Here is a 112,547-nt window from a genome sequence, read left to right on the forward strand (position 1 = left end):
CTACACGGCCGAGTTCTTCGCGCTCGCGAAATCGGTGCGCGCGGCGCAGAAGGCCGGCGGCAACACCGGCGGCGCGAGCTTCGAACAGCTGGTCGAGCTCGGCAAGAGCAACAGGCAGCTCGATGCCAACGACCAGAGCGTGGTGCAGGTGGTCGACTGGCTGTGGCAGTACGCCTTCGACCAGCGCGCGAGCGACATCCACCTCGAGCCGCGGCGCGACCAGGGCGTGATCCGCTTCCGCATCGACGGCGTGCTGCACCCGGCCTACCAGATGCCGATGGGCGTGATGAACGCGATGGTCGCGCGCATCAAGCTGCTGGGCCGCATGGACGTGGTCGAGAAGCGCCGCCCGCTCGACGGCCGCATCAAGACCCGCAACATGCGCGGCGAAGAGATCGAGATGCGGCTGTCGACCCTGCCCACGGCCTTCGGCGAGAAGATGGTGATGCGGATCTTCGACCCCGACACCGCGGTCAAGGACCTCGACGCGCTGGGCTTCGCGCAGCACGATGCGCAGCGTTGGGAGCAGCTCGTCACGCGGCCCAACGGCATCATCCTCGTGACCGGCCCGACCGGCTCGGGCAAGACCACCACGCTGTACTCCACGCTCAAGCGCGTGGCGACCGAGGAGGTCAACGTCAGCACGGTGGAAGACCCGATCGAGATGATCGAGCCTTCGTTCAATCAGACGCAGGTGCAACCGCAACTCGATTTCGGTTTCACCGAGGGCCTGCGCGCGCTGATGCGCCAGGACCCGGACATCATCATGGTGGGAGAGATCCGCGACCTCGCCACCGCCGAGATGGCGGTGCAGGCCGCGCTGACCGGCCACCTCGTGTTCAGCACCCTGCACACCAACGACGCGCCCAGCGCCATCACGCGGCTGATGGAGCTCGGCGTGCCTTCGTATCTCATCAATGCGGTGATGCTGGGCGTGCTCGCGCAGCGGCTGGTGCGCACGCTGTGCCCGCACTGCAAGCAGCCCGACGACGGCATCACGCGCGAGAAGCTCGAGGCCATCGTCAAGCCGTGGCAGATCACGGGCTCGGTGCGCGCCTACAAGCCGGTGGGCTGCGTCGACTGCCGCATGACCGGCTACATGGGCCGCATGGGCCTGTACGAACTGCTGAGCATCAGCGAGACCTTCCGCGCCGAGGTCACGAAGGAGCCCAACCTCGCCGCGCTGCGCCGCCAGGCCGTGGTCGACGGCATGCGGCCATTGCGCCTCGCGGGCGCATTGCGCGTGGCCGAGGGCCTGACCACGATCGAGGAAGTGCTGAGCGCGACCCCGCCGCTCGACGCTTGATGTGTCCCGGCGCAGCCTCGCGCCGAACACGAACTACCTACATTCGAGGCGCCCCGTGCACCGGGGTTATCCCTAAGTTCTCGATAGGTGGAACCCACATGAGGCTGACTTCCACCTGACTCCACAATCCCGCATCGAAATTTGTTCGAGGAGACTGTTCGTGAAAATCAAGAGTCAGAAAGACTTTTTCTCGGGCCTGATGTTCACCGTGGTCGGGGTCGCCTTCGCTTGGGGCGCCACCAACTACAGCGTGGGCACAGGCGCTCGCATGGGCCCCGGGTACTTCCCGCTGGTGCTCGGCATCCTGATGGCGGTGATCGGCCTGGGCATCATGTTCAGCGGCCTGACCGTCGAAACCACCGACGGCGAGAAGATCGGCAAGTGGGCCTGGAAGCAGGTGGTGCTGATTCTCGGCGCCAACCTGATGTTCGGCATCCTGCTCGGCGGCCTGCCGAGCATCGGCCTGCCGGCCATGGGGATGATCATCGCGATCTATGCGCTGGTGATCATCGCGAGTCTCGCGGGCCACGAGTTCAAGCTGCCCAGCGTGCTGATCCTGGCCACCGTGCTGGCCGTCGGCAGCTACGTGGCATTCATCTGGGCGCTCAAGCTCCAGATCCAGGTCTGGCCGACCTTCATCGGCTGAGGACGCAAGCACCATGGAACTCTTTCAAAACCTCTCGACCGGCTTCGGCGTCGCGTTCACCTTCACGAACCTGCTGTACTGCCTGGTCGGCTGTATCCTGGGCACGCTGATCGGCGTGCTGCCCGGCATCGGCCCCGTCGCGACCATCGCGATGCTGCTGCCCGCGACCTACGCACTGCCCCCGGTGTCGGCCCTCATCATGCTGGCCGGCATCTACTACGGCGCGCAGTACGGCGGCTCCACCACCGCGATTCTCGTGAACCTGCCAGGGGAGTCATCCTCGGTGGTGACAGTGATCGACGGCTACCAGATGGCGCGCAAGGGCCGGGCGGGGCCGGCGCTTGCCGCGGCGGGCCTGGGCTCGTTCTTCGCGGGCTGCGTGGGCACGCTGATCCTGGCCGCCTTCGCGCCGCCGCTGACCGAGCTGGCCTTCAAGTTCGGCCCGGCCGAGTACTTCTCGCTGATGATCCTGGGCCTGATCGGCGCCGTGGTGCTGGCTTCGGGCTCGCTGCTCAAGGCCATCGCGATGATCGTGCTGGGCCTGCTGCTGGGCCTGGTGGGCACTGACGTGAACTCCGGCGTGGCGCGCTTCAGCTTCGACATCCCCGAACTGACCGACGGCATCGGCTTCGTGGCCATCGCCATGGGCGTGTTCGGCTACGGCGAAATCATCGCGAACCTCTCGCGTCCCGACGAAGAGCGCGAAGTGTTCACCGCCAAGGTGAAGGGCCTGTTCCCGACCAAGGAAGACTTCAAGCGCATGGTGCCCGCGGTGCTGCGCGGCACGGCCCTGGGCTCGGCCCTGGGCATCCTGCCCGGCGGCGGTGCGCTGCTGGCGGCCTTCGCGGCCTACACCATCGAGAAGAAGACCAAGCTGAAGCCGGGCGAAGTGCCCTTCGGCAAGGGCAACATCCGTGGCGTGGCGGCTCCCGAGTCGGCCAACAACGCCGGCGCGCAGACCTCCTTCATTCCGCTCTTGACGCTGGGCATTCCGCCCAACGCCGTGATGGCGCTGATGGTGGGCGCGATGACGATCCACAACATCCAGCCCGGCCCGCAGGTGATGACCAGCAACCCCGAGCTGTTCTGGGGCCTGATCGCCTCGATGTGGATCGGCAACGCGATGCTGATCATCCTGAACCTGCCGCTGATCGGCATGTGGATCAAGCTGCTGTCGGTGCCCTACAAGTACCTGTTCCCGGCGATCGTGCTGTTCTGCGCGATCGGCGTGTACTCGACCAACAACAACACCTTCGACATCTGGATGGTGGGCATCTTCGGCTTCGTGGGCTACACCTTCTTCAAGCTCGGCTGCGAACCCGCGCCGCTGCTGCTGGGCTTCATCCTGGGCCCGATGATGGAAGAGAACCTGCGCCGCTCGCTGCTGCTGTCGCGCGGCGACTGGAGCGTGTTCATCACGCGTCCGATCTCCGCCGGCCTGCTGGCTGCCGCCTTGCTGCTGCTCGTGATCGTGCTGCTGCCGGCCGTGAAGTCGAAGCGCGAGGAAGCCTTCGTCGAGGAGTGATCGACGACTGCCCGGCATGCGTGCCGGGCTCGTTCCAGCCAACGGCGCCTGCGGGCGCCGTTCGTTTTTGGCGAAGGCCGTTCAGCCCTTCGCCGCGCGCGGCTTCAGGTGCTGCCGCGCGATGTCGAGGAAGGCCATCGCCGCCGGGCTCAGCGGATGCTTGGCCAGCCGCACCGCCACCAGCGGGTATTCGAGCACCGGCCGCGTGACCGAGAGCGCGCGCAGGTTCGGCGGCATCAGCACCTCCACGTAGCGCGGCAGCAGCGCCACGCCCGCGCCGGCCTGGATCAGGCCGAAGGCGGTGGAGAGCATCGACACGTGGTGCGCCACCTGCGGATAGACATTGGCCACGCTCGAGAGCTGCCGGCTCACCGCGCGCCAGACGTTGGCGTCGGGGTTGACGTGGATGAAGGGCAGGGCCTCGAGCTGCCGCGCCTCGATGCTGGTGCGCTGCGCGAGCGGATGGTCCTCGCGCACGAACAGCGCCATGCGCTCGACGAACAGCGGCTCGGTCGCGAGCTCCGAATGCGCCTGGCCGATGTCGGAGCCGAAGCCCAGGTCGGCCTCCTGCGAGAGGATGCGCGAGATCATCTGCTCGGCGGTGCTGTCGAGCAGCGTGGTGGCCAGCTTGGGGTGCTTGTGCGCGAAGCGCCCGAGCAGCGGCGGCATCAGCGCGCCGGCCGTGAGATGGCCCACCGCCAGCACCACGCGGCCCTCGCGCAACTGCGCCTGCGAGCGGCAGGCATTGACCGATTCATCGATCAGCCGCAGCGCGCGCACGGCCGTGTCGACCATCATCTGGCCGGCATCGGTCATGCGGATGCGCCGCCCGCGCACCACCAGCGGCTGGCCGAGGTCCTCCTCCATGCGCTTGACGAGGTGGCTGATGGCCGGCTGGGTCAGCTGCAGGCTCTCGGCGGCCAGCGTGAAGCTGCCCGTTTCGGCCACCGCCGCGAGCGCGCGAAGCTGCTGCAGCGAAACCTCCTCGGCGGCGATCCGTGCCATAAATTGTGCTCATAGTTGAATAAGCAGGATTATCTGGCTTGATGCGCCCGCGCTGCTTAGCATCGAATGTTCGCCATCTTGCGAAGGGAATCCAGCACCATGCAACGCCACCAGTTTCTCCACGGCCTCGCGGCCGCCTTCGCCGCGCTGTGCCTGGCCGCGCCGGCCACCGGCCTCGCGCAGGGCTACCCCAACAAGCCGATCCGCCTTGTCGTGCCCTTTCCCGCGGCCGGTGCCACCGACCTGTTCGCGCGCACGCTGGGCCAGAAGATGGGCGAGAAGCTGGGCACCACGCTGGTGGTCGACAACAAGCCCGGCGCCGGCGGCGCCATCGGCTCCGACATCGCGGCCAAGGCCGCGCCCGACGGCTACACGCTGCTGCTGGCCACCACCAGCACGCACTCGATCGGCCCGGCCATCACCAGTCGCCTGCCCTACGACACGGTGCGCGACTTCACGCCGATCGCGCACGTGGGCGACGCGCCGAGCATCATGCTGGTGCCCGTGAACTCGCCCGCGAAGACGGTGCGCGAGTGGATCGACTACGCGAAGAAGAACCCCGGCAAGCTCAACTACGCCTCGAGCGGCAACGGCACCATCGTGCAGCTCACGGCCGAGCTGTTCAAGGCGCAGGCCGGCGTGTTCGTCACCCACATCCCCTACAAGGGCACGGCGCTCGCGATCCCCGACCTGATCAGCGGCAAGGTCGACGTGCTGTTCGATTCGCTGCCCACCGGCATGCCGCACGTGCGCGACGGCCGGCTGCGCGCGCTGGGCGTGACCTCGCTCAAGCGCAGCCCGCTGGCGCCCGAGCTGCCACCGATCGCCGACACGCTGCCGGGCTACGAATCGAACACCTGGTTCGGCTTCTACGGCCCCAAGGGCCTGCCGGCCGATCTCGTGGCGCGCGTGAACAAGGCCGCCAACGAGGCACTGGCCGACCCCGAGGTCAAGGACAAGCTGTCGCGCCTGGGCATCGAGCCCGCCACGGCCGGCACGCCCGAGCAGTTCGCGAAGATGGTGGCCGCCGACGCCGCCAAGTGGAAGAAGATCGTCGTCGAACGCAAGATCACCAACGACTGAAGACACACGAGAGCACCACCGCCATGAACTTCGATTTCGGCAACCCCTACACCTCCACCCGCATCCCGGTGTTCGCGCGCAACGTTGTGTCGACCTCGCATCCGCTGGCCGCGCAGGCCGGCCTGCGCATCCTGCAGCAGGGCGGCAACGCGGTCGACGCGGCGGTCGCCACCGCGGCCGTCATGACCTTGGTCGAGCCCGTGAGCAACGGCCTGGGCAGCGATGCCTTCTGCATCCTGTGGGACGGCAAGGCACTGCACGGCCTCAATGCCTCGGGCCCCGCGCCCAAGGCCTGGACGCCCGAGTACTTCAAGGCCAAGTACGGCGCCGACGCCGCCACCCCGCCGATGCGCGGCATCGATTCGGTCACCGTGCCGGGCGCGGTGCGCGGCTGGGCCGCGCTCAGCGAGCGCTTCGGCAAGCTGCCCTTCGCCGACCTGATGGCGCCGGCCATCGACATCGCCGAGCGCGGCTACCTGGTGCCGCCGGTGGTGCAGGGCAAGTGGCTCGCGGCCACGCCGCTGCTGCAATCGCAGCCGGGCTTCGCGCAGGCCTTCCTGCCCTGGGGCCGCGCGCCCGAGGTCGGCGAACTGTTCCGCTTCGCCGCCGCCGCGCGCGCGCTCAAGGCCATCGCCCGTACCAAGGGCGAGGCCTACTACACGGGCGAGATCGCCGAGGCGCTCGCGAAGTTCTCCCAGGAGCAGGGCGGCGCGCTCACCGTGGCCGACCTCGCGGCCTACCAGCCCGAGTGGGTCACGCCGATCTCGCGCGACTACCGCGGCCACACGCTGCACGAGATCCCGCCCAACGGCCAGGGCATCGCGGCGCTGATCGCGCTGGGCATCCTCGAGAAGTTCGACATCGCCTCGCTGCCGGTCGACTCGGTGGAGTCGCAGCATCTTCAGATCGAGGCCATGAAGCTGGCCTTCGCCGACGTCTACCGCTACGTGTCGGAGCGCGGAACCATGGAGGTCACGACCGAGCAGATGCTCGACGATGCCTACCTGGCCTCGCGCGCGCGGCTGATCGACCGCAGCAAGGCGCAGGACTTCAAGGCCGGCAACCCCGTGAAGGGCGGCACCATCTACCTCACCGCGGCCGACGAGAGCGGCATGATGGTGAGCTTCATCCAGAGCAACTACATGGGCTTCGGCTCGGGTTGCGTCGAACCCGAGTTCGGCATCAGCCTGCAGAACCGCGGCCACGGCTTCAGCCTCAAGGCCGAGAGCCCGAACGTGGTGGCACCGGGCAAGCGCCCGTTCCACACCATCATCCCGGCCTTCCTCACCAGGGACGGCCAGCCGGTGATGAGCTTCGGCGTGATGGGCGGCAACATGCAGCCCCAGGGCCACATGCAGACGCTGGTGCGCATGCTCGACTACAAGCAGAGCCCGCAGGCCGCCTGCGACGCGCCGCGCTGGCGCTTCAACGCGGGTCTGGAGATCAACGTCGAGGCCGCGATGAACCCCGCCACCGTGCAGGGCCTGCGCGGGCTGGGCCATCACCTCGAGGTCATCAACGACTCCTACCAGGACTTCGGTGCCGGCCAGTTCATCTGGCGCGCGGGCGATCCCTCGGTCGAGGGCTACGTGGCCGCCAGCGATCCGCGCCGAGACGGAGCGGCAGCAGGGTATTGAGCTTTCACGCGATGATCGGGGGATGACCAAGACGGCCGCGAGCACCGGCATTCCCCTTCCAGACGGCGCGAAGAGCATCGCGCCCGGCCTCGTCCTCGCCTCGCTGGGCGCGATCGCGTTCAGCGGCAAGGCGATCATCGTCAAGCTGGCCTACCGCCACGGCGTCGATGCCGTGACGCTGATCATGCTGCGCATGCTGTTCGCGCTGCCGCTGTTCGCGCTCATGGCCTGGTGGGCCGGGCGCGGCAAGCCCGCCTTGAGCGTTCGCGACTGGCTCGGCGTGATCGGGCTGGGCTTCTCGGGCTACTACCTCGCGAGCTTCCTCGACTTCGCCGGCCTGGCCTACATCTCGGCCAGCTTCGAGCGGCTGATCCTCTATCTCAATCCCACGCTGGTGCTGTTCTTCGGCTGGGTGCTGTACCGCCGCCGCGTCACGCGGCCGCAGCTCGTCGGCATGGTCATCAGCTACGCGGGCGTGCTGCTGGTGTTCGGCCACGAACTGCTGGCCGGCGAGAGCAAGGGCGGCGGCCTCGCGGCGGCCTGGGGCGCGTTCCTGGTGTTCCTCAGCGCGGTGAGCTATGCGGGCTACCTGGTCTACAGCGGCGAATTCGTGCAGCGCCTCGGTTCGCTGCGGCTGGTGGGCCTCGCGACCACCGTGGCCTGCCTGTTCTGCCTCGCGCAGTTCGCGCTGCTGCGGCCACTCGGCGCGGCGCTGCAGGTGGCGCCCGAGGTGATCTGGCTGTCGGTGCTCAACGCCACCCTGTGCACCGCGGTGCCGGTGCTGATGGTGATGATGGCGATCGAGCGCATCGGGCCGGCCATCGCCGCCCAGACCGGCATGATCGGACCGCTGTCGACCATCCTCATGGGCGTGGTCATACTCGGCGAACCGTTCACCGCCTGGATCGCCGCCGGCACGGCGCTGGTGATCGCGGGCATCTTCGTTTTCACGCGCAAGGGCCGCTGAGGCCGTCGCGCTTTTCTTCTTTCTCTTCTGGAGTCGAACAAATGGATCTGGGCATTGCAGGCAAGACCGCGCTGGTGTGCGGCGCGAGCAAGGGGTTGGGCTACGGCTGCGCCGAGGCGCTGGTGCGCGAGGGCGTCAACGTGGTGATCGTGGCGCGCGGCGCCGAGGCGCTCGAGGCGGCCGCCAAGCAGCTGGCCGACGCGGCCACGGCCGCGGGCACGCCGGCTCCCTTCGTCAAGGCCGTGGCGGCCGACATCACGACCGAGGCCGGCCGCGCCGCGGTGTTCGCGCTGGGCCATGCCTTCGACATCGTGGTCACCAATGCCGGCGGCCCGCCGCCCGGCGACTTCCGCAACTGGGAGCGCGAGGACTGGATCAAGGCGGTCGACGCCAACATGCTCACGCCGATCGAGCTCATCAAGGCCACGGTCGACGGCATGGCCGAGCGCGGCTTCGGGCGCATCGTCAACATCACCTCGAGCTCGGTGAAGTCGCCGATCGAGGTGCTGGGCCTGTCGAACGGCGCGCGCAGCGGCCTCACCGGCTTCGTGGCCGGCGTGGCGCGCAGCAGTGTCGCGGCCAAGGGCGTGACCATCAACAACCTGCTGCCCGGCTCCTTCGAGACCGACCGCCTCAAGGGCACGATGAGCGGCGCGGCGCAGAAGTCGGGCCTGGACTTCGACACCGTGTGGGAGAACCGCAAGAAGTCCGTGCCCGCGCGCCGCTTCGGCACGCCGGCCGAGTTCGGTGCCATCTGCGCCTTCCTGTGCAGCGTGCAGGCCGGCTACATGACCGGGCAGAACGTGCTGGCCGATGGCGGTGCCTACCCCGGCACCTACTGAGCCGGACCGGGCATCACGCGGAACGAAGAATTCGCGGGGCAAGAAGATGAGCAGGGAGTCGTTTCAGAAGATCACGCTGGTGTCCGTCACCGGCCTGCCGGATGCGCGCGGCGCCGCCATGGCGCTCGAACTGAGCCTGGCGCAGATGCCCGGCGCGCGCGCGCTGCTGTGCAGCCCGCAGGCGCCGGCCGATCTGGGCCGCGGCATCGCGCACCGCGCGATCGCGCCGCTCGATTACCACGAGTACAGCTGGTTCATCATGTTCGCGCTCTGGCGCCTGGTGGACACCGAGTTCGCGTTGATCGTGCAGGAAGACGGCTGGGTGCTCGACGCGGCCAACTGGAACGAGGCCTTCCTCGACCACGACTGCATCGGCGCGCCGATCCACCTCGCGCGAATCGAGCCGCCGCAGGGGCCGGCCTACTGGCGCAACCGCTTCGAATGGGCCGACGAGTACGCGCGGCCCGACCACCGCGTGACGCCGGTGCTCAACGGCGGCTTCAGCCTGCGCAGCCGGCGCTTCCTGCGCGCGCTGGTCGACCATCCCGAGATCCGCGTCGAGATTCCGCCGCCCGACGCGCTCGAGGGCGAGCCGCTGCGGATGCACTGGCACCACAACCCCTTGCTGGAAGACGTGCAGCTGACCGGCGTGCTGCGGCCGGCGCTCGAGGCCCGGGGCCTGCGCTTCGCGCCGGTCGAGCTGGCGCGCGAGTTCGCGATCGAGCATGCGGGCCCGCAGCTGCACCATGGCTTCGATGCGCTGAAGATCTTCGGCCATCACTCGAAGGTGCGTCGGCTGGTGTCGCTGTCGCCGCCCACGGTGCGTTCGCTGGTGCCGCTGTCGGAGCTCGACGGCTGGTACGGCGAGCGCGACCTGCTGACGATGTTCGAGCGCCGCGGCTACCGCATCGAGTTCCCGCCCGAGGCGCAGGCCGCGGCCGTGTCGCCCGGTCCCACGCGCAGGGTCTACGACTGCTTCACCTACAACGGCGAGGCCGACATCCTCGCGGCGCGGCTGCACGAGCTCGACGAGGTGGTCGACTGCTTCGTCGTGGTCGAGGCCGACCGCAGTTTCACCGGCGCGCCCAAGCCGCTGCGCTTCGATGCCGCCGATCCGCGCATCGCGGCCTTCCTGCCGCGCATCCGCCATGTGACGGTGCACGACATGCCCGAGGTCGACGCGGCCGCCGATGCGATCGCCGTGCCCGGCGACTGGCATGCCGACGCGCCGAAATCGGGCTTCTGGATCCGCGAGAAATTCCAGCGCAACCAGATCCTGCGCGGCCTGCACGACGCGGCGCCGCACGACCTGGTGATGGTCTCCGACGCCGACGAGATACCGCGCGCCGAAGTCGTGCGCGCCATGCGCGACGACCGCCGCCACGAGGTCTTCGGGCTGCGCCAGGCCTTCTATTACTTCTACGCCGACTACCGCAACGTGCGGGGCCCCGAGGCCGCCGCGATCTGGACCGTGGCGGCCACGCGCGCGCGGCTCGACGGCCTCACGCCCGACCAGCTGCGCCTGCGCGTGCGCAGCGGCGCCCAGCCCGCGCGGCTGATCGACGACGCGGGCTGGCACCTGTCGTACCTCGCGATGGACGAGGAGGCGGTGCGCGCCAAGATCCGCGGCTTCGCGCACCAGGAATACAACCGGCCCGAGCTGCTCGAGTCGCTCGACATTCCCGCGCTGCTGGCTTCGGGACGCGACCTCTATGACCGGCCCGGCTACGCGTGGCAACTGGTGGGCCGCGAGGAGGCGCCGCGCTGGCTGGCGAGCCAACCGGAACTGGCGCACCTGTTCGCGCCCGCCGCGCCGCCGCAGGCGCGCTATGCCAAGGAGTCGTACCTCACGGTCGAGCCGAGCCCGTTCGGCTTCTGGGAGCGGCATGCGAACCGCCGCATCCTGCAGGCCTACGCGCCCTTCATCCGGGGCCGCGTGCTCGACATCGGCTGCAACCACGGCGCGAGCACCTACTGGCTGCGCGAAAACCCGCGCGTGCGCGAAGTGGTCGGCGTGGACCTCAACGAACAGGCGCTGTCGCTGGCACGCGAACTCTTCGAAGCCGTGCCCCTGCCGAGCCTGTTCGTCGAGCACGACCTCACGGCCGACGGCCCGATCGTGCCGCCGGCCGACACCGTCGTGAGCTTCCATACGCTGGAGCACATCTACGCCGACGACGTGGCGGACTTCCTCTCGTCGGCGTGCCGGTCGCTGGTGCCGGGCGGCCACTTCGTGATCTCGATCCCCTACGACCGCGCCTATCCCGATCCCTGCCACGTGGGCTTCTACACCGAGGCCAGCCTGGCGCGGGCGATGGAAGCGGCGGGACTGGAAACCATCGAGTGCTTCAAGGACGACCGCTTCGACGAGAAGGGCCTGCTGACGGGCCTGTTCCGCAAGCCCTGAGCAGCGCGCGCGAGCGCTCGTTCAGCGCCGTGTCGACACCACGATCCCGCCCACGATCAGCACGAAGGCCGCGCCGTGGTACCAGTGCGGCGCCTCGCGCAGGAAGGCCGCCGACATCACGGCCGCGAACAGCGGCGTGAGGTTCATGAAGATGCCCGCCACCTGCGGGCCCGCGCGCTGCACGCCGGTGCCCCAGCAGCGGTAGGCCAGCACGGCCGGGCCGATGCCTATGAAGGCCATGGCGGCGGCCAGCGGCCAGCCCAGGTCGAGGTGGGCCGGCGTCAGCGCCCATTCGCCGGCCGCGAGCGCGCCCGACCAGGCGATGCCGAACACCAGCTGCGCCATCAGGAACGCGGCCCAGTCGCGCCGCAGCGCGGCGGGCTCGTGCGTGCGCGCGAGCAGCCAGCTGTAGAAGGCCCATGCGATGGTGCCGAGGATCATGTAGAGGTCGCCCGGCACCAGCCGCAGCGCCAGCAGCTGGCGCCATTCGCCGCGGCTGAGCACCAGCAGCACGCCGAGCATCGACAGCAGCGCGCCGCCGATCGCGCGCCCATGCGGGCGGGCGCCGAAGAACAGGCTGCCCACCGCCAGCATCCACAGCGGCAGGCTCGAGCCCACCAGCGTCACGTTGATCGGCGTGGAGGTCTGCAGCGCCAGGTACTGGAAGGCGTTGTAGAGACCGATGCCCAGCAGGCCCAGCAGCGCGTAGCGCTTCCAGTGCGCCCACAGCGGGCTCGCGGGCCGCAGCACCGGGGCCGCGAGCGGCAGCAGCAGCACGAAGGCGATCACCCAGCGCACGAAGTTCAGCGTGAGCGGCGACACCAGCTCGCGCACCAGGCGGCCGACCACCGCGTTGCCGGCCCACAGCAGCGGCGGCACGACGAGCAGGAGGACGGTCAGGGGCGTGAGGCGCTGCGGCTGTGACATGGGCGCCGACTCTAACGGCTGGATGCAATGACCCGTGTCGCCGCGGAAACCCCCAAACATGGCAGGATGCGCCTCTTCTTTTTTCGCGCGTGGAGACAGCACCGATGTTGAGCAAAGCCGTTCGTATCGACCGCCATGGCGGTCCCGAGGAACTGAAGATCGTCGAGGTCGAGGTCGGCGAGCCCGGCCCCGGCGAGATCCGCATCCGCCACAAGGCCGTGGGCCTGAACTTCATCGACACCTACCAGCGCAGCGGGCTCTATCCGTTCCAGATGCCGCTGCAGCTGGGCATGGAGGCCGCGGGCGTGGTCGAGGCGGTGGGCGAGGGCGTGACGCACCTGAAGGCCGGCGACCGCGCCGCCTATGCGAGCCAGCCGCCCGGCGCCTACAGCGAGCTGCGCGTGATGCCCGCCAAGTGCGTCTGCAAGCTGCCCGACGACATCTCCTTCGAGACCGGCGCGGCCATGATGCTCAAGGGCCTGACCACGCAGTACCTGCTGAAGAAGACGCTGCCGGCCGAGGGCCTGCAGCCCGGCGACTTCGTGCTGTTCCATGCCGCGGCCGGCGGCGTCGGCCTGATCGCCTGCCAGTGGGCCAAGGCGCTGGGCCTGCAGCTGATCGGCACCGCCGGCAGCGACGCCAAGTGCCAGCTCGCGCTCGACCACGGCGCGGCGCACGCCATCAACTACGGCAGCGAGAACTTCACGGCCCGCGTCAAGGAGATCACCGGCGGCAAGGGCGTGAAGGTGGTCTACGACTCGGTCGGCAAGGACACCTTCGAGGGCTCGCTCGACTGCCTGCGTCCCTTCGGCCTGCTGGCCATGTTCGGCAACGGCTCGGGCCCGGTGCCGCCGGTCAACCTCGGCGTGCTGGCGGCCAAGGGCTCGCTGTACCTGACGCGCCCCACGCTGTTCTCGCACCTGGCCACGCGCGAGAGCACGCAGGCGATGGCGGACGACCTGTTCGCCATCGTGCAGAGCGGCGCGGTGAAGATCCCGATCGTGCAGCGCTATGCGCTGGACGACGTGCAGCAGGCGCACCGCGACCTCGAGGCGCGCAAGACCACGGGCTGCACGATCCTCACGCTCTGAGCGGCGCCCCGGCCTTGTCCTACCCGGGCAGGGGTGTCATGCCTGCGTCTTGTGGCGGGCGCACTTTGTAGCCTCGTTGGCAACAAAGCCCCGCCGGCCATCCCGCCTGATCGGGATCGCCGCCCGCCGCCATGAGCACCGTCCGCACCTTCATCGTCGAAGACAACCCCACCATCCGCGAGAACCTCGTGGGCACCCTGCGCGAGGTGGCGCGGGTCGATCCGGTCGGCCTGGCCGACACCGAGGCCGAGAGCACGCGCTGGCTCACGCGCAACATGGCGTTGTGGGACCTGGCGATCGTCGACCTGTTCCTGAAGGACGGCACCGGCCTCAGCGTGCTGCAGGCCTGCCGCCACCGCGATCCGTCGCAGAAGATGGTGGTGCTGAGCAATCACGCCACGCCCGACATGCGCCGCCGCTGCCTGCAGCTCGGCGCCGACGCCGTGTTCGACAAGGCGACCGAGGTCGACGACCTGATCGACTACTGCCTGCGCTGCCGCCAGGCACGCTTCACGGCCGCCCCCACGGGCTATCCCCCACCGTCCGCGTCGCCTTCTTCGCGCCCCGCCGCCTCGACGGCGCACTAGCGCGAAAATACGGGTAATCCCTTATTCGAGCGATCGTCCCCGTCCCGGGGCCGGTCGCGCTTTGCCTTTCCATGTCCCGTTCCCGCCTCCTGCCCGACAACTTCACCCTCGCCCTGCTGTCGGTCGTCACCCTTGCGAGCCTCGTTCCCGCCAGCGGCCGTCCCGCCCAGTTCTTCGAGGGCCTGACCACGGTGGCCATCGGCCTGCTGTTCTTCCTGCACGGCGCCAAGCTCTCGCGCGAGGCGATCCTCGAGGGCATCACCCACTGGCGGCTGCACCTGCTGGTGTTCGCGAGCACCTTCGTGCTGTTCCCGCTGCTCGGGCTGGCGTTGAAGCCGGTGCTGGTGCCGCTGGTCACGCCCGAGCTCTACACCGGCGTGCTGTATCTGTGCGTGCTGCCGGCCACCGTGCAGTCGGCGATCGCCTTCACGGCGATGGCGCGCGGCAACATGCCGGCTGCGATCTGCAGTGCTTCGGCATCGACGCTGCTGGGGGTGTTCGTGACGCCGGTGCTGGTGGGGCTGGTGGTGTTGCCGCATGGCGGGCACGCGGCTTCGTCCTCGCTCGATGCGATCGGGCGGATCCTGCTGCAGCTGATGGTGCCGTTCGCGGCGGGGCATCTGCTGCGGCCCTGGATCGGGGGCTGGGTGAAGCGGCGTGCTTCGGTGCTGAAGTTCGTGGACCAGGGGTCGATCCTGCTGGTGGTCTATACGGCGTTCAGTGCTGCGGTGATCGAGGGGTTGTGGCGGCAGGTGCCGGGGCATGCGCTGGTGGGGTTGCTGGTGGTGTGTGCGGTGATCCTGGCGTTGGCGTTGAGCCTTACTACCTTGTTGGCGCGCAAGCTTGGCTTCGATACGGAGGACGAGATCACTATCGTGTTCTGCGGGTCGAAGAAGAGTCTGGCCAGCGGGATTCCGATGGCGAAGGTTCTGTTTGCTTCGCATGCGGTTGGCGCCATCGTTTTGCCGCTGATGTTGTTTCATCAGATGCAGTTGATGGTTTGTGCTGTGTTGGCGCAGAGGTATGCGCGGCGGCAGGTGCGTGTTGCTGTTGAGCCTGATGCATTGGGGGCTGCTACTTCCTCTAAATAGCGGTTTGCTTTTGCTGAGGCAGGAGCCGGGAATTCCGCCCGGCGGCGGACCTACTTTCTTTTGCTTCGCCAAAAGAAAGTAGGCAAAGAAAAGGCGACCCCACTGTCTGCGACCCGCAGCGAAGCTGCGGGCAACCTGCGGTGCTCGCGTTTCGCGGGGTCTCGCAGAACTCGCTTCGCTCAAACAGCTGCGAGCCCTGATCCGCGAAACGCTGCGCTCCTCGGCGCAGCCAGAGGGGGTGGGTCGGGCCGTCGCTTCGCTCGGCCTCGGTGAAAGGTCCAGGGCCTACGCATGCGCACTCACCACACAAGGACGCGCCACGGCGCGTTGACCCTCATCCCCTCTGGCTGTGCCGAGGAGCGCAGGAGAAAGCGGGATAAGGGCCGCAGCTGTCTGAGCGCAACGAAGTGGAGCGAGTTCTGCGGACCCCCGCTTTCTCCGAGCACCGCAGGTTGCCCGTAGCGAAGCGGAGGGACACAGACAGTTGGGGTCGCCTTCTCTTTGGTTACTTTCTCTTGGCGAGATGTATGGACCGGGGACCTGGGTAACAGGTGTGCGCGGACATGGGAAACACGTTGTCAGGTTAAGGCTTCGTGGGGATCGATTTCAAGTCGATCTGCATGAATGGGTGGTGGCAGAACAGCACGTTGAAGCGCCCGTCGTGCGCGGGATCTGCCCGGAACGCGATGGGCAGCTTGAGCAGGCAGTTGGGTACCTTGAGCCTGTGGCCTCGGAAGTTGGCTTCCCCGTTGTGCTTGACGGCGACCACCGTGTCGCCGCGCTCGTACTCGATGGGCGGCAAGTGCTTCGGATAGGGTCTTGGGCTGACCGTATAGCGCTTGGCCGGGGTGAGCAGACCCAGCGCATCGTGCGGGCGCTCATGGTTGTAGATGCCGCGCCAGCGCTCGAAGGCTGCCTGGGCCTGGTTCAGATCGCTGAAGCTGCGTCCTGCGAGCAGTTCGGCCTTCAACGAGCGATGGAAGCGCTCGATCTTGCCGTTGGTCTGTGGGTGGTACGGCGCGCTGTGGCTGACGCGGATGCCCAGCCTGATGAGCCACACGCTCAGCTCGGACAGGCCGTGCTCGGGCTGGCGCGGAGCGCCCCAAGGCGCACCGTTGTCGGAGTTGATGCGAACCGGCAGCCCATAGCGGCTGAAGGCCTGCACCAGGTGGGGGCGAACGCTATCTATGCCCACGCTCGCACAGGCCTTCAGGGCCAGGTTGAAGCGGGAATGGTCGTCCAGCAGGGTCAGGGGATAGCAACGAGCCGTGGCCATGCCGAAGTCGCCCTTGAAGTCGATCTGCCACAAGGCGTTGGGGTGTTCGTGCTCGAAGCGATGCCAGTGTTCGCTGGCCAAGCTGGCCTCGGGCGTGATGAGCCCGTGGCGATGCAGGATGTTGGTCACGGTGCTGGGGGCGGGAACGTCGCTCATGCCCAAGTCGGCCAGTCGGCGGGCGATCTTGCGCCCGCCCCAGGTGGGGTGTGCGTGGCGCAGTTCGATGACGGCCTGCTCGAGGTCGTGAGGGCTGCGCGTGGGCGAGTTCAGCGGCCGCGTGCTGCGAGGCGTACATGCCTGGGCGATACCCTGCTGCGCATAGCGCTTGAGCAGCGCATAGCCGGTCTTGGGGCTGATGCCGAATCGCCGGCACAGCTCACGCCGATTGGCGCCGTCTTGCAGGGCCAGCTCTACGAACTCTCGCTTGGTGTCCATCAGGTCTCTCGGCTGCCAGGGCATAGGGCACTTCCTCGGGCGTATCGACCCAGAAAGTGTTTCCTATGTCCGCGCACACCTGTTACCCAGGTCCCCGGTCCATACAGCGAGACAAGAGAAAGTGACTCGCCCGCCGGGGCGAGACCCGGCCAACGGCCTAAACAAGAAGAGCAACCTCACCCCACCCGCAGCACGCCCTCAACAGCCAATGCAACCCCAGCCAACCGCGAGTCATCCCCTCGAACAGAGGAAAGCATCAACCCAACAGGCAGTTCCCCAGCTGAATGACAAGGCAAGCTGAACGAACACCCATCCATCAAATTGATCGCAAACGTATTCCGCAACAACAGTCCGTTCGCCTGGAAGAACGCCGAATCCTCAGCCAGCGAATCGATGGCGGGCGCCACGATAGGCACGGTGGGACACAACAGCGCATCGAAGCCTTCAAGCCGTCCTTCGACCCGAGAAATCCATTCCCGCCGCCGATCCAGCAGCGCGATGTAATCGGCCGCCCGCACCTCGGTCCCCAAGGCAATCCGCGCCGCAACCCGAGAGTCGAAAGCCTCGCGCTTAGAAGCAAACCGTTCCCGATGCACAGCCGAAGCCTCGATAGGCGACAACCCCCCCGGCGCATTGACCGTCCCGATCTCCGCCAGTTCGCTCAAGGGAATTTCGACGATCTGCGCCCCCGCCTTCGACAGCGCCTGAACAGCCCGCTCGAAAGCCCGCGCCACACCAGGCTCGATCGCATCGAACATCAGCGTCTTCGGCACCGCAAGCCGCAACCCCTGCGCCGGCCGGCGCCGCACCACGAGCGGCGCGTCGGCGATCGCGGCGTCGGCAATCAGGCAGTCCTCCACGCTGCGCGCCATCGCGCACACCGTGTCGAGCGAACGCGCGAGTTCGAAGGCGCCGGTGCGCGGCACGCGCGACTGCGTGCTCTTGAAGCCGACGATGCCGCACAGCGCGGCCGGAATGCGGATCGAGCCGCCGGTGTCCGAGCCCAGGCCCGCGACCGCGAGGCCCAGCGCCACCGACACCGCGGCGCCCGACGAGGAGCCGCCGGGAATGCGCGCGACCTCGGCATCGGCCGGGTTGCGCGGCGTGCCGTAGTGCGGGTTGATGCCCACGCCCGAGAACGCGAACTCGGTCATGTTGGTACGGCCCACGATGGCCGCGCCCTGCGCGCGCAGCCGCGTCACCACGGTCGCGTCGCGCGCGGCCGGAGGCTCGCCCCGGCAGGCGATGGAGCCGGCCAGGGTGGTCTCGCCGGCCACGTCGTAGAGGTCCTTGATCGAGACCGGCAGGCCGGCGAGCGGCGCGGTCTGCACGCCGGCCTTGCGGGCGGCATCGGCATGGCGCGCGGCGGCCAGGGCGGCGTCGGCGTAGAGACGGGTGAAGACGTGCGCGGCCGCGGGCTGCGCGGCGCCGTCGAGCACCTGCTCGATCAGCGCCTCGTGCGTGAGTTCGCCGCGGGCGATGCGCGCGCGCAGCGCGCCGATGGTGGAGTCGTTCTGTGTCATGAAAGAGTTGGCGTTCAGGCGATCACGGGCAGGACGCGCACCGCATAGCGGTGGACGATGCGCCGCTGCAGGCGCGCGTCATGCAACTCGATTTCCATCTGCGCGGCGGGGCGGATGGCCTCGCCGCGCGCGTTGGGCAGCGCCGCCAGTGTGCCGCAGGTCATGAAAAGTCCCTCGGGCTCCTTGCCAAGACCCGGCAGGCCGTCGCGCAGCGAAGCCAGCGGGCGGATCGCGGCCAGGGTGCCGCGCTGGTAGTCGACCCAGCGGCCGTCCTCGAAGATGCGCGAGCGCAGCTCGATGGCGTCCTGGTGCGCCTGCACGTCGCGCCAGCGCCAGGCCGAGGCGGCCAGCGGCTTGGCGCACATCTGCTTGGAGACGGCGACCGAATAGCTCTCGACCTGGCGGTCGGTGTGGTCCGAGGCCACGCCGAGCCACCACTCGCCCCGCGAGAAGAACAGCAGCGGTTCGGCCTCGCCCGAGCTCTGGTCGCCCAGGGCCTCGATCTCGGCGGACTGCGTGAGCAGCAGCGAGGCCATGCGGTAGTACAGCGGCACGCTCGAAGGGCGCGGCACGCCGAGCGCGGCCAGCTCCTCGATGTGGTGCTCGATGGCGGCGCTGTCGCGGCCGGTCCAGCCGGCCACCACCAGCGCGCTGGGCGCGACGGCGTGCAGCGCGCTGCTGCGGGTGCCGTCCTCGGCGATGCTTTCGCACGCGATGTGCAGGGTGTTGCGGGTCATCGCTTCAGGCCTCCAGCGGTTCGTGCGCGGTCTCGCGCGCCACCAGCAGCGCGACCAGCGTGAGGCACAGCGCGCCGGTCACGTAGAGCGAGACCGCGAGCGTGCTGCCGTAGGACTTGAACAGGCTGGCGATGATCAGCGGCGCAAAGCCGCCGCCGAGGATGCCGGCCAGCGTGTAGGCCAGCGAGGAGCCCGCATAGCGCACGCGGTTCGGGAACTGCTCGGTCACGAAGGCGGCCTGCGGGCCGTACATCATGGCGTGGATCACGAGGCCGACCACCACGGCGGCGCAGATCGCGAGCGGCTTGGCGCTGTCCATCAGCACGAAGAACACGAAGGCCCAGACGATGCCGCAGAGCGCGCCGATGATGTAGACCGGACGGCGGCCGATGCGGTCCGACAGGCTGCCGAACCAGGGCACCGAGATCGCGTTGCAGGCCGCGCCGATCATGGTCGCGGTCAGCGCCAGCGGGCGCGACAGGTGCAGCACGGTGGTCACGTAGGTGAGGGTGAACACCACCACCAGCGCATAGAGCACGTCGGAGCCGATGCGCGAGCCGCCGGCCACCAGCAGGCGGCGCCAGTGCTGGCCCAGCACTTCCTTGATCGGGGTCTTGGCGGTCTCCTGCTTCTGCTCCATCTCGCGGAACACCGGCGTTTCCTCGACGCCGCGGCGCAGCCACAGGCCGAACAGCACCAGCGCCACGCTCGAGACGAAGGGGATGCGCCAGCCCCAGGACTGGAAGTCCTCGGGGCTGAGCCAGGCCGAGACGGCGGCGATGAAGCCGGTGCCGATCAGCGTGCCGGCCGAGGGGCCGACCTGCGTGAACGAGGCGTTGCGGCCGCGCTCGTTCGGCTTGCCGTGCTCCATCGACAGCAGCACCGCGCCGGCCCATTCGCCGCCGAGCGCCACGCCCTGCACGAAGCGCAGCGCGACCAGCGCCACCGGCGCCCAGATGCCCCAGCTCGCGTAGGTCGGCAGCAGGCCCATGAGGCCGGTCGACACGCCCATGATCACCAGCGTGGCGACCAGCACGAAGCGCCGGCCGAGCCGGTCGCCGAGGTGGCCGAAGACGACGCCGCCGAGCGGGCGCGAGATGTAGCCGACCGCGTAGGTCGAGAAGGCGAGGATGGTGCCGGTCAGCGGATCGAAGGAGGGGAAGAAGATCGCGTTGAAGACCAGCGCCGCCATGATGTTGTAGACGGTGAAGTCGTACCACTCGAGCGTGGTGCCGATGGAGCTGGCCATCGCGAGGCGGCCCATCTTGGCGGGCTTGGCGCCGTGCGCGGCGGACGCGGCCGGGAGAGCGTGTTCGGTCATGAGGATCCTGGAACGAGGAAGAAGGTGAAGGAGGCGGTCGGTCAGGCCAGCTCGCCGGCGTGCAGCTTCCAGCCGAGCGCGAGCAGCCAGCCGCTCGCGGGATCGGCATCGAGCGCGGCGGCGGCCGTGGCGCGCGCGGCGCGGGCCGCGTCGGCGCCGCTGGTCTCGACCACCAGCATCGGCTGCAGCACGCGGCCTTCGCTGCGCTCGCGCGGCAGCGGCGTGCTCAGGGCGACGTCGGGTTGCAGCAGGAAGGACTGGACGAAGCCCGGCTGCCCGGCGAGGCGGCGGCCGGCCTCGACGGCGCGTTCGGCGAGCGCCGCTGCATCGGTGGCCACCTCGAGCGGCAGCACCGCGATATGGCTGCCGCTGCCGAAGCCGGTGACGGCGCGCACCGCGCAGACGCGGCGGATCGGGTCGCGCATGCGGTCGAGGTTGGCGATCGACCACGGCGTCTGGCGCTCGAAGGCGGCGCGGTAGCCGGCCGAGCGGAACACCTCGAGCGAGGCGGTGCGGTACAGGCCGAGGTAGCGGCGGCCGCCTTCGAGCGAGAAGTAGCGCGCGCCGGAAAGGAAGCCGGGAATGCGCACGCGTTCCTCGACGTGCTCGCGGTCGTACCAGCGGTTGAAGTCGGCCTCGTCGGCCGCGGGATCGACGTCGCAGGCGACGAAGAGCAGGCCGTTCTCGGCGGCGGAAGGTTCGGAAGCGGTGGCGGTGGAAGTCATGGCGGCGGAAGCGGGAGCGGGCCTTCGAAAAAAGAAGGCGCGATCTTCCGTCGCGGGGTCAGGCTGTCACAAACGAGTTTTTCTGGGCGACAGCCACAAGAATTACTGGCCCCTCGCTGGGGCGCAAATGCGCTGTTTCGAGGGTTAACCCTCTATGGTTCCGCTCCAGATTGGTGCGACCGCCGCGGCCGTGAACTGGTCGGAGGCCCGGCAGGCCAGTTCGGCCACGAGCCGGATGGCGTCGGAGTCGGCGGCCTCGAGATGGCTCACCACCAGCCGCTGCGGCGAGATCAGCGCATCGCATTCGATGATGCGCACGTCGCCGGCCGCCACGTACTCGTAGACCGGCGGCAGCGGCACCAGCGCATTGCCGAAGCCGGCCTTCACCAGCCGCGCGAGCGCCGAGATCGAGCTCACGCAATGCACCTTGCCCAGCGGGATGCCCACCGCGCGGTAGAGGTTCTTGAGCGCCTCGTGCGGCTGCGAGCCCGGGCTCATGGTCAGCACCGGCTGGCGCAGCAACTGCTCCACCGTTTGCGTGCCCTCGGCGCTCATCTGCCCGACCCAGCCCATGGGCATCGGCAGGCAGGGCGTGCTCACGATGCCCGCGCCCGCGATGTGGTCGGTCTGCAGCGCGATGTCGAGCGCGCCCTCGCGCAGGCCGCGGTGCAGCGCCAGCGTGGTCTCGGAGGTGAGCTGCACCTCGATGCCCGGATAGGTGGAGCGCAGGTTGGTGAGAAAGCCCAGCAGCCAGGTGTGGACCACGGTCTCGATCGCGCCGATGCGCACCAGGCCCAGCAGGTCCTCGCGCGGGCGGCCCAGCGAGACGATCTCGCGGCGCAGCTCGAGCAGCCGCTCGCCGTAGTCCATCAGGCGCACGCCGACGGGCGTGAGCCGCAGCTCGCGCGCGTCGCGTTCGAACAGGCGCGCGCCGATGTCTTCCTCGAGCGAGGCGACGCGGTTCGACACGGCCGCCTGCGTGATGTGCAGCCGGTCGCTCGCGGCCCGGAAGCTGCCCAGCCGCGCGGCCCAGAGAAAGGCTTCGACGAATCGTGTGTTCATGCAGGTGTGTCCGCGGGGATTGTGCCGGCAATCGCGCGGCGGCCACCCCGGGACGGCCCGCATGGCTACTTCGCGGCGAGGGGGAGGGTGAGCGCGTCCAGCACCGGCACCACCGCGGCCGCGTCGTTGCTCGCGAGCAGCACCAGCGCCCCGTTCGTGGCCGGCGAGAACGCGAGCAGCGCGCGGTAGCCGCCGGTCTGGCCGGTGTGGAAGTAGATGCGCCGCTGCGCGCCGCCCGCGGCCGGATCGCGCATGCGCAGCGCATAGCCGACGTCGTACTCGCCCTGCGCCGACAGCGGCTCGCGCAGCCGCTCGGCCGCGGCGCCCAGCGGTCCTGCGCGGCCGGCCATCAATGCGCGTGCGAACAGGAGCAGGTCGGGCACGGTGCTGCGCAACGCGCCGGCCGCGGCCAGCGCGCCGAATTCCCAGGGCGCGCGCGCCGCATCGCCGGCGTAGCCCTGGGGCAGCCGCTTCGCGCGCGCCGCGTCGAGGTGCTGCACCGTGTCCTTCATGCCCAGCGGCACGGCGATGCGCTCGCGCACCAGCTGGTCCCAGGGCCGGCCATAGCGCTCCGACAGCAGCTGCCCGACCAGCGCGATGCCGAGGCTGCCGTAGCGCGGCGCGCACGGCGGCGACTGCGCGAGCTCGAGCGAGGAGAGCGCCACCATCAGGTGGGCGCGCGTGGGCCTGGCGAAGGGATTGGAGTCGGGCCCCGGCGGGCGCGCCGGCAGCGCGGGCAGGTTCGGCAGACAGGCCGTGTGGGTGATGAGCTGGCGCAGCGTGATCGCGGCCACGGGCGGCGGCAGCGTGGCCTTGTCGGCGAGCAGCCGGCCCAGCGTGTCGTCGAGCGAGAAGTCGCCGCGCTCCACCGCTTGTGCGAGCAGCAGGCCGGTGAAGACCTTGCTGATCGATCCGATCTCGAACACCGGTTGCGCTTCGCCGGGCGTCATCGCCCTGGCCGTGCCGGTGTGCCGGGGCGCGTTGCGCAGGATGGCGAGGTGCGCCATGCCCTCGCGCCAGGTGCCGGCGACGACGGTGCCGGGGCGCTGGCCCAGCACCTCGGCGGCCAGCCGCGCGGGCGCGGTGTCGAAGCCCGTCGCGGGCTGAGCGTGGGCCGCGGCGAAGGCGAACGAGGAGAGTGCGAGCGCGGCGAGGCGGGCGCGCGGGAGCGGATGGCGAAGCATGGCGATGAGGGCTCGGTGTGGCGGATGGCCGCGCATCTTCGGGCGCCGGCCCATCGCGCCGCAACGCGCCCGCGGCCGGGCTTCGTCACCCGCGTAACGGCCGTAACCGGCCGGGCGCCGCGTGGCCTCATGCATAATTAAATGAGAAACGTTCTTATTAACTTGCAAGCCGGCGCGATCGAGCCATCCGCCCGGCCCGTGCCCGAATCGCCATGTCCGCCCCTGCCACCACCGCCGAATCCGCCGGCGACGTCGCGAGCCTCTATGCCGAGCACCACGGATGGTTGCGGCACTGGTTGCGCGCGCGGCTGGGCAATGCCTGCGACGCGGCCGACCTCGCCAACGACACCTTCGTCCGCATCCTCGCCAACCGGCGCCGCCAGCACTGGGGCGAGGAGCCGCGCGCGCTGCTCACCCACATCGCCAAGGGCCTGGTGATCGACCACTGGCGGCGCGCCGAGGTCGAGCGCGCCTACCTCGAGGCGCTGGCCCACCGGCCCGAGGCCGAGGCGCCGTCGCCCGAGACGCGGCTGCTGGTGCTGCAGACGCTGCAGCGCGTCGATGCGCTGCTGCGCGCCATGCCGGCGCGCACGCGCGAGATCTTCCTGCTGGCGCAACTCGATGGCCTCGGCTACGCGGCGATTGCCGCGCAGTTGCGGACCTCGGAGGTCACCGTCAAGCGCCACATGCGCAAGGCCTTCGTCGCCTGCCTGGCGGCCGCATGAACCGCGTGGGCGTTCCGCAGGAACCGGGTGCGGCGCTGCTCGGCGAGGCCGCCGACTGGATGGTGCGCCTCGGCGGCGGCCCGGCCGATCCGCGCGAGCACGAGGCCTTCGCGCGCTGGGGCCGGCAGAGCGCCGCCCATGCCGAGGCCTGGCGCCGCGCGACCTCGGTGCAGTCCCTGTTCGCGCAGGTGCCCGAGGGCGTGGGCGGCGACGCGCTGCGCCGCGTGCGCCCGCGTGGCCGGCGCCAGGCGCTGCATCTGCTGGCCACCGTGGCGCTCGCCGCGCCGCCGGCCTGGTGGCTGTGGCGCGAGCAGCCGTGGCAGGACTGGGTCGCCGACCTGCGCACCGCCACCGGCGAGCAGCGCCGGCTCACGCTGGCCGACGGCACGACGGTGGTGCTCAACACCGCCACCGCGCTCGACGTGCGCTTCGATGCCGAATGGCGCAGGCTCTGGCTGCATGCGGGCGAGATCCTGCTGACCACCGGCCACGACGCCTTGCCGGCCTCGCTGGCGCGGCCTTTCGTGGTGCAGGCGCCGCAGGGCACGGCGCGCGCGCTCGGCACGCGCTTCACCGTGCGCCGCGAGGCCGACAGCCTGCGCGTGGCGGTCTACGAGGGCGCGGTCGAGCTGCGTTCGGCCGCCACCGGGCAGACGCGGATCGTGCCCGCGGGCATGCAGGGCGCGATCGGCCCCGCGGGGCTCGGCGCCGAGGCGCCGGCCGACCCGGCGGCGCTGATGTGGGAGCACGGCATGGTCGTGGCCAAGGACATGCGCCTCGACGCGCTGGTGGCGGAGCTCTCGCGCTACCGCGGCGGCGTGCTGCGCTGCGATCCCGCGGTCGCCGCGCTGCGCGTGTCGGGCGCCTTCCTGCTGCGCGACACCGATGCCAGCTTGGCGCTGCTGGCCAAGACGCTGCCGGTGCGCATCGGCGGCATCACGCGCTACTGGACCGTGGTCGAGGCGCGCTGAAAAAAAGCTGATCCCTTTTTCGCGCTCGCGCGGTGTACCGGAAGAAGGGCCTCGAGACCGAGGCCTGCCCTTTCGTCCACCGCCTGCATGCAGCACCAAGAAGGAAGCATCTTGTCCGTCCGCCGTTCCTCCGCGCCCCCTCCACTCGCCCGCACCGCGCGCGCCCTGTGCCTGGGGCTTGCCTTCGCCGCCCTCGGCTCGGCCGCCGGCGCCCTCGCGGCCGAGCCCGCGCCGCCCGAGGCGCGCGCCGACTACGACATTCCCGCCGGCCCGCTGAGCCATGTGCTGGCCCAGTTCGCGGCCCAGGCCGGCGTGCCGCTGTCCTTCGACCCGGCCACGCTGGACGGCCTGCGCAGCCCCGGCCTGCGCGGGCGCTTCGGCATGCGCGAGGGCTTCGCGCGGCTGCTCGCGGGCAGCGGCCACGCGCTGGTCGACAAGGGCAGCCGCAGCTATTCGCTCGGGCGCGTGGCCGCGCCGGCGGCGGTGGCGCCGCCGCCGTCCCCGGCGGGCGCCGCGCAGTTGCCCGAGGTGCGCGTGAACGCCGACCCGGCGCCGCCCACGCTGGCCGACGACACCGGCTTCGTCGCCCGCCGAAGCGCCATGGGCACCAAGACCGACACCGCGCTGGTCGAGACGCCGCAGGCGATCTCGGTGATCAGCCGCCAGGAGATGGATGCGCGCGGCGTGCAGAGCGTGACCGAGGCGCTGCGCTACGTGCCCGGCGTGGCGATCGAGACCTACGGCCCCGACTCCAAGGGCTACGACTGGCTGATGATCCGCGGCTTCAACGGCCAGGCCACCAGCGACTACCGCGACGGGCTGCGCCAGGCCAGCTACAGCTACGCGTTGTTCCGCACCGAGCCTTACGGCATGGAACGCATCGAGGTGCTGCGCGGCCCCTCGTCGGTGCTCTACGGCCAGGCCGAGGCCGGCGGGCTGGTGAGCCGCACCAGCAAGCGGCCCACCGGCACGCGCCTGCGCGAGGTCGAGGCGGGCGCGGGCACGCACGAGGTGAAGCAGGGCGCCTTCGACATCGGCGACGTGGCCGGCGAGGACGGCCGCGTGGCCTGGCGCCTGACCGGCTTCGCGCGCGACGGCAACAACGTGTTCGACGACCGCAACGACCGCGCCTACCTCGCGGGCGCGGTGCGCTGGAAGCTCTCGGGCGACACCGAGATCACCTTCCTGGCCGACTACCTGCGCGACCGCAGCACGCTCGCGAACAACTGGTCGTGGACCTGGCCCGGCCCGGTGCCCACGCACATCTCGTACTCCGAGCGCGGCTTCGACCGCTTCCACCAGAACCAGGGCTCGGTCGGCTGGGAGCTCGAGCACCGCATCGGCGAGCAGTGGCGCCTGCGCCAGAACGCGCGCGTGGGCGATGTCGACGTGCCGGTGTTCAACAAGACCATGCTCAACGGCCTGCGCGCCGATGGCCGCACGCTCAACCGCTATGCGTTCCGGCGCGAGGAGAACCTGCGCCAGGTCGCGATCGACAACCAGCTCGCGGGCCGCGTCGCGCTCGGCGACACGGTGCACGAGTTGCTGCTGGGGCTGGACCTGTCGCGCGTGAAGGCCCACGCGCAGCGCTGGATCGGCGCCGAGCCCACGCTCGACCTGCTGGCGCCGGTCTACGGCCAGGCCTTCGCGCTGCCGGCCACGGCCCAGCTCGACAGCCGCGTCGCGCAGTACCAGAGCGGCATCTACCTGCAGGACCAGGTCCGCTTCGGCGAGCGCTGGCTCGCCACGCTCGGCGGCCGCTGGGACCGCGCGCGCACCACCACCGACAACCGGCTCAACGGCCAGCGCCAGGCGCAGCGCGACCAGGCCTTCTCGGGCCGCGCCGCGCTCAGCTACGGCTTCGCCAGCGGCCTGGTGCCGTACGCGAGCTATGCCACCTCGTTCCTGCCGCTGATCGGCACCAACACCGCCACCGGCGCGGCCTTCGAGCCGACGCGCGGCAAGCAGTTCGAGCTCGGCCTCAAATACCAGCCGCCGGGCAGCGACAGCCTCTACACGGCCGCGCTGTTCGACCTGCGCAAGACCAACGCCGCCACCACCGACGGCCTGACCGGCTTCACGCGCCAGGTCGGCGAGACGCGTTCGCGCGGCCTCGAGCTCGAGGCCAAGACCAGTCCGGCGCGGCGCTGGAACCTGGTCTTCAACTACACCTACAACGACGTCGAGGTCACGCGCAGCGACGTGAAGAGCGAACTGGGCCGCCGCCCCGCGCTGGTGCCGCGTCACATCGCCTCGGTCTGGAGCGACTACCGCTTCGACGGCGCGCTCGCGGGCTTCGGCGTGGGCGCCGGGCTGCGCTACGTCGGCAAGACCTACGGCGACGCGGCCAACCAGATCGCGGTGGGCGGACGCACGCTGCTCGACCTCGCGCTGTACTACGAGCTGCCGCACTGGCGCTTCGCGCTCAACGTGAGCAACGCGCTCGACAAGCGCTACCTCTCGACCTGCGCGAGCAGCGCCTGCTACTGGGGCGCCGAGCGCAGCGCGCTGCTGAGCGCCAGGTACAGCTTCTGAGCCCGCGGCGGTTCAGCCGCGCGCGGGCAGCACGTTGCGCGGGTCCTGCCGCAGCACCAGGTCCCAGAGCTGTTGCCCGGTCGGCGCGCGCGACTCCTCGCAGACATGCGCGACCAGCCCGGCCGCGCGCCCGACCAGCGCGAGGCCGCGGCCCAGCAGCGGGTCGAGGCCCATGTCGGCGAGCACCGCGCCGTTGGCGCCGGCCGCGTTGAGCGGCAGGTGGCGGCCATGGTCCTCGCGCAACACCTCGACCAGCGCGAGCGCGAGGCGCCAGTGGCGCCCGAAGTAGCCGTTGGCCTTCGACACGGCCAGGAGCGTCGGCACGCGCGGATCGCCGTCGACATGGATCGGATGCCCGATGCCCGGGATGCTGCGCTTCGCCTGCCGGCGCTCGCGCACCAGCGTGGCCGCGCGTTCGCGCACTTCGGCATCGCTCGCGTCGTCGGCCAGGCCTTCGGCGGCCGCGAGCAGCATCTCGCTGACGTTCTGCACTGTGCCGAGGAAGTTCGAGCCCGCGCCCAGCAGGCCCGCGGCCACCGCGCCCTGCAGCGACTCGGGCGCGCCGAGCCAGGTCATGCGCGTGGCGATCGCGCTCGGCGTGAGGCCGTGGTCGGCCGCGGTCACCAGCAGCATGTTGACCATGGCCTTCTCGCGCGGCTCGGGCAGCCGCGCCATCGCGAGCAGCCACAGCATCTCGACGAAGTCGAGCTTGCCGATGATCTCGGTGGCGAGGTTCATGCCGCGCACGTGGATCGCGTCGGGGGTGGTGTAGCCGATCTCGGTCCTGATCGTCATCGCCGGCCCCTCAGCCCGCCAGGCCCACGGTGATGCCGCCGCAGACATAGAGCACCTGGCCCGTCATGAACGAGGCCATCGGGTGCATGAAGGCATCGACCGCGTGCGCCACCTCGGCGGGCTCGCCGAAGCGCTGCACCGGAATGCCCTCGGCGATGCGCCGCGTGCGCGGGCTGTCGGCGGGATTCGCGGCCTTGAAGGCCTCGGTGGCGATCGGGCCCGGCGCCACCGCGTTGACCGTGATGCCCTGCGCCGCGAGCTCGAGCGCCCAGGTGCGCGTGAGCGCGTTGAGCGCGCCCTTGGCGGCCGAGTAGCCGCTGCGCAGCTCTTTGCCGAGCGCGGCGCGGCTCGTGATGTTGACGATGCGTCCGCCGCCGGCCGCGCGCATCGCGGGCAGCACGGCCTGCACGCACTGCAGCGCTGCGCGCGCGGTCACGCCGATCTGCAGGTCGAAGTCGTCGAGCGAGGTGGTCTCCAGCGGCGCCGGGCGGATCGCGGCCACGTTGTTCACCAGGCCGGTGAAGCGGTGGCGGCCGCAGGCCTCGGCGAGCGCGGCCGCGAGCGCCGCGCGGTCGCCCATGTCCACGCGCAGGTGCGTGCCGCTGCGCGCATCGGGCGGCGGCTGGAGGTCGAGGCTGGTGACCTGCCAGCCGCTCTCGATGAGGCGGCGGCAGATCGCGAGGCCGATGCCCGAGGAGCCCCCGGTGACGAGGGCGTGGCGGTCGGTGCTTGGCGTGGAATTCATGGCGTGGCGTGATGCGGTGAGGAGGTCTCGCTGCCGGCGCCCATGCGCCGCAGCACTTCGATGCGTGCATCCTTCTTCGAGGCCTTGCCGTTCGCGGTGCGCGGCAGCGCGTCGAAGAAGTGCACCGCCTTCGGCGTCTTGACGGGATCGAGCCGCTCGCGCACCCAGGCGACGAGCTCGGCGGCCTCGCAGGCCGCGCCCTCGCGCAGCTGCACCGCGGCATGCACGGCTTCGCCCCACTTGTCGTCGTCGACGCCGATCACCACGCAGTCGTACACGGCCGGATGGCGGCCCAGCACGTTCTCCACGTCGGTCGGGTAGACGTTGAAGCCGCCGGTGATGATCAGGTCGCGGATGCGGTCCTTGAGGAACAGGAAGCCGCGCTCGTCGAGATAGCCGCCGTCGCCGGTGCGCAGCCAGCCGTCGTGGAAGGCCTCGGCGGTCTTCTCGGGCTGCTTCCAGTAGCCCGACATCACGAGGTCGCCACGCACCACCACCTCGCCGCCCTGGCCCGGCGGAAGCAGCGTGCCGGACGCGTCCATGATCGCGACCTCGGTCATCAGCGCGGCGCGGCCCACCGACTCGAGGTTGCGCGGATCGAGCGCGTCCTCCACCGGCATGTAGGAGATGATGGCCGGCGCCTCGGTCTGGCCGTAGCCGGTCTCGACATGGCCGAACACCTGCTGCGCCTCCACGATCTTCGCGCTGCGCATCGGCGCCGCCGCATAGACGAAGTGGCGCAGCGCGCGCCAGTCGCGCCCGCGGGCCGTCGGGTCCTCGAGCAGGCTGTAGATCAGCGTGGGCGGCATGAACACCGCGGTCACCCGGTCGTGCTCGAGCTGGTCGAGCACCTCGCGCGGCTTCGTCGAGCGCGGCAGCAGCACCGTGCCGCCGCTGCCGAGCACCGGCAGCAGGAAGGTCGAGGTGCCGTGCGTGATCGAGGCCACCGCGAGGTAGCGCTCATCGGCGTCGAGCTTCATCGCCTGCATGATCGAGACGATGGTCGTGTTCCACGCGCGGTAGCTCTGCATCACGCCCTTGGGCGCGCCGGTGGTGCCGCCGGTGAACTTGATCGCCTGGATCTCGGCCAGGTCGTGGCGCACCGGCACGGGCCGGTGGCCCGCATGCGCGGCCAGCAGCGCCGAGAGTTCGCAGTCGGTGGGCGCCGTGCCGAGCGCGCCCGGCCGGTAGACCACGCGCGGCGCGCCGGTGGCCTCGAGCTTGGGCGCCTGCTCGTGCTCGGCGATCACCAGCGCGGCCTCGGTGAAGTCGACGATGCGGCACAGCTCGTCGGCGCCGGCGCGCGGATTGAGCGGTACCCAGATGCGGCCCGCGAGCAGGGTCGCGAACAGCGACACCACGTGGGCGAGGTGGTTGCCCGCGCAGATCGCGATGCGCCCGCGCGGATCGGGCACCAGTGCCTGGAACGCGGCGGCCAGCGCCTCGGTGCGGGCCAGCAGCTCGGCGTAGCTCAGCGCGCCCTCGGGGCCCGAGAGCGCGACCTTGTCGGGATGGCGGCGCGCGGCGCGCAGCAGGAAATCGATCGGCCGCATCCGCTCACTCCGCCTTCGCGCCCGAGACGCGCACGATCTCGGCCCACTTGTCGTACTCCTTGCGCACGAACTGGTCGAAGGCCGGCTGCGGCATCGGCAGGATGTCGGCGCCGAGGTCGCGGTAGCGCGCCTTCACGCGCTCGCTGCGCAGCGCCTTGTCGACCTCGTCGTGCAGCCGCGCCACCACCGGCGCGGGCACGCCGGCCGGCACGAACAGGCCCGACCAGGCGGTGGACTCGTAGCCCGCGAGGCCGGCCTCGGCCATCGTCGGCACCTCGGGCAACAGCGGCGAGCGCTGCGCGCCGGTGACTGCCAGCGCGCGCAGCGAGCCCTTGGCGATGTGCGGCAGCGAGGTCGGCAGGTTGTCGAACATCAGGTCGATCTGGCCGCCGATCAGGTCGGTCAGCGCGGCCGCGCCGCCGCGGTAGGGCACGTGCAGGATGCTCACGTGCGCGAGGTGCTTGTAGAGCTCGCCCGACAGGTGGATGCTGCTGCCGTTGCCCGAGGAACCCATCGTGAGCTTGCCCGGCGAGCGCTTCGCGAGCGCCGTGAGCTCGGCCACCGTCCTGGCCGGCAGCGCGGGATTCACCACCAGCACGTTGGGCACCGAGCCCACCATCGCCACCGGCACGAAGGCCTTGCGCGTGTCGTAGGGCAGGTTGCCGTAGAGCGTGGGATTGATGGCGTGCGTGCCGACCGTGCCGAGCATCATCGTGTAGCCGTCGGCCGGCGCGTTGGCGACCTCGCGCGCGCCGATGTTGCCGCCGGCGCCGGGACGGTTGTCCACGATCGCCGGCTGGCCCAGCGCCTGCGCGAGCTCGGTGCCCACGAGGCGCGCGAACAGGTCGGCCGCGCCACCGGGCGGGAAGGGCACGACCAGGCGCAGCGGCTTGGCGGGCCAGGCGGGGGTTTGCGCCATGGCGCCGGTGGCGAGGGCGGCCAGCGCGAGGGCGCCGGCGCCCAGGAGGGAACGTCGTTTCAAGGCTTGTCTCCGAAAAGCGGGAAGAAAAAGAGAGGAAGGGCTCAGGCCGATGCGCCGGGCGCGCGCGCGATGCCGTGGCGCAGGCCGCCGTCCACCGGCAGCTCGGCGGCATTGATGTAGGCGGCCTCGTCCGAGAGCAGGAAGCAGGCGGCGTTGGCGATGTCCCAGGCGCTGCCCTGGCGGCCGAAGGGCAGCGGCCCGCTCGCGCGGCCCGGGCGCGCGGCGCTCGCGGCGCGGCCCATGGGCGTGTCGATCAGGCCCGCGCGCACGATGTTGGCGCGGATGTCGCGCCCATGGCCCTCGAGCGCGACCGCGCGGCACAGCGCCGAGAGCGCGGCCTTCGAGCTCTCGTAGGCCGGGTTGCGGCCCGCGGGCATCAGCGCGGCCAGCGAGGAGACGAACACGATCGCGCCGCCGTGCTGCATGGCGGGCAGCGCCGCCTGCGCGCACAGCAGGTGGCCGCGCAGGTTCACGCCGAGGATCGCGTCCCAGCTCTCGGGCGTGACCTCGGCCAGCGGCCGGCGGTCGCTGATGCCGGCGTTGAGCACCAGCGCGTCGAGCACGATGTCGCCCTTGGCCAGCGTGGCGAACAGCGCGCGCACCTGGGCCGGGTCGCCGATGTCGGCGGCCAGGGCCACATGCCGCGCACCGGGCGCCTGCGCCTCGAGCGCGGCCACCGTGTGCCGCGCGGCCTCGAGGTCGCGATCGGCGCACACCACGCGCGCGCCGCGCCGCGCGAGCCGCACGCAGATCGCGCGGCCGTTGCCCACGAGCTGAGGATCGCCGCTGGCGGCCTGGCCGCCACCCACCACCAGCACCGTGCGGCCGGCGAAATCGCGCCTTGTTTCTGAGAACGTTTCCATATCGATTCCAAGGTTAAAGTGAGCGCCCAGGAGGCCGCAATCCATGGAACGTTTGCATAAGGGAAAACTATGAGCCGAACGCCCAGCCAGGCGGTCTCGCTGCGCGACGTGGCGCGCGCCGCCGAGACCTCGGTGGCCACCGTCTCGCGCGTGCTCAACCACAGCGGCTATGTCAGCGCCGAGGTGCGCAAGCGCGTCGAGAAGGCCGCGCAGGGCATCGGCTACGTGCCGAACTTCAGCGCGCGGCACCTGAAGACCGGGCGCAGCAAGGCGATCGGCTTCATGGTCTCGAACATGGCCAATCCCTTCCTCTCGGCCTTCTTCGCGGCGGTCGAGGCGCGGCTGCAGTCCGAGGGCTTCTCGGTGCTGGTCGGCAGCACCTTCGACCAGCCGCAGCGCGAGGCGCAACTGCTGCACCTGTTCGAGAACCGCCGGCTCGAGGGCGTGTTCGTCTCGCCGAGCCGCGAGGACCTGCCCGCGGCGCAGGACGCCTTCGCGCGCTGCAAGCTGCCGCTGGTGGTGCTCGATCGCGAGACCGGCTTCGAGGCCGACGCGGTCTGCCAGGACCACCGCCAGGGCGTGGCCACGGCGGTCGACTACCTGGTGTCGCTGGGCCACCGGCGCATCGCGCTGTTCGGCCCCAATCCCGCGATCCGGCCCGGGCGCGAGAAGCTGCTCGGCTACCGCGACGGCCTGCGGCGCGCGGGCCTCGGCTACGACGAGGCGCTGGTGTGCATGCTGAGTTCGGCCATCGAATCCTCGGCCGCGCAGATGGACGCGATGCTCGCGCTCGCGGCACCGCCCACCGCGCTGATCGCGCTCGGCACGCGGCTGCTGTCGGGCGCGCTGCGCAGCGCGCGCGAGCGCGGCCTGCGCATCCCGGCGCAGCTCTCGGTGGTGGGCATCGGCACCGACGACGCCTTCGCGCTGATGGATCCGCCGTTGACCACCTTGCGCTTCGACATCGAGGGCGCCGCGCATGCCGCGGCCGAACTGATGCTCGAACGGGTGGAAGGGCGCGCGCCCGAGGCGCGGCGCAGCGTGCACGTGCCGCTGGCGCTCACCATCGGCGCGTCGTGCGCGGCGCCCGCGCGCTGAGGCGCGGCAGGGCGGCGTTCAGGCCGCGTAGAAGAATTCCTCGCGCACGATCTTGCCGTCCTCCACCGTGTAGAGCGCCATCTCCTCCATGGTGAAGCGCTCGCCGCTGGTCTTGAAGGTGGCGTCGATCTTGAAGCCGACGATGAAGCGGTCGTCGTGCGGCCACGGGCCCGCGACGATCATGCCGTGCACCTCGTGGTTCGAGGTCCACCATTCGCCCTTGCCGCGGATCGCCTCGATGCCGCGCACCTCGCGCGCCATGTCGGGCGGGCCGCCGGCCTCGACGCTCACCGCGTCGCTCGCATAGAGCGCCAGCGCTTCCTCGTAGGCGCCCTGGCGGCACAGCTCGACGAGCGTGTTGGCGATTTCCATCGTGTCCATCGTGGTCATGGGTAGCGGCCTTTCTGCGGATCGCAGCAACGGGGTTGGGGGGAATGGGAACGGCTGGAGTCAGTGTAGGCCGCCGGTCGCGCGGCGCCCATCGGGAAAGACCGGGAATGACAAGCGCGCCGGGCCGGACTCAGTCCGGCGCGTTGAGCGCGCGCATGCTGTCCACCGCCTCGCCCGAGGCCCAGAGCAGCGTGTTGAGGTAGGTCTCGATGCGGTCCACCAGCGCGGCGCGCGGGCCCTCGCGCCATTCGGTCGAGCCGTAGAAGGCCGACTGCTCGGCCTCGAGCGCCGCGCGATCGGCATAGGCGCGCACGAGGTGGTAGCTCTCTTCCTCGTGGTCGCTGCGGCCGTAGCTCACCACGTCCATGCCCCTGGCGCGCAGCATGGGCACGGCGCGCGCGTGCATGGCCTCGTGGAAGGCTTCGAGGGTGCCGGGTTTCAGCCGGTAGGTGCGGATCTCGAGCAGTCGCCGGGTCATGAGGATGTCCTTCCTGGGTGCCGGCCACCGTTGTACCGCGTGCCGCGCCGGCGAGCCAGCGCGGCGTGCTTCAGCAGAACACGATCGCCGTGCGATGCGCGATGCTCAGCCGTGCCGCCTCGTACAGCAGCAGCCAGGCCGCGTACTCGCGGTAGAGGCCGTTGTCGTCCTCGATCAGCGCGTCGATGCGCTCGGCCTCCTCGTCGCCGAGCTTGCCGTTGTTCAGGTGGATGCCCAGCGCGGGCGCCACGTAGACCAGTTCCTCGAGCAGGCGGTACGAGGAGCCGAGCATGCCGCCGGGCAGGCCCAGGGCTTCGTCGTCCTCCTCGTCCTCTTCCTCGTCCTCGATGTCGTCTTCCTCGGGGCCGCGCGAGAGGTCGACGTCCTCGTCGTCCTCTTCCTCGTCCTCTTCCTCGGCTTCATCGTCCTCGTCGCGCTCGTCGAACAGCACTTCCTTGAAGTCCACCGGCACGTAGAAGCCCTCGGCATCCGAATGGCACAGCAGGTGGCTGTCCTCGCTGTCGAGCAGGGTCTGGATCTTCGGGTCGGCCGTGGGATCGACGTCGTCGGCCAGCGGCGTGGCCACCCAGTCGGGCGCGAGCACGCGGTGCGCGTAGGCGCGGCGCAGGTAATGGATGAAGGAGTAGGGGAAGCTCTCGATCGAGGCGCGCGAATCGAACTCGATCGCCTCGCGCGGTTCGGTGTGCGGCGGCAGGCCGGCGGCGGCCAGCACGCGGTTGACTTCCGCCAGGTCCTCCTCGAACGCCTCGGCGCCCTCGGGATCGTCTTCGAGCAGCTCGGCAAGCATGCCGACGCAGATGGCCAGGCCCATGGATCACTCCTCGTGGTTCGTGGCGGCGATGGTGACGAACCCAGATGAAGGCGGGATGACGGCCGGCCGCGCGTTGCGCCGGGCCGTCACCCGCGGCGGCGGCCTCAGCGCGCCGCTTCGACCTTGATGCGCTCGTTCGGCACCTCGCCGAACATCTCGGGCGCGTACATCGCCTCGACGCGGCTCGGCGGCAGCGCGAAGTCGCCGACGTTGTTCAGCCGCACCGTGTACTCCATCTTCACCACGCCCTTGGGCAGGTACTGGTAGTAGCTGCGGAAGGCCTCGAAGCTGCGTTCCTCGAAGGCCGGCCAGCCGGCGCCCGACTTCTTCTCGCCCTGGGTGGCGATCTGCGAGTCGCGGCCCAGGCCGCTGCCGAGGATGGTGGCGCCGCCGGGCACCGGGTCGCTGATGACGACCCAGGTCATGTCGGCGCTGGCGTTGACCTCCAGGCTCACGCGCAGCACGTCGCCGCGCGTGTACTTGCCGGCCACCGCCTGCTCGACCGGCGTCACGGTCTTCTTGATCGCATAGCCGGCCGCGAACGGCGCCTTGAGCTGCACCGCCGCGATCGACTGCATCGTGAGCCAGGGCTTGCCCGTGCCCTGCTGGGTCACGAGCAGGGTGTCGCGCACCGGCGCGCCGCCGGGCGATGCGGCCCACGGCAGGAACATGCCGTTGTTGCGCAGGTTGCCCGGCGAGGCCGGGGCGCCGAAGAAGGTGGTCTGGTTCGGCGCGCCGGTCGCGTCGCTGGCCTTCACGCGCTCGACCTTGATCCAGTCGACCTGCGCCTTGGCCGCGCCCAGGGTGGCGGCGGTGATGCCGGCCACCGGCGTGCTCTCGAACACCTTGCTGAACTTCTCGAGCGCCAGCCCGCCCCAGAGGTTGGCGGTGGTGGTGTGCCAGGCGCCGTTCTGCTGCCGGCCGATGAAGCCGTTGGCCAGCTTGCCGATGTCGTCCTTCCAGGCCGGGTCGTCCATCACGGTCAGCAGCAGGCGCGCGGTGTTGACGTCGCCGTTGGTCATCAGCCACCACCAGTAGTCGTCGCGCTCGGTGCTGAAGATCAGCTTGGTGCCCTGGTAGGACAGCCGCGCCTTGAGCACGTTGTTGGCCTCGTCCAGGCGCTGCTGGCGCTGCGGCACGTCCTGCACGCGCTTGAGGATGTTGAGCCAGTCGATCACCGCGCTGGTGGGCCACTGGTTCGGCGCGATGGTGATGCTGCCGAGCATGGCGCCCGAGGCCTTGCCGTAGCGCGACAGCGCCTCCAGCGCGGCCAGCTTGCGCACGTCCAGGTCCTTGCGCGGGCTCCAGAAGTCGCGCGTGAGGCGGCCTTCGACGAAGGCGATCAGGCCGGCTTCCATCGGCGCGCGCACGTCGTCGGCGAGCGCGAAGGCGGGATCGAGCGAAGCCGCTTCGTTGGTCGCCGCCAGCAGGTACGAGGTCAGGATGTCGCTGCCGCCGTTGGCCTCGCCGTCGCGCGGCGGGAAGTAGCTCGCCAGGCCGTCGCTGTCGAGGTAGGTGGGCAGCTGCGCGAGCACGCCCTGCCACATCTTCGCGTCGCGCAGGCCGACCGACTTGCTGGTCTTCTGCTCGAGGCAGATGAAGGGGTAGTTGGCGAACCAGTCGCGCACGCCCGGCAGGCCTTCGGCCAGCTTGGGCTGCAGCGACAGCTTCAGGCCGCCGCGGCCGGGCAGGGCGTCGGCCGGCGGCGCGACGTCGATGGTGAACGGGCCGTCGACCTGCACCAGCGTGGCCTGCTGCACCGTGAGCGGCACCGAGGGCACGATGCGCTGGCGCACCTTGAGCGCGTCGCGTGCGCCGCCCAGCGTGTCCTTGGCCTCGATCTCCCACAGGATCGCCTCGGCGCGCGTCTGCGCGAGCTGCGCCGGCGCGGTCACGTTCCAGGCCACCTCGCGCGCCTCGCCGGCGGGGATGTCCACCGTCTGCGGCTGCAGGGTGAGCAGCGTGGCGCGCGGCGTGGCTTCCACCTTCATCGCCTTCTGCGTGGTGTTGCGCAGCGTGATCTGGGCGCGGAACTGGTCGTCCTCGCGCACCAGCGGCGGCAGGCCGCTGATGATCTGCAGGTCCTGCGTGGCCTGGATGCTGGCCTGGCCGGTGCCGAACAGGTCGGCGCCCGAGTCGGCCACCGCCACGATCTTGAAGGTGGTCAGCGCGTCGTTGAGCGGCACCGTCACCACGGCCTGGCCGTTGGCGTCGAGCACCACGCGCGGGTTCCAGATCAGCAGGGTCTCGAGCAGCTCGCGCGTCTGGCCCTTGCCGCCGCCGCCGCCCGCGGGCACGGCCTTGCGACCGTAATGGCGCCGGCCGACGATCTCCATCTGCGCGGTCGAGGTGCTGACACCCCAGCTGCGCCGCTGCAGCATCGCGTTGAGCAGGTCCCAGCTGTCGTTGGGCATCAGCTCGAGCAGCGCCTGGTCGACCGCGGCCAGTGCGACCTCGGCGCCGGCGGCCGGCTTGCCGTCGGGCAGCTTGGCCGTGATCGTGACCTGCGCCTTGCCGCGCACCGGGTAGCTGGGCTTGTCGCTGGCCACCGTCACGTCGAGCTGGTGGGCGCGCGTGCCGACCCGGATCTCGGCCATGCCGAGGCGGTAGGCCGGCTTGCTGAGGTCGACCATGGCGGTCGGCGCCACGTACTCCTTGCCCTCGTACCAGAAGGCGGTCCACCATTCGCGCGGCGCCTTCCAGCCCCAGCTGAAGAAGCTGTACCACGGCACCTCGCGCAGCCGTCCGCGCAGCGCGAGCACGCTCACGTAGGCGTTCGGGCCCCACTCGGGCTTGACCTGCAGCGTGACCGTCGGATCCTGGCCGTTGAGCTGCACCACGTGGGTCTCGATCACGCCCTCGCGCTCGACCGACACCAGCGCGGTCGCGAAGCGGAACGGGCTGCGCACCTGGAACTTGGCGGTCTCGCCGGGCTGGTAGCTCTTCTTCTCGGGCAGCACGTCGATGCGGTCGTTGTCCTCGCCGCCGAACCAGAGTTCGCCCTGCTTGGTCACGTAGACCGAACTGGCGGCGCGGGCGTCGCGGCCCTCGCTGTCGGTGGCGCTGGCGACCAGCTCCACCTCGCCGGCGTCCTTGAGCTCGGTCTCGCACAGCAGCAGGCCGCGCGCGTCGCTCTTGCCGCTGCAGACGGTGCCGATGTCCTTGGTCTCGGTCTTGTTGTCGTAGGTGTAGAAGCCGCCCACCATGCGCTTGCGGCTGGTGGTGGTGATGCGCGCCACCGCGCGCACGTTGAGCGTCACGCCGGCCTGGGGCTTGCCCGCGAGGTCGAGCGCGAGCGCCTGGAACTTGACCTTCTGCGCGGTCGAGACCCAGCCCTCGGTCTTGATGCCGGCGATCACGCCCGCGGGCCACAGCGTCTGCGTGCTGCGGATGGTCTGCACCTCTCCGTTCGGGTCGGCGTAGGTGGCTTCCAGCAGCAGCTCGCGCGCGGCCTTGACCTTGGGCACCTTGTCGATCGTGAGCTTGCCCGCGCCGTCCTTGTTGAGCGTGAGCGGCAGCTTGTCGGCGATCACGCGCGTGTCGCTCGCGCTGTTGAGGTCCTCCTCGCCGCCCGTGGCCTCGGGGCCGGCCGCGGTGGCCGCCTGCAGGCCCGCGGCCTCCACCGGCCGCGGCGGGCTGAAGCTGAAGGCGTCGTAGTCGGAGAAGCTCAGGCTCTTGCCGCGCACCATGGCCGACACGCGCACCGGCAGGTTGGCCGCGCCGCCGCCGGCCACGTAGTTGATCTGCACGTCGGTGGGCACGGCCGTGGCCGCCACCAGCGGCTTCTTGTCGCTGGGCGCGATGCGGCCCTCGAGCACCGGCAGGCGGAATTCCTCGACGCGGAAGATGCCGGTCGCGAAGCTGCGTCCGCCGCCGTCCTCCTCGTCCCCGTCGCTCTCCTCGCTGTTCTTCTTCGCGCCGCCGCTGCGCAGCTGCACCTCGTAGACGCCGAGCTTGGCCGCGGCCGGAATGGCGAAGCTGTTCTCGGCGCTCAGGCCGCCGGTGGCGGTCTTGCGCCAGGCCAGCGGCTGGGTGAACTGCTGGCCGCTGCCCTGGTGGGTGATGACCAGCGTGTCGGGCGTGCCCTCGGGCAGGCCGAAGCCCTTGCGGGTCTGGGTGCGGATCAGGCTCTTCATAGACACCGTCTCGCCGGCGCGCAGCAGCGTGCGGTCGAAGATGGTGTGGGCGATGCGGTCGGGCTCGGGCTGCAGGCTGGTGGGCACGTTGAAGCGCCAGGGCTCGATGCCGCGCTGCCAGTCGCTCTGCGTGAAGGCGAGGTCTTCCACGCCCTTCTCGTCCTTGGCGCGCGCGCTGACGAACCAGAAGCCCTCGCCGTACTCGTCCTCGCCGTTGCAGTTGGGCGCCTTCGAGGGCACGCCCTCGAGCATCACGGTGCCGTCGGCGCCGGTGGTACCCGAGGCCACGGCCTTGCCGCGGCAGTCGGACACGCGCACCTGCGCGTTCGCCACCACCTTGCCCTTGTCGAGCGTGGTGACCCAGGCCATGGAGTTCTCGCGGCCCAGCTTGAAGTGCACCGCGAGGTTGGTGGCCAGCGCGCTGGTGCGCACGTACATCGTGCGGTTGGCGCCCAGGCGCTCGTCGAGCAGCGCGTCGCCGAGCTTCTGCGAGGCGATCTCCAGCACGTGGAAGCCCGGCGTCAGCGGGATGCCGATGACCTCGAAGGGGCGCGGGTCGCCGCTCTCGGCCTTGGGCATGTCGAGGGTTTTCACGCCGGGCTGGCCCGAGAGCAGCGACAGCGTGCGGGTCTGCACGTAGCTCTTGTCGCTGCTGTCGAGCACCGGTGGCAGCGGCGTGCGCAGGTCCTTGCGCGCCTCGGTGCGCGCGATGGAGTAGCTGTCGTAGCGGCGCACCTTGCGCAGCCACTCGATGATCTCGGCGTCGGTCTTCGGGTTGATGTCGCTGACCTTGCCGGGCGTGAGCGCCTGCACCATCAGCTGCGGCTCCACGCGGCGCACCGTCACCGGCATCATGGCCGGGGTGTCGGGCTCGGCCAGGCGCTCGATCACGCCGAAGGGCGAGGCCGCGAACTTGGCCAGCGGCGGCATGGCGCCGGTCGCCACCTTGAGCGGGAAGCTGTCGGGCGAGGCCAGCGGCCGGCCCGAGGCGTCCTCGAACTTCGAGGGCAGCTCGATGGTGAAGGAGGTGCTCTCGGCCAGCGGCGGCGCGAAGTTGATCGAGCTCACCACGTCGTCGGCGTTCTGGGACGAGCCCTCGTCGTCGAACTTGGGCGCGAGGGTCTTGCCGCCGCCCTTGAGCTGGATCGCCGCGGCCATCTTGCGCGTGACCGGGGCGTTGAACTGCAGCGTCATCGGGCGCAGCGGCAGGCAGGCGGCCTGCGCGTTCTCGCGCTCGCAGGTGAAGGAGGCCGCGAAGGGCTCGCGCACCTCGAAGCTCAGCCGGCGCTCGACGCTGTTGGCGACGCCCGAGGGCGTGGCCACGCCCTTGCCGTAGACGATCTGCAGCTTGCTGCCGGGCGTCAGCGTGCGGTTGCACTGCAGCGTGACGAAGCGCAGCGGCTCCTTGGCGGCGGCCTTGTCGCGGCCATAGGCCTTGAGCAGCTCGGTGCGCTGGGCGCCCTCGATCAGCTTCACGGGCACGCGCTCGCCGATGCCGTCGGCCGCGCACCAGACGTTCTCGCGCACGCTGTCGAGCGTGGCCGGGCCGTTGAGCTCGAGCACGAACATCTGCTGCTCGTCGATCTTGCCGTAGCTGCCGGGCTGGAAGCTGCGCACGAAGGGACCGCCGGTGGAGAACTGGTAGCGCTCGGGGCCGGTCAGCTCGCCGTTGGCGGGCTTGAAGGAAGCGATGCGGCCGATGGTGCAGCGCACGCCGGGCGGCAGGTCGTTCTCGAAGTCGTAGACCCACTGCTTGGCGTCGGTCCAGCGGCCCTGGCCCTTGCCGGCCTGCGCGTCGGTGCAGCTCACCGACAGCGGCGGCGGCGCCTTCGGATCGCCGAAGTTGACCGCGGCCTGGTCGAACTTGGCGACCACCTGGCGCACGCGCGAGACCTCGCCCTGGGGCGTGAGGCTGGTGATCTGCAGCGCGAACGCGGGGGCGGCCAGTGCCGCCGCGCCGAAGGCCAACCAGAGGGACCGCGCACTCATCGAACTGTTCACAACTATCTCCTCCTGAGGACAGCGCACGAGGGTAGCCGATTTGCATGGCGCCACGGCAGTGCCGTCCGTCATAGGCCGGTGGGCCGGCGCCTGCGAAGTCGCCCCTTCTTCTTACAATCGTTGACCCGGGCGAGCGTCGCGCGGACGAAGTCAGGAAACCGCCGCCAACCGATGAAACGCTACTGGGAAATCGACGCCTTGCGCGGGCTGATGCTCGTGCTGATGACCGTCACCCACCTGCCGACGCGGCTGACGGACCCGCTGGGCCAGCCCTTCGGCTTCGTCTCGGCGGCCGAGGGCTTCGTGCTGCTGTCGGCCTTCGTCGCCGGCCTGGTCTACAGCCGCATCGGCCATGCGCGCGGCCTCGAGTCGATGCGCAGCGCGTTCTGGCGCCGCGTGCTCAAGGTCTACCTCTGCCAGGCGGCCACCCTGCTGTTCCTGTTCACCGTCATCACCGGCGTGGGGCTGCACATCGACCAGCCGGCGGTGAAGAACCTGGTCTCGTACTACCTGGCGGCGCCGCGCGACGGCTTCATCTACGGGCTGCTGCTGATCTACGAGCCGGCGCTGCTCGACATCCTGCCGATGTACATCTTTTTCATGCTCATGAGCCCGTGGGTGCTGGCCTTCGCGATGCGCCATGGCTGGCTGCCGGTGATGGCGCTGAGCGCGGTGCTGTGGGCGGCGGCGCAGTTCGGCTTCAGCGAATGGGTCTACGGGCTGGCGGTGCGCCACCTGGGGCTGCCGGTGCCGTACCACGAGATGGGCGCCTTCAACACCTACGCCTGGCAGTTCCTCTGGTTCGCGGGGCTGGCCATCGGCGCCAGCCGCAATGCGCCGGGCGTGAAGCCGCTGCGCTTTCCGGCCTGGCTGCTGCTGCTGGCGGCGGGCGTGGCGCTGTACTGCTTCTACTGGCGCCACACTGGCATCAACGGCCAGGCGCCGTTCGGCGGCGACGTGGAGCGCAACCTGCTGTTCGACAAGTGGCTGCTCGGGCCGCTGCGGCTCGTGAACCTCGTGGCGCTGGGCATCCTCGCGGTGCGCTTCGGTCCCTGGCTGATGCGCAGGCTGCCTCGGCTGGGCTGGCTCGAGGCCATGGGCTCGGCCTCGCTGCCGGTGTTCTGCGCGCACCTGGTGGCGGTGCTGCTGGTGCTGGCCTTCTATGGCGACAGCCAGACCGCGCGGCCCTGGTGGGGCGACGCGCTGCTGCTGGCGGCGGTGTTCACGGGCATGTACCTGGTGGCGCGCGTCTCGCGCGGCGCCGATGTGCCGCCGCCGGCCGACGAAGTGCCGACCGAGCCGGCGCGCGCCTGAGGGCGCGGCGGCCGGCCCGCCCCCTCCCGGCTCCTTCTACGCTTCCTCGAACGAGCCCGCGATGTGGCCGCGCCATTCGCTGCGCTCGATCTCCTCGAGCGTCGGGTCGGTGGTCTCGTAGTCGCTCAGTAGCGTGAGGAAGCCCTGGGCCACGTCGCCGAGGCCCTCGGGATGCAGCCAGCCCCATTCGCATTCCTCGCAGTGCACGTACACCCGCGCGTTGGTGATGTCGTTCTGGAACAGGAGGCGGCCCTGGTTGCAGTTGGCGCAGGTGCTGGACCAGTAGAGGGTTCTCATTTGACGGGGTAGGAGGTGATGATCTGGTTGGTGCCGGGCACGAGCTTCATCTCGACCGAGCGAAAGAGCTCGCCGGTCGCCGCGGCGTTTCCGCCCGCGCGGCCCACGATCTCGTCCATCGGAACCCGGAGCATACCGGTGGCGTCGGGCTTGAGGCCCAGGTCCTGCGCCCGCTGCCAGGCCCGGTTGGTGGTGTCGACGCCGTCCTTGTAGAACACGCCGTGGCTGTCCTTGCCCGGCACGTCCTGGTTGTGGCGGCGCACGTGGTCCTCGCGCTTCTCGCCCTTGTAGGGGCCCTTCTTCGGCACCACGGCCTCCCAGTCGAGCGGCGTGTACTTGCGCTGCACCACCGTGCCGCGCGCCGCGGCCGCGGGATCGAGCGGCTCCAGCGGCGCGCCGCGGTTCATCTCGCGCGACCTGGCGAGCGCCTCGCCCGAGGCCGCGCGGCGCTCCGCCGCGAGCCGGGCGAAGGTGCGCGTGCGGGCGACCCCCACGAGGCTGCCCGAGAGCTGGTTCACGCCCGCGACCGCCTGCTCCGAGCCGCCGAGCAGGCGCGTGAGCGCGCCCGGGCCGCCGTAGACCGGTCCCAGGAAGGCGATGCCCATGGTGTTGCCCCAGCGCAGGTTGCGCTCGTCGAGCCAGCCCTGCTCCTGCGGCGTCAGCGGCGCGCTGTAGCGCGGGCCCGGGTTGTAGACGTCGCTGACGAAGTCGAGGTCGCGCCGCACCCGCAGCGATTCCTCGGGCGGCAGCGGGGCCTTGCCGGTCAGGTGGTCGGCGAGCCGCTGGCGCTTGTCGTCGATCAGCGATTGCGGCACCTCGTCGGGCCACTTCTCGCATTCGCGCTGGAACTCCTTGGCGCGCATGAGTTCGTCGGTGGGCTCCACGCCGACGGGCCGGTCGGTGCCGGCGGTCCAGCGCACGTACCAGGGCTTGGCGTCGAACTCGGCCTTGGCGCGCGCGTAGGGTTCGCCGCAGATGCCGGGGCGGCGGCGCACCATCGGTCCCTTGGGCACCTCGAAGGTCAGCACCCGCCCGGGCGTGCCGTTGCCGAGGAAGGGTGGCGTCGTGAGCAGGGAGGACAGCGAGGGCGCGGGCACCGCCTGCCCCGGCGCCTTCTCCTCGTCCTCCGGGATCGAGCTCATCAGGCGGCCCCGTTCATCTCGCAGAGATCGCCATGGCGCGCCACGGCGCGGCTCTCGACGAACACCGTCTGCGAACCGGCGACGATCTTCACGTTGCCCGCGCCGAGCGAGACGCCCGAGCGCACGCCGCTGCCCGCGTTGCCCGCCACGCCCTTGACGATGCTGTCGACCATCAGCACCTTCTCGCCGCGCGCGAACACGGTGTGCGAGTAGGCGGCCTGCTCGGGCGGCAGCATCGAGACGATGTCGAAGGGCACGACCTGGTTGCCGACGATGCAGAAGTCGGGCGCCACGTTGACCACCATGAAGCGCGACTCCGCGTCGGCGATGTGTTTCTCGGCGCTCATCCGGTGGTCTCCATGGCTGCCGGTGCGCCGCCGATGCCTTGCGGGAGCGCTCGCTCGAACAGGTCGACCGCGACCGTGTCGAGCGCCTGGTCGAGCGTGAGCCGCCAGGTCAGGTGCACGAGCATCTCGTCCAGGTCGATGTGCACGGTGTCGAGCTTCATCGCCGTGCTGCGCTCGGTGCCGTCGCCGCCACGGCACAGGGCCTCGATCCACAGCCGCGGGAGCCGGGCCTCGAGGTCGGGCGCCGAGGCGAAGAAGCCGCTCAGCCGCAGGGTTTCGTCGCCGCGCAGGCCGCCGGCCACGACCTGGTCGGCCGGGGCGTACTGGAAGAAGCCTTCGTCGAAGTCCTCGGCATAGTCCATGTAGGGCTGGTCGCGATGGCGCTCGCGCCAGGCATCGTCGTAGGTGCCGGCCAGCGCGAGGCGCGGCTGCCAGAAGCGCGCGATCGGCGCGAAGCCGGCCGGCCGCGCGTCCTCGTGGTTGGCCTGCGAGAGCGGCGCGTCGGCATGCTCGATCTGCGGTCCGGGAAAGGGCTGCTCGACCGCATGGCGCGCGCCGGGATGCTGCCCCTGCGCCGCGCCGGCGAACCAGCCGCTGCCGCAGGGATTGGCCGCGTGGGTGCGCGGCGCGGCCGATGCGTCGTCGCCCGGGTCGAAGCCCCAGCCGCCATAGGCGAGCTCGTAGCGCAGCGGGACCGCGAGCGCGGGTTGCGGGGCGCTCAGGGTGCGCTGCGCGGCCTCGGGCTGCCAGTCCCAGTGGCGCGGCCCGGTCAGCCGCAGCGTCTTGTCCAGCAGCGGCGTCTCCTCGCGAGACAGCCGCAGCCGCGCCTGCCATGCGTCGCGCGGCGTCCAGTCGAGCGCGTGCGCGGTGCCCGTCAGGTAGACGTCGGCGCCGGGCTTGACCAGCAGCAGGTCGGTGGCGGTGCGCAGGCTCGACAGCGCCGGCTGCGCGGCATCCCAGGGTTCGTCGGCGAAGACCGGGCCGCGGTGCGAGGCCGCGGCCTCGAGCCGGCCGGGCGCGAGCACGAAGCTCGCGCACAGCACCACCACGTCGTGGAAGCGCCGCCCCTTGCCCATCTTGTCGAACTGGAAGTGCACGAAGGACGTGGCGTTGCGCAGCTGGCGCAGCCGCGGCGCGGGGATCGGCGGCGCGGGCTCAGCCATGGGCGCCGGACTTGTCGATCGCGCCGACGCCGCTGGCGACCGCGCTCGTGACCGTGCCCAGGACCTGCGTCGCATGGGCCGCCGCGTCGCCGCCGCCGGCGGCCACCTGCTGGGCGATCGATGCGAGCTGCCCGGCCTTGCCGAGCAGTTCGGCGGGGTTGCCGCCCATCAGCGCGCCCAGGCTGGCCAGCGGGCTGCCCGGCGGCTCGGCCGGCGGCGCGCTCGGCACCGCCGCGGGCTGCAGCGCCGCCGCGCCGCCCACGGGGTTGAGCCAGATGTGCTCGCCGTTGACGGTCACGTCGTCGCCCTGCGCGGTGATGTTGATCTTCTTGCCGGTGACCGCGATCGAGCCGTCGGCCTTGAGCTGCACCACCGAGGCGCCCACGCGCAGCGAGATGGTCTTGCCGTCCATCTCGATGTGGCTGCCCTTGTCCCCGCCCACCGAGAGCAGGTATTTCTCGCCCACCTTGGTGGTCTGCGTCTTGCCGACCATGGTGTTGTCGACCATGCCCACCAGGGTGTTGCGCAGCATGCCGACGTTGAACGAGTAGGCCAGCCCGATGTTGACCATCTTGGCGAGGCCCACGTTGTGCATGTAGGCCATGCCGATGGTGCCGAGCTGGTTGCGGCCGACCTTCTTGCTGCGGTCGCGCCCCACCGAGTGGGTTTCGTCGTGCTCGACCTCGATGTCCTGGTTGCGCTCGGCATGCAGCCACACCTGCTCGGCGCCCTTCTTGTCCTCGAAGCGGAAAGCGTTGGCATTGGCTTCGCTGCCGTCCTCGGTGCTGCGCGAGAGCAGGCCGCTCTGCGTGGCGTTGGCCGGCAGTTCCCACGGCGGCATGTTGTCGGCGTTGTAGACGCGGCCCGTGACGATCGGCCGGTCGGGGTCGCCGTTCTCGAAGTCGACGATCACCTCCTGGCCGATGCGCGGAATCTGGATGCCGCCGAAGTTGGTGCCGGCCCAGGGCGAGGAGACGCGGACCCAGCACGAGCTGTTCTCGTCCTTGGTGCAGTAGCGGTTCCAGTGGAAGCTCAGCTTCACGCGGCCGTACCGGTCGGTCCAGAGCTCGCGCCCGGCCGGGCCGGTGACGATGGCGGTCTGCGGTCCGGTGGTGCGCGGGCGCGGCACGGCGGGCGCGTCGGCGCGGTAGACCTTGCTGGTCGGGATCACCTCGAAGTCGACGCGGCACTCGAACTGTTCCTGCCCCGAGGCCTCGCCGGGCTCCTGCAGGCGCAGCCGCGCGGCGGTGACGAGGTATTCGCGGTTGGCCTCGTTCTGCGGATGGCGCTCGAGCGTCAGGGTGCAGCCCGGCACCACCGCGCGCAGGTTGCCCGAGCCGCTCGCGCGCTCGCCGCGGCTGCCGGTCTCCTCCATGCGGCGGCGCACCAGCTGCTCGCCTTCGGACTCGACCGTGTAGTCGCCGGGCCAGCCATAGCGTTCGCGTTCGTTCTGCGCGGTCTTGCGCGGCATCGCGCTGACCTGCTGCAACCGTGCCTTGGGCCGCTCGAAGTCGAAGTCGTCGGTGACCCAGCGCCCGCTCTGCAGCGCCTCGAAGGCGCAGAAGCTGTCGCAGTGCTCCTCGCGCACCGTGTCCTCGGCCGCGTGGAACGGGATCTTCTCGTAGCCCGCGTTCGCGAAGGGCCGGTGCGCGTCCATCTCGTCGACGATCGCCAGCGTGTGCTTGTCCTCGGCATGCTCGAAGTGGAAGTACAGCCCCCATTCGTGCAGCAGCCGCGCGACGAAATCGAAATCCGTCTCGCCGTACTGCACCTGGAAATCGCGCGCCGGATAGCTGCGCGAGGCGCGGATGTCGAGCGCGAAGCCGTAGGGCGAGAGCACCTCGCGCACGATGTCCAGCACCGTCTTGTGCTGGAAGATGCGGTAGTCGCTGCTGCGCGTGGCGAGCGTGAGCCAGGGCTCGATCTCGGCTTCGTAGAGCGCGCGGCGGTTCTCCAGCCGCAGGAAGCGCACCCGCGTGACCAGCCCCGAGAGATGGCGCCACTCGCCGTTCGCGCCCGGACGGCCGTCGAGCAGGATGTGCACCGCCAGCGGTTCGCCCACGAGCTGCTTGATGGCGACGTTGGCGGCCTGCCGCTCGTTGAGGCCGGGCTGCTCGCGCGTGCTCAGCGTGACCGTGTAGGCGAACAGCCGGCTCAGTCCCTCGTGGCCCTCGACCGCGACCGGCTCCAGCGCGGAGTCGCCGCCCCATTGCGGCATCGCGGGCGAAGTGACTCGCAGGACGCGTTGGGCTCGCGAAGCGCTCGGCATGGATCTCTCCCTGAACGTCCCGCCGTGGCTGCATGGCGCCCGGCGGGTGTTGACCATGCGTCGTTTTTACACGGCCGGCGCGGGTCCTCGATGACCGGGCGTGCGGGCCCGACGTAGGACACCGCCGGCAATGGGCGAAAGCCGGCGGGAAAGTTCAGTCGAAAGAATTCGAATCCGCGCGCGACCGCCTCAGGGCGCCGGCACGAGGTGCGAGGCGATCACCGACTGCCACAGCCGGTAGCCCTCGTCGGTCATGTGCAGCCGGTCGCCGCGGAACAGCTCGGGCCGCGGCTTGCCGTCGGGCCCGAGCATCGGCGTGAAGATGTCGATGTACTCGCTGTTGGGCAGCCGGTTGAGGTAGGCCGAGACCATGTGGTTGGTCTCGCGGATCAGCGGCATCAGGTGCTCGCGCGAGGGGCTGGGCTTGACCGAGACGAAGCTGATGCGCGCATCGGGCAGCTCGTTGCGCACCGCGTTGGCGAAGCGAACGAAGGCATCGAGCACCTGCAGCGGCGTGCGGCCCTCGGCGAGGTCGTTGTCGCCCGCGTAGACGATCACCTGGCGCGGCCGGTAGCGCACCACGAGGTCGTGCGCGAACAGGCTGCAGTCGGCCAGCGTGGAGCCGCCGAAGCCGCGGTTGACGATGCCGGGCACGTTGGCGAAGTCCTGCGAGAGGCGGGTCCACATGCGCACCGTGGAGCTGCCCACGAACACCACGCCGCCGGGCGGCGGCAGGCCGTCCTGGTCGGCGCGCGCGAAGGCCTCGAGCTCGCGGTGCCAGCGCACGCGCGCGGCGAGGTAGTCGGCCGAGGAGACGACCGGGTCGAAGCTGGCGGCGGGCGCCGGGGCGAGGGCGGGTGCCTGGGCCTGGGCGGCGAGCGAGGCGGCCAGCAGGCACAGCGCGGCGAGCGCGGTCTTCGTCGAAAGCATGGAACGAAAAGAAAAAGCGGGCGGGCGGACCATCGGGAAAGCCGAAGCTGGGCGAACAACGGGCGCCGCGCACGGCACCCGCCAGGCCTCAGATTGTCTTCTCGATCAGTGCACCCTTGAAGAGCACCGGGCCGGTCGGCCCGCCTTCGCTCGGTACGCCGCCCTTGGGCTCGAGGCTGATCGCGAGCGTGGGCACGGCGCGCACGTCGGCTTCGCTGGCCGGCAGCCGCAGGCCCGGCGCGCGGTCGAGCACGCCCAGCGAGCGCGGCGCGCCGCCCGGGGGCAGGGCCCACAGCTGCAGCGACTTGTCGGCGCCTTCGCTGAAGCCGCCCACGCGCTGCAGCACCAGCTGGCGTTTCTTCGGATCGAAGGTCACGAGCATCGAGGCCGCGTCCTTGTCGTCGGACAGCACGGCCACGTACTGCACCGCGGGCGCGTTCTGCAGCTGGTCGCGCAGGTTCAGGCCGACCGTGACCGCGAGCACCGTGGCCAGCGCGCCGGCCGCGGTCGCGCCGCGCCACAGCGCGAGGCTGCCGAGCCAGCCGCCCGCGGGCTTGCGCTGCTGGGCCGCCGCGGCCGCCTCGCGCTGGCGCGCCAGCGCGAGCTGTGCCTGCTCGGCGTCGATCATGTTGCGGATGCGGGTCCAGACGGCCGGGTCGGGCACGACCGGGCTCTGCAGCTCGGTCATGCTGGCCAGTCGGCCCTGCCAGACCAGCGCGGCGGCGCGCACCGGCGCCTGTTCGCGCGCGAGGGTCTCGAAGCGGCGGCGCGCGCCGCCACGCAGGGTGCCGAGCGCGTGGCTCGCGGCCAGCAGCTCCAGCAGTTCGGGATGGGCGGTGAGTTTCATGGCGGGGCTACTTTCTCTGCGCCTACGCGAAGCGTCCCATGCAGACGCGCAGTTTCTCCAGGCCGCGCCGGATCCAGGTCTTGACCGTGCCCAGCGGCAGCTTGAGCTGGTCGGCCAGTTCGCCATGGCTGAGCTCGCGCAGGTAGGCCAGGCTGACCACCTCGCGCTGCCGGCCCTCGAGCTGGCTCAGGCACTGGTGCAGCGCCCAGGCCTGCTCGCTGGCATCGGCCGTGTCGGCCGGGTTCGGTGCCTCCGATTCGAGCGTGTCGGCCATCAGCTCGTCGAATTCCTGCGTGAGCTGGGCCCGGTCGGCGGTGCGGCGGCGCAGCAGGTCGAGCGCGCGGCTGCGCACGATCAGCCCGAGCCAGGCCAGCGGCGGGCTCAGGCTGGCGCGGTAGTCGCCGGCCACGCGCCAGACGGTGAGAAAGCTCTCCTGCAGTACGTCCTCGGCCCATTCGCGCTGCCGGACCACGCGCATCGCGAGGCCCATGAGCTTCGGGGCGGTCCGGTCGTACAGGATGCGCAGGGCGGCTTCGTCGCGATGGCCGATCCGGTCGATCAGCGCCATCAGCTCGGCGTCGGGGCTGGGTGCGGTCATTCGCCGATTGTGGGGCATCGCTTTGCATCCCTGGAATACGGCCGCGCGGCGGCGCCGGATTCAACCGGCCTTGCGCGCGTGCTGAATCCGTTCGGCCGTCGCGCGCGTACAGGGGCAGGAGGCCGTCGAAACGTACGACAACAACGGACCGCTTCTTCTTTCACCTCTCCCGAAGCCGATCTGAAAAAGGAAACGATCATGCATATCCGCACCCTGAACGCCCTGGCCGCCGCGCTGGCCGTGGTCGGGCTCGCCGCCTGCTCCGGCATGGGCGCCAAGCCCGCCGCGACGTTCTCGCAGGCCTCCCTGCCCGACGCGGTGAAGGTGCCGGCCGGCCACAAGGTGGCCATGGAAACCGTGGGCACCGGCGATATCACCTACGAATGCCGGGTCAAGGCCAATGCCGCCGGCCAGTACGAATGGTTCTTCGTCGGCCCCGATGCCAAGCTCTGGGATCGCGGCGGCAAGCAGGTCGGCAAGTACTACGGTCCGCCGGCCACCTGGGAAAGCGCCGACGGTTCGAAGGTCACGGCCACGCAGGTCGCGGTTGCTCCGAACGGCAGCGGCAACATCCCGCACCAGCTCGTGAAGGCCAATCCGGCCACGGGCGCCGGCGCGATGCAGAACGTGAGCTACATCCAGCGCGTGGCGACCCAGGGCGGCGTCGCGCCGGCCGCGGCCTGCGGCGCCTCGAACATGGGCCAGAAACAGGTCGTCAAGTACCAGGCCGACTACATCTTCTACCGCGCGGGCTGAGCCTCGCGCCGCCATCGCGAAGACCGGGGCGTGCCCCCGGCTTCCGGTGGCTTTTGCGCGCGCGAACCACCCATTTGGGTGGGCGTTGGAAACATTTGCGAACGTATACTGCCCCGCACATAGAACAGCAGCGGGAGCGCCGAGGCGCGCGGGGTGGAGCATGAGGAACATCGCGATCGTGATCGCGCGCCGCGTGGGCGCGTGCCATGGCTTCATCGGCGGGCGCGCGCGTGCGCCGATGGCCCGCCGCTGCGAGGCCCGGACAGCGGGGGCCGCGCCATGAGGGCCCATGACCGCCGGCTCGACGACGAGCCGCCCGCGCCACCGCCGTTCTGGCACCGCCTCAACAGCTTCTTCGCCTTTCCCTTCCAGATGCGCCCGCTCATGTACGGGCTGGCGCTCGCGCTGTGCAGCCTGCTGTTCGAGGCGGTGTTCTTCCTGCCCGACGTGCTCGCGATCCTTCTGATCGAGCTGGGCATCGTGCTGGCCGCGAGCCGCTACGGCTTCAAGGTGGTGGCGCTGGGCTCGCGCGGCATCTGGCGCTCGGCCGACTTCCCGCGCACGCTCGACGACGAGTGGGTCAACCTGCCGTGGAAGCTGTTCGCGATCTCGCTGGTGCAGGGCATCGCGATCGGCGCGCTGGCCAGGCTCGATCCGATGCTCGCCACGGTCGGCGTGTTCGTCATGTCCTTCACCTTTCCGGCCGCGGTGATCGTGCTGGTGCAGTCGTGCAGCTTCTTCCAGGCGATGAACCCCGGCTACGTGTGGGAGACGATGCGCATCATCGGCTGGCCCTATGCGCTGCTGTGCTTCTTCCTGTTCCTGCTGAGCACCGGCGCGCAGATCGCGATCGCCATGCTGCTGCCGGTGATCGACGGGCGCATCGCGCTGCCGATCATCAACTTCGCCTTCATCTACTTCGGCTGGGTGATGGCCAGCCTGCTGGGCTACGTGATGTACCAGCACCATGCGGCACTGGGCATCGACCTGCTGCCCGGCGGCGGCGTGGACGACGGCGCGCCGGTGGACCGCCGCACGCCCGAGCAGATCGCGGCGCAGCGCCTCGACGCCGAGGTCGCGCAGTGCATCACCGAGGGCGACCTCGCGGCCGCGCTCGGCCTCGCCTACGAGGCGCAGCGCACCGCGCCTTCGGACGACCTCGCGGCGCAGCGCCGCTACCACCGCGTGCTGGCGCTCGTGCCCGACAAGAAGGACGCGATGCTCGACCAGGCGCGCCGCTTCATCCCGCTGCTGATGCGACGCGACCTCGCGTCCGAGGCGCTCAGGGTGTTCAAGGCCTGCCGCGAGAAGGACAAGGCCTTCGCGCTCGAGGACCCCGCGATGGTGATCGCGATGGCGCGCGCCGAATGGCGCGGCGGCGATGCCCACGGCACGCTGGCGCTGCTCGCGGGCTTCGACCGGCGCTTCCGCGGCCATGCCGCGATCCCGCAGGCCTACGAGCTGGCCGCGCGCGTGCTGGTGCAGGGGCTGGGCCGTTCGGACATGGCGCAACCGATCCTGACCACGCTCGAGAACCGCTACCCGGACAGCGAGCAGACGCAGGAGGTGCGCTGGCTGCTGCGGCCGGCGCCGGGCGTGGCGGCGTCGGCCTGAGCGGCCTCAGCTCTCCTTCCAGCCCCCGCCCAGCACCTTGTAGATCGTGAGCCGGTTGGTCTGCTCGGTGAGCTGCAGGCCGATCAGCGTCTGCTGCGCGGCGTAGTAGGCGCGCTGCGCATCGAGCACGTCGAGGTAGCTGCTGGCGCCGCTGCGGAACAGCGACTGCGACAGCGAGAAGCTGCGCGAGGTGGCGTCGAGCAGCGAGCGCTGCGCGTCCAGTCGCTCGGCCAGCGTGCGGCGCTCGGCCAGCGCATCGGCCACTTCGCGGAACGCGGTCTGCACCGTCTTCTCGTAGCTCGCGAGCTGGATCTTCTGCTGCGCCTCGGCCACGCGCAGGTTGGCGCGGTTGGCGCCGCCGTCGAAGATCGGCACGCTGATCGAGGGCGCGAAGCTCCAGGCGTTGCTGCCGCTGGCGAACAGGCCCGACAGCGTGCTGCTGGCCGTGCCCGCCGAGGCGGTGAGCGCGATGCGCGGGAAGAAGGCGGCGCGCGCGGCACCGATGTCGGCGTTGCTCGCGCGCAGCGCATGCTCGGCCGCGAGCACGTCGGGCCGCTGCTGCAGCACGCTCGAGGGCAGGCCGGCCGGCGGCACCAGCAGCCGCGCGGCGCGCGCGGGCTCGGCGGTGGCGGCCGTGGCCGTGCTCGGGTCGGTCGCGGCCGGCGTGGGCAGCAGCTCGGCCGGCGGCGTGGCGCCGACCAGCAGCGCGAGCGCATTGCGGTCCTGCTCGACCTGGCTGTCGAAGGCGGCCGCGTCGGCGCGCGCCGCGTCGACCGTGCTCTGGGCCTGCGCGAGCGCGAGGCCCGACTGCGCGCCCAGCCCATGGCCGCGCTGGATCAGGTCGAAGGAACGGCGCTGGCTCTCGAGCGTGTGGCGCGCGAGCTGCAGCCGCTGCTCGTCGGCCGCGAGCTGCAGCCAGGCGGTGGCGACCGAGGCCACCAGGCTGATCTGCGTGCCGCGCTGCGTGGCCTCGGTCTGGAAGAAGCTCTGCAGCGCCGACTCGCTCAGGTTGCGCACGCGGCCGAACAGGTCGATCTCGTAGCTCGTGAGGCCGAGGTCGGCGCTGTACTGCGTGGCGTAGCGCGGCTCGCCGCCGGTCGAGAGGCTGCCCGGCGTGCGCGAGCGGCTGCCGCCGGCGCCGGCATCGATGGTGGGAAAGAGCCCGGCGCGCGCGATGCCGTACTGGGCGCGCGCGCGCTCGATGTTGAGCGCGGCCACGCGCAGGTCGCGGTTGTTGGCGAGCGCGAGTTCGATGACGGCGCGCAGCTTCGGCTCGACGAAGAAGTCGCGCCAGCCCGCGTCGAGCGGCGTGGTGGCTTCGACGTTGGCCGAGGGCAGGGTCTGCGGCACCGGCAGCGCGGGCGCCTGGTAGTCGGGCGCGAGGTTGACGCAGCCCGCGAGCACGGCGGCGGCGACGAGCGTCAGCGAACGCAAGGGGAGGGCGTGGCGCATCAGTGGCCTCCTTGCCCGGCGGTCTGCGCGGGTGCGAGGGGCTCGTCCTTCGGCGCCGCCTTGCGCCGCCCCGCGAGCCAGCCGCGGATCAGCGCGAAGAACAGCGGCACGAAGAAGATGCCGAGCGCGGTGCCCACCACCATGCCGCCGAGCACCGCGGTGCCGATCGACTGGCGGCCGCCCGCGCCGGCGCCGGTGCCGATGGCCAGCGGCAGCACGCCGAAGCCGAAGGCCAGCGAGGTCATCAGGATCGGGCGCAGCCGCAGGCGCACCGCCTGCAGCGTGGCGTCGAGCACGCTCCTGCCCTGTTCCTGCAGCTGCTTGGCGAACTCCACGATCAGGATCGCGTTCTTCGACGACAGCCCCACGGTGGTCAGCAGGCCGACCTGGAAGTACACGTCGTTGCTCAGGCCGCGCAGGCTGGTGAACAGCAGCGCGCCCACGATGCCCAGCGGCACCACCAGGATCACCGAGAACGGCACCGACCAGCTCTCGTAGAGCGCGGCAAGGCACAGGAACACGAACAGGATCGAGATCGCGTAGAGCAGCGGCGCCTGCGCGCCCGACAGCCGCTCCTGGAACGAGGCGCCGGTCCATTCGTAGCCGATGCCCGGCGGCATCTGCTTCATCACCTCCTCGACCGCGGCCATCGCGTCGCCCGAGCTCACGCCCGGCGCGGCATCGCCCACGAACTCGTAGCTCGGGCTGCCGTTGTAGCGCTGCAGCTGCGGCGAGCCGTAGCTCCAGCGCGAGCTCGAGAAGGCCGGGAACGAGACCATCTGGCCCAGGCTGTTGCGCACGCTCCAGCGGTCGATGTCCGAGGGCAGCATGCGGAAGTCGGTGTCGCCCTGCATGTAGACGCGCTTCACGCGGCCCTTGTCGAGGAAGTCGTTGATGTAGGTGCCGCCCATGGCGCTCGACAGCGTGCTGTCGATGTCGGCGGTCGCCAGGCTCAGCGCGCCGGCGCGCGCATCGTCGATGTCGACCGCGAACTCGGGCGTGTCGTCGAGGTTGTTGCTGCGCACGTTCGCCACCTCGGGCCGCTGGCCCAGCAGCTCGATGGCCTGGTCGCGCGCCTTCACGAGCGCGTCGTGGCCCAGGCCGTTGATGTCCTTCAGGTGGAAGTTGAAGCCGGCATTGGCGCCCAGGCCGCGCACGGCCGGCGGCAGCAGCACGAAGATGCGCGCATCGCGCACGGTCGACAGGTCCTTGTTGGCGCGGCGCGCGAGTTCGGCCGCCGACTGGCCCTTGCCGGTGCGCTCGGCCCAGTCCTTGAGCTTGACGAAGGCGCGCGCCGAGCTCTGGTCGCCGTTCTGGCCGGTGATGACGTTGACGCTCAGCACCTCGGGCTGCTTGGCGAAGTACTGCTGCACCTGCTGCGTCACGGGCTGCAGCCGCGCGTTCGAGGCGCCCGGCGGCAGCGTCACCTGCACCTGCAGGAAGGCCTGGTCCTCGTCGGGCAGGAAGGAGGTCGGCAGCCGCATGAAGAGCAGCGCCATCACCCCCGCGATCAGCAGGTAGACCACCAGGCTGCGCTTGCCGCGCCGCACGATGCCGCCGACCACGCCCTCGTAGCGCGCGGCGTTGCGGTCGAAGCCGCGGTTGAAGGCCGCGAAGAAGCGGTCGACCCGGCCCAGCAGGCCGGCGCGCGGCGCCGCGTGCCCGCCCTTGGCGACCGGCTTGAGCAGCGTGGCGCACAGCGCGGGCGTGAGCGTGAGCGCCACGAACACCGACAGCGCCATCGCCGAGACGATGGTGATCGAGAACTGGCGGTAGATCACGCCGGTGGAGCCGCCGAAGAAGGCCATCGGCACGAACACCGCCGACAGCACCAGCGCGATGCCCACCAGCGCGGGCGTGATCTCGGCCATTGACTTGCGCGTGGCCTCCTTCGGCGAGAGCCCTTCCTCGTGCATCACGCGCTCGACGTTCTCGACCACCACGATGGCGTCGTCCACCAGCAGGCCGATCGCCAGCACCATGCCGAACATGGTGAGCGTGTTGATCGAGTAGCCGGCCATCGACAGCACGCCGAAGGTGCCCAGCAGCACCACCGGCACCGCGATCGCGGGGATCAGCGTGGCGCGGAAGTTCTGCAGGAACACATACATCACCAGCACCACCAGCAGCATGGCCTCGAGCAGCGCCTTCACCACCTCGTCGATCGAGGCGCTGACGAAGGGCGTGGTGTCGTAGCTCACGAAGGTCTGCAGCTGGTTCGGGAACAGCGGCTTGAGCTCCTCGACCTTGGCCTTCACGGCCTCGGCCACCTGCACCGCGTTGGCGCCGTCGGCCAGCACCACGCCGAGGCCGGCACCGGGCCGGCCGTCGAGCTGCGAGCGCACCGTGAGGTTCTCGGCGCCGAGCTCGACGCGCGCCACGTCCTTCAGCCGCACCACGGCGCCGTCGGGCGTCACGCGCAGCACCACGTTCTCGAACTGCTCCGCGGTCTGCAGCTTGCTGCGCGCGGTGATGGTGGCGTTGAGCTGCTGCTGCGCCGCCGCCGGCAGCGCGCCGAGCTGGCCGGCCGACACCTGCGCGTTCTGCGCGGTGATGGCGGCGTTCACGTCCGAGGGCATCAGCGCGTACTTGCGCAGCTTGTCGGGGTCGAGCCACAGCCGCATGGCGTAGCCGGTGCCCAGGGTCTGGACCTCGCCCACGCCGTCGATGCGGCTGATGACGTCGACCAGGTTGCTGCTGATGTAGTCGCCCACGTCCACGGCCGAGGCGCTGCCGTCGCCCGAGAACATCGAGACGATCATCAGGAAGTCGTTGCCGCCCTTGGTGACGGTGACGCCGCGGCTCTGCACCTGCTGCGGCAGCCGCGACATGGCCTGCTGCAGCTTGTTCTGCACCTGCATCTGCGCCACGTCGATGCTGGTGCCGGGGTTGAAGGTCAGCGACAGCCGGGCCACGCCCGAGGAGTTGCTGGTCGACTGCATGTACAGCAGGTTGTCCAGCCCCTTGAGCTGCTGCTCGATCACCTGCGTGACCGAGTCCTCGACCGTCTTGGCCGAGGCGCCGGTGTAGGTGGCGTTGATCGACACGCGCGGCGGCGCGATGTCGGGGTACTGCTCGAGTGGCAGCGTGCGGATCGCCATCAGGCCCGCGAGCATGACGACGATGGAGAGCACCCACGCGAAGATGGGTCGGTCGATGAAGAACTGCGCCATGGCCCGACCTCAGCGCGCCACGGGGTCGGTGGCGGCATCGGCCGCGTCGGGCGCGACGGCGGCCACCGGGCCGGCCGCGGCGCGGGCGCCGAGGTCGACCACCTTGACCTTGTCGCCGACCTTCACGCGCTGCGAGCCCTCGGTCATCACGCGGTCGCCGGGGGCGAGGCCCTCGAGCACCTGCCAGCGCGTGCCGATCGCGCGGCCGACCTGGATCGGGCGCTTCGCGACCTTGTTCTCGGCATCGATCACCAGCGCCGAGGCGCTGCCGTCGGGCGCGCGCGTCACGGCCTGCTGCGGCACCAGCAGCGCGGCGGCGTTCACGCCCTCCTGCAGCACGGCGCGCACGTACATGCCGGGCATCAACAGCCGGTCGGGGTTGGGCACCACCGCGCGCAGGGTCACGCTGCCGGTGCCGGCATCGACGGTGACGCCGCTGAAGGTCAGGCGACCGGGGTGCGGGTACTTGCTGCCGTCCTCGAGCACCAGCTGGATGCGCGCCTCGGCATCGCTGGCGCGCTGCAGCCGGCCGCTGGCGAGCTCGCGCTTCAGGCGCAGCAGCTCGCTGCTCGACTGGGTGACGTGCACGTGGATCGGGTCGAGCTGCTGCACCGTGGTCATCGCGGTGGCCTGGTTGGCCGTGACCAGCGCGCCCGGCGTGACGCTCGAGAGCTCGGCCCAGCCGCTGATCGGCGAGGTGATGCGGGTGTAGCCGAGCTGGATGCGCGCGGTCTGCTCGGCCGCGCGTGCCACGCCGAGGTCGGCCTCGGCCTGCTGCTCGGCGGCCTGCGATTCGTCGAACACCTGGCGGCTGATGGCGTCGATCTTCACCAGCTCGGCATTGCGGCGCGCCACGGTGCGCGCGGTGGCGAGCGCCGACTCGGCCTTGCGCACGCTGGCCTGCGCGCTGGCATGGGCCGCCTGCAGCGAGGCCGGGTCGAGCTGGTAGAGCACCTGGCCGGCCTTGACCTGCGAGCCTTCGGTGAACAGCCGCTCCTTGAGGATGCCGCCGACCTGCGGCCGGATCTCGGCGATGACGGGGGCCGCGGTGCGGCCCGGCAGCTCGGTGCTCAGTGCCAGCGTCTCGTGCTTGAGCGTGACGGTGCCGACTTCCCGTTCGGGCGCCGCGGCCGCCGCCGGCTTTGGTGCGGCGGCCTCGTTGCGCGAGCAGCCGGCGAGCGTGATGGCGGCGGCCAGCGCGAGGGCTGCGATGGGCAGCGGGAAGGGACGGCGTAGGTGATCGGGCATGGGCAGGGGGAAGTGACGAAGGCCCCAAATGGAGCGAACGGGCGCTCCCGAGTTCAATGCGGCGGGAGGCCGGAGGCGAGCTTTACAGAGAGGCCCTGCAAGTCCAGTGCCAAAGATTGACAAAGTCCTGTGACAGACGCTTTGCCGGAATGCAAAGTTAGATGTACTTGGGGCGCCTTCGGGCGCGCTTCATGCGCGTTGAAGCGCGCGCGTGACCATGTCGTCGGGCGCGAGCCGCAGCAGGTGCGGCAGCAGGCCCACGGCCTTGTCGCGCTCGCCCGCGTGCAGCAGGCCGTTGGCGCACACCGACAGCGTGTCGGCCAGCTCGGGATGGTCGGGCGCGGTCTTCAGCAGGATGGTGCAGAGCCGGCGCGCGTCCTCGAACTGGCGGATGCGCACGAAGCGGCGCGCGAGCCGCGCCATGTCGTCGGGCTTGAGGCGCACGCCGGGCTTCGCCTGGTCGAGGTAGGTGGTGAAGCTCGCATGCTGCAGCGCGAGCGTGTCGGGGTCGGTGGCGTTCAGGCGGAAGATGCGCCGCGCCGCGGCATGGAAGTCGTCGCCGGCCGGCTGCAGCCGCGCGGTGTTGAACCAGGCGCGCAAGGTGTCGGCGTCGTTCGGGCGCAGCGCCGCGGCGGCGCGCCATTCGACGCTGGCCGACTCGAACTTCATCGCCGCGCCGAACCGCCGCGCGTTGGCGACGCGGCGCTGGAACTCGCCGTCGCCGTCCCCATCACGGCCGCGCTCGGTCGCCAGCGCCTCGGGCGCCTTCACGCGCCCGAGCGCCAGCGCGAGCGTCATCAGTGCCGCGCCGCTGAGCAGCCCGCCCAGGTGCGCCATGTAGGCGATGCCCTGGCCGCCCACCAGGTGCTGCAGCAGCTCGTTCGCGATCCAGGCCGGCAGCAGCAGCAGGGCCGGCGCCGTGACGTAGTTGAAGTAGAAGAACAGCTGGTAGAAGAAACGGATGCGCCGCAGCCGGTACATCACGGCATACATGCCCATCAGCGCCGACACCGCGCCCGAGGCGCCGAGGCCGTAGTTGCCCTTGCCCGCATAGGCCCAGTCGGCCAGCGCCGAGGCGCCGACGGCGCCCAGCAGGTAGAAGCTCAGGAAGGTGGTGCGTCCGAGCGCCAGTTCGACCGAGAAGCCGAACAGGAACAGGAACAGCATGTTGCCCAGCAGGTGGCCGGTGCTGCCGTGCAGGAAGGCGGTCGTGATCCAGGTCCAGGGCTTGAACTCGGCGTCCTTCGCGTAGTCCTGCGCCCAGCGCTCGGTGAAGGGCGCGGGCCACTGGGCATCGAACTCCCGGCGGTCGCGCTTCCATTCGTCGAAGCGCGGATGCGCGGGCGTGATCACCTCGTCGGCGCGCAGCTGGCGCAGGAAGACGCGCTCGTGCTGCAGGCCCTCGAGCAGCTCGTCGGTGCGCTTGCGCTCGAGCAGCTGCCGCGCGGCCTCGGCGCGCGGCGACCGGGTGCGCTCGAGCCAGTCGACGAAGGCCGGCAGCTCGAGCGCCGGCAGCGAACTCTTCGCGTAGTAGCGCGCGGCGCGCTCCTGCGCGTTCTCCTCGCTGCGCTGCGGGCCCCAGAACACCAGCATGTTCACGAGGATCAGCAGCACCGTCATCCACGGCGGGTTGCGCCAGCTCGGGCGGTTCTCGAGCGGGATGGCGTAGAACATGGCGGGGCCCCGCGGTGCCGAGGGCCGGTGCGGTCAGCCGAGGCGGGCGCGGTGGCGCGCGATCTGCGCCTTGACCTGCGCGGGCGCCGTGCCGCCGAGGATGTTGCGTGCGTTGAGCGAGCCGCGCAGGCTCAGCACGTCGTACACGTCCTTCTCGATCTTCGGGTTGAACTGCTGCAGCACCGCCAGCGGCAGCTCGGCCAGGTCGACCTTGTGCGAGGTCGCGGCCTTGACCGCGTGGGCCACGATCTCGTGCGCGTCGCGAAACGGCAGGCCCTTCTTCACCAGGTAGTCGGCCAGGTCGGTGGCGGTGGCGTAGCCGCGCAGCGCGGCCAGTTCCATCGCCTCGGGTTTGACCGTGATGCCGCCGATCATCTCGGCGAAGATGCGCAGCGTGTCCTTGAGCGTGTCGACGGTGTCGAACAGCGGCTCCTTGTCTTCCTGGTTGTCCTTGTTGTAGGCCAGCGGCTGGCCCTTCATCAGCGTGATCAGCGCCATCAGGTGGCCGACCACGCGGCCGGTCTTGCCGCGCGCCAGCTCGGGCACGTCGGGGTTCTTCTTCTGCGGCATGATCGACGAGCCCGTGGTGAAGCGGTCGGCGATCTGGATGAAGGCGAAGTTCTGGCTCATCCAGAGGATCAGCTCCTCGCTCATGCGGCTGATGTGCACCATGCACAGGCTGGCGGCGGCGCTGAACTCGATCGCGAAGTCGCGGTCGCTCACGGCGTCCAGGCTGTTCTGGCACACGCCTTCCATGTTCAGCGTCCTGGCGACCAGCTCGCGGTCGAGCGGGTAGCTGGTGCCGGCCAGCGCGGCGGCGCCCAGCGGCAGGCGGTTGACGCGGCGGCGCACGTCGGCCAGGCGCTCGGCGTCGCGGCTGAACATCTCGACGTAGGCCAGCATGTGGTGGCCGAAGCTCACGGGCTGCGCCACCTGCAGGTGGGTGAAGCCCGGCAGGATCACCTCGACGTTCTTCTCGGCGATGTCGACCAGCGACTTCTGCAGGGTGACCAGCAGCTCGGCGATCAGGTCGATCTCGCCGCGCAGCCACAGGCGCACGTCGGTCGCGACCTGGTCGTTGCGGCTGCGGCCGGTGTGCAGGCGCTTGCCGGCGTCGCCCACGAGCTGGGTCAGGCGGGCCTCGATGTTCAGGTGCACGTCTTCCAGGTCGAGCTTCCACTCGAAGGCGCCGGATTCGATCTCGGCGCGGATCTGCGCCATCCCACGCTCGATCTCGGCGTGGTCCTGCATGGTGATGATGCCTTGCGCGGCCAGCATGCCGGCATGGGCGAGCGAGCCTTCGATGTCGGCCTGCCACAGGCGCTTGTCGAAGAAGACGCTGGCGGTGTAGCGCTTCACGAGGTCGCTCATGGGTTCCGAGAACAGGGCGGACCAGGCTTCGGATTTCTTGTCGAGTTGGTTTTGGGTCATGGGAGCCGTTCGGGAGGCAATAATGGGCTGGTTACCCAATGTATCTGCGAATGCGCAAGCCGGCGATTTTATCGGCCACCCCATCCGCCGCGTCCTCCGACCGCACGCGCCCGTCCGCGCGCGCGCAGGCCGTGCTGTTCGACGCCTGCCAGATCGGCGTGGTGCTGCGCACCGTGGTCTTCGTCGAGGCGGTGGTGGGTGTGGCCGCGATGTTCGTCTCGGGCTCGCCCGGCGAGTGGCTGGTGCAGGCCGCCACCGTCACGGGCGGCGCGCTGCCGGCCACCCTGCTGTGGCTGGTCGCGGCCTGCGGGCTCAAGAAGCCGCTGCGGCGGCTGCCGGTGCCGTGGCAGTACGCGGTGGGCGCGGTGCTGGGCGCCATCTCGGCGCTCTACGGCTGCGGGCTGCTGCGGCTCACGGGCGTGCTGGGCAGCGCGCCCTGGTTCGCGAGCGCGCTGGCCGGGGCCTTCTTCGCGGGCATGGTGATGGCGGCGATGGTGCTGCGCGCGCGCGGCCAGACACCGGCCGCCACCACGGCGCGGCTCGAGGAGCTGCAGTCTCGGATCCGGCCGCACTTCCTGTTCAACACGCTCAACAGCGCCATCGCGCTGGTGCGCGAGGAGCCCGCCAAGGCCGAGACCATGCTGGAGGACCTGAGCGAACTGTTCCGCCAGGCGCTGGCCGATCCCGGCGAATCGGGCACCCTGGCCGACGAGATCGCGCTGGCCGAGCGCTACCTCGCGATCGAGCAGGTGCGCTTCGGCGAGCGGCTGCGCATCCGCTGGGACCTCGATGCCGCGGCCAGCGACGCGCGGCTGCCGCCGCTCTTGCTGCAGCCCCTGGTCGAGAATGCGATCAAGCACGGCGTGGAGCCGAGCCCGGACGGTGCCAGGCTGCGCATCCGCACCGAGCGGCGCGGCTCGATGGTGGTGATCGAGGTGGTCAACAGCCTGCCGCCGCTGCGCTGGGCCGACGAACCGCTGCCGCGCGGCCACGGCATCGCGCTGGCGAACGTGAGGGACCGGCTGCGGCTGCTGCACGACATGCGCATGCAGTTCAGCGCCGGCATGGACCAGAAGAGCTACCGGGTGCGCATCGCGATACCCGCCGAATCATGAACGCATGCCATTGCGTGGGGGGACATGAATGAGCCTGAGGACATTGATCGTCGACGATGAAGCGCTGGCCCGCTCGCGACTGCGCACGCTGCTGCGCGACTGCAGCGCGCCCGCGGCCGAGGTGGTGGCCGAGGCCGCGCAGGGCGCCGAGGCGCAGGCGCAGCTGGCGTCGATGAAGCTCGACGTGGTGCTGCTCGACGTGCACATGCCCGGCATCGACGGCATCGAGGTGGCGCGTGCGCTGCGCGAGCGCGCCGACGCGCCGGCCGTGGTGTTCGTGACCGCTCATGCGGCGCATGCCGTCACCGCCTTCGAGCTCGACGCGGTCGACTACCTCACCAAGCCCGTGCGCGCCGAGCGGCTGCAGCAGGCGCTGCAGAAGGCCGAGCGCTACCTCAAGGAGCGCGCCAGCGACAAGGTGGCGCAGGAGAGCGTGCTGATCCAGGACCGCGGCCGCGCCGAGCGCGTGCCGCTGGCGGAGATCGTCTACCTGAAGTCCGAGTACAAGTACCTCACGGTGCGCACGGCCGCGCGCAGCCACATCCTCGACGGCTCGCTCAACGATTTCGAGGAGCGCTATCCCCAGCGTTTCCTGCGCGTGCACCGCAACGCGCTGGTGGCGCGCAGCGCGATCCGCGCGCTCGAGCGCTACGACGACGGCGAGGACGCCGAGGGCTGGGCGCTGCGCCTGTCGACCGTGCCCGAGCTGGTCGCGGTGTCGCGCCGGCAACTGGCGGCGGTGCGCGAAGTCATCAAGGACGCACGATGAACGACAAGGCGCGCGAGGACGACGACGCCCCGCGGCCGCCGGCCGCGCCGGAGGAGGTGCCCGCGCCCGACCTTGCGCCGCGGCCCGAGGAGCCCGTGGTGGCCGCGGCTTCGCCCGCGCCCGCGCTGCGTCCCGAGCCGCCGCCCGCGCCGAAATCCGAGGCCGATGCCGAGCGCGACCTGCCGGTGCTGCGCGTGCCGGTCGACGTGCGCAGCTTCTCGCTGGTGGTGCTCGCGGTGCTGGCCAGCGTGTTCGCGCTGCAGTGGGCGCAGTCGGTGTTCATCCCGCTGATGCTGAGCCTGCTGCTGAGCTATGCGCTGTCGCCGCTGGTCGACCGACTCGAGCGCTGGCGGCTGCCGCGCTGGATCGGCGCGGCCGTCATCCTGCTCGGGCTCAGCGGCGCCATCGGCTGGACCGGCTATTCGCTCTCGGGCAGCGCCTCGGCGCTGCTCGATTCGCTGCCGGCCGCCGCGCAGAAGCTGCGCCAGGCCACGCGCACCGACAAGAGCACCGGCGGCACGCTCGACAGCGTGCAGCAGGCGGCCTCGCAGCTCGAGCGCGCGGCCGAGGAGAACTCGCGCGCGCTGGCACGCCGCGGCGTCGCGCGCGTGGTGATCGAGCGGCCGCCGTTCAACGTGCGCGACTACCTCTGGACCGGCACCGTCGGCCTGCTCGGCGCGGCCGGGCAGCTCACGCTGGTGGCCTTCCTCACCTACTTCGCGCTCTGTTCGGGCTCCACCTTCCGGCGCAAGCTGATCAAGATCTCGGGCTCCAGCCTCGAGAAGAAGAAGATCACCGTGCACGTGCTCGACGACATCACGCGCAACATCGAGCGCTACCTGCTGGTGCAGATCTTCACCAGCGTGCTCGTGGGCGTGGCCACCGGCCTGGCCTTCTGGGCCATCGGGCTGCAGAACGCGGCTGTCTGGGGCATCGTGGCCGGCGTCACCAACCTCATTCCCTACATCGGCTCGGTGATCGTGCTCTCGGCCGCGGGGCTCGTGGCCTTCCTGCAGTTCAACAGCCTCGAGATGGGCATCCTGGTGGCCGGCACCTCGCTGCTGATCCACACCCTGGTCGGCAACCTGCTGATGCCCTGGCTCACCAGCCGCACCAGCCGCATGAACCCGGTCGCGGTGTTCGTCGGCGTGATCTTCTGGGGCTGGCTCTGGGGCGTCTGGGGGCTGCTGCTGGGCATCCCGATCACGATGGTGATCAAGGCCATCTGCGACCGGGTCGAGGACCTGCAGCCGATCGGCGAATTGCTGGGCGAGTAGGCCGCGGGCAAGGCCGTCGAGGCCCTGTGATACAAGAGCCGGACACCTGATCTTCATCGTTTCTGTTCCGGGGTAGTTCAGTGGCAGAACGCTCGGCTTGTAACCGAGAAGGCGCTGGTTCAACCCCAGCCCCCGGACCCCACTCATTTCGCATGACCATGGAAGACGATCCGTCCCTGGCGGCCGGCGGTTACTCGGCTTTCCAGCTGGCCCGCGCGCTGGCCGCGACCGAGCATGCCGACGAGACGGTGCGCCGCAACGCCGCGAAGCGCGTGCGGCAGTGGACTGCCGTGATCGAGGGGCAGCGCGGCGGCGCGATCGCCACGGGCTCGCGCACGCCGCTCAAGGACATGCCCGCCTGGGTCACGCCCGAGGTGGCGACCGGCGGGTTCGCGACCGGCGCGCTGCTGGCGGGCGGGGCGTTCCAGGCGCATGAACGCACGTTGCGCGACGAACTCGCGCCGGGCGTGCCCGAGGCCGATGCACGAGGGGCACTGAACAGCTTCTTTCTCACGGACGCGGGCCTCGAGCGGCTCGGGCTGCTGCTCGATGCGGGACGCTTCGAGGTCGCGGTGCCCGAGGAGGGCGCCCTGCTCGCGGTGGCATGGCTGCTGCGCGCTGGCCATGTGGAGCAGGCCTGGGAACTGGTGGAGGCGATCGCGCCCTGGTTCTCGCGGCTGCGCTTCTACCCGGTCGAGCTGGCCGAGGCGCGCACGCAGGGCACGCTCCTGTGGGTCGACGATGTCGCCACCGTGATGCAGCGCTTGCGCGCGGTGAAGCCGAACGCGGCGATCCTGGCGCAGAAGGAAGCCGTCGAGGTCTGGGCTCCGCTGCATGACCGCATGGCGGCGCTGCTGTTCGAGACCGTGCGGGGCGATGCCCCCATCGCGCTGCGCACCGCCGATGGCGCCTGGCAGCGCGGCGAGGCGAACAGTTTCGTCGTGTCCGGAGGCTGGCCCTGTGCCCACTATCCCGAAGGCTGGCACGAGCGCGCCGCGATGCTGCTCGACCAGTACCGGCAGGCACGCGCGCTGCACGCGCGATGCGGGCGGCCGGAGCGCGAAGGTGACAGTTTCTTCACGCTTCGCGAAGGGTTGCGGCGCTGCGTCGAGAAGCCCGCGGCCTTGAGCGGTAGGGAGGTGGGGCGGCTGCGACTCGTTCTCGCGCGCTACCGCGCGACACACGGCCTGCCCGGCGCTGCCGAACGCCTGACGTTCAGGCAACGCCAGCGCGACGAAGCGGGCGCGCCTCCCTTCGAGCAGATCGGCCGCCAGGTTGCGCACCGGCTCGAGGCTGTGCCGCCCGAAGCGGGGCTCGACGACATCGAGCCCTTTCTGGCCCCTGTCGATGCATCGGAGGCCGCGGCGAGCGGCATCCGCGAAGGAACGACCATTCCGCACTCGGTTCGCCGCAAGCTTGCGCGCGCCCTCGAGGGAACCGCCGGCGAGCTCGTCGAGCGCGGCGCGATTCCCTCGGGCGAGGCGCTGGCCCGCGTGCTGCCTCGATGGACCGCCGCGCTGCGCGCCGCCGATATCGCCGACCCGGCGCTGCGGCGGCTCCAGGCCGCCATCGACCAGGCGTTTCGCCGTCGGCGCTCGCTGCTGCTGCTGAATCTGGAACGACAGGTGCAGCTGGCGGAACTGCCCTGGGTGGCCGCGACCGCGCGTTTCCGCGCGCCGGGTTCGGCCTCGCGCGAGGCGGCGCGGCAGGCGCTGACCGAGATCGCGCGCCTGGCCCTGACGTCGTTCCCGCAGGCGATCCTGCCGAACAAGCTGCTGCAGGAGCTGGGGGCCCTGGCCGAGATGGCCGGGCTGCCACTGCCATTCGTCGAGGAGATCGCGGCCGACATCTTCATGGGTCGGTTCTCGCCGAAGTTCCTCGAGGCCGCCAGGCTGGCCGCGGATGTCGTGGAGGGCAGCCTCTATGCCCGCTACTACGGCATCGACGGCCCGGTGTTGCGGGCGCTGCGCGCGCCGCAGGACGCCGCATCCAAGCGAGGGGCGAAGGACGCGGTCGATGTCCTGGCCCGCCTGGGCGCGTCGCGCGCGGGCATCGAGTGGCCGGCGCGGAACGTGGTGCGCAACGGCATGGTGATCGAGCAGGTGCAGGTGCTGACCACCCACAACCTGGCGCCCCTGCTTGCCGGGTCGGGCCTGCGCGAAAGCCTTGCCGCGCAATTGCCCGCGATGGCACGCCGATGCTTCGAATGGATCTGCGCGCAGCTCCAACTGCCCGCGGCGGACCGGCATGCGAGCCTGATCCGGATCAAGGGCTCGGCCTATGCCTGGCGCCAGATGGTCTTCTTCCTCTCGCAGTGCCGCGACGACGAAGTCATCGAGTTCCTGGGCTGGTCACGGGCGTGCCTGGGCGGGCAGGCGAAGGCCTTCAAGCGCCGCTTCGAGCCGATCCTTTCCGGATTGGTGGCCGCCGCCACCACGGAGGACCCGCGCGTCCAGCCTTTCATGGGATGGACCGAAGGAACGCATTGGCTGATGCAGGACGACAACCCCGGCCGCTGACACGGATGCCGCCTAGGCGGTGCCGCGCGCGGCCTTCGGTTGCAGCTTCTTGACGAAGGTCGCCGCCGGCGCCAGCGGCTTCCCGTCGTGCGTGCGCAGATCGATGCGCTTCACCGGCTTGCCGCTCTCGCGCTCGACCAGCACCGAGTGCGGCTCGCCCTTGGCATAGAGGTGCTGCTCGCCCCAGTGGCGCAGCCCCACCACGACCGGGAAAAGCCCCTCGCCCCTTGGCGTCAGCAGGTACTCCTGGTAGAGCGAGCCGTCGGAGGCCGGCGCCTGGCTCAGCACGCCTTCGTTCACCAGGTTCTTGAGCCGGTCCGCGAGGATGTTCTTCGCCACGCCCAGGCTCTGCTGGAACTCGCCGAAGCGCTTCATGCCGTCGAAGGCGTCGCGCACGATCAGCAGCGACCAGCGGTCGCCGAGGATGTCGAGCGTGCGCGCCATGGGACAGGCGTCTTCCTTGAGGCTTTTGCGGCGGGCCATGGCGATGCGTTGCGGGTGGATGTGGTTGCAGGATTAAACCATTTCGGCGCTGGCCGCATGCGCGCTGCCGCAAGACCTTGCGGCGCGGTGGGGCTGGTCGGCCCATCAGGTTGCAAATAAAAACCGATCTGCCTACGATCAATCAGGTTTTAAATAAAAACCAGATAGCCGATTCGATCCCTCCCTTTGCCATTGCGCAGAAAGCCATCCATGACCGTTTCATCCGATACGCAACCGTCCCCCGCCGCCGGCATCGCCCGCGGCGCCGATGCCGTTCCCGGCCTGCGCGCCAGCCCCGTGCGCGTGGCCGTGGTGCAGTTCGACCCGCAGGTCGGCGTGGAGAACCTTGCGCGCAACAGCGCGGCCATCTACCAGCGGCTCGATGCCGCGGTCGCCAACGGCGCGCAGCTCGTGGTGCTGCCCGAGCTCGCGACCACCGGCTACTGCTTCAGCGGCCGCGCCGAGGCCTATGCCCATGCCGAGCCCGTGCCCGGGGGTGCCACGGTGCAGGGGTGGGTGTCGTATGCGGCGAAGCACGGCATCCACATCGTCGGCTGCCTGGTCGAGCAGGACGGGCTGCAGCTGTTCGACACCGCGGTGCTGGTCGGGCCCGAGGGCTACATCGGCCGCTACCGCAAGACCCACCTGTGGAACAACGAGAAGCTGTGGTTCACGCCCGGCGACGAGGGCTATCCGGTGTTCGAGACCCGGATCGGCCGCATCGGCCTGCTGGTGTGCTGGGACATCTGGTTTCCCGAGGTGCCGCGCATCCTCGCGCAGCTGGGCGCCGACATCGTCTGCGCGCCCACCAACTGGGTCTGGACGCCGCCGCCGCTGTACGACGCCAGCGGCACCTGCATGGCGGCCTACCTCACGATGACGGCGGCCCATGCCAACGGCATCTTCATCGCGACGGCCGACCGCATCGGCACCGAGCGCGGCGCGGGCTTCATGGGCAACTCGCTGATCGCGGGCACCAACGGCTGGCCGATCGGCCGCATCGCGGGGCCCGACGAGGACACCATCCTCCATGCCGACGTCGACATCGGCGCGGCGCGCTCGGCACCGATCTGGACGCCGCTCAACGACCTGCACCGCGACCGCCGCACCGACCTCTACGACCCGCTGCTCGGCTACGTCGGTGCGCGGGCGCTGCCGCGATGAGCGAGACCTTCGGCTTCTTCGCGCGGCAGACGATCGCCGCGCTCGCGAACGACCTGCGCGCGGGCCGCCGCACCTCGGCGCAGTTGGTCGAGGCCTCGCTGGCCGCGATCGAGTCTCGGAACCCGCGGCTCAATGCCTTCGTGCGCGTGGATGCGCAGGGCGCGCGCGCCGCCGCGCTGCGTGCCGACGACGAGCTGCGGCAAGGCATCGACCGCGGCCCGCTGCACGGCATGCCGGTGGCGATCAAGGACCTGATCGACATCGCGGGCCAGCCCACCACGCAGGGCTCGGCGCTGTACCTCGAGCACGTGGCGCATGACGACGCGGCCTGCGTGCGGCGGTTGCGCGCGGCCGGCGCGGTGCCGGTGGGCAAGACCACGCTGCACGAGTTCGCCTATGGCGCCACCGGCGACCGCTCGGTGCATGGCGCGGCGCGCAATCCGCATGCGAGCGCGCGCATGTCGGGCGGCAGCAGCGGCGGCAGCGCGGTCGCGGTGGCCGCGGGCATGGTGCCGCTGGCGCTGGGCACCGACACCGCGGGGTCGGTGCGCGTGCCCGCGGCGCTGTGCGGCGTGGCGGGCTTCAAGCCGGCCCATGGCGCGATCTCGTGCGAGGGCGTGCGGCCGCTGGCCGCGTCGCTCGACCACGTGGGGCTGTTCGCGCGCGACGCCGGGGACGTGGCGCTGGCCTATGGCTGCCTCGCGCCGCTCGATGCGGCCGTGGCGCCCGCGACGCGCATCGGCTGGATCGTTCCTTCGCTGCTCGCGCGCACCGATCCACGCATCGCGCGCGCCGTGCACGAACGCCTCGGTGCCGCCGGCCTGCCGGTCGACGAGGTGGACCTGCCCGCGCGGCTGCCGCAGGCGCACGAACTGTTCGAGCTCTTCTCCACGCTGCAGGCCAGCGAGGCCTTCGCCGTGCATGCGGACGATGTGGCGCGCGGCGCCGAGGCCATCGATGCCGAGGTGCTGCAGCGCCTGCGCCGCGGCGAGGCGATCCCGGCCTGGCGCTATGTGCGCGCGCTCGCGCAGCGCGAGGCCGTGGCGCGCGCCGTGGCCGAGCTGCTGCGGCGGCACGAGGTGCTGGCGCTGCCGACCGTGCCGATGCTGGCGCCCGCCATCGGCGAGCGAACGCCCCGCATCGATGGCGCGGCCGTCGAGGTGCGCGCCGCGCTGCTGTCGCTCACGAGCCCGTGGAACCTGGTCGGGCTGCCCGCGATCAGCGTGCCCGTGGGGCGCATCGACGGCCTGCCGATCGCGCTGCAACTGGTGGCCGCGGCCGGCAGGGAAGCCGCGCTGTTCCGCCTCGCTTCCACCCTCGAAGGAGTCGCCTGACATGCCCTATCTGCAACTCGACGTGAACGGCCGCCATGCGGCCACCGACAAGCGGCGGCTCGCGCAGCGCCTGTGCGAAACCTATGCCGCGATGATGAGCGTGGACATCCGGCGCATCAGCGTGGCGGTGCGCGAGGCGGGCGAGGGCGGCGTGTGGCGCATGGTCGATGGCCAGCCGGTCGAGGTCTCGGTGCTGATGTGCGACATCCGGCGCGGCCGTTCGGCCGAGCTGCGGCTCGCGGTCGCGAAGGCGCTGTGCCGCGACTGCGCGGAGATCCTCGGGCTGCGCGAGGACCGGCTCAACGTCGAGTTCACCCAGCATGCGGGCGACGAGATGTACCACCCGACGCTGGGCGGCTACAGCCCCGAGTGGGCGCAGGGCGAGGGCGGCTGAGGACGCTCAGCGCGGTGGCCTGGCCAGCCGCGCGAAGCGCGCGATCATCAGCGGCCCGAGCAGCGCGCCCAGTCCGACCGTGGTCCATGCCGCCACCCAGGCGTGGGTGCTGCCCACGCCGAAGCGCGCCTGCCCCCAGTCGAGCGCGAGGCCGAACACCCAGGGGCTGACCGCGCCCGCGCCGAAGCCCATCACCGAACGCACCGAATAGGCCACGCCCAGGCGATGCGGCGCCACCACGTCGGCCAGCGCGGTCGAGTAGACCGAGGAGTCGGCGATCGCGAACAGGTTGTAGAGCGCGGCCGCCGCCGCCAGCAGCCACAGCGGCCAGCTCCACATCCAGCCGAAGGCGAAGGACATGCACAGGCTCGCGAGGGTGGCGACCATCATCACGCGCGCGCGGCCCCAGCGGTCGGAGGCGGCACCGCCCGCGATGCTGCCGAACACGCTGACCAGGTGCGCCAGCGCCGCGAGCGCGATGCCCGCGCCCTTCCAGGCCGCGGGCACATCGCCCGACGCGGCCACGAGGTAGGCGGGCAGCCAGGCCCACAGCGCCATCAGCTCCCAGCAATGGAAGGCATAGGCCCAGTTGCCGGCCATCGCGGGCTTGTCGCGCACCGTCTCGGCCAGCGCGCGCAGCGTGCTTTCGCGCGCGGCCTGTGGCGGTGCCGTAGGCAGTTGCATGCGGCGCAGCGCGGGCACGGTGAGCAGCGCGCCCACCGCGGTGCACAGCGCCGCCGCGATCAGGCCATGGCGCCAGTGCGCGAGGCTCGCGAGCGCGGCCACCACCGCGAGCGAGAGCGCATAGCCGAGCGACGAGGCGCCGAGGAACAGCCCCATCGCGCGGCCGCGCACGGCGGGTTCGGCATTGCGCGCGAGCAGCTGCAGCCCCGGCGTGTACGAGGCACCGGCGCACAGCCCCGCGAGCCCGTACAGCAACAGCGCCGAGCGATGGCCGCTCGCGAACAGCGCGAAGCCCAGCGCCGCGATCGCGCTGACCGCGCTGCCGAGCAGGAACACGCGGTGCGCGCCGAAGCGGTCCGCGAGCAGGCCTACGGCGAACAGCGAACTCATGTAGCCCACGTGCCAGGCGCTCTGGATCGAGCCGGCCTGCGCGGCACTCATCCGCCAGTCGACCATGGTGAAGGGCAGCACGCCGGCATAGGCCGTGACGATCATGGCCTGCAGCAGCCGGCTCGCGCAGAGCATCGCGAGCCAGCCCGGCGCGGGCAGGGATGGCTGTGCCGCCATCAGGCCAGCGCGCGCTGCATCAGCACGGTGTCGACCCAGCGGCCGAACTTGAAGCCCACGTCGCGCAGCACGCCGACCTGTTCGAAGCCCAGGCTCTCGTGCAGCCGCGTCGAGCCCGCGTTGCCGCTGTGGCCGACCACAGCGACCATCTGGCGCAGGCCCCGCGCGGCGCAGCGTTCGATCAGCGCCGCCAGCAGCGCCTTGCCGATGCCGCGGCCATGCTCGCCCTGCGCGACGTAGATCGAGTCCTCGACCGTGTGGCGGTAGGCGGAGCGCGCGCGGTAGGCGCCGGCATAGGCATAGCCGACCACGCGGCCTTCGCGCAGCGCGACCAGGTAAGGCAGGCCCAGGCGCAGCACCTCGAGGCGGCGCGACAGCATCTGGGCCACGGTCGGCACCTGTTCCTCGAAGGAACAGAGGTCGTGCAGCACGTAGTGGCTGTAGATGGCCTGGATCTGGTCCAGGTGCTGGGGCTCGGCGTCGGCGATCTCGAACGCGGCGGAAGCGGAAGAAGGGTCGGAAGAAGGCATGGCGCGATCTTGACGCGCGGCGATCGATAAATGAAGCTTCGATCACCTATGCAAGCCATGAGAAAAACTTTGGAAAAACCGCTGCAGCGCTCGCTCAACCTCGACCAGCTGCGCGCCTTCGGCCTGGTGGTCGAGACCGGCAGCTTCTCGGCCGCGGCCGAGCGCCTGGGCCTGACCCAGCCCGCGGTGAGCCTGCAGGTGCGCCAGCTCGAGCGCCGCCTCGCGGTGCGGCTGGTGGAGCGCGTGGGCCGGCGCGCGCGGGCCACGGCGGCCGGCAGCGAGCTGCTGCGGCATGCGCAGCACATCGATGCGGCGGTCGAGAACGCGATCGAGGCCTTGGGCGACCATGCGAGCGCGGTCGCGGGCCGCGTGCGGCTGGGCACCGGCGCCACGGCCTGCCTGCACCTGCTGCCGCCGCTGCTGCGCGCGCTGCGCGAGCAGTACCCCGCGCTCAGCGTGGTGGTGAGCACCGGCAACACCGACGACTGCGTGCGCAAGGTGGAGGAGAACAGCATCGACCTCGCGCTCGTCACCTTGCCGGCCACGGGGCGTTCGCTCGAGGTGACGCCGGTGCTCGACGACGAGTTCGTGGCCATCGGCCGCGCCGACCTCGCGCCGCTGAAGGCGCGCGTGGGACCGGCCGACCTGGCGCCGCTGCCGCTGGTGCTGTTCGAGCCCGCGGCCAACACGCGCCGGCTGGTCGAGCGCTGGTTCGCGGCCGAAGGGCTGCAGCCGCAGCCGGTGATGGAACTCGGCAGCGTCGAGGCGATGAAGGAGATGGTGGCCGCGGGGTTGGGCTACGCCATCGTGCCCGGCATGGCGATGCGCGGGCGCGGCGCCCATCCCGAACTCAAGATCAGCCGGCTGGTGCCGCCGCTGTCGCGCAGCTTGGCGATCGTGCTGCGGCGCGACAAGCCGGTGGGCAAAGGCCTTCGCGTGGTGCTCGATGCGATCGCGCGGGCCGGGGCCGAAAGCAGACGGCCGGGCACGCCACGCGGGCGTCCCGGCCGTTGAGGGAGAAGCTGCCGCTCAGGCCGCCACGGCGGCGCCGCGCGCACGGCCCAGCGTGACCACGATCAGCGCCGCGACCAGCACCAGCCCGCCGCTCATCACCATGGTGCTCGAGATGCCCCAGCCGTCGACCACGCGGCCGCCGAGCAGCGCGCCCGAGGCGATCGCCACCTGGAAGCCGCTGACCAGCAGCGCTTGGCCGGCCTCGGGCGCATCGGGCACGGCCTCGAGCATCCAACCCGTGAGCGCCACCGGGATCAGGCCGAAGGCCACGCCCCAGATCACGACCACCACCGCGCCGGCCACCAGGCCGGTGCCCAGCAGCGTCGACAGGATCAGCGCCGTGGCCAGCAGCAGCGCGGCCAGCAGGGTGGTGCCGCGCACGCTGCGCGCCACCATGCTGCCGCCCAGGAAGGTGCCGAAGAAGCCCACGGCGCCGTAGACCAGCAGCAGCGTGGTCACGCCGTTGGGGTCGAGGCCGAAGACCTGCTGCAGCAGCGGCTTGAGGTAGGTGTAGGCGGCGAAGTGGCCGGCGATGAAGAACAGCACCGCGAGCAGCCCGACCTGCGCCATGCGCCGCGTCAGCGGGATCAGCAGGTCGCGCGCGCCGATGGCGCGTGCCGAGGGCAGCGGCGGCAGCAGCCACAGCTGCACCAGCAGCACGGCCCCGGCCAGCGCGCCGGTGGCGGCGAAGGAGGCGCGCCAGCCGAAGGTGGTGCCGAGGAAGGCACCGGCCGGCACGCCGAGCACGGTGGCGGCCGACACGCCGGCCAGCACCAGCGACATCGCGCGCGCCTGCTGGGCCGGCGGCACCAGTTGCGTGGCGGCCGGCGGCGCGAAGGTCCAGAAGCCGCCCACGCACAGGCCGAGGATCAGCCGCGCGATCAGCATGGTGGCGAAGTTGGGCGCGAAGGCCGCGAGCAGGTTCGAGGCGATCAGCGCCACGGTGAGGCCGATCAGCAGGGTGCGGCGGTCGAGCCGGCCCGAGGCCACGATCAGGCCCGGCCCCGCGAAGGCCGCGAGGATGCCGGGCATGGTGATCATCAGGCCCGCCGTGCCGTTGGAGACGTTGAGGGTGCTGGCGATGTCGGTGAGCAGGCCGATCGGCATGAACTCGGTCGAGACCATGGCGAAGGAGCCGACCGAGAGCGAGCCGACCGCGAGCCAGGTCGAGCGCGAGGTCTTCGCGGAATCGGGCGGCAGCGCGTCGATGCAGGGGGCGCCGCTGGGTGCGTTCATCATGAGGAGGAAGTCCGGTGGGCATCGGCCGGCGCGGCGGTCGATGCTTGTTGCAAAGGGCTTCGCAGTGTGGTCGCACGGGCGCCCGCGACAAAGGGGCCGCGCGGCAGTTGTCAGTTTCCCGGGGGCGAACAATCGAGGGGTTTGCGTGTCCTCGACCGCACGCAGGCGGCGCATTGCCGTCCATCGACGGCAATGCGCGCTCAGGGCTTCGGCGGCGCGCCTTCGGCGAACGAGGGCAGGTCCTCGCCGCAGGCCATCCACGGCACGTCGTGCGAGCGCCAGATGTGCTGGCTGGGCCGCACGCCGGGATCGTCGTCGAGCGAGCCCACGCGCAGGATCACCTGCGGCTGGGCCTCCCACTCGGCCACGAGGTGGCTGCCGCAGCGGCGGCAGAAATGGCGCAGCTTGCCGGGCGTCGACTCGAAGGCCGCGAGCGCGTCGTCCTGGCCGCGCAGCCAGCGGAAGTCGGCGCGGTCCACGCGCGCCGTGCTCGCGAAGGCGGCCGCATGCGCCTTGCGGCAGGTCCGGCAGTGGCAGTGGCCGATCGGGCCCGCGAGCTTCGCGGCCTCGTAGGCCACGGCGCCGCAGAGACAGGAGCCTTGCATGCCGTGCCTCCTCAGCCGGTGTTGCGCAGGCCCGCGGCCACGCCGTTGATCGAGATGTGGATGCCGCGCTGCAGCCGCTCGCCGCCGTCGCCCGCGCGGTAGCGCCGCATCAGCTCGACCTGCAGGTGGTGCAGCGGGTCGATGTAGGGGAAGCGGTGGCGCACCGAGCGCTGCATCTCGGCATTGCCCTCGAGCCGCTGCTTGGCGCCGGTGATCAGCGTGAGCGCGTCCGAGGTGCGGTGCCATTCGGCATCGATCATCGAGAACACCTTCTGGCGCAGCTTGCGGTCGCTCACCAGCTCGGCATAGCGCGAGGCCAGCGCGAGGTCGCTCTTGGCGAGCACCATGTCCATGTTCGACAGCAGCGTGCGGAAGAAGGGCCACTGCGCGTACATGCGCTGCAGCAGCGCCTGGCGCTCCTTGCGGCCCGCGGCATTGCCGGCGGCCGCGAGGAACTGCTCCACGCCCGAGCCGAAGCCGAACCAGCCCGGGATGGTGAGGCGGCACTGGCCCCAGCTGAAGCTCCAGGGCACGGCGCGCAGGTCGTCGATCTTGTGGCTGGGGTTGCGCGAGGCGGGGCGCGAGCCGATGTTGAGCTCGGCGATCTCGCGGATCGGCGTGGCGCTGAAGAAGTACTCGCCGAAGCCCGGGGTCTCGTAGACCAGCTTGCGGTAGGCCGCCATGCTCGCGCTCGAGAGCTCGCCGGCCGCCGACAGGAAGGTGGCGGGCGCCGACTTGCCCTGCGGCAGCAGCGTGGCCTCGAGCGTGGCGGCCACCAGGGTCTCGAGGTTGCGCCGGCCGATCTCTCGGTTGGCGTACTTCGAGCCGATGACCTCGCCCTGTTCGGTCAGGCGGATCTGGCCGCGCACCGTGCCCGGGGGCTGCGCGAGGATCGCCTGGTAGCTCGGGCCGCCGCCGCGGCCCACCGTGCCGCCGCGGCCATGGAACATGCGCAGGCGGATGGGGTTGGCCTTCTTCCTGTTGAGCTCGTCGAACAGCGCCACCAGCGCGATGCCGGCGCGGTAGAGCTCCCAGTTGCTCGTGAAGATGCCGCCGTCCTTGTTGCTGTCGCTGTAGCCGAGCATCACGTCCTGCTCGGCGCCCGAGCGCTCGATCAGCGCCTGGATGTTCGGCAGCGCATAGAAGGCGCGCACGATCGGCGCGGCATTGCGCAGGTCCTCGATGGTCTCGAACAGCGGCACCACGATCAGGTCGCAGGTGGCGTCCTTGTCCATCGCGCCGCGCAGCAGGCCCACTTCCTTCTGCAGCAGCAGCGCCTCGAGCAGGTCGCTCACGGTCTCGGTGTGGCTGATGATGTAGTGGCGGATCGCCGCGTCGCCGTAGCGCGCGCGGGCCACGCGCGCGGCCGCGAAGATCGCGAGTTCGCTGCGGGCGAGCGGCGAGTAGTCGGCATCGGGCACGCGCAGCGGGCGCGCGTCGTCGAGCAGCTTGAGCAGCAGCGTCTGCTTGGCTTCCTCGGCCAGCGAGGCGTAGGCGGGCTCGATACGCGCGGTGGCCAGCAGCTCGGCGATCACCGCCTCGTGCTTGTCGGAGCTCTGGCGCAGGTCGACCGTGGCGAGGTGGAAGCCGAACACCTCGACCGCGCGGATCAGCGGCTTGAGGCGCGGCGCGGCCAGCAGGCTGCCGTGCTTCTCGCCGAGCGAGTCCTCGATGGTGCGCAGGTCGGCGAGGAACTCCTCGGCCGTGGCATAGGGGTTCTGCGGCGCCACCGCGTGGCGCGCGGCCTCGCCGCCCGTGAGCTCGCGCAGCGTGGCCGCGAGCCGCGAATAGACGCCGGTCAGCGCGCGGCGGTAGGGCTCGTCCTTGCGGTGCTCGCTGGTGTCGGGCGAACGCTCGGCCAGCGCCTGCATCTCGACCGACACGTCGATCAGGGTGGCCGACAGCGAGAGCTCGCCGCCCAGGTAGTGCACCTCGGTGAGGTAGTGGCGCAGCGCCAGCTCGGCCTGGCGGCGCAGCGCGTACTCGAGCGTCTCGGCCGTGACGTTGGGGTTGCCGTCGCGGTCGCCGCCGATCCACTGGCCCATGCGCAGGAAGGTCGCGACCGAGGGCGTCTGGCCGCCCTGCGCCAGCGCCTTCTCGAGGTCGGCATAGACGCGCGGGATCTCGCGCAGGAAGGTGGCCTCGTAGTAGCTCAGCGCGTTCTCGATCTCGTCGGCCACGGTGAGCTTGGAGAAGCGCAGCAGGCGCGTCTGCCACAGCTGCGTGACGCGGATGCGGATCTGCGCCTCGTTGTCGGCGAATTCGAGCGGCGACAGCGCGTCGGTGCCGCCGGCATAGGCCTGCTGGCGCAGGCGGATCTCGTCGCGCGTGGTCAGCAGCAGCGCGATGGCGCGCTCGGCGTCGAGGATGCTCTTGCGCTGCACCTCGGTCGGGTGCGCGGTGAGCACCGGCGACAGGTAGCTGTGGGCCAGCGTGGCCACGATCTCGTCGGGCTTCACGCCGGCCTTGCGGATGCGCGCCAGCGCGGTCTGCAGGTCGCCGTCGGCGCTTTCGCCGGCGCGTTCGGCCTCGGTGCGGCGGCGGATCAGGTGGCGGTCTTCCGCCAGGTTGGCCAGGTGGCTGAAGTAGCTGAAGGCGCGGATCACGCGCACGGTCTCGGCCGCGGTCAGGCTCTTGAGCAGGTTCTTGAGCGCGCGGTCGGCGGTCTGGTCGGCATCGCGGCGGAAGGCCACCGACAGCGTGCGGATCTTCTCCACCAGTTCATAGCTCTCCTTGCCCTCCTGCTCCCGGATCACATCGCCGAGGATGCGGCCCAGCAGGCGGATGTCGTCGATCAGCGGCTGGTCTTCGGCTTGCCTGCGCTTCGGTGGGGCGACAGGGGTCTTGCTGGCTTTCATTCGATGTTGTTCCTGGAGACTTGGAGTGCTGTTGGAATGGAGCGTCGCCGCCGTTGCTGCGGCGCAACATGCTAGCATCCCGCCGGTTTCTGTTCATGTACTTTTCGGGGGCGGTTTTGAGCAATATCGTGATTGCCACGCGCGAAAGCCGGCTGGCCTTGTGGCAAGCCGAGCACGTGCAAGCGCTGTTGCAAGACAAGGGCCACACGGTCCGCCTGCTGGGCATGACCACGCGTGGCGACCAGATCCTCGATCGCACCCTGAGCAAGGTCGGCGGCAAGGGCCTGTTCGTGAAGGAGCTCGAGCTCGCGCTCGAGGAAGGGCGTGCCGACATCGCGGTCCATTCGCTCAAGGACGTGCCGATGGAACTGCCCGAGGGCTTCGTGCTGGCCTGCGTGCTCGAGCGCGAGGACCCGCGCGACGCGCTGGTGTCGCCGCGCTACGCCTCGCTCGACGAACTGCCGCAGGGCGCCGTGGTCGGCACCTCGAGCCTGCGCCGCGTGATGCTGCTGCGCGCGCGCCGGCCCGACCTGCGCATCGAACCGCTGCGCGGCAACCTCGACACCCGCCTGCGCAAGCTCGACGAAGGCCAGTACGACGCCATCGTGCTCGCCGCCGCGGGCCTTAAGCGCCTGGGCCTCGAGGACCGCATCCGCGTCGCCTTCGAACCCGAGACCATGCTGCCGGCCGCGGGCCAGGGCGCGCTGGGCATCGAGGTGCGTGCCGACCGCGCCGACCTGATCGAACTGCTGGCGCCGCTCGCGCACCGCGGCGACTGGCTCGCCACCGCCGCCGAGCGCGCCGTGAGCCGCGCGATGGGCGGCAGCTGCTCGATGCCGCTGGCCGCGCATGCGCGCTGGCAGCCCGACGGCAGCCTGCGCATCGACGCCGCCTGGGGCGACCCCGAGGGCGCCGAGCCGATGCTGCAGGTGAGCGCGCGCGCCGAGGCCGGCGATCACGCGCAGGCCGATGCGCTCGGTTTGCACGCGGCCTCGCTGCTGCGCGACGCGGGCGCCCACTGAGGCGCGTGGGGACCGTGGCGACGACCGTCCTCGTGACACGGCCGGCGCGCGAGGCACCCCCGTGGATCGATGCCCTGCGCGACGCGGGCTTCGACGCGCGTGCGCTTCCCTTGATCGAGATCGCGCCGGTCGCCGATGCCGCGCCGTTGCGCGCGGCCTGGAGCGACGCCCATGCGGCGCGGATGTTCGTGAGCGCCGCGGCGGTCGTCCGCTTCTTCGAGGCCAACGTCGGCGCCGCGCCGCCAGCCGGCTGCCGCTTCTGGGCCACCGGCCCCGGCACCGCGCGCGCGCTGCAACGCAACGGTGTTCCGCCCGAGGCCATCGACACGCCAGCGGCCGACGAAGGCCGCTTCGATTCCGAAGCCCTGTGGGCGATCGTGGGGCCGCGGGTCGTGCCCGGCATGCGCGTGCTGATCGTGCGCGGCGGCGACGCGCAGGGCCGGCCCGCGGGCCGCGACTGGCTCGCGCAGGCGCTCGACGCTGCGGGCGCCCAGCGCGACACGGTGGTCGCCTACCGCCGGCTCGCGCCCGTGTTCGACGACGCCCAGCGCCGGCTGGCCGGGGAGGGCGCGGCCGGCCGCGCGCTCTGGCTCTTCAGCAGTTCCGAGGCGATCGCCAACCTGCGCGCCGCGCTGCCGTCCACCGATTGGCGGGCCGCGCGCGCCATCGCCACCCACCCGCGCATCGCGCAAGCCGCGCGTGGCGCGGGTTTCGGCACGGTGCGCGAGAGCGCGCCGCTGCTGGAAGCGCTGGTCGCGTCGATAGAATCCCTCGCATGAGCGCCGTGCCTCCGTCCGACGAGTCTTCTTCCGCCTCCGCCGCACCCCAGGCACCCGTGCCGGCTCCGCTGACGACTTCCTCCCAATCTCCCGCTGCCCTCGCCGCGGCCGCCACCACCCTCACGCGCATCGGTCTCGGCCTGCTGGCCCTGGTCTCGCTGGGCGCGCTGCTGACGTCGATCGCGCTGTGGCAGAAGGTCGGCAACATGAAGGAGCAGCTCGCGCGCCAGAGCAGCGAGGCGCTGATGCAGTCGCTCGAGGCGCGCACGCTGGCACGCGAGGCCAAGGACACGGTGCGCGACACCGCCGCGCGCGTGGCGCTCACCGAGACCCGGGTCGCCGAGGTCGCGCTGCAGCGCTCGCAGCTCGAGGAACTGATGCAGAGCCTCTCGCGTTCGCGCGACGAGAACCTGGTGGTCGACATCGAATCCACGCTGCGGCTCGCGCTGCAGCAGGCGCAGGTCACGGGCAGCGTCGAGCCGCTGCTGGCCGCGCTGAAGGCCGGCGACCTGCGCATCGCGCGCGCCGCCCAGCCGCGGCTGGCGCCGCTGCAGCGCGCCATGCAGCGCGACGCCGACCGGCTGCGCAGCACCGCCAGCGCCGACGGCGGCGAGGCGCTGCAGAAGCTCGACGAACTGATGCGCGGCGTGGACGACCTGCCGCCGCTCAACGCGGTCGCGATGCGCGGCACCGGCCTCAATGCCTGGCAGTCCGACCCGGTGCCGGCCGACGCGCCCTGGTGGGAGCGCGCGCTGCTCACGGTGCGCAACGAGGCGCGCTCGCTGGTGCGCGTGGGCCGCATCGAGCGGCCCGAGGCGATCCTGCTGGCGCCCGACCAGACCTACTTCCTGCGCGAGAACCTCAAGCTCAAGCTGCTCAACGCGCGGCTGTCGCTGCTGTCGCGCCAGGTCGACGTCACGCGCAGCGAGCTCGCCACCGTGGCGGCCTCGCTCAACCGCTATTTCGATCCCGCGTCGCGCCGCACGCAGACGGCCGCCACGCAGTTGCAGCAGCTGCAGGCGCTGGTGAAGACCACCGAGCCGCCGCGCATCGACGACACGCTCGCCGCCCTGGCCACCGCCGCGGCCGGACGCTGAGGAGGCAGGGCTTTCCATGCGCGCCGCACTCTGGCTCCTCGCGCTGTTCGCCGTCGCCGCGGCGGTCGCGCTGTTCGCCGGCAACAACCAGGGCACGATCACCGTGTTCTGGCCGCCCTGGCGGGTCGACCTCTCGCTCAACCTCGTGCTGGTGATCCTGCTGACGCTGTTCGTGCTGCTGCACGCGGCGCTGCGCGCGCTGGCCGCGCTGTTCTCGCTGCCGACGCAGGCGCGCCAGTGGCGCATGCAGCAGAAGGAACGCATGCTGCATTCGGCGCTGCTCGATGCGATGGTGCAGCTGATCTCGGGCCGCTTCTCGCGCGCGCGCAAGGCCGCGCAGGCTGCGCTCACGCAGGAGAAGACCCTGGCCGCGCTCGGCGCCAGCCTGCCGCAGGCGCAGCAGGTGCGCGTGCTGTCGCACCTGCTGGCGGCCGAGAGCGCGCAGGCGCTGCAGGACCGCCCGGCGCGCGACGCCCACCTGCAGCAGGCGCTCAACGAGAGCGCCGACCGCAACCTGCTGGCCAGCCCCGAGACCCGCGAGGGCGTGCAGCTGCGCGCCGCGCGCTGGGCGCTCGAAGACCGCGATCCGGCCGCCGCGCTCGCACGGTTGGAGGAACTGCCGCAGGGCGCGCAGCGCCGCACGCTGGCGCTGCGGCTGCGGCTGAAGGCCGCGCGCCAGGACCGCCGCACGCTCGAGGCGCTCGAAACCGCGCGGCTGCTGGCCAAGCACCGTGCCTTCTCGGAGGCCGCCGCGCAGAGCATCGTGCGCGGGCTCGCGACCGAGCTGCTGACGGGCGCGCACGATCCGGCGCAGCTGCTGCGCGCCTGGTCCGAACTCGAGACGGCCGAACGCGAGATGCCCGAGGTCGCCATCCACGCCGCGCAGCGCATGGTGCTGCTCAAGGGCGACCTGCCGGTGGCGCGCGGCTGGCTGCTGCCGGTCTGGGAGCGCATGGTGTCGGTGCCGCGCGGTCTCGGCGACGCGCTGCGCGTCAAGCTCGCGCTGGCGCTCGAGGCGGGGCTCGATCCGGTCGATGCCGACTGGCTCGCGCGCATCGAGAGCGCCCAGCGCAACAACCCGCGCGATGCCAACCTGCAGTACCTCGCGGGCATGGCCTGCATGAAGCGCCAGCTCTGGGGCAAGGCGCAGCAGCTGCTGTCGCAGGCCGGCATGGGGCTGCAGGATCCCGAGCTCTACCGTCGCGCCTGGCTCGCGCTCGCGCAGCTGGCCGAGGACCGCGGCGATGCCGAGCAGGCCGCGCTGGCCTGGCGCAACGCGGCGCAGATCGAGAACCACCCGGTTTCGTTGCGATAGCTCAGGGACGCGAGGCACAGGCGACCGCCGGCCGCCTGCTTCCGCCGTGGAAGGCCAGCGCGCTCAGCGCCGCGAGCATCCACACGCCGAGCGCGCCGTAGAGCATCACCCCGCCGAAACCCCGCAGCAGTGCCGCGTGGGCGATGGTGCCCGAGGGGTCGAGCGCGGCAAGCGCCGGAAACTCCCGATGCAGCGTCGCGAGGTGCCCGGCCGCGATCCGCTCGGCGAGCGCGGGCAGCGACACGGCCAGTTCCGGCAGCGCGCGGCGCAGCGCGTCGGCGATGCCCGCGAGCAGCAGGAAGCCCATCAGCGCGATGTTGACCGCCAGCGTGATGAGCCGCGCGCTCATGTCGATGCCCGAGGCCATGCCGGCGCGGCTCGCGGACACCGAGCCGGTGGTGGTGTTGGTCACCGGCGTGTTGATCACGCCCAGGCCGAGGCCCGCCAGCAGGCAGCCCGGGAGCAGCGTGAGCCAGCTCGCGTCGGCGGCGCCGCTGCCCCAGCGCATCAGCAGGAAACCCGCGCCGATGGCGAACAGGCCCGCCGGGATCACGATGCCGGCGCGAAAGCGCGTGGCGAGCCGCTCGCCCAGCGGCGGCGCGAGCAGGGTCGGCAGCGTGTAGGCCAGCAGCGCCGTGCCCGCCTGCACCGCGTCGTAGCCCAGGCCGGCCTGGAAGTAGATCGGCAGGTAGATCATGAAGGGCCAGAAGCTGAAGTTCATGCCGACCGAGCCGAGGATCGCGCCCGAGAACGCGCGGATGCGGAACACCGAGAAGTCGAACATCGGATGGGCGCGGCTTCGCTCGATCGCCACGAAGGCCGCGAAGCTCGCGGCCGCGGCGCCGAGCAGGGCCAGAGCCGCCGCGCTCGCGAAGCCGAGTCCGGGCCCCTGCGTGATGTAGCCCGTGAGGCCGAGCACCGCGAGCGACAGCGTGACGATGCCCGCGAGGTCGAGCCGCTTCGCCTCGGGGTCGCGCGACTCGCCGATGCTCGCGGCCGCGAGCAGCCAGGCGATGGCGGCCAGCGGCGCATGGACCAGGAACACCCATTCCCAGCGCCACAGCGCGGCGATCGCACCGCCGACGATCGGCCCGAAGCCCAGGCCGACGCCGAACACCACGCCCCAGATCGCGAAGGCCCGGCTGCGCTCGCGGCCCTCCTGGAATTGATGCGAGAGGATGGCGATCTGGCAGATCAGCATGGTGCCGCCGCTCAGGCCCTGCAGGAAGCGCGCGCCGATCAGCAGCGGCGCGCTCGGCGCCAGCCCGCAGGCCAGCGAGGTGAGGCCGAACAGCAGCAGGCTGATCGCCAGCACGCGCTTGCGACCGTAGCGGTCGGCCAGCGTGCCGGCCGCCATCAGCACCGTGGTGCAGGCGATGGTGTAGGCATTCATGATCCATTGCATGGCCTCGAAGTCGGCGTGCAGCGTCTTCTCGAGCGTGGGCAGGATCACGGGAATGCTGGAGATCTCGAGGCCGAACATCGCGGCGACGAGGCAGAGGGCGACCAGCGCGAGGCGGTTGCGTGCGGTGGGTGAGAGGGTCATGGGGTGTCCGGTTGGCGCGGCGCGGCGAGGAGGCCGGCCGTGAGGAGCGCGATTCTGGGCAAAGGGTATTCATGAGGGAAATGATTTAATTTCGTGAGATTCATTAATCTCCATCACTACTCGAACGACCCGCCCGCCCCGCCATGGACTTCGATCCCACCCTGCTGCGCGCCTTCGTGGCCGTGAAGGAGACCGGCAGCTTCACGCGCGCCGCGCAGCGCCTGCACCTGACGCAGTCGGCCATCAGCCACCAGATCCGCCGGCTCGAGGAGCAGGTGGGCCGCGCGCTGCTGCACCGCACGACGCGCCGCCTCACGGTGACGGAGGACGGCGAGGATTTCCTGCGCTATGCCGAGCAGATCCTGACGACGCTCGATGCCATGACGCAGCGCTTCCAGCCCTCGCCGATCTCGGGTGTGGTGCGTTTCGGCGCACCCGACAACTTCCTGGGCGAGCGCCTGGCGCCGCTGCTGTCGCAGTTCGCGCGCGCCTTTCCGTCGGTGCGCATGGAGGTCTGCGTGAGCATGCACGTCGACCTGCGCGCGGCGATCAAGGCCGGCGAGCTCGACCTCGCGGTCGTGATGTCGCCGCCCGAGGTGGAGGAAGGCACGCGGCTGCGGCGCACGCAGCTGGTCTGGGCCGCGGCCGAGACCTTCGAGCCGCCCAGGGGTGGCTCGCTGCCGCTGGCCTTCTTTCCCAAGCCCTGCGTCTACCGGCAGGTGGCCGGCTCGGCGCTCGACCTCGCGCCGATCGACTGGCACGTGGTGTTCACCTCGGCCAGCCCGCAGGGCATTCGCGCGGCGGTGCTCGCGGGGCTCGCGGCAACGGTGATCACGCGCGAGGACGTGGAGCCGGGCATGAAGATCGTCGACGGCCGCTATGGGTTGCGGCCCTTGCCGAGCGTGGACTTCTCGCTGATCTGGAGCGAGAACGGCCGCACGCCCTGCGCCTGCCGCTTCGGGGAGCTGATCCTCGAGATGCCGGCCCCATGAAAAACGGCGCCCGAGGGCGCCGTCTTCATGGCAGTCGAGCGGATGCTCAGAGCGCGCGTTGCTCCGGCTGCGCTTCGCCAGCGGTCTGCTCGAACGGCAACGTCATCGCGGCCAGTTCGCGGCGGGTTTCGACCAGCACCAGCGGGCCTTCGTCGAGCACGATCACCGGCGGGCGCTCGCGCGGCACGTGGACCGGCTTCGGCTCGGCGGCGATCGCGGCGCGCGCCTGCGCGATGCGTTCGGCGTCGGAGTTGACCCACTGCAGGCCCGAGCTCTGAGCGATCTGCGCGAGCTCGTCGAGCGGCAGTTCGAAGGACTGGACCTTCGGCAGCGCGCGGCCGTTGGCGGCCGGCTGCGGAGCGCTCGCGCGTTCGACCACGATCGGTGCCGCGGGCGCCGCGGGTTGCTGCGGCTGCTCGAAGCGCGCTTGGGGTGCGGGCTCGCGCACCTGCGGCGCGGCGACCGGGGCTTCGGCGACGACCGCGACGCTGTCGGCGGCCTGGGCCACCGCTTGCTCCGCGAACGGCTGCGGCTGGCGCGCGACGGGCGCGTCCTGCAGGTTCTGCGCCTCGGCGGGCGCGCCGTCGAAGGCGGCCACGGGTTGCTGCGCTTCGCCTTCTTCGCGCGGGGCGCGTTCGCGGCGGTCACGGCCGTAGCGGTCGCGCGAACGGCCGCGGCGCTCTTCGCCGTCGCGGCGCGGTGCCTGCTCGGCGCCGTCCTGCGGTGCGGCTTCGCGGCCGGCTTCGGCGTCGGCCGATGCGGTGGTGGCGGCTTCGCCTTCCTCGTTGAAGCGCGGCTGGCCGTCGTTGCGGCGCTCGCGGCGGCCGTCGTTGCGTTCGCCACGCGGGCCACGCTCTTCGCGGCCGTTGCGCGGTGCACGCTCGGTGCGTTCGCCCTGCGCGGCGTTGCCGTCTTCGCCGGCGGCGGTTTCGCCGCGCGGAGCGTCGCCGTTCAGGTTGCGCTCGCCGCGTTCGGCGTTGCGTTCGCCACGTTCACCGCGCTCGCCGCGTTCACCCCGTTCGCGACGGGCGCGCGGTGCGCGTTCGCCGCCAGCCGTGCCTTCCTCGCCCGGCACCGCGTTCGGTGCGAGCTGCTGGGCTTCGAGGCTGACGCCTTCGAGCGCTTCGGCCGGCACGTTGCGGCCCTCGCCCTCGCGGCGTTCGCCGCGACCACGGCGCTGATCGCCTTCGCGCGGCGGACGGCCTTCGCGGTTGTTCTCGCGCGGCTGGCCATCGGCGCGCAGCTCGGCGCCGCGGTTGTCGCGGCCTTCGCGACCCTCACGGCCCTCGCGACCGCCTTCGCGGCGCTCGCCATTGCGGCCGCCGCCACGGCGTTCGCCGTCGCGGTTGCCCGAACGGGCACCGTTCTCGCCACGGCCTTCGGCATTGCGGCCTTCGCCGCCGCGGCCGCCACGGCGCTGTTCGCCATCGCGTGCACCGCGCGATTCGCCATCGCGGCCCGGACGGCCGTCACGCCCTTCGCGGCGCGCGGGCTTCGGCGGCTCGACCGGAATGGCCGAGGGCGCAGGTGCCGGCGCGGCCGCCGGCGTGCCGCCGCCGAACCAGCTCTTGATGCGGGCGAAGAAGCCCAGCTCGGCCGGCGCGGGCGCCACCGCCACCGGCGGCGCGACCGGCGCGGGTGCGGCGACGGGCGCGCGCACCGGCTCGGGCTTGACCGGCACCACGGGTGCCGGCGCGTCGGGCAGCACGCCCTTGATGACCGGCGTCTGCTTGTTGGTGGGCTCCTGCGAGCGGCGCGTGACCGAGGTCGGATCCTCGATCTCGTCGGCCATCTTGTAGCTGGCCTCGATGTGGTCGAGGCGCGGGTCGTCGTGCTTCAGGCGTTCGAGCTTGTAGTTGGGCGTCTCGAGCGTCTTGTTCGGCACCATCAGCACGCTCACGCGCTGCTTGAGCTCGATCTTGGCGATCTCGGTGCGCTTCTCGTTGAGCAGGAAGGACGCGACTTCCACCGGCACCTGCACGTGCACGGCGGCGGTGTTGTCCTTCATCGACTCTTCCTGAATGATGCGCAGGATCTGCAGCGCGCTCGATTCGGTGTCGCGGATGTGGCCCGAGCCGCCGCAACGGGGGCAGGGGATCGACGAGCCTTCGGACAGTGCCGGCTTCAGGCGCTGGCGGCTCATTTCCATCAGGCCGAACTTGCTGATCGAACCGAACTGCACGCGCGCGCGGTCCTGGCGCAGCGCGTCGCGCAGGCGGCTTTCGACCTCGCGGCGGTTCTTCGACTCGTCCATGTCGATGAAGTCGATGACGATCAGGCCGCCGAGGTCGCGCAGGCGCATCTGGCGCGCCACTTCGTCGGCGGCTTCGAGGTTGGTGCGGGTCGCGGTTTCCTCGATGTCGCCGCCCTTGATGGCGCGGGCCGAGTTCACGTCGACCGAGACCAGCGCCTCGGTGTGGTCGATCACGATGGCGCCGCCCGAGGGCAGTTGCACGGTGCGGGCGTAGGCCGATTCGATCTGGTGCTCGATCTGGAAGCGGCTGAACAGCGCGGCATCGTCGCGGTAGCGCTTCACGCGGGCGGCATGCTCGGGCATGACGTGCGCCATGAACTGCTGCGCCTGGTCGTAGATGTCGTCGGTGTCGATCAGGATGTCGCCGATGTCGTGATTGAAGTAGTCACGGATCGCGCGGATCACGAGCGAGGATTCCTGGTAGATCAGGAAGGCGCCCTTGCCGCCCTTGGCCGCGCCGTCGATGGCGCTCCAGAGCTTGAGCAGGTAGTTCAGGTCCCACTGGAGTTCGGGCGCCGAGCGGCCGATGCCGGCGGTGCGCGCGATGATGCTCATGCCCTTCGGGTACTCGAGCTGGTCCATCGCCTCCTTGAGCTCGGCGCGGTCGTCGCCCTCGATGCGCCGCGAGACGCCACCGCCGCGCGGGTTGTTCGGCATCAGCACGACGTAGCGGCCGGCCAGCGAGATGAAGGTGGTGAGGGCCGCGCCCTTGTTGCCGCGCTCTTCCTTCTCGACCTGGACGACCAGTTCCTGGCCTTCCTTGATGACGTCCTGGATCCGGGCCTGGCTGGCCGAGACGCCTTCGGCGAAGTATTGCTTGGAGATTTCCTTGAACGGCAGGAAGCCGTGGCGGTCCTCGCCGTAGTCGACGAAACAGGCTTCGAGGCTGGGCTCGACGCGGGTCACGACGGCCTTGTAGATGTTGCCCTTGCGCTGTTCGCGTCCCTCGATCTCGATTTCGTAGTCGAGGAGCTTCTGCCCGTCGACGATGGCCAGGCGGCGTTCTTCGGCCTGCGTGGCATTGATCAGCATCCGCTTCATGATGCGTTGTCCTTATATGTATCGTTCTACCGGCCCTGGAGGGCCAACGATGCACGGACGACGCCCGCGAAACTTGGGGAATTGCCGCTTGGCTCCGGATGCTGGGTGCCGCGGCGCGCGAGCGCGAGCGGCCGTCTCGAGCGTCAGCTCGGTGACGACAGCCGGAGTGGGGGCGCGTGGATGGGGGCGAGCCCTTCGTGGTGCTGAGAAGCTGTCTGTTCGACAACTCGTTGCGCAAGGGTGGCGCGCGGTTCTGGCGATTCGATGCCCGAGGCCGCTGGTCGGGACCAGGTCAGCCAGCGCAGGCACATTTGAATCAGCAGCATCAGCACAAAGGGACTCGCTTCGATCCGCCGGCAGCTGAAGGCTGCAGGCTGGTATTCCGTATCGGTGTTTCGTGGGTGTCGGCTTGACTTGGGCGTCTGGCCTGCCACTTTGCGCAGTTGCGCGGGGTTTGCAGGCTCGTCGCCAAAGCGGCATCGACCTCGCAGCGCCGCCGGGGTGTTTGACAGCAGTGCTCTAAACTTCTGTCTAATCAAGCACTTACACGACCGCGCTGGTGAAAAACATTATAGGTGCGAAGCAAGCCCCCGCGGCTAAGGAGTTTGCCGGACAGCCGGCGGCCATCCGCTTGCTCACGATCGACGCCGAGTCGGCCGGGCAGCGCCTCGACAACTTCCTCTTCCGCCATCTGAAAGGCGTGCCGAAGACCCACGTCTACCGGATCATCCGGTCGGGCGAGGTGCGCATCAACAAGGGGCGGGTGCAGGCCGAGACCCGCGTCGAGGCCGGCGACGTGGTGCGGCTGCCGCCGATCCGCGTGGCCGAGCGCGCCGAGGAGGCCGCGAGCGCGGCGCCGGCGCGCGAATTCCCGCTGCTGCTCGAGGACGAGGCCGTGCTGGCCGTCGACAAGCCCGCCGGCGTGGCGGTGCATGGCGGCAGCGGCGTGAGCTTCGGCGTGATCGAGCAGCTGCGCACGGCGCGCCCGGGCGCGAAGTTCCTCGAGCTGGTGCACCGGCTCGACCGCGAAACCTCGGGCATCCTGCTGGTCGCCAAGAAGCGCAGCGCGCTGGTGGCGCTGCAGGAGCAGTTCCGTGAGCGCGAGACCGGCAAGACCTACCTGGCGCTGGTCGAGGGTGCCTGGCCCGCCAACAGGAAGGTGCTCGACGCGCCGCTCGCCAAGTACCTGCTGCCCGATGGCGGCACCGGCGCCGGCGAGCGCCGCGTGCGCGTGGTGGCCAAGGACCATCCCGACGCGATGCGCGCCGTGACGCTGGTGCGAGCGCTGGCCACGCTGTCGCTGCCCGGCGATGCCACGCCGATGTCATTGCTCGCCGTCACCATCAAGACCGGCCGCACGCACCAGATCCGCGTCCACCTGGCGTCGGCCGGCCATCCGATCGCCGGCGACGACAAGTACGGCGAATCCGAGCGCCGGCGCGCGCTGCAGAAGCTGGGCCTCAAGCGCATGTTCCTCCACGCCTGGCGGCTGCAGTTCAACCATCCCGCCACCGGCGAACGCGTCGCGCTTCAGGCCGAGTTGCCGCCCGAGCTGCGCTCGCTGATGCCGCCCGCCGCGCTCGACGCGATGGCGCTCCACCCCACGCCCACGACCCCATGACCGAACCTCTCGCCAACGACCGTCCCCCGCGCTTCGACCTGATCGCCTTCGATTGGGACGGCACCCTCTACGACTCCACGCGCCTGATCGTGCGCTGCATCCAGGCCGCCGTGGTCGACGTCGGTGGCGCCAAGCCCAGCGAGGACGACGCCGCCTGGGTCATCGGCCTCGGGCTGGCCGAGGCGCTGGCGCGCGCCGCGCCCGACGTGCCCAAGGAGAAGTACCCCGAGCTCGGCGCCCGCTACCGCTATCACTACCTGCAGCACCAGGACGACATCGTGCTGTTCGACGGCGTGCTGCCGATGCTCGATGCGCTGCGCGCGCGCGGCCACAAGCTGGCCGTGGCCACGGGCAAGTCGCGCCGCGGCCTCAACGAGGCACTGAAGACGGTGGCGCTGCGCGACCGCTTCGACGCCTCGCGCACCGCCGACGAGACCTTCGGCAAGCCGCATCCGCGCATGCTGCTCGAGCTGATGGAGGAACTGGAGGTGCCCGCCGAACGCACGCTGATGATCGGCGACACCACCCACGACCTGCAGCTGGCGGTGAACGCGGGCTGCGCCGGCGTGGGCGTGAGCTACGGCGCGCACGAGCCCGACAGCTTCGCCGAGTTCAAGCCGCTGCACATCGCGCATTCGATCGCCGACCTGCGGGACTGGCTGCTGCGCAACGCCTGAATCGGGACAATGGGGTCATGAGCGACGACAGCATTCCACTGTGCAGTTCGGCCGACCTGGCCGAGGGCGGCCGGGCCGTGTCCTTCGACGTGGTCTACGGCGGCGAGACCTGCCGCGCCTTCGCGGTGCGCTTCGAGGGCCAGCCGCATGCCTACCTCAACCGCTGCAGCCATGTGGCGATGGAGATGGATTTCCAGCCCGACCGCTTCTTCGACGACACCGGCCAGTGGCTGCTGTGCGCCACCCACGGCGCCGTGTACCGGCCCGACACCGGCGAATGCGCGGGCGGCCCGTGCCGCGGCGGCCTGGTGAAGATCGCGCTGAGCGAACGCGACGGCGTGGTGCACTGGCATACTGCCTGGAACCTCCAACCCTTCAATTTCTAGCATGCGCCGCGCTTCGCGACTGCCTGTTCGCCCGCCGCTCCCATGAACGACCAGAACCGCACCGATCCCCAGGGTTTCGAGCCTTTCGAGCCGAGCCCGCCCTCGCTTTCGTCCTCGACCGACCCCCAACGCACCATGTCCAAAGATCCCACTCAGCGCGCCGGCTGGGAACGCGCCACGCTCGAGAAGCTGGCCTTCGCGGCCCTCAACGAGCAGAAGGCCACGCGGCGCTGGAAGACCTTCACGCGGCTGGCCTGGCTGGCCTTCTTCATCTTCCTGGCCTGGTTCGCGCTGTCGCGCGGCACGCCGAGCACCGCCAAGACCACGGCCCACACCGCGGTGGTCGAGATCAAGGGCGAGATCGCCAACGGCGGCGATGCCAGCGCCGAGTTCGTCGTGGCGGCCATGAAGTCCGCCTTCGAGGACGACGGTGCCAAGGGCGTGGTGCTGCTGATCAACTCCCCGGGCGGCAGCCCGGTGCAGGCCGGCATCATCAACGACGAGATCAAGCGCCTGAAGGCCAAGTACAAGAAGCCGGTCTACGCCGTGGTCGAGGAAACCTGTGCCTCGGCGGCCTACTACATCGCCGCCGGCGCCGACAAGATCTACGTCGACAAGGCCAGCATCGTGGGCAGCATCGGCGTGCTGATGGACGGCTTCGGCTTCACCGGCGCGATGGAGAAGGTCGGCGTCGAGCGCCGCCTGCTGACCTCGGGCGAGAACAAGGGCTTCCTCGACCCCTTCAGCCCGCTGAACGACGCCCAGCGCGAGCACGCGCAGAAGATGCTCGACCAGATCCACGAGCAGTTCATCGGCGTGGTGAAGGCCGGCCGCGGCGACCGCCTCAAGCTCGACACCCCGGGCCTGTTCAGCGGCCTGTTCTGGAGTGGCGAACAGGCCGTGAGCTACGGCCTGGCCGACCAGCTAGGCAACGTCGACTACGTGGCGCGCGAGGTGATCAAGGCCGAGGAGGTCATCGACTACACCCGCCGCGACAACGTGGCCGAGAAGCTGGCCAAGAAGTTCGGCGCCGCCATGGGCGACGCCACGATCCGTTCGCTGAAGTCGGTGCCGGCGCTGCGCTGAAGCCTGCGCGGCCTCAGCGGGCCGGCTGGTCGGCCGCGGCGTAGCGCGCCGAGGCCGCCAGCGCGATCGCGAAAACCACCACCACGTAGAGCGCCGCCGTCAGCGAGGTGGCGCGCGCGATCAGCCCGATGACCGCCGGGCCTGCCATGAAGCCCAGGTAGGCGATCGCCGAGACTGCCGCGATGCCGCGCGCCGGCTCCACGCCCGGCACCTTGGCCGAGGCCGCGAACAGGATCGGCACCACGTTCGCGAAGCCGATGCCCACGCCCGCGAAACCCACCAGCGCGAGCCAGGGCCAGTCGGTGAGCAGCGCGAGCGTCATCGCCGCCGCCGCCAGCAGGCCGCTGCCGCGCAGCAGCACCGCGGGCGCGAAACGCGCGCGCAGCGCGTCGCCGCCGAAACGCGCCGCCGCCATGGCGGCCGAGAAGCTCGCATAGGCGAGGGCGGCCTGCTTCTGCGGGCTGCCCAACTCCTGCTGCAGGTAGAGCACGCTCCAGTCGTAGATCGCGCCTTCGGCGATCAGCCCCAGTGCCGCGAGCACGCCCAGCACCGCGAGTGCGCCGCGCGGCAGGCGGAAGCCGTGATCGGCCTCGGCCGCTCCGGGCGTCGCGGGCGGCTTCGGCAGCATGCGCGTGGCCGAGAGCGCGACCAGCGCCACCATCGCGGCAGACACCAGCAGCAGATGGTTTTGCGGGGCCAGCCCGGCCGCGAGCGCCGCGCTGCCACTGGCCGCGCCGGCCATGCCGCCGAGGCTGAACATGCCGTGCATGCCGCTCATCAGCGGCTTGCCGTCGCGCAGCTCGAGCTGCGCGGCCTCGGTGTTGATCGCCACGTCGAACACGCTGGTGACCAGGCCGAACACCGCGAGCAGGCCCAGCAGGGCGGCGTAGCCCGGCATCGCGACCAGGCCGCAGAGCAGCAGCGCGTAGACGCAGCCGCACAGCGCGGCCATGCGCCGCGGCCCGTGGCGGCCGATCCAGCGGCCGGCGCTGGTCAGGCCGTACATCGCGCCGGCGCCGGCCGCGAGCATCGCGAGGCCGAGCTGGGCCTCGTCGATGCCGTAGTGCCCCTTGACCGTGGGCACGTGCACGCCCCAGGTCGCGAAGATGAAGCCCGAGGCGAAGAATTGCGCGCGCGAGGCCCAGCGCGTGGCGGCGGTCACGGCCATCGTCAGCGCCCGATCGCGAACACGGCGGGCAGGCGTTCGTCGACGCCGGCCGGCGGCTTGTTGGCGCGCCAGCCCTTGATGGTCTCGCTGCGCAGGTTCGCCTCGGCCAGCGTGAGCCCGCGCGCCACCGCCAGCCGCGTGTTGTGCTGCAGCGTCTGCACCAGGGCCTGCAGCAGCGCGGCGTTGCGATAGGGCGTCTCGATGAACAACTGGGTCTGCCCGGTCTTGAGGGCCAGCGCCTCGAGTTCGCGGATGCGGCGCTGGCGCTCGTCGGCATCCTGCGGCAGGTAGCCGACGAAAGCGAAGTTCTGGCCGTTGAGGCCACTGGCGGCCAGCGCCAGCAGCAGCGAGACTGGGCCGATCAGCGGCACCACCGAAATGCCCAGGTCGTGCGCCGCGCGGGCCACCGACGAGCCCGGATCGGCCACGGCCGGCATGCCGGCTTCGCTGAGCAGGCCGATGTCGTGGCCCTCGAGCGCCGCGGCCAGCAGCGGGCGGGCATCGAACTGGCCGGCGTGGTCGCCTTTCTTGTGCACCTCGCGCGGCAGTTCCTGGATCGCCTGCGCCTGCAGCGGCGCCGCCAGCGGGGCCACGGCGTCGATGCGCTTGAGGTAGGCGCGCGCGGACTTGGCGTTCTCGCAGATCCAGTGCGTGATGCCGGCGGCGGTCTGCAGCGTGCCGAGCGGCAGCGCGTCCTGCAGCGGGGCCTGGGTGTCGCAGCCGAAATCGAGCGGCGCCGGCACGAGGTAGAGCTTGCCGCGGCTCACAGCAGATCGATCCCGGCGGCGCGCAGCATGCGGGCGGTGCGGATCAGCGGCAGGCCCACCAGGGCGCTGGGATCGTCGCTGTCGATGGCCTCGAGCAACGCGATGCCCAGGCCTTCGCTCTTGGCGCTGCCCGCGCAGTCGTAGGGCTGCTCGGCCAGCAGGTACTGCTCGATCGCGGCGTCGCTGAGTTCGCGGAACACCACGCGCACGGGTGCCAGGTCGCGCTGGACGAAGCCGGTGGCCCGGCAGACCACCGCCACCGCGGTCTGGAAGACCAGCGTCTGGCCGCGCATGCGCCGCAGCTGGGCGGTGGCGCGCGCATGGTCGCCGGGCTTGCCGAGCGACTCGCCGGCCAGGTCGGCCACCTGGTCGGAGCCGATCACCACGGCGTCGGGGAAGCGGGCGGCCACGGCGTTGGCCTTCTCGAGCGCGAGCCGCTGGGCCAGGGCCTGCGGGGCCTCGCCGGCCCGCGGCGTTTCGTCGACTTCGGGCGCATGCACCTCGAAGGGCAGGCGCAGGCGGGTGAGCAGCTCGCGGCGGTAGCGCGAGGTGGAGGCGAGGATCACGGTGCGTTGCATGCGGCGATTGTGAAGGAGGCGCCGCAACCCTTCGGGTCGGCCCGACGGGCAAGCCGGCGTCGGCGCGCTAGACTGGGGCGGATGAAGAGAGAATTTGCCCCCGGCCGGCTCGATGTCGCCGGCTTTGCCGCCGCGGCGGCCACCCTGTCCGCCGACGATCCGGTGCGCAACTACACCCGGCTGGTCGACGAGATGGCGGCCGAAGCCCCCGATGCCGTGGTGCACTGGGAGGCCGACGGCGAGCAGCGCGTCGGCGCGGGCGGCCGCGAGGAGCCCTGGCTGCATCTGACGGCCGAGGCCACGGTGCCGCTGGTCTGCCAGCGCTGCCTGTCGCCGGTCGACACGCCGGTGCAGGTCGACCGCTGGTTCCGCTTCGTGGCCGACGAGGAGACCGCGGCGGCCCAGGACGAGGACTCCGAGGAAGACCTGCTGGTCGCGAGCCGCGATTTCGACCTGCATGCGCTGATCGAGGACGAGCTGCTGATGGAGATTCCCGTCATGCCGGTGCACGAGGTGTGCCCCGCGCCGGTCCGGCTCTCGGCCGTCGACCCCGATTTCGAGTCGCCCGACAAGGAGCGCGAAAACCCCTTCGCCGTGCTCGGGGCGTTGCGTTCGCGCAAGCCCGGGCAGGGCGACTAGCCCGATCCGGGCAGTCTGGGCTATAATCATGGGCTTCGCGCGCGCCGCCGTACGCAGCAGTGCGGGTTTCGGTCAAGAACCTCGGAACCTGGGCATGTCCTTCATGCCGCCTCACTGCTTCAGCCTGAGCCCGCATCCTCTCACCCACCTTACCGTCCAGGAGCCATCATGGCCGTCCAGCAAAACAAGAAGTCGCCTTCCAAGCGCGGCATGCACCGTTCCCACAATGCCCTGGGCGTGCCCGGCATCGCCGTCGAGCCGACCACCGGCGAAACGCACCTGCGTCACCACATCAGCCCCAACGGTTTCTACCGTGGCCGTCAGGTTCTCAAGAACAAGTCCGAAGCCTGATTTCGCACTCCAAGGCCAAGGCCCGAAGCTACTTTTTTTGTAGCATCGGGCCTTTGTTTTGATGGCTACGCCTTCCTCTTCCCCGGCTTCCACTGCTGCGCCTTCGGCAATCACGCTCGCCGTCGATTGCATGGGGGGCGACCATGGCCCGCGCGTCACGCTCGCGGCCTGCCGTGCCTTTCTCGAGCGCCATCCCGAGGCCTCGTTGTTGCTGGTCGGCGCCCCCGCCGCGCTGGCCGGCTTTGCCGCGCATCCCCGCGCCCGGGTCGTTCCGGCCAGCGAAGTGGTCGGCATGGACGATCCGATCGAGATCGCGCTGCGCAAGAAGAAAGACTCGTCGATGCGGGTCGCGATCCAGCAGGTGAAGGATGGCGCGGCCCAGGCCGCGATTTCCGCCGGCAACACCGGTGCGCTGATGGCGATCGCGCGCTACCTGCTCAAGACGCTCGATGGCATCGACCGACCCGCGATCGCGCCGCAGTTGCCCAACGCGAAGGGCGGCGCCACCACGGTGCTTGACCTTGGCGCCAACGTGGATTGCGATGCCGAGGATCTGCTTCAGTTCGCCGTGCTCGGCTCGGCGCTGGTGTCGGCGCTGACGGGCAACGAGTCGCCTTCCGTCGGCCTGCTCAATGTGGGCGAGGAAGCGATCAAGGGCAGCGAAACGATCAAGAAAGCCAGCCAATTGCTGCGTACAGCAGCCAACTCCAAGGATCTGAACTTCTACGGCAACGTGGAAGGCAACGACATCTTCAAGGGCACGACGGACATCGTGGTCTGCGATGGCTTTGTCGGCAACGTGGCGTTGAAGGCCAGCGAGGGTGTGGCTTCGATGATCGGCGAGTTCATCCGCGTCGAATTCTCGCGGAGCATTTTTACGAAGATTGCTGCTATCGTTGCTTATCCGGTTCTAAAAGCGTTCAAAAGCAGGTTGGATCACCGTCGTTACAACGGTGCGGCGCTGTTGGGCCTGCGAGGGCTGGTTTTCAAGAGCCATGGTTCGGCCGACGAGACGGCTTTCGGCCATGCGCTGGATCGCGCTTATGATGCCGCTCGCAACAACCTGCTCGACCGCGTTCGGGCCCGCATCGCCCACGCCGCGCCTTTGCTCGCGCGGCAGGAATCGGCGGCGACGGCCGACGCGGTCTAGCTTCACGTTTTGATGAGCCCATATTCACGCATCACCGGCACCGGCAGCTACCTGCCGCCGCGCCGGGTGACCAACGACGATCTCGCCAAGGAACTGGCGGCGCGCGGCATCGAGACCTCCGACCAGTGGATCGTCGAGCGCACCGGCATCCATGCGCGCCATTTCGCGGCGCCCGACGTGGGCAGCAGCGACCTCGGCCTGCATGCCGCCCGCCATGCCCTCGAGGCAGCCGGGCGCAAGGCAACCGATGTCGACCTGATCATCGTCGCCACCTCGACCCCCGACATGGTGTTCCCCTCGTCGGCGGCCATCCTCCAGAACAAGCTCGGCATCGCCGGCTGCCCGGCTTTCGACGTGCAGGCCGTGTGCAGCGGTTTCGTCTATGCGCTGACCGTGGCCGACGCGATGATCCGCACCGGCAGCGCGCGCTGCGCGCTGGTGATCGGCGCCGAGGTGTTCTCGCGCATCCTCGATTTCAACGACCGCACCACCTGCGTGCTGTTCGGCGACGGCGCCGGCGCGGTGGTGCTGGAAGCCAGCGACGAGCCCGGCATCCTGGCGACCGACCTGCATGCCGATGGCAAGCACGTCGGCATTCTTTGCGTGCCCGGCCACGTGTCGGGCGGCAACGTGCTCGGCACGCCGCTGCTGCACATGGACGGCCAGGCGGTCTTCAAGCTCGCGGTGCGCGTGCTCGAGGAAGCCGCGCGCGCTACCCTGGCCAAGGCCGGCAAGACCGAGGCCGACATCGACTGGCTGATCCCGCACCAGGCCAACATCCGCATCATGGAAGGCACGGCCAAGAAGCTGAAGCTGCCGCGCGAGCGGCTGGTCGTCACGGTCAACGAGCACGGCAACACGTCCGCGGCCTCGATTCCGCTGGCGCTCGACGAAGCGGTGCGTTCCGGCAAGGTGAAGAAGGGCGAAACCCTCATGCTCGAAGGCGTGGGTGGCGGTTTCACCTGGGGCGCGGTGCTGCTGAATCTGTAGTTATTAGTGGGCGAGACAGCCGGTCCTGCCTTGGCGGGCCGCGCGACGTGACGCATACAACAATGAAATCCTTTGCTTTTGTCTTTCCGGGTCAGGGTTCGCAGGCGGTCGGCATGCTCGATGCCTGGGGCGATCACCCGGCCGTGGCCGAAACGCTGCGCGAAGCCTCCGAAGCGCTCGGCGAAGACATCGCCGCGCTGATCAAGACCGGCCCGAAGGAGGCGCTGGCGCTCACGACCAACACCCAGCCCGTGATGCTGGTGGCCGGTGTGGCCGCCTGGCGCGCCTGGCTGGCCGAAGGCGGCGCCACGCCGTCGGTGGTGGCCGGCCATTCGCTCGGCGAATATTCGGCGCTGGTGGCATCGGGCGTGCTGACGCTCGCGCAGGCAGCGCCGCTGGTGCGCTTCCGCGCCCAGGCGATGCAGCAGGCCGTGCCGGTCGGCACCGGCGCCATGGCTGCCATCCTCGGGATGGAAGCCGCCAAGGTCATCGCCAACTGCCAGGAGGTCACCGCCTCGTTCGGCGCCGGCAGCGCCGAAGTGGTGGAGGCCGTGAATTTCAACGACCCGATGCAGACCGTGATCGCGGGCAGCAAGGCGGCGGTCGAGAAGGCCTGCGAGACGCTCAAGGCCAACGGCGCCAAGCGCGCGCTGCCGCTGCCGGTGTCGGCCCCGTTCCATTCGAGCCTGATGAAGCCCGCGGCCGAGGCGCTGCGCGAGAAGCTGGCCTCGGTGACGCTGGCCGCGCCGCAGATTCCAGTGCTCAACAACATCGACGTGGCGGTCGAGACCGACGCCGACCGTATCCGCGACGCGCTGGTGCGCCAGGCCGCCGGCCCGGTTCGCTGGGTCGAAAGCGTGCAGGCCTTGAAACTGCGCGGTGTAGCCGCCATCATCGAGTGCGGTCCGGGCAAGGTGCTGGCCGGCATGGCCAAGCGCATCGTCCCCGAGCTCGAAGCCGCGTCGGTGTACGACCCGGCCACGCTCGCCGACGTTCGACAATCGCTCGCCGGCTGACCGGTGCCAGGCCCCAAGACCTTCTTCTTTTTATGAGCATTCCCAAATTCGAAGGGCAAGTCGCCCTGGTCACCGGCGCATCGCGCGGCATCGGCGCGGCCATCGCCCTGGAGCTCGCGCAGCGCGGCCTCAAGGTGGTCGGCACCGGCACCACGGAAGAGGGCGCGTCCAAGATCACCGCCATGCTCAGCGCCTACGACGGCCGCGGCCGTGCGCTGAACGTGAACGACGGCGCGGCCGTCGAGGCGCTGATCGACGAGATCGTGAAGGCCTACGGCGCGATCCACGTGCTGGTCAACAACGCCGGCATCACGCGCGACACGCTCGCGATGCGCATGAAGGACGACGACTGGGACGCGGTGCTCGACACCAACCTGAAGGCCGTCTTCGGCCTGTCGCGCGCCGTGATCCGTCCGATGATGAAGCAGCGCTACGGCCGCATCATCAGCATCACCAGCGTGGTCGGCGCTTCCGGCAATGCCGGCCAGGCCAACTACGCGGCCGCCAAGGCCGGCGTGGCCGGCATGACGCGCGCGCTGGCGCGCGAGCTCGGCAGCCGCAACATCACGGTCAACTGCGTCGCCCCCGGTTTCATCGAGACCGACATGACGGCCAGCCTGCCCGAAGCACAGCAGCAGGCGCTGCTGCAGCAAATCCCGCTGGGCCATCTGGGCAAGCCCGCCGACATCGCGCATGCGGTGGCGTACCTCGCATCTCCCCAGGCCGCCTACGTGACGGGGCAGGAACTGCACGTCAACGGCGGCATGCACATGTAGCCGCAAGGCGCCAAGCTTTTCGTCGTGCCGGGCCTGCGGGGAAGCTCGCAATCCGCCCGGCTAAAATCCACCGGTTACCTACAACCCTCAGAGGGAATCAAATGAGCGATATCGAAGCACGTGTCAAGAAAATCATCGCCGAGCAGCTCGGCGTGGAAGAGTCCCAAGTGACGAACGAAAAGGCTTTCGTGGCCGACCTCGGCGCTGACTCGCTCGACACGGTCGAACTCGTGATGGCACTCGAAGACGAATTCGGCATCGAGATCCCCGACGAAGACGCCGAGAAGATCACCACGGTGCAAAACGCCGTCGACTACGCCACCAAGAATCAAAAGGCCTGATCGGCCCCAACTGACGACACTGCGGCGGCCGGCGGTCTTTTCCCAGACCCGCATGCGCCGAACGCACGTCGTCCAGCGCTTCCAGAAAGGTTTGCCGGCATGACCAAACGCCGCGTCGTCGTGACCGGACTCGGTTGCATCGCTCCCGTCGGAAACACGGTGGCCGATTCCTGGGCCAACCTGTTGGCGGGAAATTCGGGCATCGCGAACATCACCGCGTTCGATGCGAGCGCCTTCGCCTGCAAGTTCGCGGGCGAGGTGAAGGGTTTCGACATTGCCCAATACATCTCCGAGAAGGAAGCGCGCCACATGGACCGCTTCATCCACCTCGGGATGGCCGCCGCGATCCAGGCGGTGCAGGACAGCGGGCTCAAGACCGGCGAGGAACTGCCGTACGAGGAAGCGGTCCGCATCGGCTGCAACATCGGCTCGGGCATCGGCGGCCTGCCGATGATCGAGGCCACGCACGGCGAGCTGGTGAACCGCGGCCCGCGCCGCGTGTCGCCATTCTTCGTGCCGGCGTCGATCATCAACATGATCTCGGGCCACGTGTCGATCAAGTACGGCTTCAAGGGCCCGAACATCGCCGTGGTCACCGCCTGCACCACCGGCCTGCATGCCATCGGCACCTCGGCGCGCATGATCGAGTACGGCGACGCCGACGTGATGATCGCGGGCGGCGCCGAGTCGACCATCTCTCCGCTCGGCATCGGTGGCTTCACCGCGCCGCGCGCGCTCAGCACGCGCAACGACGATCCCGCCACGGCCTCGCGCCCGTGGGACAAGGACCGCGACGGCTTCGTGCTCGGCGAGGGTGCCGGCGTGGTCGTGCTCGAGGAGTACGAGCATGCCAAGGCGCGCGGCGCCAAGATCTACGCCGAAGTCGCGGGCTTCGGCCTGACGGGCGATGCGTACCACATGACGGCGCCCGACGTCGACGGCCCGCGCCGCTCGATGGTCATGGCGCTCGCCAATGCGGGCGTCAACCCCGATCAGGTGCAGTACCTCAATGCGCACGGCACCTCGACGCAGCTCGGCGACCTCAACGAGACGAACGCGATCAAGAACGCATTCGGCGACCATGCGAAGAAGCTGGTCGTGAATTCGACCAAGTCCATGACCGGCCACCTGCTGGGCGGCGCGGGCGGCATCGAATCGGTGTTCACGGTGCTGGCCCTGCATCACCAGAAGAGCCCGCCGACGATCAACATCTTCAACCAGGATCCGGAGTGCGATCTCGACTACTGCGCCAACGAGGCGCGCGATCTGAAGATCGATGTCGCGGTCAAGAACAACTTCGGCTTCGGCGGCACCAACGGCACGCTGGTGTTCAAGCGCGCTTGAGTCTTCACCTCCCATGCACGGCGCACCGTCGGTGACCTATCCGGTGGGGCGCTCGCGTGGCGCTGCCCGCCTCCTGACCGTGGTCTGGGCCCTGGGCGCGCTTTGCGCCGGGGCGTCCTGCTACTTTTTCGATAGCGTCGGCTGGCGCCACGCGCTGTTGTTGCTCAGCGTGCTGTTCGCGGGCGCGGCCGCAGGCATCGGCCTGCGCCGCGACGGAGCCGGTTTTCTTCATTTCGACGGCCGCGCCTGGTCGCTGGCGCCCGCGGCCTCCGACGCCGCGGACCCGGCGCGCTCGGTCCTGGCCGCGCGCGCTTTCGTCGCGCTCGACCTGCAATCGCTGCTGCTGTTGCGCCTGAGCGAGCCGGGCCGGCCGCAGCGCTGGCTCTGGGTCGAGCGGGAGGCGATGCCCGAGCGCTGGCGCGATCTGCGCCGTGCGGTATATTCGCGCCCCCCCGCTGCCGACACCGGCGGCGATGTCTGGCGCGCGACCGCACCCGCCGACGCACCCTGAAATCCCCCTCTCGATGACCACGTCCCCGCCGCCCGTGCCGCCGGATTCCGGCCTGACCGACGCCGCGGCGGCGCCGCGTCCGGGCGAGGTCGACTTCCAGCTCGTGCAGCGCACGGTGGCGGGCGATCAGAAGGCCTTCGAACTGCTGGTCATGAAGTACCAGCGCCGCATCGAGCGCCTGATCGGCCGCATGGTGCGCGACGTCGACCTGGTCGAGGACATCGCGCAGGAAACCTTCATCCGCGCCTATCGTGCACTGCACCAATTCCGCGGCGAGGCGCAGTTCTACACCTGGCTCTACCGGATCGCGGTGAACACGGCGAAGAAGGCGCTGGTCGACATGAAGCGCGACCCGACCATCTCGGAAAGCGCCCTGCGGCCGTCTTCCGAGGACGACGATGAAACTTACCGTCCGGGAAACGAACCAACCACCGACGAAACCCCCGAATCCGTCATGGCGGCCAACGAAATCGCGGCCGCGGTCGAGTCCGCCATGGAAGCGCTCCCCGCGGAGTTGCGCCAGGCAGTCACGCTGCGCGAGATCGAGGGCATGAGTTACGAAGAGATTGCCGAAGTCATGGATTGCCCCATCGGCACCGTGCGTTCCCGGATCTTCCGTGCGCGCGAGGCCATTTCGGCCAGGGTCAAACCGCTGCTCGACAACCAGTCGGGCAAGCGTTGGTAAGCAAAATCAGGTGAACGAAATGAATCAGACGATGACGGTTCGAGAACAGGTGTCGGCGCTCGCGGATGGTCATTTGCAGGGCGACGAGTTCGCGCAGGCCATCGACAGGGTCTGCGGCGACGAGGAATACCGCGCGGCGTGGCAGGCCTACCATGTGGTGGGCGACGTGCTGCGTTCGGGTTCCACCACGGCGTGCAGCGACGGCAATGCCTTCCTCGCGCGCTTCCAGCAGCGGCTGGCGGCCGAGCCGGTGGCGATCCGGCCCGTGGCGGCCGTTCCCGAAGCCCAGGTGGTGCCGCTCCAGCGCCGCGCCGACGCGGCCAACGAGCCGGTCTTTCGCTGGAAACTCGTGGCCGGCGCCGCCTCGCTGGTGGCCGTGGCCGCCATCAGCTGGAGCTGGGTCGGCAGCGGTGTCGTCAACGGCCCGGCCGGCGCCCAGCTCGCGCAGCAACAACCCGTGTCGGGCCCGGTGCTCGCATCGGCCGCGCCCAGCGGCGTGCAGCAGGCCTCGACGCTCACGCCCACGCGCGTGATCGTGGGCAACGGCAAGCCGCAGGTGATGCTGCGCGATCCGCGCCTGGACCAGTTGCTCGAGGCGCATCAGCAGGCCGGTGGGGCCTCGCAGATGCCTTCCGGTTTCCTGCGCAACGCCACCTTCGAAGGACCCACGCGCTGAGCGCGCGACACCGCCTCCTTCCCTGCCAATGACCGTTCAGATGCCGATCTCCGCACGCGCGTTCGTGCTCGTGCTTGCCGCCTTTTGCCTCGCGCAGATCGCCTCCGCGCAGACCCGTTCAAGCGCGGCGAACACCCGGGGCGCGGCATCGGCCCAGGCGGCGGGCGAGCCGCCCGGCATGAGCGTGACCGAGTGGCTGCAGCGCATGCACGCCGGCGCGCGCCAGCGCAACTACGTCGGCACCTTCGTGGTGTCCGCGCCCGGCGGCGACTTGTCGAGTGCGCGCATCTGGCATGTGCGCGACGGCGAGCAGCAGATCGAGCGCATCGAGGCGCTGAGCGGCCCGCAGCGCTCGACCTTCCGCCGCAACCAGAGCGTGATGACCTTCCTGCCCGAGGCGAAGGTGGTGAAGGTCGAGAAGCGCGAGAACCTGGATCTCTTTCCCAACCTGCCCGACAAGCAGGACTCGTCGATCGGCGAGTTCTACGACGTGCGACCCATCGGCAAGGACCGCGTGGCGGGCTTCGATGCCGACGTGGTGCAGCTGAATCCGCACGACGGCCTACGCTTCGGCTATCGCATCTGGAGCGAGCGCCGCACCGGCCTCGTCGTCAAGCTACAGACGCTCGACGACCAGTCGCGCGTGGTCGAGCAGTCGGCGTTCTCCGAGCTGCAGCTCGACGTGCCCGTGAAGGCCCAGGCGCTGGCCCAGATGATGGCCAACACCGCGGGCTACCGCATCGAGAAGCTCGAGCTCGAGCGCACCAGCGCGCAGGACGAGGGCTGGACCCTGAGCGCGCCGGTGGCAGGCTTCAAGCCGCGCAGCTTCTTCCGGCGGCCCGCGGCCGACGGCGACAAGAATGCCGCGACGCAGGACCGCACCGTGCAATGGATCTTCTCCGACGGCCTCGCCTCGGTGTCGCTGTTCATCGAGCGCTACGACGCCAAGCGCGCGCCGCGCGACGGCGTGCTGACCATTGGCGCGACGAATGCGATCCGCAGGCGCCTGCCCGAGCCGGCCAACGACTGGTGGCTGACCGCCGTCGGCGAGGTACCGCAATCGACCCTCGACGCATTTGCCCAGAGCCTTGCACGCACGCGCTGACGGGCGCGAATTGCATGGAACCAAGTCCATGGTTCGACTCATAGTCTTTGTTGTTGCAACCGCTCTTTGATCTTTTGAAAGAAAACCCATGATGTTCAAAGTCGAGGGACACAAGCTCCGTTCCTGCCTCTTCGCATTCGGCCTGGCGTGTTCCGTCGCCGTGGGGTTCCTGCCGGCGGCGCCGGCCAGCGCGCAGACGCGCGGACTGCCCGATTTCGCCGACCTCGTGGAGCAGGTCGGTCCCGCGGTCGTCGGCATCCGCACCGTCGAGAAGGTGTCGACGCGCGGCAGCGGCGAGATGGACGAGGAGATGCAGGACTTCTTCCGTCGCTTCTTCGGCCAGCCCCTGCCGGGCAACCCGCGCCCGGGGCCGCGCCAGAACCGTCCGCAGCAGCAGCCGCAGGAAGAAGAGCGTCCGCGCGGCGTGGGCTCGGGCTTCATCCTCACGGCCGACGGCTATGTCATGACCAACGCGCACGTGATCGAGGACGCGTCCGAGATCATCGTCACGCTGACCGACAAGCGCGAGTTCAAGGCCAAGCTCGTCGGTGCTGACAAGCGCAGCGACGTCGCGGTCGTGAAGATCGAGGCCACGGGCCTGCCGGTGGTGAAGATCGGCGACATCTCGAAGCTGCGCGTGGGCGAATGGGTGATGGCGATCGGCTCGCCGTTCGGCCTCGAGAACACCGTGACCGCGGGCATCGTGAGTGCCAAGCAGCGCGACACCGGCGAGCTGGTGCCGCTGATCCAGACCGACGTCGCGATCAATCCGGGCAACTCGGGCGGCCCGCTGATCAACCTGCGCGGCGAAGTGATCGGCATCAACAGCCAGATCTACTCGCGCTCGGGCGGCTACATGGGCATCTCGTTCTCGATCCCGATCGACGAGGCGATCCGCGTCAGCGACCAGCTGCGCACCACCGGGCGCGTGTCGCGCGGCCTGATCGGCGTGTCCATCGGCTCGGTCTCGAAGGACGTGGCCGAGTCCATCGGCCTGGGCAAGGCGCGCGGCGCGCTCGTGAGCGCCGTGGTGCCGGGTTCGGCGGCCGAGAAGGCCGGCGTGCGCGAGGGCGACATCATCACCAAGTACGGCGACAAGGTCATCGAGACGCCGAGCGACCTGTCGCGCTCGGTGGCCAGCACCAAGCCAGGCGTCAAGAGCACGCTGACCGTGTTCCGCAACGGCGCCTCGCGCGAGCTTTCCATCACCGTGGCCGAGGGCGATGCCGAGGCCAAGCCCGCCAAGAAGCCGGCCGATCGCGAAGAGCCGCAGGCGAAGCCCTCCGCGGCGGGCAAGTCGCTCGGCCTCGCGGTCAGCGACCTGACCGAGGCGCAGAAGAAGGAGCTCAAGGTCCGCGGCGTGCGCATCGACGCCGCCACCGAGGCCGCCGCGAAGGCCGGCCTGCGCGAGGGCGACGTGATCCTGTCGATTGCCAACTCCGAGGTGGGCAGCGTCAAGGAATTCGAGGCCGCGGTGGCCAAGGCCGACAAGAGCAAGCCGGTCAGCGTGCTGTTCCGTCGCGGCGAATGGGCGCAGTACGCGCTCATCCGGCCCGCACGCTGATCCCGGCGGTGCCGTCAAGTGGCCCCACCCGTCAGTCGGGTTTGGGGCCATTTTTTTGAGCTGTTTGCGACGCTTCGGCGCGCCGCTTTAAAAAAATCTGCATCGATCCAAAGCCGTCGATTTGTCAGTATTTACTAACTTAAAGAAGGGCTAAGGACCGTTTTCGGTAGAATAGCGGCCTCTCGGCGGCCAGTCGGCGCATAAGCGGGACAGTCTCCTCCACCATGCGAGATGTCAGGTGACAGTCCACCGACGCTCCACAGATCGCCCACAAGTTGTTCAGAGAGTGCTCCACCAAGCCTGTTGATAAGTTGTTTATAAGTTGCTTGTTGTTGACCCGCAACGACCCGTTTGGACCCTGTTCCCGGATGTACGCGCTTCCCTTTTTGCCTACAATGAAGTTCCAACTACTGCAGTTGCCATTGCTTGTTGGTTCAGGGCGCGTCTCCGGGAGACGCGCCCTTTTTTCTTGCCTGCTGCCCTCTGTGCACGAGCCAATTCAAGTACTTAAGCGTTCCCGTTGATGAATCACATCAGAAATTTTTCGATCATTGCGCACATCGACCATGGCAAGTCGACGCTCGCTGACCGTTTGATCCAACGCTGCGGCGGCCTCGCGGAACGCGAGATGGAAGCGCAGGTGCTCGACTCGATGGACATCGAGAAAGAGCGTGGGATAACCATCAAGGCGCAGACCGCCGCACTGCACTACAAGGCACGCGATGGACAGGTCTACAACCTCAATCTGATCGACACGCCGGGCCACGTCGACTTCTCGTATGAAGTGAGCCGCTCGCTGTCGGCATGCGAAGGCGCGCTGCTCGTCGTCGATGCATCGCAAGGCGTCGAAGCGCAGACGGTGGCCAACTGCTACACCGCGCTCGACCTCGGCGTCGAAGTGGTGCCCGTGCTCAACAAGATGGATCTGCCGAACGCCGATCCCGACAACGCGCGCACCGAGATCGAGGACGTGATCGGCATCGACGCGACCGATGCGATTCCATGCTCGGCGAAGACCGGCATGGGCATCGACGACATCCTCGAGGCGATCGTGCACAAGATGCCGGCGCCGCGCGGCAATCCCGACGCCGCGCTGCGCGCGATGATCGTCGACAGCTGGTTCGATCCGTACGTCGGCGTCGTGATGCTGGTGCGCGTGGTCGACGGCCGGCTCGCGAAGGGCGACCGCATCAAGATGATGGCCTCGGGCGCCAGCTACAACGCCGACAACGTCGGCGTCTTCACGCCGGCCAACGAGCCGCGCGCCTCGCTCGAGGCGGGCGAGGTGGGCTACATCATCGCGGGCATCAAGGAACTGCAGGCCGCGAAGGTCGGCGACACCGTCACGCTGATCAAGCCGGGCACGGGCGGCGCGGCCGCCACCGCGACCGAGGCGCTGCCGGGCTTCAAGGAGATCCAGCCGCAGGTGTTCGCCGGTCTCTATCCGACCGAGGCCAGCGAGTACGACTCGCTGCGCGATGCGCTCGAGAAGCTCAAGCTCAACGACTCCTCGCTGCGCTACGAGCCCGAGGTGAGCCAGGCGCTGGGCTTCGGCTTCCGCTGCGGCTTCCTCGGCCTGCTGCACATGGAGATCGTGCAGGAGCGCCTGGAGCGCGAGTTCGACCAGGACCTGATCACGACCGCGCCGAGCGTGGTCTACCAGGTGGTGCGCAGCGACGGCGAGGTCATCATGGTCGAGAACCCGTCCAAGATGCCCGAGGTCGGCCGGATGAGCGAGATCCGCGAGCCGATCGTGACCGTGCACCTGTACATGCCGCAGGAATACGTCGGCGCCGTCATGACGCTGGCCAACCAGAAGCGCGGCGTGCAGATGAACATGGCCTACCACGGCCGCCAGGTCATGCTGACCTACGAGATGCCGCTCGGCGAGATCGTGCTCGACTTCTTCGACAAGCTGAAGTCGGTCAGCCGCGGCTATGCCTCCATGGACTACGAGTTCAAGGAGTACCGTGCCTCCGACGTGGTCAAGGTCGACATCCTTCTGAATGGCGAGAAGGTCGACGCGCTCTCGATCATCGTGCACCGCACGCAGTCGCAGTACCGCGGCCGCGCGGTGGTGTCGAAGATGCGCGAGATCATCTCGCGCCAGATGTTCGACGTGGCCATCCAGGCCGCCATCGGGGTCAACATCATTGCGCGTGAGACAATCAAGGCGCTGCGCAAGAACGTGCTGGCCAAGTGCTACGGCGGCGACATCACCCGCAAGAAGAAGCTGCTCGAGAAGCAGAAGGCGGGCAAGAAAAGAATGAAGCAGATCGGCTCGGTCGAGGTCCCGCAAGAGGCCTTCCTCGCGATCCTGCAAGTCGAAGACTGATCAACATGGCATTCATCACCTCCCTCATCCTCGCGGCATTCGCCGGCTACATCGGCGCCTGGTACTTCGGAGCGATCGAGGGCAACTTCGCCTTGCTGTTGTTCCTGGCCACGGTGGTCACCGGCCTCTATTGGCTGGCGGAGCGCTTCTACTTCCTGCCGCGGCGCGAGCGCGCGGCCGCCGAGCTCGAGAGCTCGCTGGCCGAGCGCAATGCGCGGCTGGCCGGCCAGGGCATCAAGCAGGTCGACACCGCCGATGCCAAGGCCAGCGAGCGGCTGCTGATGCAGCCCTGGTGGCTCGACTGGACCGCCGGGCTGTTTCCCGTGATCCTGGTCGTGTTCCTGCTGCGCTCCTTCCTCTACGAGCCGTTCAAGATTCCCTCGGGCTCGATGATGCCCACGCTGCTCACCGGCGACCTGATCCTGGTCAACAAGTTCACCTACGGCCTGCGGCTGCCGGTGATCAACACCAAGATCACCGACGGCACGCCGCTGGCGCGCGGCGACGTGGTGGTGTTCCGCTACCCGCCCAAGCCGAGCCAGGACTACATCAAGCGCGTGGTCGGCATTCCCGGCGACGAGGTGGCCTACCTGAACAAGAAGCTCACGATCAACGGCCAGCCGGTCTCGAAGGAGGCCGCGCCCGACTACCTCGATGGCGAGTCGATGCGCCTGCTCAAGCAGTTCGACGAGAACCTCGCGGGCAAGCAGCACAAGATCCTCAACGACGACGCCGGCCCCGCCTTCGTGCCCGGCGCCAGCGACTTCCCCTTCCGCGAGAACTGCCGTTACTCGGTCGAGGGCGTCACCTGCAAGGTGCCGGCCGGCAACTATTTCATGATGGGCGACAACCGCGATAATTCGGCCGACTCCCGTTTCTGGGGCTTCGTGCCGGACAAGAACATCGTGGGCCGGGCCTTCTTCGTCTGGATGAACTTCGGCGACCTGGGACGTATCGGTCCATTCCAATAAGTCAGCAAATCGTTCGAGGGGTATGAGGGTATGAGAGCTGTTCGGTCGATCCGGAACAGTGCGGCGCGCCAGCGCGGCATCTCGTTCATCGGTCTCGTGTTCGTGGCCGTCGTGCTGGCCTGCGTGGGCGTCGTCGTCGCCCAGGTCATCCCGACGCTGATCGAGTACCAGGCGATCTACAAGGCCGCCAACAAGGCCAAGGAAGGCAGCACCGTGCCCGAGATCCGCGCCATCTTCGACCGCGCCCAGGCCATCGACGACTTCACGTCGGTCACGGGCAAGGACCTCGACATCAAGAAGGTCAACGACAAGGTCGTGGTGGCCTTTTCCTACGAGCGCGAGATCCCGCTGTTCGGCCCCGCCTACCTCGTGCTCAAGTACAAGGGCGAGACCAACTGAACGCCCAGGGAAGCAAGGTGGACGGCGGCCTCACGGCGCTCCAGTCGCGCCTGAAGTACACGTTCGCCGACCCGCGGCTGCTGCAGCTCGCGCTCACGCACCGCAGCTTCTCCGCCGACCACAACGAGCGCCTCGAGTTCCTCGGCGACTCGGTGCTGAACCTGGCGGTCTCGCACCTGCTCTACACGCGTCTCGCGGCCCTGCCCGAAGGCGACCTGTCGCGCGTGCGCGCCAACCTCGTGAAGCAGGACACCCTGCACCGGCTGGCGCTGGGCCTCGCGCTCTCGCCGCTGCTGCGGCTGGGCGAGGGCGAAGCCCGCTCGGGCGGTCCGAACCGGCCGTCGATCCTGGCCGATGCGCTCGAGGCGCTGATCGGCGCGGTCTACCTCGATGCCGGCTTCGCGGCCGCGCAGGCGCTGGTGCACCGGCTCTACGAGGCGGTCGAGATCAATCCGCGCATGGAGGCGGTGGGCAAGGACCCGAAGACCGAATTGCAGGAATGGCTGCAGGGTCACAAAATGAAGCTGCCCGTCTACCGCGTCGCGGGGACACTGGGGGCAGCGCACAAGCAGACCTTCGACGTCGAGTGCGAAGTGCCCGAGCTGGGCCTTCGCGAACGCGGCATCGGCGGTTCGCGCCGCGCCGGCGAGCAGGCGGCAGCCGCCGCCATGTTGATCCGCCTCAAGGCACGCGGCGGCGCGTGAAAACGAAATGAACGACGCTATCAAATCAGCAGCACAGCCCCAGGACCCGGCGGGCGAATCCAAACCGGCGGAAGCCATGGGCCCGCAGCACTGCGGCCTGGTGGCCATCGTCGGCAAGCCCAACGTGGGCAAGTCCACGCTGCTCAACGCGCTGGTCGGCCAGAAGATCAGCATCACCTCGCGCAAGGCGCAGACCACGCGCCATCGCATCACCGGCATGCGCACGATCGGTGCCACGCAGTTCGTGTTCGTCGACACGCCGGGCTTCCAGACCCTGCATGGCAACGCACTGAACAAGTCGCTCAACAAGACCGTGCAGGGCGCAGTCGGCGACGTCGACCTGATCCTGTTCGTGGTCGAGGCCGGCAGCTTCACGCCGGCCGACGAGCGCGTGCTCAAGCTGCTCGGCAAGGGAATCCCGACGATCCTGCTGGCCAACAAGCTCGACAGCGTGGGGCGCCGCGCGGACGTCGCGCCCTGGCTGCAGCAGATGCAGGCCAAGCACGAGTTCGCCGAGTTCGTGCCGATGTCGGCCAAGAACGCGAAGGACGTCGAACGCCTGTTCGGCATCTGCGAGAAGTACCTGCCCGAGCAGCCCTGGTTCTACGACGAGGACGAGCTCACCGACCGCAGCGAGAAGTTCCTCGCCAGCGAGCTGGTGCGCGAGAAGCTGTTCCGCCTCACCGGCGACGAGCTGCCCTACACCTCGACCGTCGTGATCGACAAGTTCGACGAGGAAGCGCCGCAGAAGAAGGGCCACAAGCGCCTGCTGCGCATCGCCGCCACCATCGTGGTTGAGCGCGACAGCCACAAGGCGATGGTGATCGGCGACAAGGGCGAGCGCATCAAGCGCATCGGCATGGAGACCCGCGTCGAGCTCGAGAAGCTGGCCGACGCCAAGGTGTTCCTCGAACTCTGGGTCAAGGTGCGTTCGGGCTGGGCCGACGACGAGGCCCGCGTGCGCTCGTTCGGCTACGAATGAAGTGGCCGCCGCCCATCGCGTTTCGCACGAACCGGCCTATGTGCTCCATCGCTACGACTGGAGCGAGTCGAGCCTGATCCTCGAGGTCTTCACCCGCCACCATGGGCGCATCGCGCTCGTGGCCAAGGGGGCGAAGCGGCCGAGCTCCAACTTCCGCCCGGTGCTGCTGCCGCTGCAGCCGCTGGAGATCAACTATGGCGGCGATGCCGAGATCCGCACCCTGAAGGGCGCCGAATGGATGGGCGGCCACGTCATGCCCACCGGCGATGCGCTGCTGTCGGGCTACTACCTCAACGAGCTGCTGCTGCGCCTCTTGGCGCGCGACGACGCGCACGAGGCCCTGTTCGACGCCTACGGCGGCGTGGTGCAGGTGCTGGCCGGCGACCACGGCGGCGCCCAGGCCACCACCCAGGCGGCCGCGTTGCGCGCCTTCGAGCTGCTGCTGCTGCGCGGGGTCGGCCTGCTGCCCCAGCTCGACGTGCAGACCCTGACGCTCGAGGCGCTCGAAGCCGGCACCCGCTATGCCCTGGTCGCCGAGGCCGGCCTGCGCGTGGCGGCCGACGACGAGGCCGCGCTGGCCGGTGCCGACTGGCAGCGGCTGCAGGCCGCGCTCGACGACCGCGCGCCGTTCACGGCCACGCTGCGGCTGGTCGCGACCCTGAGCAACGGCAGCAACAGCGCGCTGCGCAACCAGCTGCGCGTGCTGCTCAACTACCATTGCGGCGTGTCCATGCTGCGTACGCGGCAGTTGATGAGAGATATACAAGCACTATGAGCACTTCCTCCGTCTCGGCCGGCACTACCGCGCTGTCGGTCAATCTCAACAAGGTCGCGCTGGTGCGCAACACGCGCCACCTGGGCATCCCGAGCGTGACGAGGGCCGCCACCCTGTGCCTGCAGGCCGGCGCCCAGGGCATCACCGTGCATCCGCGCCCCGACGCGCGCCACATCCGCGCCCACGACGTGCACGACCTCTCGGCGCTGCTGGCGAAAGATTGGCCCGGCATCGAGTTCAACATCGAGGGCAACCCGTTCCAGAACCTGATGGACTTCGTGCGCGAGCTGCGTCCCCACCAGGCCACCTTCGTGCCCGACAGCGAGACCCAGTCCACCAGCGACCACGGCTGGACCTTCCCCGACGACGCCGAGCGCCTGCGCCCGCTGATCGCGGAAGCCAGGGCGCTGGGCGTGCGCGTCAGCCTGTTCATGGACCCGATTCCCGAGATGATGGCCGCGGCCAAGGCCGTCGGCGCCGACCGCGTCGAGCTCTACACCGAATCCTTCGCGGCCTCGCGCGGCACGCCCGACGAGAAGGCCGTGCTCGAGCGCTACGCGGCCACGGCGCGCGCCGCGCTCGCCGCCGGCCTGGGCCTGAACGCCGGCCACGACCT

General features: G+C 70.3%; 97 protein-coding genes and 1 tRNA gene (2 of these 98 cut by a window edge). 56 read left to right on the forward strand and 42 right to left on the reverse strand.

Annotation, left to right across the window (positions count from 1 at the left end):
* From tfpB to AC1HIL_RS11460, 3 genes are all read left to right on the forward strand, one after another.
* On the forward strand, positions 1-1,306 hold the 3' portion of the coding sequence (gene tfpB, locus AC1HIL_RS11450; protein WP_413764285.1) for a type IV pilus assembly ATPase TfpB. It extends 485 nt beyond the left edge of the window; the window shows 1,306 of its 1,791 coding nt (coding positions 486-1,791); its start codon lies beyond the left edge, outside the window; it ends in the stop codon at positions 1,304-1,306.
* Between the two features lie 160 nt (positions 1,307-1,466).
* Entirely contained in the window at positions 1,467-1,952 is a 486-nt protein-coding gene (locus AC1HIL_RS11455) for a tripartite tricarboxylate transporter TctB family protein (RefSeq protein WP_057593755.1), read from the forward strand.
* A 13-nt stretch (positions 1,953-1,965) separates the two neighbouring features.
* Complete coding sequence (locus AC1HIL_RS11460) at positions 1,966-3,477, forward strand: tripartite tricarboxylate transporter permease (RefSeq protein ID WP_057593756.1); 1,512 nt, start codon at positions 1,966-1,968, stop codon at positions 3,475-3,477.
* 81 nt (positions 3,478-3,558) lie between these two features.
* On the opposite strand, the gene AC1HIL_RS11465 is transcribed toward AC1HIL_RS11460, so the two are convergent.
* The gene (locus AC1HIL_RS11465; protein ID WP_479671835.1) at positions 3,559-4,482 is read right to left on the reverse strand and encodes a LysR family transcriptional regulator; all 924 of its coding nucleotides are present in this window, start codon (positions 4,480-4,482) and stop codon (positions 3,559-3,561) included.
* A 99-nt stretch (positions 4,483-4,581) separates the two neighbouring features.
* Here AC1HIL_RS11465 and AC1HIL_RS11470 point away from each other — a divergent pair, with 99 nt between their 5' ends.
* From AC1HIL_RS11470 to AC1HIL_RS11490, 5 genes are read left to right on the forward strand one after another with little or no spacing between them, the layout of a single operon-like run.
* Positions 4,582-5,565, forward strand: coding sequence for a Bug family tripartite tricarboxylate transporter substrate binding protein (locus AC1HIL_RS11470; RefSeq protein WP_057593758.1), 984 nt, complete (start codon positions 4,582-4,584; stop codon positions 5,563-5,565).
* Between the two features lie 23 nt (positions 5,566-5,588).
* The gene (locus AC1HIL_RS11475; protein WP_479671836.1) at positions 5,589-7,202 is read left to right on the forward strand and encodes a gamma-glutamyltransferase family protein; all 1,614 of its coding nucleotides are present in this window, start codon (positions 5,589-5,591) and stop codon (positions 7,200-7,202) included.
* Between the two features lie 22 nt (positions 7,203-7,224).
* Entirely contained in the window at positions 7,225-8,169 is a 945-nt protein-coding gene (locus tag AC1HIL_RS11480; RefSeq protein ID WP_479671837.1) for a DMT family transporter, read from the forward strand.
* A gap of 41 nt (positions 8,170-8,210) precedes the next feature.
* Positions 8,211-9,011 (forward strand): SDR family oxidoreductase, encoded by an 801-nt coding sequence (locus tag AC1HIL_RS11485; protein ID WP_057593761.1) that lies wholly within the window; start codon positions 8,211-8,213, stop codon positions 9,009-9,011.
* Between the two features lie 46 nt (positions 9,012-9,057).
* Entirely contained in the window at positions 9,058-11,418 is a 2,361-nt protein-coding gene (locus AC1HIL_RS11490) for a DUF5672 family protein (protein WP_479671838.1), read from the forward strand.
* A 21-nt stretch (positions 11,419-11,439) separates the two neighbouring features.
* Here AC1HIL_RS11490 and AC1HIL_RS11495 read toward each other — a convergent pair whose 3' ends face one another.
* On the reverse strand, positions 11,440-12,345 hold the full coding sequence (locus tag AC1HIL_RS11495; RefSeq protein WP_057593762.1) for a DMT family transporter: 906 nt from the start codon (positions 12,343-12,345) through the stop codon (positions 11,440-11,442).
* Positions 12,346-12,449: 104 nt separating this feature from the next.
* On the opposite strand from AC1HIL_RS11495, the gene AC1HIL_RS11500 reads away from it, so the two are divergent.
* The 3 genes from AC1HIL_RS11500 (at position 12,450) to AC1HIL_RS11510 (ending at position 15,114) form a co-directional block, all read left to right on the forward strand.
* Complete coding sequence (locus AC1HIL_RS11500; protein WP_479671839.1) at positions 12,450-13,436, forward strand: quinone oxidoreductase family protein; 987 nt, start codon at positions 12,450-12,452, stop codon at positions 13,434-13,436.
* 131 nt (positions 13,437-13,567) lie between these two features.
* Entirely contained in the window at positions 13,568-14,023 is a 456-nt protein-coding gene (locus tag AC1HIL_RS11505) for a response regulator (RefSeq protein WP_057593763.1), read from the forward strand.
* A gap of 71 nt (positions 14,024-14,094) precedes the next feature.
* Positions 14,095-15,114 carry a bile acid:sodium symporter family protein gene (locus AC1HIL_RS11510; protein ID WP_057593764.1) on the forward strand — a complete coding sequence of 340 codons (1,020 nt, stop codon included), beginning with the start codon at positions 14,095-14,097 and terminating at the stop codon, positions 15,112-15,114.
* Positions 15,115-15,697: 583 nt separating this feature from the next.
* Here AC1HIL_RS11510 and AC1HIL_RS11515 read toward each other — a convergent pair.
* The 7 genes from AC1HIL_RS11515 to AC1HIL_RS11545 form a co-directional block, all read right to left on the reverse strand.
* Positions 15,698-16,849, reverse strand: coding sequence for an IS481 family transposase (locus tag AC1HIL_RS11515; protein ID WP_479670417.1), 1,152 nt, complete (start codon positions 16,847-16,849; stop codon positions 15,698-15,700).
* Between the two features lie 152 nt (positions 16,850-17,001).
* Positions 17,002-18,348, reverse strand: a complete 1,347-nt coding sequence (locus AC1HIL_RS11520) for an amidase (RefSeq protein ID WP_479671840.1) — start codon at positions 18,346-18,348, stop codon at positions 17,002-17,004.
* 14 nt (positions 18,349-18,362) lie between these two features.
* A complete protein-coding gene (locus AC1HIL_RS11525) occupies positions 18,363-19,085 on the reverse strand; it encodes a DUF2848 domain-containing protein (RefSeq protein WP_479671841.1) in 723 nt (240 codons plus the stop codon).
* Between the two features lie 4 nt (positions 19,086-19,089).
* Positions 19,090-20,406 carry an MFS transporter gene (locus tag AC1HIL_RS11530; protein ID WP_093348525.1) on the reverse strand — a complete coding sequence of 439 codons (1,317 nt, stop codon included), beginning with the start codon at positions 20,404-20,406 and terminating at the stop codon, positions 19,090-19,092.
* Between the two features lie 41 nt (positions 20,407-20,447).
* Entirely contained in the window at positions 20,448-21,131 is a 684-nt protein-coding gene (locus tag AC1HIL_RS11535) for a hypothetical protein (RefSeq protein ID WP_413764279.1), read from the reverse strand.
* A 144-nt stretch (positions 21,132-21,275) separates the two neighbouring features.
* Positions 21,276-22,193: a LysR family transcriptional regulator gene (locus AC1HIL_RS11540; RefSeq protein WP_261217785.1), complete on the reverse strand. Its 918-nt coding sequence runs from the start codon at positions 22,191-22,193 to the stop codon at positions 21,276-21,278.
* A gap of 65 nt (positions 22,194-22,258) precedes the next feature.
* Complete coding sequence (locus tag AC1HIL_RS11545; RefSeq protein WP_479671842.1) at positions 22,259-23,377, reverse strand: serine hydrolase domain-containing protein; 1,119 nt, start codon at positions 23,375-23,377, stop codon at positions 22,259-22,261.
* Positions 23,378-23,589: 212 nt separating this feature from the next.
* Between AC1HIL_RS11545 and AC1HIL_RS11550 the strand changes: the two genes are divergently transcribed.
* From AC1HIL_RS11550 to AC1HIL_RS11560, 3 genes are all read left to right on the forward strand, one after another.
* Positions 23,590-24,102, forward strand: a complete 513-nt coding sequence (locus AC1HIL_RS11550) for a sigma-70 family RNA polymerase sigma factor (RefSeq protein WP_057596386.1) — start codon at positions 23,590-23,592, stop codon at positions 24,100-24,102.
* Positions 24,099-25,073, forward strand: coding sequence for a FecR domain-containing protein (locus AC1HIL_RS11555; protein ID WP_479671843.1), 975 nt, complete (start codon positions 24,099-24,101; stop codon positions 25,071-25,073). Before AC1HIL_RS11550 ends, AC1HIL_RS11555 begins: the two co-directional genes overlap by 4 nt.
* Positions 25,074-25,184: 111 nt before the next feature.
* Positions 25,185-27,608 carry a TonB-dependent siderophore receptor gene (locus AC1HIL_RS11560; RefSeq protein ID WP_479671844.1) on the forward strand — a complete coding sequence of 808 codons (2,424 nt, stop codon included), beginning with the start codon at positions 25,185-25,187 and terminating at the stop codon, positions 27,606-27,608.
* 12 nt (positions 27,609-27,620) lie between these two features.
* On the opposite strand, the gene AC1HIL_RS11565 is transcribed toward AC1HIL_RS11560, so the two are convergent.
* The 5 genes from AC1HIL_RS11565 to AC1HIL_RS11585 are packed head-to-tail and all read right to left on the reverse strand — an operon-like array spanning position 27,621 to position 32,546.
* On the reverse strand, positions 27,621-28,403 hold the full coding sequence (locus tag AC1HIL_RS11565) for a citryl-CoA lyase (RefSeq protein WP_057596389.1): 783 nt from the start codon (positions 28,401-28,403) through the stop codon (positions 27,621-27,623).
* 10 nt (positions 28,404-28,413) lie between these two features.
* On the reverse strand, positions 28,414-29,148 hold the full coding sequence (locus AC1HIL_RS11570; protein ID WP_479671845.1) for an SDR family oxidoreductase: 735 nt from the start codon (positions 29,146-29,148) through the stop codon (positions 28,414-28,416).
* Positions 29,145-30,701: a class I adenylate-forming enzyme family protein gene (locus tag AC1HIL_RS11575; protein WP_479671846.1), complete on the reverse strand. Its 1,557-nt coding sequence runs from the start codon at positions 30,699-30,701 to the stop codon at positions 29,145-29,147. The genes AC1HIL_RS11570 and AC1HIL_RS11575 overlap by 4 nt, the downstream gene beginning before the upstream one ends.
* A gap of 4 nt (positions 30,702-30,705) precedes the next feature.
* Positions 30,706-31,683, reverse strand: coding sequence for a tripartite tricarboxylate transporter substrate binding protein (locus AC1HIL_RS11580; protein WP_479671847.1), 978 nt, complete (start codon positions 31,681-31,683; stop codon positions 30,706-30,708).
* Positions 31,684-31,724: 41 nt separating this feature from the next.
* Positions 31,725-32,546 carry an SDR family NAD(P)-dependent oxidoreductase gene (locus tag AC1HIL_RS11585; RefSeq protein ID WP_479671848.1) on the reverse strand — a complete coding sequence of 274 codons (822 nt, stop codon included), beginning with the start codon at positions 32,544-32,546 and terminating at the stop codon, positions 31,725-31,727.
* A 69-nt stretch (positions 32,547-32,615) separates the two neighbouring features.
* Here AC1HIL_RS11585 and AC1HIL_RS11590 point away from each other — a divergent pair, with 69 nt between their 5' ends.
* On the forward strand, positions 32,616-33,644 hold the full coding sequence (locus AC1HIL_RS11590) for a LacI family DNA-binding transcriptional regulator (protein WP_261217758.1): 1,029 nt from the start codon (positions 32,616-32,618) through the stop codon (positions 33,642-33,644).
* Between the two features lie 18 nt (positions 33,645-33,662).
* Here AC1HIL_RS11590 and AC1HIL_RS11595 read toward each other — a convergent pair whose 3' ends face one another.
* The 4 genes from AC1HIL_RS11595 to AC1HIL_RS11610 all read right to left on the reverse strand — a co-directional run bounded on the left by AC1HIL_RS11595 (position 33,663) and on the right by AC1HIL_RS11610 (position 41,469).
* Positions 33,663-34,034: a nuclear transport factor 2 family protein gene (locus AC1HIL_RS11595; protein WP_261217756.1), complete on the reverse strand. Its 372-nt coding sequence runs from the start codon at positions 34,032-34,034 to the stop codon at positions 33,663-33,665.
* Between the two features lie 130 nt (positions 34,035-34,164).
* Positions 34,165-34,512: an NIPSNAP family protein gene (locus AC1HIL_RS11600; RefSeq protein WP_479671849.1), complete on the reverse strand. Its 348-nt coding sequence runs from the start codon at positions 34,510-34,512 to the stop codon at positions 34,165-34,167.
* A 70-nt stretch (positions 34,513-34,582) separates the two neighbouring features.
* Positions 34,583-35,344 carry a hypothetical protein gene (locus AC1HIL_RS11605; RefSeq protein ID WP_057596396.1) on the reverse strand — a complete coding sequence of 254 codons (762 nt, stop codon included), beginning with the start codon at positions 35,342-35,344 and terminating at the stop codon, positions 34,583-34,585.
* A gap of 104 nt (positions 35,345-35,448) precedes the next feature.
* Positions 35,449-41,469: an alpha-2-macroglobulin family protein gene (locus AC1HIL_RS11610; RefSeq protein ID WP_479672488.1), complete on the reverse strand. Its 6,021-nt coding sequence runs from the start codon at positions 41,467-41,469 to the stop codon at positions 35,449-35,451.
* Positions 41,470-41,652: 183 nt separating this feature from the next.
* Here AC1HIL_RS11610 and opgC point away from each other — a divergent pair, with 183 nt between their 5' ends.
* Complete coding sequence (opgC, locus tag AC1HIL_RS11615; RefSeq protein WP_057596398.1) at positions 41,653-42,795, forward strand: OpgC domain-containing protein; 1,143 nt, start codon at positions 41,653-41,655, stop codon at positions 42,793-42,795.
* 36 nt (positions 42,796-42,831) lie between these two features.
* On the opposite strand, the gene AC1HIL_RS11620 is transcribed toward opgC, so the two are convergent.
* From AC1HIL_RS11620 to AC1HIL_RS11655, 8 genes are all read right to left on the reverse strand, one after another.
* The gene (locus AC1HIL_RS11620) at positions 42,832-43,092 is read right to left on the reverse strand and encodes a hypothetical protein (protein ID WP_261217747.1); all 261 of its coding nucleotides are present in this window, start codon (positions 43,090-43,092) and stop codon (positions 42,832-42,834) included.
* A complete protein-coding gene (locus AC1HIL_RS11625) occupies positions 43,089-44,234 on the reverse strand; it encodes a hypothetical protein (protein ID WP_057596400.1) in 1,146 nt (381 codons plus the stop codon). Before AC1HIL_RS11625 ends, AC1HIL_RS11620 begins: the two co-directional genes overlap by 4 nt.
* On the reverse strand, positions 44,234-44,581 hold the full coding sequence (locus AC1HIL_RS11630; RefSeq protein WP_057596401.1) for a PAAR-like domain-containing protein: 348 nt from the start codon (positions 44,579-44,581) through the stop codon (positions 44,234-44,236). Before AC1HIL_RS11630 ends, AC1HIL_RS11625 begins: the two co-directional genes overlap by 1 nt.
* Positions 44,578-45,744, reverse strand: coding sequence for a DUF2169 family type VI secretion system accessory protein (locus AC1HIL_RS11635; protein ID WP_261217745.1), 1,167 nt, complete (start codon positions 45,742-45,744; stop codon positions 44,578-44,580). The genes AC1HIL_RS11630 and AC1HIL_RS11635 overlap by 4 nt, the downstream gene beginning before the upstream one ends.
* A complete protein-coding gene (locus AC1HIL_RS11640; RefSeq protein ID WP_479671850.1) occupies positions 45,737-47,962 on the reverse strand; it encodes a type VI secretion system Vgr family protein in 2,226 nt (741 codons plus the stop codon). The genes AC1HIL_RS11635 and AC1HIL_RS11640 overlap by 8 nt, the downstream gene beginning before the upstream one ends.
* 240 nt (positions 47,963-48,202) lie before the next feature.
* Positions 48,203-48,943 carry an SGNH/GDSL hydrolase family protein gene (locus AC1HIL_RS11645; RefSeq protein WP_479671851.1) on the reverse strand — a complete coding sequence of 247 codons (741 nt, stop codon included), beginning with the start codon at positions 48,941-48,943 and terminating at the stop codon, positions 48,203-48,205.
* Positions 48,944-49,031: 88 nt separating this feature from the next.
* A complete protein-coding gene (locus AC1HIL_RS11650) occupies positions 49,032-49,790 on the reverse strand; it encodes an anti-sigma factor (protein WP_057597842.1) in 759 nt (252 codons plus the stop codon).
* Between the two features lie 22 nt (positions 49,791-49,812).
* Positions 49,813-50,388, reverse strand: coding sequence for an RNA polymerase sigma factor (locus AC1HIL_RS11655; protein ID WP_296730687.1), 576 nt, complete (start codon positions 50,386-50,388; stop codon positions 49,813-49,815).
* Positions 50,389-50,586: 198 nt separating this feature from the next.
* Between AC1HIL_RS11655 and AC1HIL_RS11660 the strand changes: the two genes are divergently transcribed.
* Together AC1HIL_RS11660 and AC1HIL_RS11665 are read left to right on the forward strand one after the other, a co-directional pair.
* Positions 50,587-51,144: a DUF3455 domain-containing protein gene (locus AC1HIL_RS11660; protein ID WP_057597844.1), complete on the forward strand. Its 558-nt coding sequence runs from the start codon at positions 50,587-50,589 to the stop codon at positions 51,142-51,144.
* A 279-nt stretch (positions 51,145-51,423) separates the two neighbouring features.
* The gene (locus tag AC1HIL_RS11665) at positions 51,424-52,758 is read left to right on the forward strand and encodes a hypothetical protein (RefSeq protein ID WP_261208773.1); all 1,335 of its coding nucleotides are present in this window, start codon (positions 51,424-51,426) and stop codon (positions 52,756-52,758) included.
* 6 nt (positions 52,759-52,764) lie between these two features.
* Here the strand turns inward: AC1HIL_RS11665 and AC1HIL_RS11670 are convergent, their stop codons facing one another.
* From AC1HIL_RS11670 to argH, 5 genes are all read right to left on the reverse strand, one after another.
* The gene (locus tag AC1HIL_RS11670; RefSeq protein ID WP_479671852.1) at positions 52,765-54,210 is read right to left on the reverse strand and encodes an efflux transporter outer membrane subunit; all 1,446 of its coding nucleotides are present in this window, start codon (positions 54,208-54,210) and stop codon (positions 52,765-52,767) included.
* Positions 54,210-57,383 carry an efflux RND transporter permease subunit gene (locus tag AC1HIL_RS11675; RefSeq protein WP_422097827.1) on the reverse strand — a complete coding sequence of 1,058 codons (3,174 nt, stop codon included), beginning with the start codon at positions 57,381-57,383 and terminating at the stop codon, positions 54,210-54,212. The genes AC1HIL_RS11670 and AC1HIL_RS11675 overlap by 1 nt, the downstream gene beginning before the upstream one ends.
* A gap of 9 nt (positions 57,384-57,392) precedes the next feature.
* Positions 57,393-58,631, reverse strand: coding sequence for an efflux RND transporter periplasmic adaptor subunit (locus tag AC1HIL_RS11680; protein WP_057592329.1), 1,239 nt, complete (start codon positions 58,629-58,631; stop codon positions 57,393-57,395).
* A gap of 189 nt (positions 58,632-58,820) precedes the next feature.
* Entirely contained in the window at positions 58,821-60,305 is a 1,485-nt protein-coding gene (locus AC1HIL_RS11685) for a rhomboid family intramembrane serine protease (protein WP_479671853.1), read from the reverse strand.
* A gap of 33 nt (positions 60,306-60,338) precedes the next feature.
* The gene (gene argH / locus AC1HIL_RS11690) at positions 60,339-61,736 is read right to left on the reverse strand and encodes an argininosuccinate lyase (RefSeq protein WP_093348594.1); all 1,398 of its coding nucleotides are present in this window, start codon (positions 61,734-61,736) and stop codon (positions 60,339-60,341) included.
* Between the two features lie 50 nt (positions 61,737-61,786).
* Here argH and AC1HIL_RS11695 point away from each other — a divergent pair, with 50 nt between their 5' ends.
* The 5 genes from AC1HIL_RS11695 to AC1HIL_RS11715 all read left to right on the forward strand — a co-directional run bounded on the left by AC1HIL_RS11695 (position 61,787) and on the right by AC1HIL_RS11715 (position 67,416).
* The gene (locus tag AC1HIL_RS11695) at positions 61,787-62,851 is read left to right on the forward strand and encodes a sensor histidine kinase (RefSeq protein WP_479671854.1); all 1,065 of its coding nucleotides are present in this window, start codon (positions 61,787-61,789) and stop codon (positions 62,849-62,851) included.
* Positions 62,852-62,879: 28 nt separating this feature from the next.
* Positions 62,880-63,620, forward strand: coding sequence for a LytR/AlgR family response regulator transcription factor (locus tag AC1HIL_RS11700; protein WP_057592325.1), 741 nt, complete (start codon positions 62,880-62,882; stop codon positions 63,618-63,620).
* Positions 63,617-64,897, forward strand: a complete 1,281-nt coding sequence (locus AC1HIL_RS11705) for an AI-2E family transporter (RefSeq protein WP_479671855.1) — start codon at positions 63,617-63,619, stop codon at positions 64,895-64,897. The genes AC1HIL_RS11700 and AC1HIL_RS11705 overlap by 4 nt, the downstream gene beginning before the upstream one ends.
* 66 nt (positions 64,898-64,963) lie before the next feature.
* A tRNA-Thr gene (locus AC1HIL_RS11710) sits at positions 64,964-65,035 on the forward strand.
* A 20-nt stretch (positions 65,036-65,055) separates the two neighbouring features.
* Positions 65,056-67,416, forward strand: coding sequence for a hypothetical protein (locus AC1HIL_RS11715; RefSeq protein ID WP_479672756.1), 2,361 nt, complete (start codon positions 65,056-65,058; stop codon positions 67,414-67,416).
* Between the two features lie 12 nt (positions 67,417-67,428).
* On the opposite strand, the gene AC1HIL_RS11720 is transcribed toward AC1HIL_RS11715, so the two are convergent.
* Positions 67,429-67,899 (reverse strand): winged helix-turn-helix transcriptional regulator, encoded by a 471-nt coding sequence (locus tag AC1HIL_RS11720; RefSeq protein ID WP_057592322.1) that lies wholly within the window; start codon positions 67,897-67,899, stop codon positions 67,429-67,431.
* A gap of 210 nt (positions 67,900-68,109) precedes the next feature.
* On the opposite strand from AC1HIL_RS11720, the gene AC1HIL_RS11725 reads away from it, so the two are divergent.
* From AC1HIL_RS11725 to AC1HIL_RS11735, 3 genes are read left to right on the forward strand one after another with little or no spacing between them, the layout of a single operon-like run.
* A complete protein-coding gene (locus tag AC1HIL_RS11725; protein ID WP_082321872.1) occupies positions 68,110-69,063 on the forward strand; it encodes a nitrilase family protein in 954 nt (317 codons plus the stop codon).
* On the forward strand, positions 69,060-70,397 hold the full coding sequence (locus tag AC1HIL_RS11730) for an amidase (RefSeq protein ID WP_479671857.1): 1,338 nt from the start codon (positions 69,060-69,062) through the stop codon (positions 70,395-70,397). The genes AC1HIL_RS11725 and AC1HIL_RS11730 overlap by 4 nt, the downstream gene beginning before the upstream one ends.
* A gap of 1 nt (position 70,398) precedes the next feature.
* A complete protein-coding gene (locus AC1HIL_RS11735) occupies positions 70,399-70,791 on the forward strand; it encodes a hypothetical protein (RefSeq protein WP_057592320.1) in 393 nt (130 codons plus the stop codon).
* A 6-nt stretch (positions 70,792-70,797) separates the two neighbouring features.
* Here AC1HIL_RS11735 and AC1HIL_RS11740 read toward each other — a convergent pair whose 3' ends face one another.
* Together AC1HIL_RS11740 and AC1HIL_RS11745 are read right to left on the reverse strand one after the other, a co-directional pair.
* On the reverse strand, positions 70,798-72,042 hold the full coding sequence (locus AC1HIL_RS11740) for an MFS transporter (protein WP_296730663.1): 1,245 nt from the start codon (positions 72,040-72,042) through the stop codon (positions 70,798-70,800).
* A complete protein-coding gene (locus AC1HIL_RS11745) occupies positions 72,042-72,572 on the reverse strand; it encodes a GNAT family N-acetyltransferase (RefSeq protein ID WP_296730660.1) in 531 nt (176 codons plus the stop codon). Before AC1HIL_RS11745 ends, AC1HIL_RS11740 begins: the two co-directional genes overlap by 1 nt.
* Before the next feature lie 48 nt (positions 72,573-72,620).
* On the opposite strand from AC1HIL_RS11745, the gene AC1HIL_RS11750 reads away from it, so the two are divergent.
* Positions 72,621-73,586: a LysR family transcriptional regulator gene (locus tag AC1HIL_RS11750; protein WP_479671858.1), complete on the forward strand. Its 966-nt coding sequence runs from the start codon at positions 72,621-72,623 to the stop codon at positions 73,584-73,586.
* A gap of 15 nt (positions 73,587-73,601) precedes the next feature.
* Here the strand turns inward: AC1HIL_RS11750 and AC1HIL_RS11755 are convergent, their stop codons facing one another.
* The 3 genes from AC1HIL_RS11755 to ppc all read right to left on the reverse strand — a co-directional run bounded on the left by AC1HIL_RS11755 (position 73,602) and on the right by ppc (position 78,288).
* Positions 73,602-74,822, reverse strand: coding sequence for an MFS transporter (locus tag AC1HIL_RS11755; RefSeq protein WP_057592334.1), 1,221 nt, complete (start codon positions 74,820-74,822; stop codon positions 73,602-73,604).
* A 203-nt stretch (positions 74,823-75,025) separates the two neighbouring features.
* Positions 75,026-75,430: a GFA family protein gene (locus AC1HIL_RS11760; RefSeq protein WP_479671859.1), complete on the reverse strand. Its 405-nt coding sequence runs from the start codon at positions 75,428-75,430 to the stop codon at positions 75,026-75,028.
* An 11-nt stretch (positions 75,431-75,441) separates the two neighbouring features.
* Positions 75,442-78,288: a phosphoenolpyruvate carboxylase gene (gene ppc, locus AC1HIL_RS11765; protein ID WP_479671860.1), complete on the reverse strand. Its 2,847-nt coding sequence runs from the start codon at positions 78,286-78,288 to the stop codon at positions 75,442-75,444.
* A gap of 95 nt (positions 78,289-78,383) precedes the next feature.
* Here ppc and hemC point away from each other — a divergent pair, with 95 nt between their 5' ends.
* From hemC to AC1HIL_RS11785, 4 genes are read left to right on the forward strand one after another with little or no spacing between them, the layout of a single operon-like run.
* Positions 78,384-79,310 carry a hydroxymethylbilane synthase gene (gene hemC, locus AC1HIL_RS11770; RefSeq protein ID WP_479671861.1) on the forward strand — a complete coding sequence of 309 codons (927 nt, stop codon included), beginning with the start codon at positions 78,384-78,386 and terminating at the stop codon, positions 79,308-79,310.
* 14 nt (positions 79,311-79,324) lie between these two features.
* Complete coding sequence (locus AC1HIL_RS11775) at positions 79,325-80,089, forward strand: uroporphyrinogen-III synthase (protein WP_479671862.1); 765 nt, start codon at positions 79,325-79,327, stop codon at positions 80,087-80,089.
* Positions 80,086-81,186 carry a uroporphyrinogen-III C-methyltransferase gene (locus AC1HIL_RS11780; protein WP_057592312.1) on the forward strand — a complete coding sequence of 367 codons (1,101 nt, stop codon included), beginning with the start codon at positions 80,086-80,088 and terminating at the stop codon, positions 81,184-81,186. The genes AC1HIL_RS11775 and AC1HIL_RS11780 overlap by 4 nt, the downstream gene beginning before the upstream one ends.
* 16 nt (positions 81,187-81,202) lie before the next feature.
* The gene (locus tag AC1HIL_RS11785) at positions 81,203-82,501 is read left to right on the forward strand and encodes a heme biosynthesis protein HemY (protein ID WP_057592311.1); all 1,299 of its coding nucleotides are present in this window, start codon (positions 81,203-81,205) and stop codon (positions 82,499-82,501) included.
* A 1-nt stretch (position 82,502) separates the two neighbouring features.
* Here AC1HIL_RS11785 and AC1HIL_RS11790 read toward each other — a convergent pair whose 3' ends face one another.
* Entirely contained in the window at positions 82,503-84,047 is a 1,545-nt protein-coding gene (locus AC1HIL_RS11790; RefSeq protein ID WP_479671863.1) for an MFS transporter, read from the reverse strand.
* 143 nt (positions 84,048-84,190) lie between these two features.
* Here AC1HIL_RS11790 and AC1HIL_RS11795 point away from each other — a divergent pair, with 143 nt between their 5' ends.
* Positions 84,191-85,039 (forward strand): LysR family transcriptional regulator, encoded by an 849-nt coding sequence (locus tag AC1HIL_RS11795; protein ID WP_057592309.1) that lies wholly within the window; start codon positions 84,191-84,193, stop codon positions 85,037-85,039.
* 46 nt (positions 85,040-85,085) lie between these two features.
* Here AC1HIL_RS11795 and AC1HIL_RS11800 read toward each other — a convergent pair whose 3' ends face one another.
* Positions 85,086-88,334, reverse strand: a complete 3,249-nt coding sequence (locus AC1HIL_RS11800; RefSeq protein WP_479671864.1) for an Rne/Rng family ribonuclease — start codon at positions 88,332-88,334, stop codon at positions 85,086-85,088.
* Between the two features lie 559 nt (positions 88,335-88,893).
* On the opposite strand from AC1HIL_RS11800, the gene AC1HIL_RS11805 reads away from it, so the two are divergent.
* Genes AC1HIL_RS11805 through AC1HIL_RS11820 form a run of 4 tightly spaced genes read left to right on the forward strand, consistent with a single transcriptional unit; the run spans position 88,894 to position 92,104 of the window.
* Entirely contained in the window at positions 88,894-89,955 is a 1,062-nt protein-coding gene (locus AC1HIL_RS11805) for an RluA family pseudouridine synthase (RefSeq protein WP_057592307.1), read from the forward strand.
* Positions 89,952-90,632, forward strand: a complete 681-nt coding sequence (locus tag AC1HIL_RS11810) for an HAD family hydrolase (RefSeq protein WP_057592306.1) — start codon at positions 89,952-89,954, stop codon at positions 90,630-90,632. Before AC1HIL_RS11805 ends, AC1HIL_RS11810 begins: the two co-directional genes overlap by 4 nt.
* Before the next feature lie 17 nt (positions 90,633-90,649).
* Positions 90,650-91,018 carry a Rieske (2Fe-2S) protein gene (locus AC1HIL_RS11815; protein ID WP_057592305.1) on the forward strand — a complete coding sequence of 123 codons (369 nt, stop codon included), beginning with the start codon at positions 90,650-90,652 and terminating at the stop codon, positions 91,016-91,018.
* A 42-nt stretch (positions 91,019-91,060) separates the two neighbouring features.
* The gene (locus AC1HIL_RS11820; protein WP_057592304.1) at positions 91,061-92,104 is read left to right on the forward strand and encodes a S49 family peptidase; all 1,044 of its coding nucleotides are present in this window, start codon (positions 91,061-91,063) and stop codon (positions 92,102-92,104) included.
* Positions 92,105-92,117: 13 nt separating this feature from the next.
* Here the strand turns inward: AC1HIL_RS11820 and AC1HIL_RS11825 are convergent, their stop codons facing one another.
* From AC1HIL_RS11825 to AC1HIL_RS11835, 3 genes are read right to left on the reverse strand one after another with little or no spacing between them, the layout of a single operon-like run.
* Positions 92,118-93,272 (reverse strand): MFS transporter, encoded by a 1,155-nt coding sequence (locus AC1HIL_RS11825; RefSeq protein WP_057592303.1) that lies wholly within the window; start codon positions 93,270-93,272, stop codon positions 92,118-92,120.
* A gap of 2 nt (positions 93,273-93,274) precedes the next feature.
* On the reverse strand, positions 93,275-94,039 hold the full coding sequence (locus AC1HIL_RS11830; protein WP_057592302.1) for an SAM-dependent methyltransferase: 765 nt from the start codon (positions 94,037-94,039) through the stop codon (positions 93,275-93,277).
* Positions 94,036-94,617: a Maf family protein gene (locus AC1HIL_RS11835; protein ID WP_479671865.1), complete on the reverse strand. Its 582-nt coding sequence runs from the start codon at positions 94,615-94,617 to the stop codon at positions 94,036-94,038. The genes AC1HIL_RS11830 and AC1HIL_RS11835 overlap by 4 nt, the downstream gene beginning before the upstream one ends.
* A gap of 81 nt (positions 94,618-94,698) precedes the next feature.
* Between AC1HIL_RS11835 and AC1HIL_RS11840 the strand changes: the two genes are divergently transcribed.
* The 20 genes from AC1HIL_RS11840 to AC1HIL_RS11935 form a co-directional block, all read left to right on the forward strand.
* Positions 94,699-95,256 carry a YceD family protein gene (locus tag AC1HIL_RS11840; RefSeq protein WP_057592300.1) on the forward strand — a complete coding sequence of 186 codons (558 nt, stop codon included), beginning with the start codon at positions 94,699-94,701 and terminating at the stop codon, positions 95,254-95,256.
* A gap of 168 nt (positions 95,257-95,424) precedes the next feature.
* Complete coding sequence (gene rpmF, locus AC1HIL_RS11845) at positions 95,425-95,607, forward strand: 50S ribosomal protein L32 (RefSeq protein ID WP_057592299.1); 183 nt, start codon at positions 95,425-95,427, stop codon at positions 95,605-95,607.
* A gap of 61 nt (positions 95,608-95,668) precedes the next feature.
* Positions 95,669-96,757 (forward strand): phosphate acyltransferase PlsX, encoded by a 1,089-nt coding sequence (plsX, locus tag AC1HIL_RS11850; protein WP_082321870.1) that lies wholly within the window; start codon positions 95,669-95,671, stop codon positions 96,755-96,757.
* A 12-nt stretch (positions 96,758-96,769) separates the two neighbouring features.
* A complete protein-coding gene (locus AC1HIL_RS11855) occupies positions 96,770-97,747 on the forward strand; it encodes a beta-ketoacyl-ACP synthase III (protein WP_057592297.1) in 978 nt (325 codons plus the stop codon).
* A 62-nt stretch (positions 97,748-97,809) separates the two neighbouring features.
* Complete coding sequence (gene fabD / locus AC1HIL_RS11860) at positions 97,810-98,763, forward strand: ACP S-malonyltransferase (protein WP_479671866.1); 954 nt, start codon at positions 97,810-97,812, stop codon at positions 98,761-98,763.
* Between the two features lie 32 nt (positions 98,764-98,795).
* Positions 98,796-99,539 (forward strand): 3-oxoacyl-ACP reductase FabG, encoded by a 744-nt coding sequence (gene fabG, locus AC1HIL_RS11865; protein WP_057592295.1) that lies wholly within the window; start codon positions 98,796-98,798, stop codon positions 99,537-99,539.
* Between the two features lie 101 nt (positions 99,540-99,640).
* A complete protein-coding gene (gene acpP / locus AC1HIL_RS11870; RefSeq protein ID WP_007830471.1) occupies positions 99,641-99,880 on the forward strand; it encodes an acyl carrier protein in 240 nt (79 codons plus the stop codon).
* A 99-nt stretch (positions 99,881-99,979) separates the two neighbouring features.
* Positions 99,980-101,224, forward strand: coding sequence for a beta-ketoacyl-ACP synthase II (gene fabF / locus AC1HIL_RS11875; protein WP_057592294.1), 1,245 nt, complete (start codon positions 99,980-99,982; stop codon positions 101,222-101,224).
* Between the two features lie 13 nt (positions 101,225-101,237).
* On the forward strand, positions 101,238-101,735 hold the full coding sequence (locus AC1HIL_RS11880; protein WP_479671867.1) for a hypothetical protein: 498 nt from the start codon (positions 101,238-101,240) through the stop codon (positions 101,733-101,735).
* Positions 101,736-101,748: 13 nt separating this feature from the next.
* Complete coding sequence (gene rpoE / locus AC1HIL_RS11885) at positions 101,749-102,420, forward strand: RNA polymerase sigma factor RpoE (RefSeq protein ID WP_057592292.1); 672 nt, start codon at positions 101,749-101,751, stop codon at positions 102,418-102,420.
* 19 nt (positions 102,421-102,439) lie between these two features.
* Entirely contained in the window at positions 102,440-103,096 is a 657-nt protein-coding gene (locus AC1HIL_RS11890) for a sigma-E factor negative regulatory protein (RefSeq protein ID WP_057592291.1), read from the forward strand.
* 28 nt (positions 103,097-103,124) lie between these two features.
* The gene (locus tag AC1HIL_RS11895) at positions 103,125-104,201 is read left to right on the forward strand and encodes a MucB/RseB C-terminal domain-containing protein (protein ID WP_057592290.1); all 1,077 of its coding nucleotides are present in this window, start codon (positions 103,125-103,127) and stop codon (positions 104,199-104,201) included.
* An 88-nt stretch (positions 104,202-104,289) separates the two neighbouring features.
* Positions 104,290-105,765: a DegQ family serine endoprotease gene (locus AC1HIL_RS11900; protein ID WP_057592289.1), complete on the forward strand. Its 1,476-nt coding sequence runs from the start codon at positions 104,290-104,292 to the stop codon at positions 105,763-105,765.
* 523 nt (positions 105,766-106,288) lie between these two features.
* A complete protein-coding gene (gene lepA / locus AC1HIL_RS11905; RefSeq protein WP_057592288.1) occupies positions 106,289-108,100 on the forward strand; it encodes a translation elongation factor 4 in 1,812 nt (603 codons plus the stop codon).
* A gap of 5 nt (positions 108,101-108,105) precedes the next feature.
* Positions 108,106-109,071, forward strand: coding sequence for a signal peptidase I (gene lepB / locus AC1HIL_RS11910; protein ID WP_057592287.1), 966 nt, complete (start codon positions 108,106-108,108; stop codon positions 109,069-109,071).
* Between the two features lie 30 nt (positions 109,072-109,101).
* On the forward strand, positions 109,102-109,470 hold the full coding sequence (locus AC1HIL_RS11915; protein ID WP_057592286.1) for a DUF4845 domain-containing protein: 369 nt from the start codon (positions 109,102-109,104) through the stop codon (positions 109,468-109,470).
* 17 nt (positions 109,471-109,487) lie between these two features.
* Positions 109,488-110,174 (forward strand): ribonuclease III, encoded by a 687-nt coding sequence (gene rnc / locus AC1HIL_RS11920; protein ID WP_479671868.1) that lies wholly within the window; start codon positions 109,488-109,490, stop codon positions 110,172-110,174.
* A 7-nt stretch (positions 110,175-110,181) separates the two neighbouring features.
* Positions 110,182-111,156 (forward strand): GTPase Era, encoded by a 975-nt coding sequence (gene era / locus AC1HIL_RS11925; protein WP_057592284.1) that lies wholly within the window; start codon positions 110,182-110,184, stop codon positions 111,154-111,156.
* 1 nt (position 111,157) lies between these two features.
* Positions 111,158-111,931 carry a DNA repair protein RecO gene (recO, locus tag AC1HIL_RS11930; RefSeq protein ID WP_422097809.1) on the forward strand — a complete coding sequence of 258 codons (774 nt, stop codon included), beginning with the start codon at positions 111,158-111,160 and terminating at the stop codon, positions 111,929-111,931.
* Positions 111,928-112,547: the 5' portion of a pyridoxine 5'-phosphate synthase gene (locus AC1HIL_RS11935; protein ID WP_479671869.1), read on the forward strand. It continues 157 nt past the right edge of the window; 620 of the gene's 777 nt are visible here — the first part of the coding sequence; the start codon lies at positions 111,928-111,930; its stop codon lies off the right edge, out of view. The genes recO and AC1HIL_RS11935 overlap by 4 nt, the downstream gene beginning before the upstream one ends.

The organism is Variovorax sp. ISS6 (assembly GCF_056523145.1).

Excerpts from the sequence above, each read along its gene's own strand:
- AC1HIL_RS11645 (WP_479671851.1), bottom strand. The coding sequence starts at position 48,943 with ATGCTTTCGACGAAGACCGCGCTCGCCGCGCTGTGCCTGCTGGCCGCC.
- AC1HIL_RS11855 (WP_057592297.1), top strand. The coding sequence starts at position 96,770 with ATGAGCCCATATTCACGCATCACCGGCACCGGCAGCTACCTGCCGCCG.
- rpoE (WP_057592292.1), top strand. The coding sequence starts at position 101,749 with ATGACCACGTCCCCGCCGCCCGTGCCGCCGGATTCCGGCCTGACCGAC.
- AC1HIL_RS11715 (WP_479672756.1), top strand. The coding sequence starts at position 65,056 with ATGGAAGACGATCCGTCCCTGGCGGCCGGCGGTTACTCGGCTTTCCAG.
- acpP (WP_007830471.1), top strand. The coding sequence starts at position 99,641 with ATGAGCGATATCGAAGCACGTGTCAAGAAAATCATCGCCGAGCAGCTC.
- AC1HIL_RS11780 (WP_057592312.1), top strand. The coding sequence starts at position 80,086 with ATGAGCGCCGTGCCTCCGTCCGACGAGTCTTCTTCCGCCTCCGCCGCA.
- rpmF (WP_057592299.1), top strand. The coding sequence starts at position 95,425 with ATGGCCGTCCAGCAAAACAAGAAGTCGCCTTCCAAGCGCGGCATGCAC.
- opgC (WP_057596398.1), top strand. The coding sequence starts at position 41,653 with ATGAAACGCTACTGGGAAATCGACGCCTTGCGCGGGCTGATGCTCGTG.
- AC1HIL_RS11510 (WP_057593764.1), top strand. The coding sequence starts at position 14,095 with ATGTCCCGTTCCCGCCTCCTGCCCGACAACTTCACCCTCGCCCTGCTG.
- AC1HIL_RS11800 (WP_479671864.1), bottom strand. The coding sequence starts at position 88,334 with ATGAAGCGGATGCTGATCAATGCCACGCAGGCCGAAGAACGCCGCCTG.
- AC1HIL_RS11680 (WP_057592329.1), bottom strand. The coding sequence starts at position 58,631 with ATGCCCGATCACCTACGCCGTCCCTTCCCGCTGCCCATCGCAGCCCTC.
- AC1HIL_RS11610 (WP_479672488.1), bottom strand. The coding sequence starts at position 41,469 with ATGAGTGCGCGGTCCCTCTGGTTGGCCTTCGGCGCGGCGGCACTGGCC.
- AC1HIL_RS11595 (WP_261217756.1), bottom strand. The coding sequence starts at position 34,034 with ATGACCACGATGGACACGATGGAAATCGCCAACACGCTCGTCGAGCTG.
- AC1HIL_RS11840 (WP_057592300.1), top strand. The coding sequence starts at position 94,699 with ATGAAGAGAGAATTTGCCCCCGGCCGGCTCGATGTCGCCGGCTTTGCC.
- AC1HIL_RS11700 (WP_057592325.1), top strand. The coding sequence starts at position 62,880 with ATGAGCCTGAGGACATTGATCGTCGACGATGAAGCGCTGGCCCGCTCG.
- AC1HIL_RS11570 (WP_479671845.1), bottom strand. The coding sequence starts at position 29,148 with ATGAATTCCACGCCAAGCACCGACCGCCACGCCCTCGTCACCGGGGGC.
- AC1HIL_RS11640 (WP_479671850.1), bottom strand. The coding sequence starts at position 47,962 with ATGCCGCAATGGGGCGGCGACTCCGCGCTGGAGCCGGTCGCGGTCGAG.
- AC1HIL_RS11575 (WP_479671846.1), bottom strand. The coding sequence starts at position 30,701 with ATGCGGCCGATCGATTTCCTGCTGCGCGCCGCGCGCCGCCATCCCGAC.
- AC1HIL_RS11480 (WP_479671837.1), top strand. The coding sequence starts at position 7,225 with ATGACCAAGACGGCCGCGAGCACCGGCATTCCCCTTCCAGACGGCGCG.
- ppc (WP_479671860.1), bottom strand. The coding sequence starts at position 78,288 with ATGAAAGCCAGCAAGACCCCTGTCGCCCCACCGAAGCGCAGGCAAGCC.
- AC1HIL_RS11590 (WP_261217758.1), top strand. The coding sequence starts at position 32,616 with ATGAGCCGAACGCCCAGCCAGGCGGTCTCGCTGCGCGACGTGGCGCGC.
- AC1HIL_RS11815 (WP_057592305.1), top strand. The coding sequence starts at position 90,650 with ATGAGCGACGACAGCATTCCACTGTGCAGTTCGGCCGACCTGGCCGAG.
- AC1HIL_RS11555 (WP_479671843.1), top strand. The coding sequence starts at position 24,099 with ATGAACCGCGTGGGCGTTCCGCAGGAACCGGGTGCGGCGCTGCTCGGC.
- AC1HIL_RS11835 (WP_479671865.1), bottom strand. The coding sequence starts at position 94,617 with ATGCAACGCACCGTGATCCTCGCCTCCACCTCGCGCTACCGCCGCGAG.
- AC1HIL_RS11755 (WP_057592334.1), bottom strand. The coding sequence starts at position 74,822 with ATGAACGCACCCAGCGGCGCCCCCTGCATCGACGCGCTGCCGCCCGAT.
- AC1HIL_RS11650 (WP_057597842.1), bottom strand. The coding sequence starts at position 49,790 with ATGAAACTCACCGCCCATCCCGAACTGCTGGAGCTGCTGGCCGCGAGC.
- AC1HIL_RS11695 (WP_479671854.1), top strand. The coding sequence starts at position 61,787 with ATGCGCAAGCCGGCGATTTTATCGGCCACCCCATCCGCCGCGTCCTCC.
- era (WP_057592284.1), top strand. The coding sequence starts at position 110,182 with ATGAACGACGCTATCAAATCAGCAGCACAGCCCCAGGACCCGGCGGGC.
- AC1HIL_RS11745 (WP_296730660.1), bottom strand. The coding sequence starts at position 72,572 with ATGCCTTCTTCCGACCCTTCTTCCGCTTCCGCCGCGTTCGAGATCGCC.
- fabF (WP_057592294.1), top strand. The coding sequence starts at position 99,980 with ATGACCAAACGCCGCGTCGTCGTGACCGGACTCGGTTGCATCGCTCCC.
- AC1HIL_RS11630 (WP_057596401.1), bottom strand. The coding sequence starts at position 44,581 with ATGAGCGCCGAGAAACACATCGCCGACGCGGAGTCGCGCTTCATGGTG.
- AC1HIL_RS11540 (WP_261217785.1), bottom strand. The coding sequence starts at position 22,193 with ATGAACACACGATTCGTCGAAGCCTTTCTCTGGGCCGCGCGGCTGGGC.
- AC1HIL_RS11915 (WP_057592286.1), top strand. The coding sequence starts at position 109,102 with ATGAGAGCTGTTCGGTCGATCCGGAACAGTGCGGCGCGCCAGCGCGGC.
- AC1HIL_RS11530 (WP_093348525.1), bottom strand. The coding sequence starts at position 20,406 with ATGACCGAACACGCTCTCCCGGCCGCGTCCGCCGCGCACGGCGCCAAG.
- AC1HIL_RS11790 (WP_479671863.1), bottom strand. The coding sequence starts at position 84,047 with ATGACCCTCTCACCCACCGCACGCAACCGCCTCGCGCTGGTCGCCCTC.
- AC1HIL_RS11705 (WP_479671855.1), top strand. The coding sequence starts at position 63,617 with ATGAACGACAAGGCGCGCGAGGACGACGACGCCCCGCGGCCGCCGGCC.
- AC1HIL_RS11515 (WP_479670417.1), bottom strand. The coding sequence starts at position 16,849 with ATGCCCTGGCAGCCGAGAGACCTGATGGACACCAAGCGAGAGTTCGTA.
- AC1HIL_RS11525 (WP_479671841.1), bottom strand. The coding sequence starts at position 19,085 with ATGACCCGCAACACCCTGCACATCGCGTGCGAAAGCATCGCCGAGGAC.
- AC1HIL_RS11600 (WP_479671849.1), bottom strand. The coding sequence starts at position 34,512 with ATGACCCGGCGACTGCTCGAGATCCGCACCTACCGGCTGAAACCCGGC.
- AC1HIL_RS11795 (WP_057592309.1), top strand. The coding sequence starts at position 84,191 with ATGGACTTCGATCCCACCCTGCTGCGCGCCTTCGTGGCCGTGAAGGAG.
- AC1HIL_RS11685 (WP_479671853.1), bottom strand. The coding sequence starts at position 60,305 with ATGTTCTACGCCATCCCGCTCGAGAACCGCCCGAGCTGGCGCAACCCG.
- AC1HIL_RS11675 (WP_422097827.1), bottom strand. The coding sequence starts at position 57,383 with ATGGCGCAGTTCTTCATCGACCGACCCATCTTCGCGTGGGTGCTCTCC.
- AC1HIL_RS11460 (WP_057593756.1), top strand. The coding sequence starts at position 1,966 with ATGGAACTCTTTCAAAACCTCTCGACCGGCTTCGGCGTCGCGTTCACC.
- AC1HIL_RS11550 (WP_057596386.1), top strand. The coding sequence starts at position 23,590 with ATGTCCGCCCCTGCCACCACCGCCGAATCCGCCGGCGACGTCGCGAGC.
- AC1HIL_RS11720 (WP_057592322.1), bottom strand. The coding sequence starts at position 67,899 with ATGGCCCGCCGCAAAAGCCTCAAGGAAGACGCCTGTCCCATGGCGCGC.
- AC1HIL_RS11605 (WP_057596396.1), bottom strand. The coding sequence starts at position 35,344 with ATGGGCCTGGCCATCTGCGTCGGCATGCTTGCCGAGCTGCTCGAAGAC.
- AC1HIL_RS11725 (WP_082321872.1), top strand. The coding sequence starts at position 68,110 with ATGACCGTTTCATCCGATACGCAACCGTCCCCCGCCGCCGGCATCGCC.
- AC1HIL_RS11825 (WP_057592303.1), bottom strand. The coding sequence starts at position 93,272 with ATGGCCGTGACCGCCGCCACGCGCTGGGCCTCGCGCGCGCAATTCTTC.
- AC1HIL_RS11635 (WP_261217745.1), bottom strand. The coding sequence starts at position 45,744 with ATGGCTGAGCCCGCGCCGCCGATCCCCGCGCCGCGGCTGCGCCAGCTG.
- AC1HIL_RS11740 (WP_296730663.1), bottom strand. The coding sequence starts at position 72,042 with ATGGCGGCACAGCCATCCCTGCCCGCGCCGGGCTGGCTCGCGATGCTC.
- lepB (WP_057592287.1), top strand. The coding sequence starts at position 108,106 with ATGGCATTCATCACCTCCCTCATCCTCGCGGCATTCGCCGGCTACATC.
- fabG (WP_057592295.1), top strand. The coding sequence starts at position 98,796 with ATGAGCATTCCCAAATTCGAAGGGCAAGTCGCCCTGGTCACCGGCGCA.
- AC1HIL_RS11735 (WP_057592320.1), top strand. The coding sequence starts at position 70,399 with ATGCCCTATCTGCAACTCGACGTGAACGGCCGCCATGCGGCCACCGAC.
- AC1HIL_RS11545 (WP_479671842.1), bottom strand. The coding sequence starts at position 23,377 with ATGCTTCGCCATCCGCTCCCGCGCGCCCGCCTCGCCGCGCTCGCACTC.
- argH (WP_093348594.1), bottom strand. The coding sequence starts at position 61,736 with ATGACCCAAAACCAACTCGACAAGAAATCCGAAGCCTGGTCCGCCCTG.
- AC1HIL_RS11900 (WP_057592289.1), top strand. The coding sequence starts at position 104,290 with ATGATGTTCAAAGTCGAGGGACACAAGCTCCGTTCCTGCCTCTTCGCA.
- AC1HIL_RS11785 (WP_057592311.1), top strand. The coding sequence starts at position 81,203 with ATGCGCGCCGCACTCTGGCTCCTCGCGCTGTTCGCCGTCGCCGCGGCG.
- AC1HIL_RS11620 (WP_261217747.1), bottom strand. The coding sequence starts at position 43,092 with ATGAGAACCCTCTACTGGTCCAGCACCTGCGCCAACTGCAACCAGGGC.
- AC1HIL_RS11490 (WP_479671838.1), top strand. The coding sequence starts at position 9,058 with ATGAGCAGGGAGTCGTTTCAGAAGATCACGCTGGTGTCCGTCACCGGC.
- AC1HIL_RS11820 (WP_057592304.1), top strand. The coding sequence starts at position 91,061 with ATGAACGACCAGAACCGCACCGATCCCCAGGGTTTCGAGCCTTTCGAG.
- AC1HIL_RS11485 (WP_057593761.1), top strand. The coding sequence starts at position 8,211 with ATGGATCTGGGCATTGCAGGCAAGACCGCGCTGGTGTGCGGCGCGAGC.
- AC1HIL_RS11495 (WP_057593762.1), bottom strand. The coding sequence starts at position 12,345 with ATGTCACAGCCGCAGCGCCTCACGCCCCTGACCGTCCTCCTGCTCGTC.
- fabD (WP_479671866.1), top strand. The coding sequence starts at position 97,810 with ATGAAATCCTTTGCTTTTGTCTTTCCGGGTCAGGGTTCGCAGGCGGTC.
- plsX (WP_082321870.1), top strand. The coding sequence starts at position 95,669 with ATGGCTACGCCTTCCTCTTCCCCGGCTTCCACTGCTGCGCCTTCGGCA.
- AC1HIL_RS11625 (WP_057596400.1), bottom strand. The coding sequence starts at position 44,234 with ATGAGCTCGATCCCGGAGGACGAGGAGAAGGCGCCGGGGCAGGCGGTG.
- AC1HIL_RS11665 (WP_261208773.1), top strand. The coding sequence starts at position 51,424 with ATGAGGGCCCATGACCGCCGGCTCGACGACGAGCCGCCCGCGCCACCG.
- AC1HIL_RS11520 (WP_479671840.1), bottom strand. The coding sequence starts at position 18,348 with ATGACACAGAACGACTCCACCATCGGCGCGCTGCGCGCGCGCATCGCC.
- AC1HIL_RS11895 (WP_057592290.1), top strand. The coding sequence starts at position 103,125 with ATGACCGTTCAGATGCCGATCTCCGCACGCGCGTTCGTGCTCGTGCTT.
- AC1HIL_RS11730 (WP_479671857.1), top strand. The coding sequence starts at position 69,060 with ATGAGCGAGACCTTCGGCTTCTTCGCGCGGCAGACGATCGCCGCGCTC.
- AC1HIL_RS11810 (WP_057592306.1), top strand. The coding sequence starts at position 89,952 with ATGACCGAACCTCTCGCCAACGACCGTCCCCCGCGCTTCGACCTGATC.
- AC1HIL_RS11505 (WP_057593763.1), top strand. The coding sequence starts at position 13,568 with ATGAGCACCGTCCGCACCTTCATCGTCGAAGACAACCCCACCATCCGC.
- AC1HIL_RS11585 (WP_479671848.1), bottom strand. The coding sequence starts at position 32,546 with ATGGAAACGTTCTCAGAAACAAGGCGCGATTTCGCCGGCCGCACGGTG.
- AC1HIL_RS11475 (WP_479671836.1), top strand. The coding sequence starts at position 5,589 with ATGAACTTCGATTTCGGCAACCCCTACACCTCCACCCGCATCCCGGTG.
- AC1HIL_RS11500 (WP_479671839.1), top strand. The coding sequence starts at position 12,450 with ATGTTGAGCAAAGCCGTTCGTATCGACCGCCATGGCGGTCCCGAGGAA.
- AC1HIL_RS11670 (WP_479671852.1), bottom strand. The coding sequence starts at position 54,210 with ATGCGCCACGCCCTCCCCTTGCGTTCGCTGACGCTCGTCGCCGCCGCC.
- AC1HIL_RS11470 (WP_057593758.1), top strand. The coding sequence starts at position 4,582 with ATGCAACGCCACCAGTTTCTCCACGGCCTCGCGGCCGCCTTCGCCGCG.
- AC1HIL_RS11660 (WP_057597844.1), top strand. The coding sequence starts at position 50,587 with ATGCATATCCGCACCCTGAACGCCCTGGCCGCCGCGCTGGCCGTGGTC.
- AC1HIL_RS11750 (WP_479671858.1), top strand. The coding sequence starts at position 72,621 with ATGCAAGCCATGAGAAAAACTTTGGAAAAACCGCTGCAGCGCTCGCTC.
- AC1HIL_RS11565 (WP_057596389.1), bottom strand. The coding sequence starts at position 28,403 with ATGACGATCAGGACCGAGATCGGCTACACCACCCCCGACGCGATCCAC.
- AC1HIL_RS11760 (WP_479671859.1), bottom strand. The coding sequence starts at position 75,430 with ATGCAAGGCTCCTGTCTCTGCGGCGCCGTGGCCTACGAGGCCGCGAAG.
- AC1HIL_RS11890 (WP_057592291.1), top strand. The coding sequence starts at position 102,440 with ATGAATCAGACGATGACGGTTCGAGAACAGGTGTCGGCGCTCGCGGAT.
- AC1HIL_RS11880 (WP_479671867.1), top strand. The coding sequence starts at position 101,238 with ATGCACGGCGCACCGTCGGTGACCTATCCGGTGGGGCGCTCGCGTGGC.
- AC1HIL_RS11655 (WP_296730687.1), bottom strand. The coding sequence starts at position 50,388 with ATGACCGCACCCAGCCCCGACGCCGAGCTGATGGCGCTGATCGACCGG.
- lepA (WP_057592288.1), top strand. The coding sequence starts at position 106,289 with ATGAATCACATCAGAAATTTTTCGATCATTGCGCACATCGACCATGGC.
- hemC (WP_479671861.1), top strand. The coding sequence starts at position 78,384 with ATGTACTTTTCGGGGGCGGTTTTGAGCAATATCGTGATTGCCACGCGC.
- AC1HIL_RS11465 (WP_479671835.1), bottom strand. The coding sequence starts at position 4,482 with ATGGCACGGATCGCCGCCGAGGAGGTTTCGCTGCAGCAGCTTCGCGCG.
- AC1HIL_RS11535 (WP_413764279.1), bottom strand. The coding sequence starts at position 21,131 with ATGACTTCCACCGCCACCGCTTCCGAACCTTCCGCCGCCGAGAACGGC.